Source organism: Prevotella sp. oral taxon 376 (genome assembly GCF_003043945.1).
Classification (GTDB): Bacteria; Bacteroidota; Bacteroidia; order Bacteroidales; family Bacteroidaceae; genus Prevotella.
Genome location: NZ_PYXG01000001.1, coordinates 288,358 through 402,650 on the forward strand (window position 1 = coordinate 288,358; position 114,293 = coordinate 402,650).

The window sequence follows — 114,293 nt, forward strand, 5'->3', positions numbered from 1 at the left end:
ATACTTGCGCATGATCCACGAGGTCTGGTCGCTGTAGTCCATCGACAGGTGGAGGGCCTTGATGTGATAGGAAGAGGCTTCGTCGAGGATGCCCATACGGCGAAAGTTGGTGCCGATGTTATTCAGGGCGACGACGATCCCTATCGTGTCTTTGGCCCTCTCCGCCAGTTGCAACTCCCGATTATGATAGTGGATGGAGCGAGTGAAATTGCCCAGCTCACGATATAGTTTGCCCAGCTTCCGCAAGGTGGCTTCCTGATAGAGAAGGTTTCCCTCCTTCTGATATTCCATGAGCATCTCCCGCAGCCGAACGGTATCGTTGCAGGCCATGACGAGACTGTCGGCCACGAGGCGTTCCGACTCTGACGGGCCGTCAACGGCCTTGCTATCGGTACACTCTACGACACAAAATGCAAGGAACATGTAAAGCAGGCCGCATAGCAGACCAAGACGCCTTATTCGAGTATCCATAAGTTCTTTCGTGAATCAATATACGCTTAAAATAAGTTATATATATTACCTAATCAGACCGTTAACGATTACAAAGATAAGAAAATAAATTAAACATGACACCTCTTTCTAATAAAAAAGCACGAAAAAGATTCAAAACTCCATGGCTGGGAGTTCTGTTTCATAGGACAGTTTTGAGACTTCAACACTCTGACTATCAAAAGATTTCCGTTTTCTTATGTCCGAATATTACAAAAACCAGGGAACAGATTGGCAACCAATCACAAAATATTGTCCGTATTTTACAAGCCTCCCGCAAGATTAATTCCTACCTTTGTTCTCATGAAAAAAGCCTGCCGATCACTGGAAAAAGAAAATATAACAAATGAAAGTATAACTATCCCCAGCGGGGCAAGACGAAAAAGAGAAGGAGAAACCATTCGAATGGGTGGCAACTGAAAGGGAACTATTGTTTATATATATTATAATTTTAAAGTTAATAAAGAAAACTTTTACCTAAGGCGAATGGCTGAATTGTGAAATTAGGCCGCCTTGTTCTTTTAATGACTATTATTATCATCGTGAGGATGAGTTTCCGCAACCCTGGACATTTCCCCCCGGGGTTGCTGTTTTTGTTATCCCAGAAGGGAAAGAGAGAAAACGGACAAGCGAATTGCGACCATCCTAAATACTAAGCCCAGACAGGGAAAGTGTCCTCTGCCCGTGGCGATAGACTCTTCCGCGAAGCAACGGCCGGTCAGTCGACGATATGCCTCCCCACGACGAAACCCGTCGTCCATGCGGCCTGAAGGTTGAAGCCGCCCGTAACGGCATCGATGTCGAGCACCTCGCCGGCAAAGTAGAGATGGCGCACCACCTTGCTCTCGAGGGTGTTTGAGTCGACGCCCGAGAGTGCAATCCCCCCGCAGGTAACGAATTCCTCCTTATAGGTACCCCTGCCGTCGACAGCATAGACATCGTTGCCAAGCGTCTCCACAAGGCGGTTCAAACCCTTTTTGCCTACCTCGCTCCACCGCTTTCCGGTCGCCAGACCGCCGCGTTGGAGCAGGTAGTGCCAAAGCCTCGACGGCAGTCCATAGGGGTTCCATGTGCCCGTCTGCTTATGTGGATTGGCGAGAACAAACGACTGTAGCACGGTCTCCACTTCCCGACGCGAAAGCTTCCCCACCCAGTTTACCGCCACCTGGGCCTTATATGCCAGTTCCGAGAGATGGCGCGCGGCATGCGACGAGAGCTTGAGCACGGCCGGACCGCTCATGCCCCAGTGGGTGATGAGCAGCGGTCCGAAGGCACGAAACTTGGTCCCAGGAATCGAGATGGCCACCTCAACCACCGTTCCCATCAGCTCGGTGAGCTGTCGGTCGGCTATGTTGAAGGTGAAGAGCGACGGAACGGGGGGCACTATCTCATGACCCAGCGCAGCCAGCCAGCGCAGTCCATCGCCGCGAGGCGACCCTCCCGTGGTAACGGCCACACGGTCGAACTCCTCTGGGCGGCCATTCTGGAAACCCAGCCGTAGCCGCCCATCGGTCAGCGGCGTAAGGCTCTCCACCCGGCAGGAGACAACGATCTGCACCCCGAACCGGCGCGCTTCGGCGAGCAGACAACCGACGATGCTCATGGCATCCTGCGACTGCGGGAATACGCATTCGTCGTCCTGGGTAACGAGGGGCACACCTCGCTGCTCGAACCAAGCCCAGCAGTCGCGGTGGTCGAAGTGGTGGAGAAGGCGCCTCATGAGCCTGTCGCCACGCGGATAGACCTGTTTCAGATCGTCGACTTGCTCGAATGAATTGGTCAGGTTGCATCGTCCACCCCCCGTTATCGCTACCTTGGCGAGTGGCTTGCTGTTCTTTTCATAGACGATGACCTCGGCGTCGGGTCGCCTCGCCTTTGCTGTAACGGCGGCAAAAAAGCCGGCCGCGCCCCCTCCGACGATCGCGATTCTGAGTGTTGCCATATAGATTCTGTCTTCTCGTGAATAATCTGACGGCTAAGTTACGAAAATTATCCGGAATACAAGCCACCGACGCAAGGAAATGCACCGGCAGCTCTCCCTCGTCCTTCTGACGGCTTCCGGCACGACAAAATCGGCGAAATTGACGGACAAAATCGGCGAAATCGTGGGACGAATTCGCCGATTTTGTCATTCTCGAAGCGGTCTCCTACTCTCCGTGCTCCAGTCGGTTCACGCTGCGGCTGAGTTCTTCGGCCAGGGCTTTGTCGTCGGTCTTTATCTGGCGCAGCGACCGGGCGATATCGGCACGGCGATAGCATAGGTCATACCAGCCCAGTGTATGCACGGCATAAAGACGCACTTCCATAGGTCGCGCCTTGTCGGCCGCGATGCGCAAAAACTCGTCGGCCATGAGCGGCGTGGGATGGTTGCGGTAGCCATAGATAGCGTTGCGATAAACGCTCGACTTCTGCCCAGGTGCCGCAAGCTCCTTCAGGTCGGCATTCATGCGGGTCTGGCTGACACGGATAGCCTGGCGGATCTCGTTGATAATGGTGTCGCTATAAACGATACGCCCTTCGAGCTGGCGGTCGAGTTCCCGCTGCAGCGCACCGGAATCGAAAGCCATCATGGCTCCGGAGAGTCGGAAGCTGAGCCGCTTCTCGTGCCCGCGGTTCAGAAAGGCGCCTACGAAGGCCGGGATGAGTGCCGGGTCGGCAATGCGCTCCACATATTCAGCGGAAAGGCGCCTCACCAGTTCATAGCTGTCGTCCAGGCTCTCCTTGAGCGTGGCGACGGCCAGCTCGGGATAGTTCTGCGACAGGAGCTTCACGGCTTCCATACGCACAACGAAGTTGTCGGAGGCAAGATAGGTGCGTCGGAGGAGTTCCGGCAGCCCTTTCTCTCCGGCATAGAGCAGCTGGCGCAGCGCCATGGCCTCCACATCGGGCAGGCGACAGGAGAGCTGCTTGCGCCAGAAAGCCGCGTCGCGGTCGTGCACGGTGAGGGCCTTGTTGATGTCGAAGGCGAGAGCCCCGTCGTTCTTGAAATGGAAGGTAGGGTCGCCAATGACATGGCTTTCCAAATATCCCGTGAAGCGGTTGAACTGCCCTACCCTCATGCCGGCGGCCAACAGTCCGACAAACTCATCGGGCCACTTGTCCTGCAAGGCGTTTACCGTACCGGCAACAGCGGCAACAGTGTGTCCCGGCGCGAAGAGATAGGCTCCGGCGAGATAGTCCTTCTGGTGGAACGACCCGTTGAAACATGCGTCGAAGAGGATGAAGCGGGCTCCGGGACGGAGCTTGCGCACATCGTAGGTGTGTATGTCGAGTGTCTCGTTGAACAGCGAATCCTGCACGAGTTTCAGGGAGTCGAAGGCCTTCTCGCACCACTGGCGTGGCACTCCCAGCCGCTCGGAATACTCCTTGATGGCCTGTTCGCGTCCCACTTCCCGGGCTCTCGAGGGCAGTTTGGCGCGCAGATAGAACTTGATATTCTCGATGCTTACGCTCAGCGAGGATCCTTCGGGAAGACCGTTAATGTACTCCGTTTCAGAAGATCCGTGGTGATGGAAGAGCATGACATCGAGCGCGGGGTCCTGCACTTCATTGAGAAGGATGTTCTTCATGGGGAAGAGATCGTCGTAGTCGAAGAACTTCACCGTGCTACCCGACCGAAAGAGCCTCGGCATCTGCTCACGCAGAGCCAACTGTTCGGCCGCCCATGCCAGCTTGTCTTCCGAGTTATAGCCGTGGCCGCGGGCCATGGAGAGGCGGTCGAGCACATTGTCCGTATCCTGTTTCTCGCGTACCACCTTCATCAGGTAGTCGCTCAGGAGACGGTATTTGTCCACTCCCTCGATTTCAACCGGCTTGATGCGCCCGGAATAGATGTCGGGCGAGAGGCGGGTCTTAGAGTCCGCCCGGAGCGAATAATAGAAATAGAGCGGGCGGTCGGCATCCTGCCTGATGAAGTCGAACTTCAGCGAAAAGTCGTCGTAGAAACGGTCGCTGGGCACACTCGACTCTTTCCAGTCAGCCTTCTGGTTCATCTTAAAGGCCGAGGTGAGGTACTGGGCGTCACGAATCATGGGGATTGGGATGTCGCCTATGAAGACACATCCCTCCAGAGGTTGCTTCTTGTCGGCATGATATTTCACGAGCAATTCACGGATAGATTCGGGCGACTTGAAGTCGCCGACCACCAGATAAGTACCCAGTCCATCGGCTTCCACGCTCTGCCGATAGGCATCTATAGCAGTCCGAGCTTTCTCATAGCTGAGCTGATCGACAAAGACGGCGAAGCTGGTCGGTGTCTTTACCGACGGCTTCGTGATGGTCTGCGCTGCCATACCGAGGCTCACGAGGAGCATCAGCACGACAGACGCAATATTTCTCGTTCTATTCATCATGTTCTTAAGATATTAAGCTATCGCAAGACAAGGTGCCGAAACCTTAGAAGTTGCACCCTACCGTGAACGACAGTTCCTGCCTTTTATCAAACGAATCGTGGCTCGGCTTCGTATAGTTCAGGCTCATCCGCGCATAGATGTTCATCTTCGTGTCGGGCTTCACGAGCTGGGAATAGGTGAGTGAGGCGCCTGCATTCCAGCTGTCGCTCAAGAGAAAAGCCTCGTCTTGCGGCTCCATGGCGGTAACCGTGGGATAGTCGGCATTGGTGCCGCCATACTTATAGCTGCCGCCCATGCCGTTGCGGAAGCCGCCGCTGACGGCCGCGAGCAACCGGCGCTGCATCTCCTGACCAATCTTGAAGTTCTTCTTCATGCCAGCCTGAACGGTAAGAATCCGGGAGTCTTTTCTCGACGCGGGAAGGATATACTGGTCGTCGTAGTTCAGATAGGCTATCCGAGCATCGGCGCGCCAGTCATATTCGTCGCCCGAAGGCCTGACGATTCCGTATTCCAGGAACGCCTGACGGGTTTGGTATAGAGAACGGACAAGATGGGAAAGCTCAATCCAGCCGGAATGGGTCTCCGTATTGTCGCGCTTCATCAGATACTGCGTACCGTTGATGTGGCGATAGTCCCAGCCAGCCTTCAACTCATGGGTGAGGGCTTCGTCCCTATAGAAGGCGGTGGCCTTGAGGGAGAGATGCTTGTCATTCACGGCTCCCAGTTTCTTGGGCGATGTGAAGCTCTGCTCCACATTCTCTATTTTCTTGTCGTAGGCTGCCTCGAGGAATACATTCCAGCGACCTTGCCCGTACTGATACTGCAGGCCCAAGCCCCAGAGATTGCCGAAGTAGTTCAGCGTAACGCCCGACCCCAAACCATGGGAAGCCGCTCCCAGTCCGTAGAGGATATAATAGTCTTGAGAGACATAGGTGTTCTCGTTACTCATTTCCGCATCCTCTTTCAGGGAGGAATAATAGATGTTCAGCCCCACGCGGCTGGCAGAACAGAAAGAATAAGTAACGCCCGGACTCAGCCACAGGTTATAGAAGCGGCTGTCCACACGGGGATCGCGCTGCTTGGCAGCCAGTGAAGCCTTGTAGTTGCCCGTCAGACCGAAGGTCAGGTGGCGCCAATAGAGTGGCGTGCCCATACGGAACGCCAGATTGTAGAATTGATTGCGCCACTTGCTCTGATAAGTGTCCGTTACATAAAAGGGCATTCCCCGGAACGGATCGGTGATAGAGGCGTTGTACTGCGCGTCATCAAGATTCTCATGCTGGAAGGAGAATTCTCCCCACAGATATATGTTCTGCAGGTTGATGAAGCCCTCGCTGCCGATGCTTAGTACCTTGTCTTTCTCGCCCTGCTGCGGTCGCTTATAGTTGCCGCTTGTAACATCATAGCCTACCCTAACATCCGAGTAGTTGCGCGTATCGTCGAAGGCCGTTCCGGCAGCATTGGCCGACTGCAACCACACGCACTGCTCCTTCTGCCACTCAAGGGCAGCAGGAGAAAATCCCTGTGCCGCTGCGGCGAGGCTGCCCAAGGAGAGCAGGCCTGCGGCTAAAGCCTTATATTTCTTTCTGCTTTTCATCTTTCGTTTCCTCTTTGTTAATAAGTCTCATTCCATGAAGGGACACCTGTATTATATCGGTGTAGCACTGGGGTTACATTCCGCTCGAAATCGTCGGTAGAATTGTTGGTATCCCGGAATATCAAGGCTCCGTTGTCGCGTCGCAGCGTGTCGCCATTCTCGTTGAGGCTCACCTTGCGCGCCACGCCTTGACCGCAATAATTGCTGCCCACCCAGGTCATGCCGGCGTCGAGCACCGCACGCACGCGCTTGCCCGACGACATTCCCTCGTTCTGCACGCATTCCACGGCATCGAGCACATACTTGATGGGAATCTTTGCATAGAGCGTCTTGCTCTTGGGCTTACTTAGATCAGTGGTATGCAGGTTGGCATTGTTCACCGGATCATAGTTCTCCCCCTTCGGCACCTGAAACAGGCAGTAGGCCGGGCCGAAGACCGAAATCAGATACTGCTTCAGAGTGCCCTTGGCGGCCGAGCCATTGTAGAACACATGTAGCATATCCGTGGCCTTCTGGTCGGGATACAGGGTATTATCCATGTTGAACTCAAACTCCGCATGCGAGCAGTCTACCGGCGAATTGGGATTGTAGGTGTCAGACTTATGGTTAACGGCGAACTGTGCCACCACGGCCGACTCACCCGGTTGCAGCGGATAGTCAGTACCGTTTCCGGGAAACTTCCACACGCGCTCGGCATACACATAATCGATGCCGTCAGCCTCGGGCCATACGGGCAGGATCTTCGTTGCCGTACCCGGATAGAGATTGCCGAAGTAGATGCCGTCCAGATATTGCACCTTGGAGGAGTTATTGTACACCTCGAAGAACTGGTCGCGGAAATAAGAAAAGCCCACGGGAGGCTTGGAACCCGCAAAATAGAGTTCCTTGAAGACCAGAGGGCTCACCTTCAGTCCCTGTACGGTAACCTTAATATCAGTTTTTCCACTTGTCAGGGCGATGTTTACCTGGTTGCCTGCCACATAGTATTCCGCACCCTCGTTATCAAGAGCAGAGCCTGCCACGGATATGGTGTAGATGCCGGGAATGATGCCTGAGACACTCACCGACTCGCCGTCGAACTCCTGCTCGTAATGGTAGCCGTCCTCATAGTCGTCGAGCTTCAGCTTCAGCCCAGAGGTCGATGCCATATTCTCTACCTGAATGTCGAGGTTCACCTTCACATCCAGGGGTGCCACTTTTTCTGAGTCGCTCACGCTTCTCCACTCGTCGCATCCGGCGAAGAGCGTCAGGCACATTGCCAGAGTGGCCAGTATATAAGAATTTTTCTTTTTCATAATCTTTCCTTTTTATATCTTCAAAGCCAATTCCATGCCGAAATAGAAGCGGTTATTCAACTTATAGAAGGTGCCCGGCGACCGCTTGCTCTCATAGCGGGGATGACTGCGAAACATATTGTGGGCAAAGAATGACACGCGCAGCATCTCTCCGATTTCCTTGGTAACATTGATATTGAAGTTGAAATAGGGCCTGTATGACTCTTTGATCGAATAAGTCTGGCTGTTGCTTCTGTTCAGAAGATAGTCGTAACCGGCCGCTTTCAGCTGTTCGGTCGTGGTGTAGAGGCCCGGGGCGAACCAGTTGACCTTCCCCGTCTCGAGCGAGATATAGCCCACGGGGATGGAATCGTTGTGATAGGTGCCCCAGTTAGACTGCTGCCAAATGGCTTGTGCCGAAAGGGTTACCACGAATCCTATGCGAGGAATGTTGTGGGTGGCACGCAGGGTAGTAACGAACTGCTGGTCGTGATGGTCCACCTTGCGCTTGTCGTAGACGGCGATATTCTTGCGCGTAGCAGGTGTTTCCGAGCTGTTGTCGTAGAAATCGTAGGCATCCGAGTAGTAGTTGCTCCTCATCCAGCTGCCGCTCAACTGGAAGGAGGTGCGGATGGATTCGATGCGGGCAATGTCGAGTTCAAACTCCACGCCCTTTGTGGTAGAGAAGTTGGCGTTCGTCGGCGTATAGTAGCTGGACAGCACGGGGTAGGTTCCGGAAAGCTCAAGAGCTCCGTCGGCATTGCGCCCGTAGACTTTATAATCCACCGGCACAAATGTGCCGAGCGTCTTGTTCAGCGCATAGCCGTCTTTCATTCTCTCCATGAAGGCCGTGAGGCCAAGCCTCATCTTGCCCAGGCGGAAGTCCAGCCCAATCTCCGACTTATAGTTCCTGGCAATCTTCAAGTCTCTGTTCTGCGAGTTGAAGACCCGTGTGGTGGTAATAAACTTGCGCTCGGCCTCGGGAATGTTCTCATTGGTGAGTTCGTTCAGGTTGATATATTCGAAGTAGGCGTTCTCCGGATATAAATATAATAAGGTGGGCATCTTGGCCGCAATGCCGAAGCCCCCGCGCAGGGTGAGCACCTCGGGAATGATTTCCATTGACGCGTTGAGGCGGGGCGAGAGCACGCTCCCTGCCACCGAGACCTTGTCGAATCGCAACCCGGCTTGCAAATTCAGCGTATGAGTACCGCCGACCATCCAGTTGAAGTTGTCTTCCACGAAGGCTCCCAGCTGATTGATATACGGGATATCCTTATAGGCCCGAGGCCTGAAAGAGGCATTCAGCTGCTGAAGGTTGCGGTGAGGCGGCCGAGCAGGGTCGTAGGTCTTGCCATCGCCCTCATTGCCATCGGTCTTGAAATCCACACCCAGCAGGATACGGTTGTTCACCCGTCCGAAGCGTTTGAAGAAGTTGGCCGTGAGCTTGGCATAAAAGTTCACCTCCTTGCTGTCGATGTCATACCGTCCCAAATACGACGAGGGCAGGTATACGGCATAGCTTCCGGCATCGGCTTCGCCGAAATGAGTTATCTCCATGTTATCGGCCGTGAAGAGATGCTGCCCTGGAACATTAGAGAGTACGGTGCCGTCGGTCATGGTCATGGAGTATGGCGCGTTGGCCGAAGTGTAGGCTGTTTCGCTGTAGCTGTCCTTAGAAGTATAGCTTCCCGAGAGCACATAGCGGATGTTCTTCAACCAGCCCTTGTTGATATTCCAGAGGCCGTTGGTATTAAAGCGGAATCCCATGTCCTCTCCCCGGCGGCGGGTGAGCGTGATTTCATCGTCGGGATTACGGTCGCGCGCATCCTTCCCGTAGAAGAAGTCGAGCGAGGTGTTGCTGCGCAGCCTATTGGCGAAGAAAAAATTTGAGTAGAGCACCTTGGCCGTGAGCCGCTGATAATGGTCGTAGCTCTCGGTGGGGTCCTTGATGTTGTAGGCGTAGTCGGCACTCAGGTTGAGCGTCCCTCCCTTCTGCCCGAAGCCGAAGCCACCGCCTACGCTACCTTGATAGACATTCGGGTTGGCCTTGGCGCGGACGCGTAAGGGCTCGCGTCCCGCCTTGGTGTGGATGATCACCGCACCGGAGGTCAGGTCACCGTACTCCACCGAGGGAATTCCGCGCATCACCTCTACATTCTCAATGTTCTCCGTAGAGATGGAGCGCACATCGAATCCCGAGTTCGGCGAACTGCCACCGGCCAACGACACGGCCGCTCCGCCCACCGTGGGGCTCAGGGCACTTAGGTTGGCATTGTTGGAAATGGGGGCTCCGTCCTGGATGATGGCCGTGCCCAAGGAGTTGAGCTCCATGTTCGTACCTCTGCCTTTATCGTCAATCTGACGGATGCTAAGCGTCTTGGCCGAGTTCAGATTCTGGTCCTGGCTGATACCTCCGGGCACCAGCGACATCAGATCAGCAAGGCTCGTGGCCTGCATATGGTCCATGGCTTGGCGCGAGATATTGCTCGAAGTGGCCCTTCCGGCAGCGTTCTGCTGCGCCGTAACCACCACCTCCTTCAAGCGGAAGTCCTCGTCCTGCATCACGAAGTCCAGATTCTTCATGCTGCCGCTGATGAGAACCACCCGTTCTATCTGCGCCTTGCCCAGAAACGAGACGCGCACCTTCACCTTTCCTACGGGTACATTGCTGATGGTGTAGCGGCCGCCACCGGATGTCGTTGCCATCAACCCATAGTCGGGAAGCGTAATCACAGCGAAGTCCAGAGGACGCTGCTTCTCCCCGGCGACCTCGTAAACCGTTCCCGACACACTATACTTCTGCTGAGCCTTGGCCTCAAAGGCATGAGCCAGCAGCAAGACCATGGTCAGAAAAGAGAGCAGGCTCTTCCTGCTCCAATCCTTCTTCTTTATCATATCTCAATCGTTTTTGTCTGTCATTAGTCCTTCATGAATCACAAAAAGCTCATGGGGGCATTATCTTCTCTTACACAAGGCAAAGGTACAACCTTTTATGGGAATTAACAATACCTAACTATAAGTATTTTCCATTTTTTCTTCAACCCGTCTTCCAAACGACGAGGAAGAGGACAATTACAGACGGAAGCAGAATTTCCGGCAGCACCGGCAAACTGAAAGTGCTCCATGTTCTGGAACGCTTCTTAATCTCCATACTGCTTGATGATCTTAGATTATTGAATGATAAATATCCTATTACCCAAAACACCTTTAAAATAACAAGTTTTATGAATCATATATCGCTGTAAACAAAATAGATTTCAAAGCATGGGGGACCTTCTTGCTTTTTTATCATTTGTCGTATTATATAGAAACGGTTGAGAAAAGCCAAGTTCCAACAGGAGGATTACCGAAATAGCAAACGAAAATACCAGCATTCCGATATTTGCCATTCTCCTTGTCCTACTCATGCTTCTACAGTCAGAGGCCATACCTGCCGCCATAGACAAGACAATGCCCGCCGCCGTGAACTTTTCAGGAAAAACAGAGGAATCTGTTGGAAATATGGCCAAAAAATGCTATTTTTGCATCAAGAAAATGAAATCCACAGAATGGCGAAGCACAACGAACTGGGAAAATGGGGCGAGGAACTTGCCGAGCGATACCTAATCGGCAAAGGGTACTACATCCGCGACCATGACTGGAAATTCGGAAAGCGAGACCTCGACATCATCGCTGTCAGCGAACAGCAGAACCTGCTCGTGTTCGTAGAAGTGAAGACGCGGCAGGACGACAAGTTCATCGAACCCGAGGCCGCCGTCGACCTGAGGAAAATACGCAACCTTGGAATCGCGGCCAACGCCTATATCAAGGAATTCGCCCTCGACTACGAGATACGCTTCGACATCCTGACCATTGTCGGGACGGAAGCGGCCCATGCCCGAATCGAACATACCGAGAACGCTTTCAACCCGCTGCTATTATAAATGAAGGGAGATGAAGAGAAAGATTATACATCTAAAGGAAACTGACTCCACCAGCAGTCGCCTGAGCGACTATCAGCCGCCCGAAGACGAGGAGATGACCGTCGTCAGGGCCGACTACCAGACCGCCGGGCGTGGCAACGGCGCCAACACCTGGGAAAGCGAGCCGGGCAAAAACCTGCTCTTCTCCGTCATGGTGCATCCTAAACATGTGCCCGTGCAACGGCAGTTCCTGCTCTCTGAGGCCGAAGCATTGGCCGTCAAGGAGGTACTTGACCGATATGCCGACGGCTTCACGCTCAAATGGCCGAACGACATCTATTGGAATGACCGGAAAATAAGCGGCACCATCATCGAGACCCGCATAGGGAAAGAGGGCGTGAAGCGGTGCATCTACGGCACGGGCATCAATGTCAACCAGCGCGAATTCCACGGCGACGCTCCCAACCCCGTATCGCTCTGCCAGATCACAGGCCATGAGCTTGACCTCGATCATCTGTTCGAACAGATGCTCGACGCCATCGAGAAATACCTCGGCATGCTGCGTGAGAACCGCTTTCAGGACATCACCGCACTCTATCACGACGCCCTCTACCGAGCCCGCGGCTTCCACCGCTTTCGCGACAGGATGGGGGAGTTCGAGGGATCCATCGTAGAAGTGGAAGACGACGGTCGCCTCATCCTGCGCGACAGGCAGTGCCACTTGCGCAGCTATGCCTTTAAGGAGGTAGAATTCCTGCTAGAAAAGGAAAATAATAATATATTAAAACTATAATTATGAATCACTTAAAACAGAGAGTTATCATCGTAGCACTGCTCGTATTGGCCATATTTCCAACCATTTCCCTGCAAGCAGGCGACAATAAAGACAAGCTTCCGCAAAAGCCTTACTTCGCCATGCCATGGACAGAAGCTTTCGGTATGAGGATGTGGCAGCTAAAAGAATGCCCAGAAATATACAAGGGAGCCAAGTCGGAAGACTATAACGGGAGCATTTCGATAGAGTTTGCTTATGAAAAGAAATTCGTTAAAGAAATAGAGTATCGCCCCAAATACAACGCGATAGAGTGTGATTATATAATGTCGCATACCTATGCCCTTTTCCCATCCAAGGCTGAAACCGAGGGCTTCTTGTTTGATGAGATCCCTGCAGAATGGGTAAAAATCTCGAAAGAAGAATACAAAGCCGGCACCGGCTACGATGCGCATATCGCACAGCCCATAGACCAACGCACCCCTTATGAGGTTCAAGCCCAGTGCTATCGCTTGCCGCAAGTTGAAGGCAAGCCCACTGTATACGCATGCGCTTGCGCAACGATAGAGCCACAAAAGAAAGGTCAATACTCTGCCCAAGGCACCATCGTTTTCCTTCCACAGAAAAAGGTTAAACGCTGACAAGTAACCCGAGGGGGCTGACATGGGGCTTCCCATGGCGCGAACAGGACATGAAAATCAAGCTATAAAATAAAAAAAACAAAAATGGCAAGATTCAAGAGAATTCTTCTCAAGCTCTCCGGCGAGAGCCTGATGGGCCGACAAAGTTTCGGCATCGATCCCGACCGACTGGCCGACTACGCCCGCCAGATCAAGGAAATACACGATATGGGCGTGCAGATAGGCATCGTGATTGGCGGTGGAAACATCTTCCGGGGGCTCAGTGGGAGCCAGAGAGGCTTCGACCGGGTGAAAGGCGACCAGATGGGCATGTGCGCCACGGTGATAAACTCGCTGGCCCTGAGTTCCGCACTCGGAGCCATCGGCCTGAAGACCAGGGTGCTCACGGCCATCCGTATGGAGCCTATAGGCGAGTTCTACAACAAATGGAAGGCCATCGAGGCTATGGAGCAGGGTTATGTCTGCATCTTTTCGGCGGGAACGGGAAGCCCCTATTTCACCACCGACACGGGCTCATCGCTCCGCGGCATAGAGATAGAGGCCGATGTAATGCTTAAGGGTACCCGTGTAGACGGCGTCTACACGGCCGACCCGGAGAAAGACCCCACCGCCCGCAAGTTTACCGAAATCACCTACAAGGAGGTGCTGGAACGCGGCCTGAAGGTGATGGATCTCACCGCCATCTGCATGTGCCGGGAAAACAACCTGCCCATCTATGTCTTCAATATGGACATCGTGGGAAACCTGAAAAGGGTGATGGAGGGCGAGGACATCGGCACATTGGTGCATAATTAACGGTTAAAAGGCTGACGAAATCGGCGAATTTGTAGGACGAAATCGCCGATTTTGTCCCACGATTTCGGCGATTTTGTCAGACGGGCCACGGCCTTTGCCTTAAGGGCTGACGGCAAAATATAGGGCGACCTGCTATAGGTCGCCCGTTTTCTTATGGCTCCGAAATGTGCGAAAGATTATTTTTCTTCCTCAAAATCCACATATTCGCCCTCGTTCTTTGGGATAATCTTCTGGTTGGCTTTCCGCGGTTCCCGCTGGTCTACCACACCTTCCCTGTCTCCATAGGTCTGACCTTGCTGCCGCTTCTGTTGCTGTCCCATCTGCTCACGAAAAGTTTTCGTGGTTTGTCGGACGCGCTTATAGAAGCTGTAGCCTATGTAAAGGGCCGCTATGAAACAGGCCAGAAAAAAGAGAAACAGAACCCAAAGCAATATCATTTAAGCTTTTTTCTTAAAGTTTACATAAATCGAAAGAATCACATACCATGCTATGATGACGGCGAAAGCCGAAATCCTGAATAGCAAGAGCAAGGGAACGCAACTGAGCAGGAATACATACTTGACCTCGTTACCCTTCCATCCCCAGTGCTTGAACTTGAGGGCGAACATGGGAATCTCGCTTACGAGCAGCCAGCTCGAAAGCCCCACCATCAGCACAACGCAAGGCATTGCCCACGCAAAAGAGCCTATGGCCAGTTCTCCTCCCGCTATCAGGGAAGCCCAGAAAAGGGCGTTTGCCGGAGTGGGAAGGCCGATGAAACCTAAGGCCTGGCGCTCGTCGAGGTTAAACTTGGCCAAGCGGAGGGCGGAGAAAGCCGCCATCACGAAAGCAAAATAGGGCACGACGCTCCGCAGAGGCTCCAGAAACGAGGGATAGTCAATTATCAGAAGTTCATAGAAGACCAATGCCGAAGGAGCAAAGCCGAAAGTGATGTCGTCGGCCAGGGAATCCAGTTCCTTCCCGATGGGCGACGAGACATGAAGCAGGCGGGCCGTCATTCCGTCGAAAAAATCGAACACCGCGCCCATGACTATCCACAGCAAGGCCATTAGGGGAAGGCCCAGAAAGGCATAATAGGTGGCGATGCAACCCGAGATCAGGTTGCAGCAGGTAATCATATTGGGGATATGCTTCTTCATAGGCTTTATGGTTAAACCTTCAGCTTCGCGATAACGGTCTGGTCGCCGGTAGTGGTCTGCCCCATCTTCACACATACCTCAGTGCCTACAGGGAGAAAGACATCCACGCGGGAACCCAACTTGATGAAGCCCAGATGCTGGTCGATATAGCACTCCTCGCCATCCATGGCATAGGTAACGATGCGGCGTGCGACGGCCCCGGCTATCTGCCGGCAAAGGATGTCAATACCTTCAGGGGTGGTGATCATCACATCCGCATGCTCATTTTCCTCGCTCGCCTTGGGCAGCCAGGCCTTGTGGTAATTGCCGTTAAAATGCTTGACGAACTTCACCTGCCCATCTACGGGAAACCAGTTGGCATGAACATTGAAGAGGCTCATGAAAATCGAAATCATCAGACGCTTCTCATGAAAGTAAGTGTCCTCGAAGACTTCCTCGACCACCACCACCTTCCCGTCGGCCGGAGCCACTACGACACCTTCCGTATCCTCTTCCTTAAAGTAGCGGATCGGGCACCGATAGAAGTTCAGCACGATGCCATAGCACGCGCCGAAGACCACAAGAAATACCCAAAACGGAATCTTGCCTTCAAGTCGGAAGAGCAAGAGGGCGATGGCCGCAATGGCAATGAACCCGTAAATCAGCGTGTCCGTGCCTTCACGGTGTATGCGTATTTTCTTGAGTTTTTTGATTCTTTTTCCCATTATAAACTGGTGAGAGTTTTACGATTGCAAAGTTAATATATTTTTATCGGTCTCGCAAATTTTTCATATTTTTCTTTTGGGCATGTCATAAAATAGCCGTAACTTTGAAGCTCCAAACGCACTAAATTTTATCGAAAGATGATGGAAGACTTCATACACTTGCATGTCCATACGCATTACTCTATCCTCGACGGGCAATCGAAAGTGTCTCATCTGGTGGACAAAGCCGTCGGCAACGGCATGAAAGGCATGGCCATCACAGACCACGGAGTAATGTACGGCATCAAGGAATTCTCCGACTACTGCGAGAGCGTTAACAAGAAGCGCAAGAAAGAAGGTCTTGAGCTCTTCAAGCCCATATTCGGATGTGAGATGTATGTGGCCCACCGCCGCAAGGAAGATAAGGACAACAGCAAGGGCGACAAGTCTGGCTACCACCTCATCGTACTTGCTAAAAACTACAACGGATACAAGAATCTGATCAAGCTCGTCTCCAATGCCTGGATAGACGGTTACTACTATCGGCCGCGCACCGACCGCGCCGACCTCGAAAAATATCATGAAGATCTCATCGTGTGCTCCGCCTGTATTGCCGGAGAGGTACCGGCGAAGATTCTCAAGGGCGACATCGAGGGAGCCAGGGAAGCCTGCGAGTGGTATCACCGCGTCTTCGGCGACGACTATTACTTAGAGCTGCAGCGACATGAGGTGAAGGATCCGGCTATCCGGGCCAACCGCGAAACCTTCCCCCTGCAGCAAAAGGCCAACCGCATGCTCATCGAGCTTGCCAAAGAATACGGCATCAAGCTGGTCTGCACCAATGACTGCCATTTCGAAGAGAAGGAGACCGCCGAGGCCCACGACCACCTCCTCTGCCTCTCCACGGGCAAGGATCTCGACGATCCGAGCCGCATGCTCTACACCAAGCAGGAGTGGTTCAAGACCCGTGAAGAGATGAACGAAATATTTGCCGATATCCCCGAGGCGCTCTCGAACACGCTCGAAATTCTTGACAAGGTGGAGACCTACAACATCGACCACGGCCCTATCATGCCCTTCTTCCCCATTCCAAGGGAATTCGGAACCGAAGCGCAGTGGCGGATAAAGTTCTCGAAACAAGACCTTTATAAAGAGTTTACGAGCGATGAGAACGGAGAGAATCCGCTCTCTGAGGATGAAGGACAAAAAGTAATAGAACGACTGGGAGGCTACGACAAGATGTACCGCATCAAGTTTGAGGCCGACTATCTGGCGCATCTGGCATACGAAGGAGCCAAGAAACTCTATGGCGACCCGATTACCGACGAGGTGAAAGAGCACATCAACTTCGAGTTGCATGTAATGAAGACGATGGGCTTCCCGGGATACTTCCTCATCGTGTCGGACTTCATCAAGGCGGCCCGCGAGGAACTGGGCGTATGGGTGGGGCCGGGCCGTGGCTCCGCTGCCGGCTCCGTGGTGGCCTACTGTCTGGGAATCACCAAGATCGACCCGCTGAAATACGACCTCCTGTTCGAGCGTTTCCTGAATCCCGACCGCGTGAACTTACCCGATATCGACACCGACTTCGATGACGACGGTCGCGGCAAGGTGCTCCAATGGGTCATGAACAAATACGGCAAGGAAAACTGCGCGCATATTATCACTTACGGGACGATGGCCACCAAGAACTCTATCAAGGATGTAGCGCGCGTGGAGCAACTGCCTCTCGATAAGTCTAACGCCCTCTGCAAGGCTATTCCCGACCGTCTCCCCGACGGCATGAAGATGAATCTGCCAAACGCCATCAAATGTACCCCTGAGCTCAGGGCGGCCGAAGCTTCCACCGACCAGCGGGAATCGAACACCATCAAGTATGCCAAGATGCTCGAGGGAACCGTGCGCAGTACAGGTATCCATGCCTGCGGATTCATCATCTGCCAAGACCCTATCGACCAATGGGTACCCGTGAGTACGGCCGACGACCCCGACTTCCCCGAAATAAAGACGGCCGTTACGCAATACGATGGTCATGTCATAGAAACCACCGGACTGATAAAGATGGACTTCCTCGGTCTCAAGACCCTTTCCGAGCTTAAGGAAGCCTGCAAGGTGGTGAAGCAGACGAGGGGCATAGAAGTGGATCTCGACCACATCCCCATCAACGACGAACTCACCTATAAGCTATATCAGGAGGGACGCACCATCGGCACCTTCCAGTTCGAGTCGCCCGGGATGCAGAAGTATCTGCGGGAGCTCAAGCCTACAGTATTTGAGGATCTCATCGCCATGAACGCCCTCTATCGCCCCGGACCGATGGATTACATCCCCGACTTCATTGACCGAAAGCACGGCCGCAAACCCATCGAATACGACATTTCCTGCATGGAGAAATATCTCAAGGACACTTATGGTATCACGGTTTACCAGGAACAGGTGATGCTTCTGTCGCGGCAGCTGGCCAACTTCACGCGCGGCGAGAGCGACGCCCTCCGCAAGGCAATGGGCAAGAAGAAGAAAGCCATCGTCGACGCGATGAAGCCCAAGTTCATCAAGCAGGGGCAGGAGAACGGCCACAACCCGAAGACCTTGGAGAAGATATGGAGCGACTGGGAGAAGTTTGCTTCCTATGCGTTCAACAAGTCGCATGCCACCTGCTACTCGTGGGTGGCCTATCAGACCGCTTACATGAAGGCTCACTACCCCGCGGAATTCATGGCGGCCATCATGACTCGCCGAAAAGACGACATCAAGGAAATCACGAAGCTGATGGACGAGTGCCGCTCGATGAATATACCGACGCTGGGGCCGGATGTGAACGAGAGCTACGAGTTCTTCGGTGTGGACAAACGAGGGGAAATCAGATTCGGCCTCGCCGCCATCAAGGGCATGGGAAGCCAAGCCGCTACCGCCATCATCCAGGAGCGGGAGAAGCACGGACCCTACAAGGACATCTTCGATTTCGCGGAACGGGTGGACTATCACTATGTCAACCGCAAGGCTTTTGAAAGTTTAGCGTACAGCGGGGGCTTCGACGGGCTAGGCCTGATGCGCGAGCAATACTTCGAGCCGTCGGGGCGCGACGAGACTTTCCTCGATGCCCTTGTACGCTATGGACAACGCTATCAGGAAGGAGCTACGGAAGCCGCGAATTCGCTCTTCGGGTTTGGAAGCATAGAGATAGCCAAGCCGGCCGTGCCGAAAGCGGCAGAATGGAACATCATCGAGAAGCTGAACCGTGAGCGCGAGCTCGTGGGAATCTATCTGTCAGCCCATCCGCTGGATGATTACAAGGTAATCCTGGAGAAGCTCTGCAATGTGGTGTGCGCTGACCTGAGAGGACGGGAGACTGACCTCGAAGAGCTTTCCAAGAAAGCTACGCTGAACTTCGGAGGTATTGTTATTGATGTCAAGGAGCGTTTTTCCTCGCGCACCAACAAGCCTTTCGGCATCGTAACCATTGAGGACTACACCGGCACGGGGGAGTTTACCCTCTTTGACGAGGAATGGACGAGGTTTCGGGGAATGTTTGCCAATGAGTACACTCTCTATGTTACGGCCAGCTGTACGGAGCGATTCAAGGGCAGTGGCAGATTCTCCCTGAAAATTCAGAATGTACAATTCTTGAACGATGTGAAGGAACACGACCTGGAACGGATTACTCTCCAAATGGACAGCGACAAGCTCGACGAGACCTTGGTGAATGACATTTTGACGGTGGTGGATGACAATCCCGGCAATGTACAGCTCTACTTCAGCATCAAGAGCCCGGAAAGCAAGCAACGACTGGTGCTCCATGCCAGCCGGAAAGGGCTCAACTTGAACAGGCGCGTCGTAGCCTTCGTAGAGTCACGGCCCGACTTGGAATATTACATCAACTAATTTTTGGCACGATGTTTGCCGAATAGAAGATAATTGCGTATTTTTGCAAGAAAACAAACATAACGATAATAAAGATGGAAGTTAAAATCACAACCGAGAATTTCGAGAGTTACAAGAATGGCGAATTGCCATTGGTAGTTGACCTATGGGCTACATGGTGCGGTCCTTGCCGCATGGTAGGCCCCATCATCTCAGAGCTCGCCAACGACTACGACGGCAAGATCGTTGTGGGGAAATGCGATGTAGAAGAGAACGAAGACATCGCTATGGACTTCGGTGTGCGCAACATCCCCACCATCCTGTTCTTCAAAAATGGCCAGCTGGTAGACAAGTTTGTGGGCGCAGCTCAGAAGGAGGTTCTCGAAGAAAAGTTCAAGGCCCTGCTCTAAGAAGCAGAAAATCATCATATAAAAGATGGCTTTTTACTCAATAGAAGCCATCTTTTATCTTACTCTTAACGACTGACAGGCCTTTTCCTATCGGCCGTTCAGAATTCCAAAAGCCGAGATCCGTCTTCCTGCTCGGTAATTGTAACCTTAGTAACATCTTCCGGCAAGAGTTCCTCTATGAGCTCAGGCCACTCCAGAAAGCAGAGATATCCGCTGTCGAAATAATCCTCATAGCCCATGTCATACACCTCCTCGAGTTTCTTAATACGATAGAAGTCGAAGTGATAAAGCGGATTGTCCTTGCCGTCAGTATATTCGTTGACGATGGCGAAGGTAGGCGAAGTAATGACATCCTCCACTCCCAACTCCTCGCATACGGCTTTGATAAAAGTGGTTTTGCCGGCTCCCATCTTTCCGTAGAAGGCGAAGACCGTAGCCACTCCCTTCTTCTTGACAAACTCATGTGCGGCCTCGTGGATCCTGTCCAATGATTCTATTCTTATCTGCATGTTTCCTTATCGTTTTCTGGGTTTTAATGTGATGAGCGGAATAAGCATCTCCTCCATGGAGATTCCGCCGTGCTGAAAGGTGTCTTTGTAATAAGACACATAGTAATTATAATTGTTCGGGTAGACAAAAAAGGCGTCGCCCATAGCGAAAGCATAGGTCGTGCTGACATTAGGAGACGGCAGCTGCGCCTTGCGGGGCTCCCTAATGGTAAACACCTCTTTCGGATTGTATTTGAGGTTTTTTCCCAACTTGTAACGCAGGTTGGTGTTTGTATTTCGGTCGCCGATAATCTTAATAGGTTCTGAGACCCGTATACTACCGTGATCGGTGGTAATGACAATCTTATAGTCAGTCTGACAGAGAGCCTTCAGAAGGTCTGACATGACAGAATGTCGAAACCAGCTGACAGTAATGTTGCGATAAGCCGACTCGTTGTTGGCCAGCTCACGAATCATCTTCGACTCCGTGCGAGCATGCGAGAGCATGTCAATGAAGTTCACGACCACCACATTCAGGTCGTTGCCTTTCAGGTTATCGAGCCTGTCGAGAAACTGGGCGGCATTGCCCGAATCGTTAATCTTGCTATAAGAAAACGAGTTGTGCCGGCGATAGCGGTCTATCTGTGTCTGAATGAGCGGTCCCTCATTGAGATTCTTACCCTCTTCCTCATCCTCATCCACCCACAATTCTGGAAACATCTCGGCAATCTTGTTGGGCATCAGACCACTGAAAATGGCGTTACGGGCATACTGAGTGGCAGTCGGCAGGATGCTGATGTACATGTCTTCCTCAATATCGAACATATCGCCAATCTCCTGCGAAAGCATACGCCACTGATCGTAACGGAAATTATCGATGACGATGAGGAACACCTTCTCTCCTTCGTTCAGCATCGGAAAAATCTTGCTTTTGAAAATATCGGGGCTCATTACCGGACGGTCGCTTACTCCCGGAGCTACCCAGTCAAGATAATGCCTTTTTATATACTTGGCAAATCCTAAGTTGGCTTCCTCTTTCTGCATACTAAGCATCTCTGTCATGCTGCTGTCGGTAGAGCTGAGTTCCAGCTCCCAGTGTATCAGCCGTCTGTAGACTTCCTTCCAGTCGTCGAGTGTCTTGCTGCTGGAAATCTGCATTGCGATGTCCTGATAATTCTGCTGATAGCCGCTCTGCGTAATCTCCGTAACAATTTCCCTCTGATGAATATTCTTCTTCAAGGTCAGCAGTATCTGGTTGGGGTTGACAGGCTTAATAAGGTAGTCGGCTATCTTGGAACCTATCGCCAGGTTCATGATGTTCTCTTCCTCACTCTTCGTTACCATCACCACAGGCGTGGCAGGGCTTATCTCCTTAATACGCCGCAGTGTCTCCAAACCTGTCAGACCAGGCATCATCTCATCGAGCATGATGAGATCGAAGGTGCGTTGCCTGACTTGATCGATGGCATCAGAGCCGTTACTCACCGTAACGACCTCATATCCCTTCTTCTCCAGAAATAAGATGTGTGCCTTGAGAAGTTCTATCTCATCATCCACCCACAATAATAATCCGTTGCTCATATCTTAAAATCCTTCTAAATCGTAATATTCATCCTCTAAGTCAAATGTTTTGGACTTTGCCTTTTTTCCTGTTTTCTTGACAGGTTGCTTCTTATTTTTGTTTATCGTTGTGTCTCCAGGTTCAAGCCCGAATCCGTTATTGAAATAAATTCCCGTGCTGGTGCGTTTCTTAGGTGCAATGGCAGGCTTCTTTGCGGTAGCCGGCTTAGTGGGTAAAACCGGTTTGGCAGCAGGCTTGACCGTTGTCGGACGAACTTTCGATTCCGACTGGACAGGTGCTCGATCGGGAACTACCGTGGTTACCTTCAGGCTTTCCACAGGTTTTCTCAGAGGTTCGTCGGGGATGACAACAGTACTCCCCGCAGGCTTGACATTCTTCTCCGGCTTGGAATGTATCACCGCGGTACCCGCAGACTCCACGCGCTGTTTCTCGTCGGGAGGAATGACAGTAGTGCCCGATTGCTCGTTCCGTTTCTCCTCTATCTCTGGAATCACTGTCGTTCCGGTATTCTCCGGCCTAACATCAAGGTCATTGTCAATAAACACACCACGGTCGAGACTGCGATCAATTTCCTCAACCGTCGACTCCACAGGCTTTTCTACCGTAACTTCCTCGGGTTCAGCAAGCAACCGGAAAGTGCTCACCTTCAATGGGGCAAAGTGTTTAGCATAGAACACATCGTAGTCGTCATAGCTGAAAGGATTGCCTATCATCTCAAGATTCGGCTCACTGATGATAATCGTCCGCCCATTTTCCAGACGCCGCACAATACCCTGCTGGCGATGGAACTGACGGGCATACTGAAGGGCCTCATCGTAATTGCGGAAGCCTGTTATTTGCATGCGGTGAAGGCCATCGTCCTCCTCAATCGTGATTTCGAAGTTGCGGACCAGAAAGTTAGTGAAATTGAATCGGGCCAACTCGAATAGCAATTGATTCTCGTTCACGGAATCGGGCTTATAGACTATCATGAAAGCAAAGTTTGCATTGCGCTCATTACTGAAAGTGCGGGCAGCTATTGAGTCGCTGTCGTTAAGCACGATGCTTCTCCGACTCCATACATCACCGATGTCAAACCGGCCGCCACGCAATCTTCTACCGGCATTCACCCCATTCACAATCATTCCGGCCATCTCGCTCAAAGCACTTTCCGGATATTTTGCCAGCACGACTTTCATATCCCTCAGGCAACCTTCAGCATCACCTCCATTTAGTTTAGCCAAGCCTCCGATAAAGAGGAACTTATCGCGGTTGGCCCCCATCGGGAAGCGGGTCTCTGATAAGCGCACATTAGCATGTACCTCGTTCAGGCGGTCAAATTTAAAAGACGCATAGGTAGCGGCATAGAGCGAGTCTTCCAGATGCACGCCCAGACGGGCATTTTCCTTAAAATACGGATCGCTGAGGATGGCTGTCCACTCGCTCTTCGGATACTCTACCTTCAATTTCCGTACATAAACCTCCGCCCTATCGGGAAGTCCCATCCGATTGTATAATAGAAAAAGATGATAATATACATCTGCCATCTGCTCATAGTCGGGATACTGGTCGGCCACGCGGCGCAGGTTACGCTCACTCAAACGGAGGTTGTCCATCTTGTCCTTGAAGATAACTCCGGAGTGGTGAAGCCCCTCCTCCAGAATCTTGTTGCTGGTCTCTGTCTGCTCGGGAGTGAACGGTATCTGTGCCAGATAGTACTCCCGCCGATGCGGATCGTTCCGTGCACTGTCAACGATGCTTTGCATAGAATCCCGTTGAGATAGTTCATGGGCGATGGAGTCGTGCTGAACAGTAGCATTTCCGTCAACTCCGCCTCCTATCCCAGCAACGACCGTCTTGTTCGACCGCTGCCAGTTATCCGCATTCTCACGATTGCCCCATAATTTCAGGAAAGTTTCCTTGCCTTGTGCCACGATCATGGGATTATAGAAATACCACATGGTTCCCTGCTGGCCAGTGCCTGGCTGTTGCCGTACCTGATAATTCTCTATAGTCGTTCCACCCGCATTGCGCTGTTGTGTCTGTGCTGCCTCACCCTCTGCCAAAATACGGGCATCTTCTTTTTCTTTCTTTTTCAAAGCGTTGATGACACGGTCGATGGCCGTATTTCGTTCTTTCTCACTCATCTTGGCCAGTGCCTGCAAAGAGTCCTGAAGTTCTACGGCAGAGGTATACGGCACCAGTTCGTCGAGCACTTGGCTGCGCTCAGAAAGCTGACGATAGTCTTCGCGGTCCTTGTCAAGCAGTCCGATGGCCTCTCCATAGCACCGCTGGGCATCAGCGAATTTCTCTTTCGCATAATAAAGGTCGCCCAGACGAAGGAGCAGCACCCCCTTCTCTATGCCACTGCGCGTAGCCTTCCTGTTGCCTTCTTCGTAGGCATAGATGGCTTGCATGGTATCCCGATCGGCCAGATAAATATTCCCGATGGCATAATACACTTGTTCAAGATACTCCTTGTTGTTGTCAGATGCCGCCATCCGGCGCAACTTTCCGATCATAGTTTTAGACTGTCCCTTTGCCATTACCTCGGTCTGGGCAATTCGGGCGTTGAACTCGAGCTCGTAAGGAGGATTCATACGAATGACATGGGCAAAGGCATTATGAGCAGAATCGCCCTGTCCAAGGTGGGCATAGATCTGCCCCATGAGAAACCACTCACGAGCTTTCTGCTTGCGACGCATCTCGTGCTGGATCACCTTGCGCAGATAAGGGATAGCCTTAGTATATTCGCCTGTGTGGAGATAATAATCCGCATAGGTATAGTCCCACTCCTTCACGGCACGCCAGTCCATGGAATCACGGCTCATATTGCGGATAACATCCTCAGCATCATAGAGCCATCCGTTCTCGATATACGACTTCGCCAACCAAGCCCGCGCCTTGCCGAGGATGGCAGGCTGTGTAGCATAGAGCCGGCTCATATAGGAAAAGGTAGAGGCGGCTTCGTCAAATGCCCCTTTATGGAACTGGGCCCGCCCCATAAGCATCCATGCTTTCCACAGGAACGGGTTATACTCGCGGCGAGAGAGCCACTCACGGTCTTTCTCCGTTTTGCGGCGTTGCTTGTCCCACACCGGCCTACGCTTGATGCTATGTTGGTGGATGGCTTTCTCAGACTTCTCTATGGCGCGGTCGAAGTTGGCCTTTCCAAGTCCACGACTGTTCTTGTTGCCTACAGTATAGAGCGGAATCAGCTCCGTGAAATTATCCCTGTTGCCGACCTCCTTTTCAAGCGAGCCGTCGATGTAAGCCTGCGAACCATTATAATAGGTATTATACCGCGCGTTGAATGAATGCCACCATCTCGACCCGGAAGTATTCCTCTGGGTTGAGCAGGCCGTGATGAGTGTCAGTGAGACAGCCGTCAGCAGCACAAGCAGGTATCGTCGGTTGCGTTTCACTTATTTTCCTTCTATCATCATAATAACCTCGTCCTTTATTTGGTCGGGCAAGTTGATGCCCCGGAGGATGAGACTGCGATTCCACCCCTTCACTTCCTCCTGACGCATGGTATAGAGAATCTCCAGGAAATCCTCAGCCTCCGTATCGGTATAACCATTCGATGGACGGCCACGATAGGCATCAAGTTCTTCATCAGCGTAATATTCAATTTCCTTTGTAGAAGCCTCCATCACACATTCTTGCTCACATTGCGGGTCGATGCCCAAACAAGTGCCACACGACGAATCGACCCGTACAACCTCGTCTGTCTCGCCTTTCTTCCTGAATACCAAACTGAAGATTGCGACAACAATACCCAACGCAATGAGAATCATCAGTAAATAGAGCATAGCTGGCTATTCCTCCTCGGTGATGGTAAAGCCAGCATGACGCAGATCGTTCCAGAAGTGGGGATACGACTTGCTCACAACCTGTGGCTCATTGATTCTAAGACCTGGAAAAACCACGGACAGCGGAGCGAAAGCCATGGCCATGCGATGGTCTTCATAAGTGTCAATAGGCTCCATACTTGCCTCGCAGCGCTCTCCGTTCCAAAAGAGTTCGGTATCGTCCCGACTCTCCAAGACATAACCCAGCTTCTTCAGTTCAGCCTTCAAAGCTTCAATGCGATCAGTCTCCTTGATGCGCAGACTTCCCAGTCCCTTAAAATGAAAAGGTATGTTCATTCCACAGCAGCCCGCCACGAGGGTCTGTGCAAGGTCAGGCGAATAGATGAAATCGTAGTCCAGCCGAGGAATGGTGCGCAGGTGCCGACTGAGCTCAACTGTGGTGGGAACGGCTTGCCCATGATTTTTGAACGAGGTCTTCACACCCAACAGGGAAAAAATGTAGCGCGCCACGGAATCGCCTTGGCGTGAACCGTCCATCAAGCCTGTAAGGTTGATTTTACTCTCATAATCATTACAGAGTGCCAACAACTCATACCAATACGATGATCCGCTCCAATCATTCTCTATCAGATACTCCTGCCGGGAATAAGACTTGGGTTTCACGGTAATTGTATCGACATCCGACCATTCTGCATCAGCCCCAAATTCACGCATGACCCAAAGCGTGAGGTCGATATAAGGACGCGAAATAATCTCGTCGGTCAAGCGCAGCTCAAGCCCTTTCTGCATGACGGGACCTGTCATCATCAAAGCCGACACATACTGCGAGCTCACATTTCCCGGCATATCGATATGGCCACCCTCGAGATGATGGCCCGTAATTCGAAGCGGAGGATAACCTTCCTCGCCCAGATAGGTAATCTCGGCACCCAGATAACGCAGCGCATCAACGAGCACTCCGATGGGTCGATGCTTCATGCGCTCGCTACCAGTGATGACATGTGTGCCCTCGGTAATGCCCAGATAGGCTGTCAGGAAACGCATGGCCGTTCCGGCAGCCTTGATGTCGATGACCTCGGGCAAGTCGTTCAATGCGTGGAGCATCACGCTTGTGTCATCGCAATCAGAGAGGTTGTTAGGGTTGAGCGTGCCTCCCGCGAGGGCATTGATGATGAGAGCACGGTTGCTGATGCTCTTCGACGCCGGCAAGTCTATGGTCACATCGAAATGCGGAGGGGCCAGAATGGAATATCTCATAGCTTTTTATTTCACAATTTTAATGGGCAAGTCCACGATACCCTCCGCACGGGCTTGCAGAGCACGAGTGGACTGTGCTCGCCCTTTCTTCGGCCCAGGAATGAGCGGGCTGTGGTAGAGCACATAACGCATACGGGCTTTTTGATCGGCAGAGAACTTAAATCCCAAGGTGAAGAAGTAGTCCATGAAGTTGGCCGACTGGAACGGCTTGCCATCACATCCGGTACGCGCCATCAACACGCTCACTTTCAAGGATTCGCCGGAAGACTGCGATGCCATATATTGCTGCACGCCATCTGTATACTCCTTGCGAGTATAGCTGGGTGTATCATCACAATAGTCGGTATCCCTACAGTCATCTGCAATCTCATATCCGCCGTCCACCTCCCGTTCTGCAAAGGTATGATGCAGACCCAGATAGTGCCCCAGCTCATGGGCCAGCGTAACATTCACATCCTTGGCAATAAGCTCGGTGCTCTGCGCCAGACGGAACATCTGATGGTTGCTGTTGGTATATCGGTCCGACTGATAATAGTTGCCGCCGGCATCTTTCCAAGCATACTTGCTATTGATGGAAACGCAATAGGCAAATCCGAGATTACCCTTGGTGATACCTGCCTTGCCGGCATCGATCTTGGTAAGTCCCTCCAGCTCTTCACCCTCTATCGTATAGGGCATATGGGTGATACCGAGCGTCTCCGACTGGGCACCATCTTCGCTCGCGAAGTGATACATCATGACATTGACATATTCATTGGGCTCCCAGATATAACGCACATAGTCCTTGTGGTTGCCCATGAAATCGTAGGGATCGATGGGGTAGCCGCCCCCCCATTTCACATATTCCACACCAGGCACAGGAAGTTTGCGACCTTTCTCGTCATACTCGGCAAGGACGAACCTCACACGGACATCTTCACTCTCCGAATCCCACTGCGAGGCATACACTTTTCCCGCATAAAGGTCGTTCACATTGGCAAGAATCTGTTTCAGCCGTTCCTGCGGGATATACTGACTCTCGTCAGACGCATCCTGATAGAGCACATGAAAGATAACAGGCAACTTGTAGGTGTACGACTCATCGATCACAGCGGTAGTTTCGTCCTCGTCTTCATCCACCGCTACCTTCTGAGAACCAGAGGGGGCATCGCCGTCGGAGCACGATGCAAATAAGAATGCCACTACCGTCAGGCACATATAAAGTTTCTTTTTCATATTCTACGATTCTATCTTTATTACAAAAGTAATAAAAAATAACGGAGAAATCAGGCTTTTCGTGTAGAATTCTCCAAAATTATTATTTTTTGCAAAAAAAGCCCGCCCAAACTTGCACATCTCACAATTATGTAGTATCTTTGCAGTTACTAAATCGGGATGTAGTTCAGTAGGTTTAGAATGCTGGTCTGGGGGACCAGTGGTCGCTGGTTCGAGTCCAGTCATCCCGACCCCAACAAAGCAAAGGGAGGTTGGTTATCAACCTCCCTTTGCTTTGTTTTGGATAAAAAGGTTGGCGAAAAACTAACGAAAAATTCTACAGTTAAACCAATCAGGCATTTCACTCAAAAAAAGGAATATGGCAATCTATGAGATTGTCGCATGGATGGAAAACCCACTCGAAAATGACCCTGTTGACCGATGTAAAGTGTATCACCACCTTACACCGCAAATATAGTAATCGACAGTTATAGGGAAAAGAACAGAGCCCTTAGTGCTTCATGATGTACCGGTAGACGGGATAGCCGAGTATCGGGGTCAGCAATATCATGCAGACGAGATAGAGCAATTTGAAGACCCAGGGCTCACCATGAGTAACAAAAGGCATCAAGATGAGTGCTATTAAAAAGGAAATTGCTTCCAAAAGTGCCATAATCTTAATATTTATTTCAATGCAAATATAACACTTATAGTTGAAAGTTGCAAGTCATTCCCGGAGTATTTCGTTTTCTATGATCCGGAACAATTCAAGTAAAGAGCAGCACGCCTCACGGCAGGCGGCCCTCTGAAAATTTGGAATTGCCTTAAAAAGTTATGTTTCATTGTCTTCCTTTGTATAGTGTTTCAAAAGTTAAGTTCTCCAAAGTCGACCGCTGAAGAACTTTCAGGACAGAGGGCATTGAGGGTTCTCAGATCGTCTTTTGAGGACGCGTAGCGTGCGCAGGGTTTGAAAGACGCTTTCCCTGGGTCCTCCTGTCTGGTCGGCGAAGCATCCTGTGTCATCGGAGAGGATGATGGTTTCGAGTTGCTCAAGCATGTCGAGGTGCATTAGGAACTTGCTGTCGGCAAGAAAGGCCTCGGGGTTTTCGGTGCTGACAAGGTAGCTTTCAAGTTCCTGCAAGCAATGGGCAAAGCGGGACATATAAGCAGTTTGGAGAATTACACGCGGCCTGTAACAACATTACAAACCGTGTGTAACACCCTTACAAACGACTTGTAAACTCATTACAAACAGCGTGTAACACTCCAACCGGCCGCCCGGCGAAACGGGGATGGCCGTCCGGCGGAGATGCTTCCGTCGTCTACGCCGGACAAGTAAGGGGACTCCCGCTGACCAGGAGAGGAGCTTTGCCGCGGCGGAAAGCTAACCTTTCATGAACTCGCGGCCCGACTTCCAGGCATCGCCTACCTTCTCTCCCACGGCATAGTAACCATTGCGCATCGCATCGAAAAGGAAGGTGTTGAGCTTGCTGACATCTATCTTGCCCCGCTCGTCAAGCACGCTCTCGCTGGCCTTGACATCTACGATCTCACCCAGCATCAGCAGCCCATAGCTCATCTGGTGCTCTTCGGCCAGACGACACTCGAGGGTAACAGGAAACTCTGTTACGACGGGAGCATCCACCAGCTCGCTCTTCACGGCATGCAGGCCGCAACGCTCAAACTTGTCGGGCACCTTATTGGCAGATACCATGCCGAGATAGTCCGACTCCTTCAGCACACTCATGGAAGGAATGGCCAATGTGAAGGCCTTACGACGACGGATATTAGCCACGGTCTTGTGATTGGCGGCCAGATTGAGCGCCACCATGTTGTTGTCGCAGATACCGCCCCACGCCATCATCATCTCGTCTACACTTCCGTCCTCATTGTAAGTTCCGATCATGTAACACGGCATCGGAAACAAATAGGGATGTACGCCTAAACTTTTCATTGATTCTCCTCCTACTTAAGTTTACGGCAAATCTACGAAAATTCCGGAAGAAATCCAAGGAAAAAATGCTTTTTAAGATAAAACTCATCAACTTCGTGAGAAAAGCATTCAAGGTATGAAGAAACAATTTCTCTTCATCACGCTCACGACTTCCGCATAATGCCGCGCGCAGTCCCGCTGGTCAACCGACAAGAAGACTCACCCGTAAACTTCGTGATCTGGCTCTGTGAAGGCGGCCGTATGGAATGTGCCATAGAATCAAAAGTCTACAAAGTCTACGGCAAAAACACCACTCTCGAGGGCCACGCAGAGGAAGGCATACATGGATTCCACGACTTCTCCAACGGCTGGCACTGCTACATGACATCGCTGGGAACCAGCAGCTACCCCGGGTATCAGAAAGTGCGGGCCAAGAACACCACATGAACATGCCGAGCATGGAAAGCATCAGGACAAGATACCGAAGGCAATCGGCAAAACTTATCATCAAAAAAGAGCCCTCCTGAAAGATTCAGGGCGGGCCCTCCGTTTTATTTGTCTTCTAAAGCGCATTCATCACGAGCCAGCTCAAATAGGCTAGATAGATGAGCAGGAGCACCCCTCCCTCCCAGCGGGTAATGGTATACTTCGTGAAGGAGAATAACCAGAGCAATCCGCTCGAGAGAACTAACATCGTCATGTCGAGATAGGTGATGCCGCTAATGGCAAGCGGACTCACAAGCCCCGTGATACCAAGGATGAAGCAGATGTTCACCACATTGCTGCCCAACACATTGCCGATGGCTATCCCGCTATTACCCCTCCGGGCCGCCACCACACTCGTGGCAAGTTCGGGCAGGGAGGTCCCGCCCGCCACGATGGTAAGTCCGATGACGGCATCCGACACGCCTAAATAACGGGCAACGGCCGTGATGCCCTCCACGAAGACATTGCTTCCTCCTACAAGGCATACCAGGCCTACCACCACCCACATCACTCCTTTCCATACGGGCATGTTACTCAACTGGGCCGCATCCTCTTCCACCAGCTTGGATCCGCGGACGGCAAGAACCATGGAAACGGCAAAAATCCCGAGCAGCACCAAGGCATCCAGACGCGAGATATCACGCCCTAAATAGCACAGCGCGATGAGTGCCGCAGAAGCCAGGAACGCAAAGGGCAGATCGCGGTCGACCGTAGACTTCAGAATCGTCATCGGAGCCACCAAAGCCGCAACTCCTACGATAAGCAGGGTGTTAAAGACATTGCTACCCACGACATTCCCGACTGCCAGATCAGCCGTCCCCCTCAGGGCTGAAACCAGACTGACACAGAACTCGGGAGCCGAGGTGCCAAAGGCAACAATGGTAAGTCCGATGACCAATTGAGAAACACGCATCTTCTCGGCAAGCCCCACGGCCCCCTCGGTAAGGCGGTCGGCGCCCCAAAGCACGAGAACAACCCCTATTAAAATGAACGCGACATTGAGTATCATAAACAAATGATTTGGGCGCAAAGATACAAAAAATCCCCGAATGCTCACGCACTCGGGGAGAAATAACAATCACTTAACTAAAAATCTATGAATCTATTTATGGAAAACACTTTTATCCTATCTCTATCTGGCGAGCCACCTGTGCCTCAGACTTCACGAGCTTAGGCAACTTCACGATGAGCACACCGTCGGCTACCGATGCCGCAATTCTGGCCTTGTCGACATCATCCGGCAGGATCAAGGTCTGCTCGTACTTGCCGAATGCGAACTCTCGACGCAGATAATGTGCATGAGGCTCCTCTTTCTCACGATGATTCTCCATCTTGATGCGAAGATCACCATCGGCATTGATGGTAACATCGAAATCTTTCTTGGTCAGCCCCGGGGCCGCGAGTTCTACGACATAGTTATCTTTCGACTCCGCTACATTGATTGCGGGTGCCGTCGCGTTTACGCGTGGCATATTGTTGTTGAAAAAGCTGTTGAACACTTCTGGCAACCATTCATTTCCGTACATAATCTTATCTCCTATGTTTAAATTAATACTCAATGTTGACATCAGGAGAAATGCAAGATTCATACCAGACAAAGAAAAAGACAGGATGTCAGCCCAAACCGACACTCTGTCATACGACCAAGCCTTTTTCCCCTTTAGATAAAGGAATGTAAATCAGAAGCCTACTCTTCTTTCCGGTCGTCTATATGGTCGCCCGCATCAGGAGCCAATGTTGCCTCGAAGTCGGTAATGCCATTCTTCACGAGGAGATTATACCACTGCAGCAGCTTCTTGATGTCGCTGTCGTGAACGCGGTCTTCATCATAATTGGGCAGGATCTCTGCGAAATAAGCCCGGAGCTCCTTAGTCGAGCACTTCTTGTAGTTAAGCGAGGAAGCCTTGCCCTGCTCCTTTTCACCCAGGTTTTTCAGCACCTGCCAGAGCGGAATATCGTCAGCATCGGTATACATCGCTATATCGGCCAGACTGGTTACACGGTCGGAGGCAAAGGCCGGCATACGCTTACGGGTGTCGTCCAATGCCTCAACAATGAGGTTAACTTTTCCACGGGAAACCAATTTGTAAAGTCCCGGCTTACCTGCAATAGAAAGAATTGTTTCCATTTTTATTGATAGATTTTATGAATGATTTGTTCGATTTGAATTTCCAAGTCTTGTCGGCCGTCGTTCACAATGTTGAAGTCGCTGCGCCTTATCACCTCTTCCTGTGGCATCTGACGGCGAATCCACTCCAACGACTCGCGGCGAGAAAGACCGTCGCGCCGCATAATCCGGCCGACACGCTCCTCGATCGGAGCCGAAACACAGACCACATAGTCGAAATTAACACGCTTGTAAAAGCCGCTCTCGAAGAAAATGGCACTCTCGAGCCAGTCGCAGTCTGATCTGATGAAATCGCGAGCCACGGCAGGATGCACCACATCATTCACGGACTGCTTGTTGGCCTCACTGGCCAAAATAAACTTGGCCAGAACCCTCTTCTGGAGTTCCGGGCCCTGAAAGACCTCGTTGCCAACCAGTTTCCGAAGCTCTTGGCACAATGCCTCATCTGAGTGCATGAGCCGCTTGGCTGCCGCATCGCAGTCGTAAACTTTGATTCCGCGCTTACGCAACAACTGGCAAACATACGATTTGCCACTTCCGATACCTCCTGTAATGGCTACACAGACCTGCTTCTTCATCCCCGGCTACTGTTGCTCGATGAGATAGTCCACCCTGCTCATCTCCAGACGCGGCTTGGAAGCACTGTGCGGATAAGTGCGCAGATAGAGGCTGCACTTATCGGAAGGAGATGCCGCCAACTCTTTATAGTCGGCCACAACGGTGAACTGCTCCGGCTTGATAGAGCGAAACATTGATGTGCACACCGTGAAGCGCACTTTCACCTTTGAGGGAAATGTGCGCAGGACCTTACCTGCCGGCATATTAACCGCCGTAATCGGCACCTCCAGACTCTCGTCGGTAAGCACATCGGGCACCAGCGTGAGGGTGATGGAAGAAGGCACGAACTTCACGCCTTTGATTTTCTTCAGATGTACCTCCTGTCTCACTGTATCGCTGAAGTTCAGAAGGCTTAGTCTGTCGGTACTCACATACTGGATGCTATCCAGAATGTTCTTATTGGCATAAACGGTAATCTTTTGAGGCGAGATGAGCTGCTGAACAAGCGAATAGTTCTTTGCCGGAGCCACAACGCCCGTCAGGCGCACCGGCACCTTCTTGGAGCGGCCGTAGTTGAAATAGAATTCAAGCCTGTCGGGTCTTATCTGTGAGATGCGTGTTGAGTTTGATAGTTGCTGATAGATGAGCTTCTGTACATCGGCGGCAGGCACTACTCCACGCCCCGAGGACTGATTGGCATAACTCTGGAAGTTCACGGTAACAGGCTGTAACCTGTGGGTTGTGAAATATGAGCTCAACACGAAGCCTTTGTCGCGCACGGTGATAACCACCGTGTCAGCCATCTCCGTAGTCATCACGGCATTCTGCGGCACATTCACAAGGCGCACCTTCACGGGAAGCTCCTTCTCGAAAGTCTCGTTAAGCGTCATCAATAACCAGAATACTCCGCTCAGCACGAGGAAGAACAGAAAAATCAGAAACTCCTTATTCAGCGCGCTGAAGAGGAAACTACTGACAGATTTCCATATCGGCAACAGCCTTCTCATTTATGTGCGGGGCTGCTGATTGGCATCAGCGTACACGGAGCTGCGGTTCACGGTGATGACCACGCCACGCGCAATCTCGACCTCCACCTTGTTAGCGGCGATGTCGATGCGCTTCACCGTACCGTAGATACCACCGCCCGTAACAACGGAAGCGCCTTCGGCAAGTGAGTTCTGAAACTCACGGATTTTCTTCTGCTGCTTCTGCTGGGGACGAATCATGAAAAACCACATAATCGCGAAGATGGCGACCATCATAATGAGAAGGCCCATGCCGCCTCCACCCTGTGCTGCCTGGGCAGCCAAAATCAATGTTGTCATATCTGTTTATCTTTTAAAAATTTATTATCAGGCTCTATTAGTGGCGATTGTTACGAGGAGGCAGCATCGGTTTCATCATCTTGCCGGTATCCACCAGATAGCGGGCTATGGAGTCAAGCATACCGTTGATATAGCCGCCGCTCTTTACCGTGCTGTAGAGCTTGGCTAAGTCCACATACTCGTTGATAGTAACGCTGATTGGGATATTCGGGAAAGTCATCATCTCAGCAATGGCAATCTGCATGATTACGACATCCATGTAGGCCAGACGGGAAAAGTCCCAGTTGCGGGAAGTCTCACTCATATAGCGCTGGTAAGCATCGGCATTCATAATGGTTGCACGGAAGAGCTTACGGGCAAAGTCGCGATCCTCCTCGTCCTTATATTCCGGAAGAAGCTCCTGGTTAGCCTTATTGGCGGGGTCGAATCTGCGGATGGTCTTCATCACGAAGGTATCTATGATATCCTTGTCATCATTCCAGTAGAGGCTCTTCTCCTCGAGCAGAGCGTCAAGCTCCCCGTTTTCCTGAATGAGTTGCTTGTAGAGCTTGCGCCACACCTCGCGGTCGGCATCGTAGGAGTCGTCCTCACTGGCCATATACTCACTATAGGTCTCACTCTGCTCTATCTGGTTGCACAGACTGCGCACGAATTCCGCGTCGTTGACCCAGGAAAGTTTCTTGTCGTCCACAAATTGATTAAGTGCCTTATTCTCCTCAAGCTGCACCGCAAACTTATTGAAAGCGAACTTCTGCGACGGAGCCTCTGTGCCCTCACGCTCCGCACGGGCAGTGAGAATCTCCAGTCGGCGGCGTTCCTCACGGCTCACTTCGACAATCAGCAGCAGGAGATAATTATAGAGATCGTAGGCCTTTGAAAGACTGAACAGTAGCTCTTTCTCGGCATTATCCATGTTCTTATTGCCATTCTGATAGTATGCATAGGTTAACTGAACTACCTTTATCCTAATCAATTCTCTGTTTATCATTCTCTAATAATAATGTGTAGGGTTATAATATGTGCTGCAAATTTAAGGAAAAATCGCCTGATATGCAAGAAAAAGGAAGGGAATTACATGTTTTTTTAGGGAAACTTTGCATATTCCAAATAAAAAGCTTACCTTTGCATCGCTTTTCGCAACTCAGTGTGATGGCGAATTAACAATCCATTTTAATTTAGAGTAACACATTATGAAAGAGATTAATGTAGCAGGTCAGAAGCGTACAGACCTTGGAAAGAAAGCTTCAAAGATGCTCCGCAAGGAGGGAATGGTTCCATGTAACCTCTATGGCCATGCAACTGAAAACGGCAAGCCGGTGGCACTGGCCTTTGCCTGCAAGATGAGTGAGCTCCGCAAGCTGGTCTACACTCCTCACATCTATGTTATTAATTTGCAGATTGGCGGTCAGGACCACACCGCTATTCTGAAAGAGCTACAATTCCACCCGGTAACCGATGCGCTGCTCCATGTCGACTTCCTCGAAGTCAACGATCAGAAGCCTATCACCATCGGAATCCCCGTTAAGCTCAATGGCTTGGCACAAGGTGTACGCGACGGCGGACGCATGAACCTCTCTATCCGCAAGATCAATGTTACGGCTCCCTACCAGAACATTCCTGAGCACCTCGACATCGATGTTACAGCTCTCCAGCTCGGCAAAAGCATCAAGGTGGGCGAACTAAATTTTGAAGGTCTTGAGATTGCTACCCCGAAAGATGTCGTAGTATGCTCCATCAAGATGACGCGTGCTGCCGTAAGCGCCGCTGCCGCTGCCGAGGAGACAGAGAATGAGCCCGAGGCCTAACGAAACAGAATGGACAAATATTTAATATGTGGGCTGGGAAACCCCGGGGATGAATACCGGGGTACCCGCCATAACACAGGATTCATGGTATTGGACGCTTTTGCTAAGGCGTCCAATATTGTTTTTGAGGACAGGCGCTACGGCTTTGTGGCCCAAACCTCCCTCAAAGGGCGCAAAGTGTTTCTGCTGAAGCCCACTACCTTCATGAATCTCAGCGGAAATGCCGTGCGCTACTGGCTCGGCAAGGAGAATATCGACCAGAAGCGACTGCTTGTCGTATCAGACGATGTAGCCCTGCCGCTCGGAGCCTTCCGACTGAAAGGCAGCGGCAGCGACGGAGGCCACAACGGACTGGGCCACATCCAGCAGCTCATCGGACAAGACTATGCCCGACTGCGCATGGGCGTTGGCAACGACTTTCCCCGAGGCGCCCAGGTAAACTGGGTGCTCGGACGCTACAGCGACGAAGAACTGAAAACTCTGCAGCCCAGCATCGATAAGGCGGTGGACATCATCAAAACCTTCGTGCTCACCGGCATCGACTTCACCATGAACCAATATAACAAACTCGGCAAGAAATGACGAAAGAGGCAGAGACACCTACCCTGAAAATACAGCGAGAGGCACGCATAGACAAATGGCTGTGGGCCGCACGCATCTACAAGACTCGCTCTGTGGCTGTAGACGGCATCAAGAATGGCCGTGTTACCATCGACGGGGCCAATGTGAAAGCGTCGCGTGTTATCAAGATCGGCGACATCATCAGCGTCAAGAAGCCGCCCATTACCTATTCGCTCAAGGTCCTCAACTGTATCGAACAGCGCGTGGGGGCTAAGCTCATCCCGCAGGTCTACGAGAATGTTACCGATCCCAAGCAGTATGAACTGCTCGAGATGAGCCGCATCAGCGGATTCGTAGATCGTGCCCGGGGCATGGGTCGCCCTACGAAGAAAGACCGGCGTGCCATGGATGCCTTCGTGGAACCAGCGCTCTATGGCTTCGACGAGACTGACGACTGGGAACAAGAAGAGGAGGATAAACATGCAGACCTGTAGCTTGGCCATCTTCGTTTCCGGCAACGGAAGTAACTGCGAGAACATCATCCGCTACTTTCAAAGACGCGACGACATTAAGGTAAGACTGGTGGTAAGCAGCAGTCCAGAGGCCTACGCGCTGACAAGAGCAAGCCGATACGGCGTGGAAACCCTCGTCGCTGACAGGCAAACGCTGAACGACCCCGAATTCCCCCTGCAGCTGCGGTCGACCTACGGAATAAACTTTATCGTCCTCGCAGGATTCCTCCGGCGCATACCCGCCGGCATGGTAGAAGTCTTCAGACACCGCATGGTGAATCTCCATCCCGCATTGCTGCCCAAATACGGAGGCAAGGGAATGTATGGCCATCATGTGCACGAGGCCGTGAAAACCAATCGCGAGACGGAGACTGGCATGACCGTACACTGGGTAAGCAACGAGGTAGACGGCGGCGAAATTATCGCCCAGCACCGCACGCCTCTCTCACCCGACGATACTGCCGATGATATCGCCCGCAAGGAACATGAACTGGAAATAGAGTTTTTCCCAAAAGACATAGAAGAGATTATCCGGGGAACAGAGGAATTCGCAACTTCCTGATAATCAAACAAATAAAAGAACGCCACGAGTGGCATTCCTTTTAACGGCCTTTTACTTTCCTTCTAACGGCTAAAAGCTCTCCTTCTAACGGCTAAAAGGCAGCCTTTTAGCCGCCTTTTACTTTTCAGGTAGCCGACACTTGTTTTCCCGGCAGTCAGAAGCGGTCGCGCATATAGTCCTGTCCGGTATTGTTGGTTTAGGCACATCCGCATGTAAAAAGTTTAATACGCCCCTATATTTAATTCTTTAAACCACTATACCCACATATCTATATGATAACGGCAAAAACCTGCACATCGCAGTAGCACTGTGCGCAATTATGGAAGACGAAGTCATAAAAACTCTTAATTTACAGGGGGAACCGAACGGACAAAAATCAACTTTTCCTTATATTTGCAGAGGTTAAACCCGTTAAATGTTATGATTATGGAGCAGAGAGTTTTTATTTCAAGAAATCTGAAACAGGATATCGCCCTCGCGATATCCGAGTGTGAACACGATAAAATCTTCGTACTGACCGACGAGCACACCTTTCAATTTTGCTGGCCGGTCGTCAATGGCTTCTTCAGCCTGCGCAACGCCTATGTCGTCAGCATCCCTGCCACCGACGCCAACAAGACTCTCAGCTCGCTGTCGCATGTATGGCAGGAACTGAGTGACGGCAAAGCCACCCGCCATTCACTGCTCATCAACCTTGGAGGAGGCATGATTACTGATCTCGGAGGATTCGCGGCATCAACTTTCAAGCGCGGCATCGACTTCATCAACATCCCGACAACCTTGCTCGCTATGGTCGACGCTTCGGTAGGAGGCAAAACGGGTATCAACTTCAACGGGCTGAAAAATGAGATCGGAGTATTCAATGAGGCCCAATTCGTAATTCTCAACACCGAGTTTCTCAAGACCTTAGACTCCCGAAACCTTCGTTCCGGCTATGCAGAGATGCTCAAACACGGTCTTATCGCTAACGAGGGAATGTGGGCAAGGCTTCTGAATTTCGACCTCGACGCTCCCGATTTCGAGCAGCTTCAGCAACTCTTGGAGACCTCCGTCGGGGTGAAAGAGACAATCGTAAGAAAAGATCCGAAGGAAAAAGACATTCGCAAAGCCCTGAATCTGGGGCATACTTTTGGCCACGCTTTCGAGTCCTGGAGCTTCACGAACGGCCACACTCCCATCGAACATGGGTATGCCGTTGCTTTCGGGCTGATTCCAGAACTTTACCTAAGCTGTGTCAAAGCGGGATTCCCTACCGAGAAACTACGCCAGACCGTAAGCTATATCCGCGAGAACTATGGCTTACTGGACATTACCTGCAATGATTATGACAGCCTCATCGAACTGATGCGCCACGACAAAAAGAACTTCGGGGACAACATCCATCTGACTCTTCTCAGGGAAATCGGCGATATCCGCATTAACCAGACCGCCTCCAAAGAGGAAATCAAGGAAGCCTTAGACTTCTTCCGCGAGGGATAGGGCCTCCGCACGGGCTGGCTTTCCTGCCGCCGTAAGCGGAATCCGGTCGACATGGACATATTTGCGAGGACACCAATACTTGGGCAAAGCTCCAGCACAAACCTCCGAAACCTCAGCAAGGTCGGTGGCTTCTGTCAGAATAACCACGGTCTCACCGAACTTCTCATCCCGCCGCTTGGTAATCAGGAAGGGGTTCCGCAAAAACGGTCTCAGGGCCTCTTCCACCTCTTCCATCTGTATCTTGATGCCTCCGGAGTTGATGACATTGTCTCTCCGGCCTAAGATCCGAAACCTTACCTGTCCTCCTGTGGATGAGAGCTCTGCCCTGTCGTTCGTTACGAGACGACCTTCGTGCACCAGCGGGGCATCCACCACCAGGCATTCCTCTTCGTTCAGGCTCACCTTGACAGACTCAAAAGGAGTGTACCACCGGGTGCCCGCCGCCCCGTTCAACCGCCTCAAGGCTATGTGCGAGAGGGTTTCCGTCATGCCGTAGGTGCTCCACACCGCATGGGGAAAGCTTCTCAGGGCTCGTGCAAGCCTGTCGTCTACGGCTCCGCCCCCGATGATCAGATGCTTTATCTGCATCAGCCGTTCCCGCTCTTCAGCCACCTGCAGGGAATTATAGACCTGCATCGGCACCATGGCGGCAAAGGTAATCGGCTCCGCGCAGGGCAAGCCGCGCAGGGGATGACCGCTTGGCGGTACGCTGACAAGGCGCAGCTTGCGCTCCACCGACCTCACCACCATCATCTTACCGCCGATATAGTCCAGCGACATACAGAGCAATGCCGTGTCGCCTGGCTTCAAGCCCAAGAAATCACAGGTGATGCGAGCAGAGTTCAACATGCGCTGCTTCTCTACCCACAAAGGCTTCGGTCTCCCCGTAGAGCCGCTGGTGTGCACCAGAATCTTATCTGCGTCATCGTTCCATTCTCGCAGGAATTCCTTTAGTGTCATTCCCATTCCTTTTAGATTTGCGTATACCACAACCTATCGCCTTTGATTTCGATCGGCATTGAGATATTATCCAGGAAGAGCTGTCCCGTCCCCAGACCCTGAGGAAAGGTGATGTCCGGGCCATAAGTTCTGGCTGCAAAATGAGCGATGGAGTTCAATCCGACATTGCTCTCCAGTGCGGAGGTTATCCAGGATCCGATACCTCGTACCCGAGCCAGCCGTATCCACTCTCCACAACCGTACATTCCACCATGGAGAGTAGGCTTCAGAACGATATACGCAGGCCGTATCGTGTCGAGCAGTTCGGCCTTTCTGTCTGGGTCGTTCACCCCGATCAGCTCCTCGTCGAGCGCAATGGGCAGCGGTGAACGGCGGCAGAGGTCGGCCATGTCAGACCATTGACGCTGCCGGATGGGCTGCTCGATGGAATGAATGTCGTAGCGTGCCAACGCCTCGAGCCTTACCATGGCATTTTGCGGAGTAAATCCCCCATTGGCATCCACGCGAAGTTCTATCTGCTCTTTCGTAAAAGACTCTCGAATATGCCGCATCAAGTCGAGTTCACGCCCAAAGTCGATGGCCCCGATCTTCAGTTTTATACAGTGGAATCCTTGTCGTATTTTTTCTTCCAGGCGAGCATACATTTCCCCGAAGCTCCCCATCCATACAAGTCCGTTAATGGGTATTCCCTCCTCGCCACGGGCAAAGGGGGTATCGAACAATGCCGTGCTCCCTCCGGCTTCCAGCTGCGCCATGGCCGTCTCCAGCCCGAAAAGCATCGAGGGGTAAGGGCGCAGCTGTTCATAAGGAATCTGTGCTGTCTTCTCCACCTCGTCGCAAAATTTGCGAAGCACGGCCTCGTATTCTGCCGGAGACGACATGCTGTCGCATGACAGGTCGGGTAGCGGTGCACATTCTCCCACGCCTTCCGCCCCCTTTTTCCGGATGGTTATAAAATAGCAATGGCGGGTATTATAGACGCCGCGGGAGGTTCCTGCCGGCTGTCGGAAGTGCAACACCCTGTGGGAAATGTCAACTCTCAGCATGTCAAGGAAACTTAGGATATTTGTCGAAATCAGGTTTCCGCTTTTCCAAAAACGCCTTTCCTCCCTCCTGGGCCTCGTCCATCGTGTAATAGAGCATCGTTGCGTCGCCCGCCAACTCCTGTATTCCGGCCTGTCCGTCGAGCTCCGCGTTCAGACCTGCCTTGATCATCCGCAGGGCCAAAGGCGACCTTTCCATCATGATTTCAGCCCATTCCACACAGGCATCCTCCAGTTGTTCGAAGGGCACCACCTTGTTCACCATCCCCATATCAGCCGCTTCCTGCGCTGTATATTGCTTGCAGAGGAACCATATCTCGCGTGCTTTCTTCTGTCCAACCATCCTTGCGAGATAGGAAGAACCAAAGCCCGCATCGAAAGAACCTACCTTCGGACCCGTCTGTCCGAACCTCGCGTTCTCAGAAGCAATGGTTAAATCGCACATCACATGCAGCACATGACCGCCCCCAATGGCATAGCCGTTAACCATGGCGATGACCGGCTTGGGAAGCCGGCGTATCTGCATCTGTACATCGAGCACACTCAAACGGGGAACGCCATCGGTTCCCACATAGCCACCACGCCCCTTCACATGCATATCGCCACCAGCACAGAAAGCCTTATCGCCGGCTCCCGTGAGGATGACCACGCGCACATCCTGTGCCTCGCGACAATAGGCGAAGGCCCTCGACAGCTCTAATGTCGTCAAGGGAGTAAAGGCATTGCGGTAGCGCTCGCGGTTGATGGTGATCTTTGCGATATGGTTATACTCCTCGAAAAGGATTTCCTTAAAGTCGAAACCTTCTATTTTCTTCCATTCTCTTTTCATATCTTTCCTTTCAATAGTTCATAATACTTCCTGTAGAGTGCCGCATCCTGTTCCGCACTGGTAAACACTTCCAGCACGATGGGGCGCTCGGAATGCTCAGAGGTCAACACCCCGAGCCGATTCTCAAGTACCGCGGCGTTATCGGCAGAATAATAGGCGACATTGTTCTCCCTGCAGATTCCCTCGGCAGTCGTCTGATGCCGACCCGCCACGAGGTCGTCGCAAGCCCTTGATGCCGACAGCCCATCCAACTGGTAGAAAAGGCCTCCGCCCCCGTTGTTGAGCAACAGGATACGCAGATTACCCCGCAGGTTACGGTTCCAGAGGGCGTTCTGGTCATAAAAGAAACTCAAGTCTCCTATCACGCAATACACCCTCTCGTCGCTCACGAGGGAATATCCCGCGGCCGTAGAGAGCGACCCCTCGATGCCGTTCACGCCCCGGTTACAATGGATATGGTGCCAGGAATAGAGATTGCCCAGCCTCACGGCAGTGCTGTTGGCATAGTGAATTGCCGACGAGAGGTCATCGCGGGCAGTCGTTTCTTCCAGCCATTTCACGGCCAGGAGCTGAGAATAGGGCGGCTCGAAGTGCTCCTGATGCTCTCTCACTTTCATCCGTGCCGCTGCCCAGAGGTTGCGGAAAGCGTGCGAGCGACGCTCGCAGAACTGCAGTAACACTTCTTCCGGGCGTGCCTGGATAATGCCCGTGAGGTTCATCAGCACATCGTGGGGCACTCCCTCCGGGTTCGCTTCCCAGCAGTGGGCGTGCCTTGCCCTGCGAAGAAACTTACGGGCGCGCTTGCTCACAAGGGCGTCGCCTACATAGAAAATGCAGTCGGGCAGGTAGCGGTCGTCGTTCTCCACCAGAGCGACGGCCTCCTCCAAATAACGGGCCGTCGGCCCTTTACTGCCCAGAGGCTCCTGAAGAACCACATAGCCAGCCCCATCCAGTCTCTCTAAATCAATAGCCAACGAGGGATTTTCCTTCATCTGCCCGACAATGATCATCGGCCTTTCCGCGTTCTCGAACTCCCGGATGATGGCCCCATCAATGAGAGCCGCCTTGGGCGTATACAACGAGATGAGGCGTTCCTCGGGAAGTTTCTCCACGCAATAGTCGAACAACGGTTCCGTCAGAGGCACATTGATGTGCACAGGGCCGCCGCCATTCTGACGACATGCGAGGAGCGCCTCGTTCACCAATCGGTTGCAATACCATCGTTCCTCGTCGTCGTGAGGCTCGGGCAGACTGACGGCCTTGCGCACAAACCGCCCCAAGGCATCGGGCTGCGGGAGTGTCTGACCGTCCAATTGGTCTATCCATTGCCCGGGCCGGTCTGCACTCACCACCACCAGAGGCTGGTGCTGATAACAGGCCTCAGCCACGGCCGGCAACACATTGAGCAAAGCCGTTCCGGAGGTTACGCATACCACCACCGGCTCGTTCGCCGCCTGACACATGCCCAGGGCATAGAAAGCGGCCGAACGCTCGTCGGTAACCGGATAGCAGCTGATGGCAGGGCACTCGTTCAGATTATGCACGATGGCGGAATTACGGCTGCCCGGACACACCACGGCACGCCTGACCCCATGGGCAGCAAGCAACGCTGTCAAGATATTTACACTTTCCTTATTCGAGTACATTAGTCAAGTTATGGAGTTAGCAGTTTCTTCATTGTCTGGAGCTTGCCCTCGGTTTCTTTCCATTCCTGCTCCTCCTCGCTTTCACGCAACAGACCTCCACCCGCATAGAGGCGATATTCCGTGTCGAGTATCTGCATGCAGCGGAGTGAGACGAAAAGTCGGGTGATTCCCCCAAGTCTTAATGGCCCGCAGAACCCACTATAGTATTTGCGCCCGGCATGCTCGTTTTCCAAAATAAAGCGGCGGGTTTCCGCTTCCGGAATACCGCATACCGCCGGGGTGGGATGCAAGGCGTTGAGCAGGTCGCCGACCCGCTCCTCGTCGCGCAGACGGAAACGGAAGTCTGTACGAAGGTGGTAGAGCCGGGCCGCCCGCACGGTGTGAGGTTCCGACATCTGCAGGCCGTCGACATAGCCGTGCAGGACATCGGCAATATAGGAAGCCACATATTGTTGTTCTTCCCGGTTTTTCCTCGACCATTCCACACGCTCCGCGCTCTCGCCTTCGCGGTCTACGGACAGCGTGCCAGCCAATGCCATCGTGCTCCACACGCCATCTTCTCCGTTCAGCAGCACCTCGGGGGTGGCCATCAGCCATGTCCCGCTCTGCGGCATCTCTATCAAGGCGACAAACACACGGGGATAGAGCCTGCAAGCCGTGAGGAACAACTGCTCGGCCGACTGCGGCCGGCTCCTCGGTATACGCACGCACCGGGCAAGTACGATTTTACGGAACGCACCCGACTGCAGTTGCGCGAAGAAACGCCGGAAGTCTGCCCGATAGGCGGCGCGGCCGGCCGGAATCTCTTCTTGGGGCAAAGGGTGTCCCGAAAAGCCACCGGCATCCGAAACCCTCCTGACCGTTATCTCGTCAGGCCGCATCAGCAACAGGGGGCATTCCGATGAAGGCGCAAAGGGCGCAAAGACGAATCCCTGCCTCCCATTCAGCGCCGACGGCGATGCCAACACTTCAGGAGAGCCTTTACGCTGGACGAGCTGCGTGTAGTGATCCTCGTACGGAAGCCTGTATCGAACCCGTGGCGTCATTCCTTCGGAGCATCCATTACATAGTTCGTAACCTGCACGGTGGAAATGAGATCATCGCTGGAATTCTTGATGTCGATATGCCATTCGTGCAGGGTTCTTCCCTTGTATTGCAGATGCGCATAGGCCGTTACGGTATCTCCCTCGAGAGCCGACCTCACATGCGACCCGCTCACATTGATGCCCACGCATATCTTGCCCGGACAAAGGGCCATGGAACCCACGCCCGCAAGGTTCTCGGCCAATGCCAGCGAGGCGCCTCCGGCGAGGAAGCCGAAGGGCTGCTTGTTGCGCTCGTCTACCTGCATGCGGGCCATGCAGGTATCGTCTTCGGGCGTGGAGATGAATTCCATGCCCAGAAGGTTCGACAGTCCGTCGAGCCGGGTAAGCGTGTCTTTAAGATGTTCTATATCCATCGTCTTAAACTTTAGTAGTATCTTTTTCCATGAGTGGCCTACAGCAGGAAGAACAAGCTCACGCCGACGACCGACACACTGGCGCCAACAATGCTCTGCAGGGTGATCTTCTGCCTGAAAAGCCAATACGACGGGAGCAAAATGAGAATGGGCGAAATCGCCATGATGGTGGACGCGATACCCGCTTCCACATACTGCACGGCCATGAGCGAACAGGCCACGCCGATAACGGGACCCGAGAACACGGCCACCATCATGGCCGACAAGCCCGCACGGTCGTGCAGACTCTTCCTGAAGCCGGGCATTCCACGCCGCACGCCGAGCCAAGCCACGAAGCACGCCAGACCAGCCACACAGCGGACGGAATTGGCCGAGAACGAGATATAATCTACATTTCCGCTGAAACCAGAGGCCATAAGATCGGCCGTATAAGCATCCAGCCCAATCTTTGAAAGTACCAGCCCAAGCCCCTGGCCAAGACCTGCGCCGATGCCGAAAAGCACCCCCTTGAACGGCAGCTGAAGCGAGAGAAGATGATTTTTCCCGCCACGGCCGAACACGCTGATGGCAATGCCCGAAAGCGTAACAAGCATGGCAAGGAGAGCCGAGGCCGTCAGCGTCTGTCCGATAAGAGCCCAAGCCGAGAAAGCGGCGAACATCGGGGCCAGCGTCATGAACAGCTGGCCATAGCGGGAGCCGATGGTAAGATAGGCGTTGAACAGGCACCAGTCGCCGAAGAAATAGCCCACCACGCCCGAAAACAGCAGCCATGTCCACGATTCCAGACTTGCGTGCACGGGCAGGAAATCACCCATCAGCCATGCGCTGATACAGCATGAGAAAAGGAGAGCCAGCCCCATGCGCCACACATTGAGCACCACAACCCCCATATGCTTGCTTCCTATCTCGCAGGACAATGCCGCAACGGTCCACGAAAAGGCCACGAAGAGCGATATGAATTCTCCTAAGTATTGCATAACCTATAACTTACAAGATGCAAAGATACTGATTTCTTGCGGATTTCGGGCAGCCACCGGCAAAATTTACAGCATTTTTTTCATCGCCTGCGGGAACTTTCTGAAGGGACGCGCACGCCTCATGGAAAAGCTCGGAATTCCGACTTTCAGAACACCTGAAAATCAAAAATCAGGGCCTTTTCGGCAACAGACAATCCTTCGGACACAAAACGGGGCTGAATTTTACAGTTTTATAATCCGCTATAAATCAACAAGTTAAGACAAAAAGACCGAAAAACATATCTGGAAAACAGGCTGAAAAGACCGGTTTTTGCCCTTTTTCCGCCAGTAAAAGGCCGTTAGAAGGAAGGCCGGAAGCCGTTAAGAGGAGAGCTTTTGACCGTTAAAAGCATGATAAAAGGCCGTTAGAAGGAAGACAGGAAGCGGCCTTTTACCTCCACGCCCGCCATTTTCGCCATTTCCGGAGACCGAAACCGGTCGGAAAGCATGCTTTTTCCCCACAAAAAACAGTGTTCTTTTTCGGAACCTCCAAGCCATGGGGAGCTTCACCTCCGGCCACTACCTCATTTATAATATAAAAAAGATAAAATGGCATAGCAATATCAAAATTAATTCGTAACTTTGCATCTTGTAAAAAGAAAAGTTACGACCAAGGACATGAACATATTAGAATTGAGCGAACAGGAGATAGTTCGCAGACAAAGCCTGCAGGCCCTGCGCGATATGGGAATCGACCCCTACCCTGCAGCCGAGTTCCCCACCAACGCGTTCAGCACCGACATCAAGACCGGATTCAAGGATGAGGGCGAGCCCCGCAATGTGGTCATCGCCGGCCGGGTGATGACCAAGCGTATCATGGGAAAGGCCTCCTTCGCCGAGCTGCAGGACTCAAAGGGAAGAATTCAAGTATATGTGGCCCGCGACGAAATCTGCCCGGGCGAGGACAAAACGCTATATAACACGGTATTCAAGAAACTGCTTGACATCGGCGACATCATCGGCGTGAAAGGCTTCGTGTTTCGCACGCAGACAGGCGAGGTATCGGTTCACGCCAAGGAAATCACCGTCCTGAGCAAGAGCTTGAAGCCCCTGCCCGTGGTAAAATACAAGGACGGAGTGGCCTACGACAAGTTCGACGACCCCGAGCTGCGCGCCCGTCAGAGGTATGTAGACCTCATCGTGAACGACGGCGTGAAGGAAACTTTCCAGAAACGGGCCACCGTGCTGCGCGCCATGCGCCGCTTCTTCGACGAGGCCGGCTACACCGAGGTGGAGACGCCGACCCTGCAGAGCATCGCCGGAGGAGCCAGCGCACGCCCGTTTATCACCCACTTCAACGCGCTCAACATAGACATGTACATGCGCATCGCCACCGAGCTCTACCTGAAACGCCTCATCGTGGGCGGCTTCGAGGGTGTCTACGAGATCGGAAAGAACTTCCGCAACGAGGGCATGGACAAGTTCCACAACCCCGAGTTCACCTGCATGGAGCTCTATGTGCAGTATAAAGACTACAACTGGATGATGAGCTTCACCGAGAAACTGCTCGAAACCATCTGTCTCGAGGTAAACGGAACCACCGAGGTGAAGAGCGGCAACACCGTCATCAGCTTCAAGGCGCCCTACCGCCGGTTGCCCATTCTGGAAGCGATCAAGGAAAAAACCGGCTTCGACCTCAGCGACAAGACCGAGGAGGAGATATACAAGATTGCCACGGAAGACCTGAAACTGGAGACCGTAGACGAAACCTTCGGCAAAGGAAAGCTCATCGACGAGATATTCGGAGAATTCTGCGAGGGCACTTTCATCCAGCCCACCTTCATCATCGACTATCCCGTGGAGATGTCGCCACTGACCAAGATGCACCGCTCCAAGGCCGGGCTCACCGAGCGCTTCGAGCTGATGGTAAACGGAAAAGAGCTTGCCAACGCCTATTCGGAACTCAACGACCCCCTCGATCAGGAGCAACGCTTCATAGACCAGATGAAGCTTGCCGACAAGGGCGACGACGAGGCGATGGTCATCGACCAAGATTTCCTGAGGGCATTGCAGTATGGAATGCCGCCCACCTCGGGCATCGGCATCGGCATCGACCGGCTTACTATGCTCATGACAGGGCAGCCCAACATACAGGAAGTGATGCTCTTCCCGCAGCTGAAGCCCGAGAAGAAAATGCCGCAGAGTACCGTCGGAGAATGGGTGGAACTCGGCGTGCCGGAAGACTGGGTGTATGTACTCCGAAAGGCAGGGTTCAACCTCATCTCCGACATCAAGGACGAAAAGGCCCAGGGCCTGCAACAGAAGATAGGAGAAATCAATAAGAAGTATAAGCTGAATTACGAGAAACCCAGCGTAGACGAAATTCAATCGTGGATAGATAAGGCTCGGTAAATGTTCGGAGTTGGCAAGATAGCAATCATCGGCGGAGGCTCGTGGGCAACGGCCATAGCCAAGATTGTGGTAGACAAGACCCACCACATCGGGTGGTATATGCGTCGGGACGACCGGATAGAGGACTTCAGACGCATGGGGCATAATCCCGCCTACCTCACGAGCGTGCATTTCGATGTGAACGAGATCGATTTCTCGACGGACATCAACAAGATTGCGGAGGCCTACGACACGCTCGTGTTCGTAACGCCGTCGCCTTATCTGAAGAATCATCTTAAGAAACTCAAGACCCGCATCAAGGATAAGTTCATCATCACGGCCATCAAAGGCATCGTGCCCGACGAGAACCTCATCTGCTCGGAATACTTCCACCAGGTGTACGACATCCCTCATGACAATCTGGCTTGCATCGGCGGACCTTCCCATGCGGAAGAAGTGGCCATGCAGCGGCTAAGCTATCTCACCGTGGGCTGCAAGGACCTGGAGAAGGCACAGGCATTCACCGAAGTGCTCTCCTCGGAATTCATCAAGACAAAAGTGTCCGACGATGTCATCGGCATCGAGTATTCGTCGGTGCTGAAGAATGTATATGCCATTGCGGCGGGCATCTGCTCGGGACTCAAATACGGAGATAACTTTCAGGCGGTATTGATTTCCAATGCCGTCCAGGAGATGAAGCGCTTTCTCACGGCCATGCATCCCATCGAGCGGAATGTCTATGACAGCGTCTATCTGGGCGACCTGCTCGTAACCTCCTACTCCAATTTCAGTCGTAACCGAACTTTCGGAACAATGATCGGCAAAGGCTACTCGGTGAAAAGCGCGCAGATAGAGATGGAAATGATTGCCGAGGGCTACTTCGGCACCAAGTGCATGAAGGAAATCAACCGACACATGCATGTCAACATGCCCATCCTCGATGCTGTCTACAATATCATCTACGAACGCATCAACCCGCAGATAGAAATCAAACTGTTGACCGACAGTTTCAGATAAAAAGAACACAATAAAAAACATAAGAACGATGAAGAATATCTCATTAGACATCACGAAAGCTGCCCAGTTCCTGAATGCCGGGACAGTAGAGGCTTACGAGCCTAAGGCCAAGGCCGCACGGGAAGCTCTGGAGAACGCCACTTGCGCAGGTAACGATTTCCTCGGATGGCTTCACCTGCCATCATCCCTCACACCCGAGTTCATCGCCGAAGTGCAAGCCTGTGCCGGCACCCTGCGCGCCAAGTGTGAAGTGGTGGTCGTGGCCGGAATAGGTGGTTCCTATCTCGGAGCCCGTGCCGTGATCGACGCTTTGGGCAATGCTTTCACATGGCTTGTTAACGATGACAGAAAGAATCCCAACATCCTGTTCGCCGGAAACAATATCGGCGAAGACTATCTGGCCGAGCTTACCGACTATCTGAAAGGCAAGAAGTTCGGCGTTATCAATATCTCTAAATCAGGAACGACCACTGAAACGGCTCTTACTTTCCGCCTTTTGAAGAAACAGTGCGAAGCTCAGCGCGGCAAAGAGGAAGCCCGCGAGGTTATCGTAGCCATCACCGACGCCAAGAGAGGGGCTGCCCGCACCTGCGCGGACAAGGAAGGCTACAAGAGTTTCATCATCCCCGACAATGTGGGGGGACGCTTCTCGGTGCTCACACCGGTAGGTTTGCTGCCCATAGCATGCGCCGGCTTCGACATCAACAAGCTCGTTGAGGGTGCCCGCGACATGGAAAAGGCTACCGCACCGGATGTTCCCTTTGCAGAGAACATCGCCGCGCAGTATGCCGCCATACGACAGGCCCTGTATACCCAGACGGGGAAAAAGATAGAAATCATCGCCAACTTCCAGCCAAAACTGCACTATATCGCTGAATGGTGGAAACAGCTCTATGGCGAGAGCGAGGGCAAGGATCACAAGGGAATCTTCCCCGCGGCCTGCGACTTCACCACCGACCTGCACTCCATGGGACAGTGGATCCAGGAGGGCGAGCGTTCGATCTTCGAGACGGTCATCTCCATCGAGACGCCGAACAGCCACCTCGACTTCCCTTTCGATGAGGAAAACCTCGACGGACTGAACTTCCTCGCCGGCAAGCGCGTCGACGAAGTGAACAAGATGGCAGAGCTCGGCACCCGCCTGGCACATGTGGACGGCGGCGTTCCCAACATCCGCATCAGCCTCCCGAAGCTGAATGAATACTATATCGGGCAACTCATTTATTTCTTCGAAATTGCCTGTGGCATCAGCGGTTTGATGGAGGAAGTCAACCCTTTCAACCAGCCGGGCGTGGAAGCTTACAAGAAGAACATGTTCGCATTGCTCGACAAGCCTGGCTATGAGGCCGAGAGCAAAGCCATCAAAGAGCGTCTCGCCAACGAGAAATGATGGTTCAGAGAGAAATTCAGAAATACCTTACAGACCACGGCTTTGGGAATTTTGCTCCCAAAGTCGTGCTCTTCGATATGGACGGCGTGCTCTACGACTCCATGCCCAGCCATGCCAAAGCCTGGCGGGAAGCGATGGCAGAGTTCGGCATCCACTTCACGGTGGAAGACTCCTATGCGACGGAAGGCATGCGGGGCATCGACACCATCCGCATCTATGCCCGCAATCAACTCGGCAAAGAGCTCTCGGAGACTGAGGCACAACGGATGTATGACGAGAAGGCGAGGCTCTTTCATCAGATGCCGCAGACGCAAATCTTCGACGGGGTCATCGACCTGATGCGGCACATCAAGGCCGACGGACTGCAGATAGGGATTGTTACGGGAAGCGGACAAAAACCTCTCATCAAACGACTTACCGACGATTTTCACGACTTCGTGGCCCCTGGGCACATCGTAACGGCATATGACATCGAGCACGGCAAACCCGCCCCCGACCCCTATCTGAAAGGACTGGAACTGGCAGGAGCCCTGAAACCGTGGGAAGGAATCGTGGTGGAGAACGCCCCTATGGGCGTGCGAGCCGGCGTGGCAGCCGGCATCTTCACCGTAGGCATCAACAGCGGGCCTCTCCCCGACTTGCTCTTGGCCCGCGAAGGAGCCAACATCATCTTCCCGAGCATCCGTGAATTCAGCAACCAATGGAAAGATTTCCTGAAATAACAAGCATTTTATGAAATACTTCATCAACGAGAACAATCAGCAGGCAGGTCCTTTCTCCATCTACGAACTGAAAGACAAGGGCCTCGCTTCCGACACCCTCGTATGGGCGGAAGGCATGAAAGACTGGATGCCGGCCTGGCAGGTAGACGAACTGAAAAACTTCCTCTTTAACACCCCAAGCGGCGCCACGCCCCCACCCGTGCCGCCGACAACTGCGCAACCCACCGTGGACAGTGCGACGCAAGACGACTGGGAGGAGGACCAGGAGCCGGCAAGACGGCACACGGGACTCATCATCGGCGCCCTCGTTGTGGCGCTCCTGTTCGCCCTCATCCTCACCAATCCAGACAAGGAAGACCACAAGAGAGTTATCCAAGACCGGATTTCAGCCGCAGTCGAAGGCAAGGATAGCGACAAAGACCCTGCCTCCCAAGGATTCGATATGTTGGGAAAGATGCTTGTGCGGGAAATATCCGCCCCCATACTCAACACCATGCTGGAATACCACAACTATGGAATCTTCTCCACCACGACGGTTCGCTGGGGAAAAAAAGACTATAAGTCGTCTTACGGAATCTTAGGTCATGTCTTCACCATCGATAAAGACGACATCACGAAAATCCTTGATAAAGTATGGAACGGCCGGCAAGACGAGGACGGGGATGAAGACACGGGCGACCCCGACGACACCCATGTGCAGAACTCCACCCGCCAGACGACACCCCCGGCGGCCGGCAATCGGACGACAACTCGCCTGGCGCGCGGATCATAGACGGTGTCGGCAATCTGGCAAAAGACCCCGTGAAGGATCAGACCGACAGGCCGACAGGCCGGGAATTGACTAAAACCATCGCCGGAATCGGCGACTTTATCAAGGGAGAGGAAAATTAAACCGTATTAGTTTATCTAAAGAATTTATAAACTAAAAAATCTTAACGGAGAAGCCTGTATACACCCTTATTGCCTATCTTTGCGGCAAAACCGATTATCATGCTTAGATTCTTGCCTTTTTGCCTGGCGCTCCTGTTCGTACAGGAACTCGCCGCACAGCGGAGAATAACTGTCTACGACCTCGACTCGAAGCGCCCGCTGCGGTCGGCAAGAGTATGGACAAACACCAACTACAGCGACACCACCGACTACCTGGGGCACTGCCTGATACCCGAAAAGTTCGACACGCTCGTCGTAAGCAAGCCCGGATACATGCCCTCGCGCATACCTTTTCATATGGTGGGAGATACCATTCCCCTGCTTTCCAACTATAACCGCCTCGACGAAGTGGTGGTTTACGGCGAAGATAAGTCGAAGAAACTGAACGAGCATATCAAGAGCTGGACCTACCAGGACCCCACCGAATACGCCTTGCAGCATCCCACATATGGCTTCAACATCCTCGGGCTGGCGGCTCTTCTCGTCGAGAAAGCCAGCAAACTGCTTCCCCACAAGCACGGAAAAGCACCCGAAGTCGACACGGAAGACCCCATCCTGAAATCCTACCGGGAAACGCAGGAAGAACTGAAAGCCAAAAACCGGAAGTAACCCATCCGAAAGAAGACCTCCCACCCTGATTCCCTACAAGACGATCTCGCCGCTCCCGAAGCAGCGATGATAGGCCTCGTCGTATACCACACAGAACTGCCCGGGTGCCACTCCATGGATTTTCTCGTCGGAATGGACGATGTAGGCTCCGCCACCCAGTGGCTCAATGGTGGCCGGATGATACTCCGGCGTGTGGCGAATCTTGAAGGTTACGCGCGACGCGTCTACCTCCGTGGTCAGGACATGAAAGTCATGAATCCTGAAGTCTGCCTTGTAAGCCGCCTCCGGATCATACCCGTGGCTCACATAGAGGATGTTCCGCTCTATATCTTTCTTGACTACGAACCACGGTCCTCCTCCCATTCCGAGCCCCTTGCGCTGGCCGATGGTATGGAACCAGAGCCCCCTGTGCTCCCCGATCCGGTTGCCCGTCTCGAGCTCGATGATATCTCCGGGCTGCTCTCCGAGGTAGCGGCGGATATACTCATTGTAGTCTATCTGCCCCAGAAAGCAGATGCCCTGCGAATCCTTACGCCTTGCGTTCACCAGATGCTCACGCTCCGCAATGGCCCGAACCTCGTCTTTCATATAGTGCCCGATGGGAAACAGGGCCTTGCGGAGCTGCCAATCGTAGATCTGCGCGAGGAAATCGGTTTGGTCCTTCACGGGGTCCGGACTTGTCGTGAGCCATTTCCGACCCTCTATCCATTCGGTCTGCGCATAGTGCCCCGTAGCTATCAGGTCGTAGTCATGACCGCTTTTCTCGTCGAAAGCTCCGAACTTGATGAGCCGGTTGCACATCACATCGGGATTCGGCGTGAAGCCTGCGCGCACCTTATCCATGGTGTATCGCGTTACCTGCGACCAATATTCTTTGTGGCAATCGACCACTTGCAGCCGGCAGCCATATCTCGCCGCCACCGCCGTAGCCATCTCCAAGTCTTCCTCGGAACTGCAATCCCACTCCTCGCTCTCCTCGGGTCCTATCTTGATATAGAAACAATCGGGGTGCAGACCGAGCCTCGCGAGCTCGTAAACCACCACCGAACTGTCTACTCCACCCGACAGCAACACGGCGATACGCTTGTCTTTTATCTCCTCAGGAATCATGCCGCAAAGTTACGAAAAAATCTCAAGACTTCGGCGAAAACTGCCAAAAGATGCATGGGAAACAGCCGCGACGGAAAGCCGCGGCACAAGGCAGAACCGCGAAAGCCGGGTTCCGACTGCTCCTTATGCCGATTCGGGATATGCGCCAAATGAACGCAGGCGTGCCTCCAAACCATCAAGCATCCACCTTCCAGCCGTCAGAAGCCTGACAAAATCGGCGATTTCGTCCGACGATTTCGGCGATTTCGTGCGACAATCTCGCCGATTTTGTCAGGCTGGCAGCGGCTGCCTGTTTTATAGAAGGCATACTCCCGCACGAGGAAAGGCCGTGTGTTAAACTCCGTTAAATAATTAGCGGGGGTATTGTTTGTTTCAAAAACGAGTGCTATATTTGCGATATCAAAATGATATCAACAACCAAAAAGCATTAAAGACCTGAATTATGACAAACCAAGAGTTCACTTTCAAAGGCAAGACCCTCAACGGATTCACGATGCTGTTCCTGATAATTGCCGTCTTAGTACTGAGCCTCGTGCTCTTTGTTTCCAACTGCGAGTGCCTGAATCCGGGCATGACGGCGCTGACCATAGTCAGTGTCATGCTCTTCATCTCCGACTTGGTGATGCTCGGAGGCTTCATGATGCTCGAGCCCAACGAGGCCCGCGTGATGATGTTCTTCGGCAAATACCGGGGCACCTTCACGCAGACGGGCTTCTTCTGGGTAAACCCGTTCATTACCACCAAGAAGCTCTCGCTGCGCGCACGCAACCTCGACGCGCAGCCCATCAAGGTAAACGACAAGATCGGCAACCCCGTGATGATAGGCCAGGTGATGGTATGGCGGCTCAAGGACACCTATAAAGCCACCTTCGACATCGACGCCCAGCAGACCCAGGGCACAGGCTCACACCAGGCTTCCGGGGCCCTGATGCGCTTCTATGAGAACTTCGTGAAGATTCAGGGCGACGCTGCCCTGCGCAAGGTGGCCGGCCTCTACGCCTATGACGACGAAGACGGAAAGGCCTCGGGGACGACCCTCCGCGGAGGTGGCGACAAGCTCAACGAGGTGCTGGAACAGGAACTGAAAGAACGGCTCGACCTTGCCGGCATTGAAGTCGTCGAGGCCCGCATCAACTATCTGGCCTATGCCCCGGAGATTGCAGCCGTCATGCTGCGCCGCCAGCAGGCCTCGGCCATCATCACAGCGCGGGAGAAAATCGTGGAGGGGGCCGTCTCCATGGTCAAGATGGCCATCGACAAGCTCGCCGACGAGCAAGTAATCGAGCTGGACGACGACAAGAAGGCGGCCATGGTGAGCAACCTGATGGTAGTGCTCTGCGGTGATGACACGGCTCAGCCCGTAGTGAACACCGGCACGCTGAACATGTAATCAAGACATAAGAATCGGCTTCTTTTCTGACCCCGGAAAAGGAGCGTGCTCCTTAGATATGGCAAAGAAAGAAACCAAAAACAAGAGCTTCATCCTCCGCATAGACTCTGAGACAATGGACGCGATAGAGAAATGGGCCTCCGACGAGTTTCGCAGCACCAACGGACAGTTGCAGTGGATCATTTCCGAGGCCCTGCGCAAGAACCGCAGACTGCCTAAGCAGAGGAAGGAGAAGCCTACCGAAAAGGAAACACCAACGACAGATGAACCAACAGGAAATGGAAGAATTCAGAGTCTATAGGACACTCGAGGGCACCGTCTTTGAGATTCTAACGGGGCTTATCGTCCTCGCCGCAATCGTTTTCTGCTGCATTTCCTATGCGCGGCAGGGCGTTTTCTCCAAGGATTTAGTACAGCCGATCATCCTCGCGGCAGTCGCCGGATCGCTGCTCTGCTGCGCCTATCATCCCAATTCGTCATGGGTGAACCTGCCCAGGACAATGAAAACGGAGGCGAATGCCTATAAAAGCGCAAGGCTGCTGCGGATACTGGCCGTGGAACTCTCTCTTTCAAGTCTGGCCTACAGCTTGCTCCTGAACGGCTTTTTCAATCATGCCAAAATGACGGAAAACACACTCGATGTCCTTGCCGTCATCCTCATTGTGTCCACCTTGTCCGGTTTTTTCATCTTCGCGAGAAGGTCCTGAGGAACGGGAAATCACGACCTGCCATTACGGAAAATGCCGCCGTCGCTCTCCGCAGCCGCCGCGGCATTTTCTTTTGGCTTGCCCTTATTCTTGGATATGATCAAGATGACGCCACCCAGAATCAACAGGATGCCACAAGCCAGCCGCACGGAGAACGACTCGTGGAAGACAAACACTCCGATGACGACGGCCGTTACCGGTTCTAGGGCACCCATGATGGCCGACGGCGTGCTGCCGATGAGCTGGATGCCGATGGTCATGAAGAAGAGCGAGAGCACCGTGGGGAGCAGTCCGAGCTGGAAAACGCAGAGCCATTGCCTCGGTGTCTGCAGCAGTTGGAGCGTGTCGCCGGAGAGCCAGCTATAGGCGACTACCGACAAGAGGCAGAACACGATGACCCAGAAAGTGAACTTCAGGGGCGACATGTCGTTCTCCCACTGATTGATCGACACGATGTAAATCGCATACGAGAGCGACGATGCCATCACCAACGCAAAGCCCGCCGTACTCAGTCTGACAGCTCCATCGCCCCTGTAAAGCAGCGCCACGCCCGCCACGGCCAAAAGAATAGCCGTCGTGGTAGTCCATGTTACACGCTCGTGGAAGAACATCGTCATCAGCACGGCGGTCATGATCGGGTAGACGAAGAGAAGTGTCGACGCCACTCCGGCCTCCATATAGCGAAAGCTGAGATAAAGGCTGATTGACGAGGTGGCGAAGACGGCGCCGAGGAATGAGAACCTCACGGCATGTCCCAGCTTGATGGAGAAGCGCTCACCGCGTGCTACCATGATCACCGCGAATATCGCCAGAGCAATGGCATAACGATAGAAAAGCACCGAAGCGGGGTGAATTCCGTCGGCATACAGCGGCAGGGCACCCAGCGGATTGGTGCCATAGCACACGGCAGCCACCACGGCCGCCGTAAATCCCTTTACCTGATTGGTCATCTGAATACAAGTTTCTTTTCTCCGGGTGCAAAGTTACAAAAATACCGAGACTTGCAAATACAACATCCCGATATTTTTCGTATCTTTGCGACAAACCATAAAACTTCAGGCAATGGAACAACTCAAGAACGACGAACTATCACTTCTGATCGCGGAACATGGGGCGGAACTCCAGAGCATCAGAGACAAGAACGGGAGGGAATACTTATGGCAAGCCGACCCAAAATACTGGGGAAAGCACTCCCCGACGCTGTTCCCCATCGTGTGCGGACTATGGAATGACACCTGTCGCATAGACGGCAAGGAATACAGAATGCACCGCCACGGATTCGGGCAGACCATGGATTACAAGATCATCAGTAAGAGCGAGACACGCATAACCCTTGCCCTTACCGACTCAGAAGCAACTCTCAAAGACTATCCTTACCGCTTCAACCTCGCTGTAAGCTATCGGCTGGAGGGCAATCAGATACAGGTGGTCTGGCATGTGGAGAATACTGACGACAAAGAAATCTACTTCCAGATCGGCGCACATCCGGCTTTCAAGGTGCCGGACATGAAGGAGGGCGACCCCCTGCACGGCTACCTGAAGTTCGACAACACGCAACCCCGGCGCATTTACGGCAATACCCACGGTTGTATCACCCTGCAACACCATCCCGTCAAGATGGACGGACAGGTGTGGGAGTTCACCATGAAAGACTTCGACGACGACGCGCTCATCTTCGACGAATCGCAAATACACGAAGTGGAACTGCTCGACAAGAACAAGAAGCGCGTCCTGAAACTCGACTTCAAGGCACCCGCCCTCGGCATCTGGAGCCCTACCGGCAAGAATGCTCCTTTCATCTGCATCGAGCCGTGGTATGGAATCCACGATCTGGCAGGGTTTGAAGGGGAGTTCAAGGATAAGTATCTCGTCAACAAGCTGCTGCCCGGAGCAAGCTTCATGAGCCGCTATACCATTACCATCGGATAAGTCGCGGAGCAGGAATACAGGCTGTTCAGACTATTTCTGCCAGTCTTCCCAACGATAATCCCTGACGATGCCGTCGCCGACCGACTGTATCGAGGCGAGCCGTCCGTCGTCGCCAAAGACGGAACGGTATAGGTCGAAATGACCGTCTGGATAGCTTATCCGGTAAGGAACACCCACCGGAAACTCTCCGAAATAACCTTTCTGCAGAAACGGCAGCAGCCACCACTTGCCCCAGTAATGGGCAAACAGCTCGGCCATGACGGTCTGCGACACCGGCTTTGCCTCGTCATAGTCCACCTTCCGCTCAATCATCAGGCGGCCGTCGGGCGACTTCAGCCGGACGGCCGTCAGCCTTGCGCCCTCCCAGACATAGTCCGTCTGTCCGGCCCTGACAAGATGCCGGGCAGCGTCATATACAAAACGGGTCATGGTGCCATGGCCTAGAGGCTTTCCGGCGACAATCAGTCCCTCGCGGAGGAGATATTCGCACCGCCCCGACCGACCCTCCCGAGTGATGAAGGAACTGTCGGTATAGGTGAATCGCAGATGCTCGTCGGGGAATCCCCGCTGGCTGTAGACGGCATGGACAGGCCTCCCCGCCGTGTCGCAGTAAAACTTCTGCGAGCATATTTCCTGCCCGAACAGGGAGGCGAAGAAACCCGAAGGCCTCTCCCTGACGGTGAGAAAAGGCAGCAATCCCCGCGTGCTCATCGAGTCCGGACGACCAAGGGAATCCGTATAGGCTGGATATCGCGCCGTGTCAGGATTTCCCCCGGTCGGCAATTCTTCTTTTTTACAGGAACAAAACACCAACGAGCAAAAGACCGTGAGCCAGAAAACGCTTCGCCACATCTAAAAAGCCTCCCGATATTTGTTCTCGTCCTTATCCTGCAACATGCTCAGATAAGACTGGTAGCGGGAAGCTGCAATCTCGTGATTTTCCACTGCCCGGAGGACGGCGCACCCCGGCTCGTGGGTATGGGAACAGTTGGAGAAGCGGCAATTCTTGGAGAAACGGAAGATTTCCCGAAAGTAACTGGTGATCTCCCCGGGCTCCATGTCGAAGGTGCCAAAGCCCTTGATACCCGGCGTATCTATCACATAGCCGCCCCCGGGCACATCCAGCATCTCGCTGAAGGTGGTGGTGTGCATGCCCATATCGTGCGCGCCGGAGATCTCCCGGGTCTTCAGTTGCGCCCCGGGAATGAGGAGGTTGATCAGCGTAGACTTCCCTACGCCGCTATTGCCGCTGAGAACGCTGATCCGGTCGGTCAGCAGCGCCTTTACCTCCGGTATCCCCGTGCCCAGCTTGGCAGACACCTGAAGGCACCGATAGCCCACCGTTTCATAGAGCCCGACCATCATTTCCTGATAGCGGAGCTCGTCGGCATCGAGCAGATCGGTCTTGTTGAAGAGCAGAACCACCGGCACGCTATAGGCCTCGGCAGAAGCTAAAAAACGATCGATGAAAGTGGTTGAGGTCTGCGGATGGCTCACCGTAGCCACCAGCAGAGCCTGATCCACATTCGCCGCGATGATGTGGCTCTGCTTCGAGAGGTTCTGCGATTTGCGTATGATATAGTTGCGGCGGTCGGCAATGGCCGTAATGAAGGCCGTTCCCTCTTGGTTTTCCTCGATTTCCACATGGTCGCCCACGGCCACAGGATTGGTCGACCGGATGCCTTTCAGGCGGAAATTCCCCTTGATCTTGGAGTCAACGATCCGCCCGCCTTCGGTCTTGACGGTGTACCAACTTCCCGTATTCTTGATTATCAAACCCTTCATAGACACAATATTCCCCAGCTCTGCCCCTACGGGAGGAAGGCTGGGGAGCGATGGCTTATACCGTCATGATTTCCTTCTGCTTAGCCTCGAGGAGCGCGTCTATCTTCTTGATGAACTTGTCGTGCAGCTTCTGCAGGTCGTTCTCGGCGTCTTTCTCCAAGTCTTCAGACAGGCCGTCCTTGATGGCTTTCTTCAGCTTGTCCTTGATTTCGCCGCGCACATTGCGCACCTCTACCTTTGTTTTCTCGCCGATCTTGTTGCATTGCTTCACCAGTTCCTGGCGACGCTCGCCCGTAGGCTGCGGCAGTGTCAGGCGAATCACTTCCCCGTTGTTCTCCGGAGTGATGCCCAGGTCGCTGTCCATGATCCCCTTCTCGATGTCGCGGATGGTCTTCTTGTCCCACGGACGGATGGCGATGGTGCGAGCATCGGGCACCGACACCGTGGCTACTTGGTTCAACGGGACTACCGAACCATAAGAATTTACCTTCACGCCGTCGAGAAGCGCCACATTAGCTCGCCCCGCACGGATGTGTGCCAACGATTCTTCCAGATACATCGCCGCCATTTCCATGCGGTCTTCTGCCTCTTTCAATGTTGCTTTTACATCAATCATATTTTCGTAGTATTTGTTTATTCCTGGCCTACAAATTTAGATATTATTTCTCAAAACTCCAACTCCGCGGATAGAATTTTTGAAATATTCTCAAGACAGAGCCTGTCTACCTCGTCGAAGGCAGCCAGCTCGCGGCTGTCTACATCTATCTCCGCCACCACCTCGCCACCGTCGTTACGAATTGGGACGACAATCTCCGAGCGGCTCTCCGATGAACAGGCGATGTGGCCCGGGAAGCATTCCACATCGGGGACGACGACGGTTGAATTCAGCACCCACGCCGTGCCGCAGACGCCCTTGCCCTTGCGGATGGTCATACAAGCCACGGGGCCTTGGAAGGGACCCAGCTGCAACTCGCCGCCGCGCACGAGATAGAACCCCACCCACCAATAGACATCGGGGAAGGCGGCGCGCATTGCCGCCGACACATTCGACAGGGCACCCGTCAGGTTGTTCTCGCCGGCCACCAGGCTCTTCACCTGGGCGCAGAGCAACCGGTATTTTTCTTCCTTCGTTTCCATACGATGGACAAAAATAAGAAAAACTATTGAAAAGGCAAAAAGATTGCCCGACTTTCTATGCGGACCGCTATCTTTTCATCCGGAAACGGAGGGAGGGATTGCGAAAGGCCGTCTTCTGTCTGACAAAATCGGCGAGATTGAACGACGAAATCGGCGAAATCGTGGGACAAAATCGCCGATTTTGTCAGACAGAAGACGGCCTTCAGGTTTTCAGGAGGCATGTCGCCCGGGAAAGGTGGGCGGCCAAGGCTATTGCTGACACGGGGAGCCGGACCTCAGAGTGGCATCCGACACCTCGACCACCCGCCCCCGGGCGTCGGTGCGGACATGGATATATGCCGAGGCCATGCAGCCCCTCGGCCTGACAAGCTCATACCGGGAGTTGGGCAGCAGGGTGATGCGCCGCGTGCGGCGGACGCGGTCTTCCAGGCGAGATGCCTCCAGGCCGAACACGCCCATGCAACTGACGGTATAGTCGGCAGGGATGGAATCCAAGCGAAGCGAGGGATGGGAGGCGCGAGAATCGTCTTTCCGCTTGATGAGATAGCTGTCTTCCACGGAGTCGCAGTTGGATATATACAGGCCCAGTCCCACGGCATCCCATCCGCTGCGGCTGATGAAAGTCTGCCGCTCGAGGTCGTATTCGAACCTGCCGGAGTCGATGCAGGCTTTGTAAAAGAACTCTGCGAACAGAGCGAGCAGCAGCAAGACTATCACGAGCAGGACGATTCTCTTCCACTTCATGGCGCCCCTCGGTTGAGTTCTTTTTCAACGATGTTCGTGAGATCGACGAACTCCGCCACGGAGAGCTGCTCCGGGCGGCGCGTCATGCCGTCCTGCTGATAGAATTCGGGAGCGGGCTGCTGTCCGGCGAAGAGCTGTCGCAGCGACACGCGGAGCATCTTGCGGCGCTGGTTGAACACCGCCTTCACCACCCGCTTGAAAAGCTTCTCGTCGCAGCCGAGGTCGGTAACGCCGTTGCGCATCATGCGGATGACGGCACTCTTCACCTTGGGCGGCGGGTTGAAGACGCCCTCGTCGACGGTGAAGAGGTACTCCACATCATACCACGCCTGTATCAGCACGGAGAGGATGCCGTAGTCTCTGTTGCCCGGCGCGGAGGCCATGCGCAGGGCCACCTCACGCTGGATCATGCCCGTGCAGCAGGGAATGAGGTCCTTGAAGTCGAGCATCTTGAAGAATATCTGCGAGCTGATGTCATAGGGATAGTTGCCCGTGAGCACGAACGGGCGACCTCCGAACACATCCGCCAGGTCCATCCGGAGAAAGTCCTCGCCGATGACGCGGTCGCGAAGGGTCGGGAAATGCTCGTGCAGATAGCCAACGCTTTCTGCATCGATCTCCACTGCCTTCACCTCCTGGGGCTTCTTCACGAGATACTGGGTGAGGACTCCCATGCCCGGGCCGATCTCCAGCACGGGGATGTCGGGGCACGCGTCGACGGTATCGGCAATGCGCCGGGCTATATCCAGATCGGTCAGGAAGTGCTGGCCAAGGTTCTTCTTTGGCTTTACAGGTTTCATATTCGCTGCGATTGATGCCACAAAGATACGCATAATAATCGAGAAAAAGAAAGTGGCGAGTCGATAAAATCAACCCGCCACGCTATTTAAATTTTAAATCTTTTTCTGATTACGATGGGATGAACTATCACCCCATGTTTAAGTCGCCATTAACACGAATAGCCTGTGCTATCATGACTGATACGACGAAAAATGACATTAACAATACCATAATTTTTCCTTTCTTTTAAAATTTGTTATCCTTTATTCAAATGTGGAGCGATGAGAGATTCCCCAAAGGGACTTTAGACTCTCGGTCGTTTGTGTCAACTCCGTTATCAACTAACCCTCTTTCTTTTCGTCTGCAAAGGTAATACGGAAAACTTGTGTGCGCAAACAATTTGTGAAGGAATCGCGTTTTATCGGCCTTTTGTTGACCCAAATCAACGAGACAGGGAAATTAAAGCACCTTTTATTTTGTATTTCCGCCGATTTACATTATTTTTGCAACGAAGATGGAAATATCGAAGAACATAGGCAACAATATCCTGAAGATAGCTTTCTCGCTGCTGTTGGGAGGCGCGATCCTGTATTGGATGTATCGTGGATTCGACTTTCAGAGGATAGAGAAAGTGCTCCTGCACGAGATGGACTGGACCTGGATGCTGTTGTCTTTCCCTTTCGGCATCCTCGCGCAGATGTTCCGGGGATGGCGGTGGAGGCAAACCTTGGAGCCGCTGGGCGAGCATCCGCGTGCCGATGTGAGCGTGAACGCCGTCTTCCTGTCGTATGCGGCCAGCCTGATTATCCCCAGAATCGGAGAGTTCACCCGCTGCGGCGTGCTGAAAAGGTATGACCATGTGCCGTTTTCGAAGGCCTTGGGAACGGTGATTACCGAGCGTGCCATCGACTCGCTGCTGGTCATGCTCATCACGCTGCTGGTATTTCTTTTCCAAATCAGAGTCTTCACTCACTTCTTCAATCAGACAGGAACCTCGCTCGAGGATTTTCTCCGCAGCTTTTCCGTTGCCGGATGGCTCGTTACGGGCATATGCATGCTTGCCGTGGTGATACTCGTGGCCTATCTGATCCGCCGCCTCTCCATATATAATAAGGTAAAGGCCACACTGAACGGAGTATGGCAGGGCATCCTTTCGGTCAAGAAAGTGAGGAACGCCCCGCTGTTCATCGTCTTCACCCTGGCCATCTGGGGCAGCTATTTCCTGCACTATTACCTCACCTTCTTCTGCTTTGACGCCACTGCCAAACTTGGCCTCTCATGTGCCTTGGTAACCTTCATCGTGGGCTCGATAGCCGTCATCGTGCCGACACCCAACGGCATGGGGCCCTGGCATTTCGCGGTGAAGACCATGCTCGTCTTATACGGAGTAACCGACACCGACGCCCTCTACTTCGTGCTCATCGTGCACTCGGTGCAGACGCTGCTTGTCGTGGCGCTCGGCATCTATGCCTGGACAGCCCTTTCCTTTACCCGAAGAAGAGAAGGCGAGACCGCCGCTGAAAATACGAAAAATCAAGATAGTTACTAACCTGAGAAGCCGGAAGGGTGGATTGCCCTGCCGCTTCCCCTTAAAAGAAAAAGCTATGAACGAAATGAAAGATCTGAGTCCCGCGTGCATCTGGAAGAATTTTCACGCACTGACACAAGTTCCCCGTCCCTCGGGACATCTGGAAAAAGTACAGCAATTCCTGCTCGACTTCGCCAAGGAGGCGGGCGTAGAGGCCGTAAAAGACAGCGGCGGCAACATCATCATGCGGAAGCCCGCCACGCCGGGAATGGAGAATCGCAAGGCCGTGGTGCTGCAGGCGCACATGGACATGGTGCCCCAGAAGTCGCCGGAGAGCGCGCACAACTTCGAGACCGACCCCATCGAGACCTACATCGAGGACGGATGGGTGCACGCGAAGGGCACGACCCTCGGGGCCGACGACGGTCTCGGCGTGGCCGCAATCATGGCCGTGATGGAGGCCAAGGACCTGAAGCACGGGCCCGTAGAGGGGCTGATTACGCGCGACGAGGAGACCGGCATGTTCGGTGCCAACGACCTTCCGACCGATGTGCTGCATGGAGACATCCTCATGAACCTTGATTCCGAGACCTGGGGAAAGTTCGTCATCGGCAGTGCCGGCGGCATCGACATCAACAGCGAGCTGGGATATCAGGAAGTGGAGAACGACCAGGAGGCGGCCCTGAAAGTTACCCTGAAGGGCTTGCGGGGAGGCCACTCCGGCCTTGAGATCAACGAGGGTCGCGCCAACGCCAACAAGCAGATGGTGCGCTTCGTGCGCAAGGCCGTGGCGGAGCACGGTGCCCGTCTCGCCACCTGGCACGGCGGCAACATGCGCAACGCGATTCCATTCAAGGCCGAAGTGGTGATTGCCCTGCCCCAGAACGAGGTTGAGCCGGTCAAGAAACTCGTGGCAGACTTCAAGGCTGCCCTCGAGGACGAGTTCAAGACCATCGAGAAAGGCATCGAGTTCTTCACCGAAGAGACCGGAAAGCCCGCCACGCTCGTCCCCGTGGAGATTCAGGACAACCTCATCGATGCCATCTACGCCTGCCATGACGGCGTTGTCCGCCAGATTCCCGTTTACCCGGAGGTCGTGGAAACCTCGTCCAACCTCGCCATCATCGATATCGAGAACGGCAAGGCCGCATTCAAGATCCTGGCCCGCTCGAGCCGCGAAGACATGAAGGAATACATCGTCGAGACCATCACCAGCTGCCTCGACATGACCGGGATGAAGACCGTTACCAGCGGAAGCTATGGTGGCTGGGACCCGAATCCCGACAGCGAGATCCTGCATTTGCTGAAGAAAATCTACAAGGAGCAGAACGGCACGGAAGGCATCGTCCAGGTGGACCACGCCGGACTGGAGTGCTCGATCATCCTCGGAAAGTATCCCGGCATGGATGTCGTGAGCCTCGGCCCCACTATCCGGAGCCCTCACACGACGACGGAGCGTTGCGAGATTGCCACCGTAGAGCCCTTCTGGAACCTGCTCAAGCAAGCCCTTGAGAAGATTCCGGCAAAGTAAGGCCAGCTTAAAAAACGGAAAAGAAAGAGAATTCTATCGTGGAGAACCCGCCCCACGACCTCTTGGGGCGTTCAGAGAGGGTTGCCGGAATCGGAATCACGATTCTGGATGGTGTCGTTAGACGAAGAATAAGCCCTCCTTTTCTCCATTCTAAAGGCGCGATAAGAACGGCTTGCCTCCCTGGGAAGGCAAGCCGTTCCGACTCTTTACAACGGAATGGGGAGACGGAATGAATGCCTTGACATCCCACGAGAAGTTATTTCCAAATAAGCAACTAAAAACCGGGGGCTTTTAACAATTCGGCCCGCGAGAGTGCCCGCGGTTTCTATCAGCCAGCACCTTGGCCGCAAAACGGGGCTAAATTCACGACTTTTGCAAGGTGCTGGAAATCATTGATTTATAGACAGAAAGACAAGGAAGCATATCTGAAAGGGGACGGCCAAGTCGGCTGAAAGCGGTCTTTTACAGTACTGTTAACGGCTAAAAGGCGAATAAAAGGCGGCCAAAAGCGGTGCAGATAGCGGCCAACGACAAGGCAAAAGGCCGTCTTCTGCCTTACAGATTGCCATTTTTTAGCCTTCAAGAGCTCAAAAAAACGAAAAACGGGAACGGTCCCGCCGCTGGAATCCGATTTTTTGCCGCACTTTTCCAAAGCGTTTTTCGGGAGGGATTTAACTTAAAATATGTTATGAAGAGACTGTTTCCCGAATCTTGCGGACAGCCCCTTGCGGGTCTCGGGAAAAATCACTATCTTTGCGGACACTAAAAAATCCTCGGGAAGGAGACGCCGGACATTGCCGCAGCCCTCAAGTAGGATCGTTTGACAACCGTTATGAATTGGATGATTCTGATTATTGCCGGACTGTGCGAATGCGCCTTTACTTTCTGTCTGGGCAAGGCGAAAGACACCATCGGCACGCCTCACACGCTCTGGCTCGCCGGCTTCGGAGTGTTCACCTTGCTCAGCATGCTGCTGCTCATGAAAGCCACGCAAACCCTTCCACTGGGCACGGCCTACCCCGTTTGGACAGGCATCGGAGCCGTGGGAACGGTCATTCTGGGCATCTTCTATTTCCACGAGCCCGCCACCTTCTGGCGCCTGTTCTTCATCTGCACGCTCATTCTTTCCATCGTAGGACTTAAAACCATCTCGCCATCATGACAGAATTCAGAAGCATGCGCCGCAAACGCCAGTTGCTTCCACAAGAGGAAAGCATCAAAATATTAGAGAACGCAACGGCAGGAACGCTCGCCTTGCTGGGCGACGGGGGCTACCCTTACAGCCTGCCCATCAGCTATGTGTACCGCGACGGCAGCCTCTTTTTCCACTCGGCACTGAAAGGACATAAGGTGGATGCCATCCGCGGCTGCGAGAAAGCCAGCTTCTCGGTCATCGAGCGGGATGATGTGAAGCCGAGGGAATTCACCACTTACTTCCGGAGCGTAGTCTGCTTCGGTCGTATTCACATCATCGAGGACGACGAGGAAAAGATGGGCTGCCTTGCGCAGGCTGGCAGAACGCTACAATCCTGGCGACGAGGAGGGGTTCCGCCAGGAAGTGAAGAAAGACTTCGCGCACATGCAGATGATTCGCCTCGACATCGAACACATGACCGGAAAAGAAGCCATAGAACTCGTCAGGGCAAGGCGCGACGAGGCCAAAGGATAAGGCTCTCACTACAGATCACGGCTGCCGGCACTGCGGGAAAAGACAGGAAAGGATATCAAAATTTCATTTCGGCGGAGATTTTTACCGCAAAAAGTTCCGACTTCAAAAATATTTTATTACTTTTGCACCCGTAAACCAACACCCAACAAGCAAATGGACGATTATCACGCGGAAAACGAAAATTACCAAGCGTGAAGATTCAGCAACGCTAATCTTCATGCCATCACTTATTATTTCATGAAGATTAGCAACAATGAGAACATACTGGAACATTGACAAAAACCTGAGCGTCATCAAGGAATGGCAACCTAACTGCTGGATTCAAGTAACCTGTCCAACCGACGAAGACAAGGGCTTCCTCGAAGAGAATTTTCAAATCCCCGACTATTTCCTTTCCGACATCAGCGATACCGACGAGCGCGCACGCTACGAATACGATGACGGATGGATGCTCATCATCCTCCGCATCCCCTATGTGAAGGAGATACGATCGCGCACGCCCTATACCACCGTGCCCCTGGGAATCATCCACAAGCGCGATGTTACCATCACCGTGTGCTACTACGAGACCAACATGATGATCGACTTCGTGAGCTTCCAGCAGAAACGAGGCGAAGGATTCACTGACTATGTGGACCTCATCTTCCGCCTGTTCCTTTCGTCCGCCGTATGGTATTTGAAGAGACTGAAGCAGATCAACACGCTCATAGAGAAAGCCAAGCACAACCTCGACCATAATGTGAACAACGAGAGCCTCATCGGACTGTCGAGACTGCAGGACTCGCTCACTTACTTCATCACCTCCATCCGCGGCAACGAGACCCTGCTCCAGAAGCTGAAGTTCAAGCTGCAGGTGGACGAGCTCGACGCCGACCTCATCGAGGATGTAAACATCGAGATGACGCAGGCACGGGAAACCACCAGCATCTACTCCGACATCCTTGAGTCAACGATGGACACCTATTCAAGCATCATCAACAACAACATGAACACCACGATGCGTACACTTACCTCCGTAACCATCATCCTGATGTTTTCCACGCTCGTGGCGTCGCTCTTCGGCATGAACCTCGTCAACGGAATGGAACAAAGCCCATGGGGGTTCCTGATTGCCATCGTCATCTCCGTCGTCGTCTCGGGCATCACCTGGTGGATATTGAAGTTCAAACGGCTGCTCTAAGAGAAAATTTGAAAAAAAATAGATTTTAATTAGGAAATTTCAAACTTTTTACTTAAGTTTGCAAATAATATAACTGTCGGCACGACAACTCGTGCCGAGAACTTAAATCAGCAATGTGATGGACTCTCAAGACAAAGCCCTCGAACAGGGAACATTAGATGAAGAAAAAGCAGTAGAACAGCCTGCTGAAGTGCAAGAACCACAAGAAGAAACTCCTGTGGTAGAGAATATTACGGCAGAAGAAGTTCCTGCTCCAGAGGCTGTGGAAGAAGCTTCTGCCCCAGAGGAAAAAGCCGAACCCGAGGCAAAAGAAGAAGCACCTCGGGAAGAACCCTCTGCTCCAGTCGCTCAAGAAGAAGCCCCCGAAGAAAAGGCAACCAAGGAGGAGCCCGACCAAAAGACATATTCCACCAAACAGGAGATACTCGACCGGGTCAAAAAACTTGCCCATGGTAGTGAAAATCTGTCAAAGGCGGAAATCGACCACTTGAAGACAAGCTTCTATAAACTGCACCTCGCCCAGCGGGAAGAAGAGCAGAAAGCCTATGTCGAGGCCGGCGGCGATCCTGAAAAATACCAGGTTCTCCCAGACGAACTCGAAGAGCAATTCAAGGCCGAGATGAGTCTCATCAAGGAGAAACGTGCCAAGCTCTATCAGCAGCAGGAACAGGAAAAGAAAGAAAACCTGAAACGCAAGGAAGAAATCATCGAGAAGATAAAAGGCATGATTACATCTCCCGATGCTGTCAACAGGGCCTATCAGGAGTTTAAAGCCCTCCAGCAGGAGTGGAAAGAAATAAAATTGGTGCCCGCAGAGAAGGCCAACGAGCTCTGGCGCAACTACCAGCTTTATGTCGAGCAGTTCTATGACCTACTCAACCTGAACCGTGAGGCGCGCGAATATGACTTCAAGAAGAACCTGGAAATCAAGACCAAACTCTGCGAAGAGGCAGAGAAACTGGCCGAGGAACCTGATGTAATCAGTGCTTTCCACCAGTTGCAGGAACTCCATCAGCAATATCGCGAGACGGGTCCTGTCGCCAGAGAGCTGCGCGAAGAGGTGTGGGCCCGTTTCAAGGCTGCATCCACCATCATCAACAAAAAGCATCAGCAGCACTTCGAGCAACTGCGTGCCAAGGAAGGAGAAAACCTCGAGAGGAAGACCGCTCTCTGTGAAAAGGTGGAAGCCATCGCACAAAAAGAAAACAAAAACGCCTCTGACTGGGAAAAGCATACCAAGGAAATCATCGCCGTCCAGGCAGAATGGAAAACCATCGGGTTTGCTCCCCAGAAGATGAATGTCAAGATATTCGAGCGCTTCCGGGCAGCTTGCGACGACTTCTTCGGGCGTAAAGCCGAGTTCTTCAAGGGCTTGAAAGAACACTTCAGCGAGAATGCGGAGAAGAAAAAAGTGCTCGTGGAGAAGGCAAAAGAACTGTCAGACTCAACCGACTGGAAGTCAACTTCCGAGAAACTCATCAACCTCCAGAAAGAATGGAAGACCATCGGCATGGTTCCGAAGAAACTGGGCGACCAACTCTGGAACGAATTCATCGGAGCCTGTAACAAGTTTTTCGAAGCCCGCAACGCGGCAAATGCCGGCTCACGCAATGAAGAACACCAGAATCTCAGCAAAAAGAAGGAAATCGTCGCACAGCTCAAGGCTTTGCTGACAGATGCCAAGGAAGGTGCACAGGAAAAGGTTCAGGAACTCGCCGACCAGTATAACCAAATCGGGTATGTGCCGTTTAAGGAGAAAGACAAGATCTACAAGGAATACCACGATGTGCTCGACAGGCTCTACAAGGAGCTCAACATCTCCGTTGCCCGCCAGCGTCTCGACCGCTTCCGCAGCAATCTGAAGAACATGGCAAAGCGCGGCGAGGATGTCATCGACAATGAGCGCGGTCGCCTGATGCGTCAATACGAGCAGATGAAGTCCGAAATCATCACTTACGAAAATAATCTCGGATTTCTGAATGTATCAAGCAAGAAGGGCAACAGCCTTATCGACGAAATGAACAAGAAGGTCGGTAAACTCAAGGAAGAGCTTGAAATGGTCAAGGAGAAAATCAGGGCCATCGACAAGCAGAACCGCGAGCAGGAGGAAGAGGAGCAGCAGTAAGCTCCCTCCTTGACCGGAAATGAGCGCAATAGCAATAAGGTATGCCGAGATTCTTCTCGGCATACTATAGGGCACAGAACGAAGCGTATAAATGAAAAGGAGGACAAAAAGAGCTCAGATTATATGTATATCAGAGAGTTGCAGAGGTTGTGAAAATTTGACTCCGTAAAACGAAACGTTTACATAGGTTTAATTTTGATTTACATCGAGGGGCGTTTCGTTTACATGAGGTTGACGAAAGGTTTACGCACATAGGGCTACATGTTTACGCATGTGGCTTTTTTTGCTGGTATGCGTAGAAGTCTTTGTACACGGATATTTCAGCCGTACAGAGGCTTTATATGCGCCCTGGTTTGAACGGCGTGAGAAAGGCATAAGAACGGTCTTCAAATGCGGTTTGTGGTGAGGGATGAAAAGGGGGGGTAAAAAGGCGATATTTGGAGTTAGGATTACGGTTAGGCTTATAGTTTAGGTTTACTTTTTCAAAAACTTAGGTTTACAAAACTCTTGCCAAGCCCCCCCCTGTAGAGGGGTAGAAACCGTCCAAAAAAAGGGGGATTGGTGTAGGAAACTGACACTTTGCGAACAACTTTTAGCGGGCTGTATACCTTATTATATATAGGGATTTGCGGCGCAATGGGACAGTTCCGGGGGGGGGACATCCCCCAAGGGGGTACATTTCGTTGTACTGGAGGTACGCTTCGCGCGGTACGAGAGAGCGTCAGACGAGGCCGATGATGGTGCTGAGGGAGAACATTGAAGTGACTGAATTAAAAACTTGTACGATAAAAATGTAATATAGGTTTATTAATAACTAAAATAGGGCATTATTGGGTGATTATTACCAAGTGTCAATGATTTTATCGTCAATATGTTTATTTAAGTAAGATAAAAAGGATGACATTATATTGTAGGAGTATGCATTGCAGTTAATAAATGCCTGTGAATAAGCTTTTTTATGATCACCATTAAGATTTGACGGGAACACATCTTTAGGCGAAATCAGATTTGATTCTGCCCCATTTTTGAATAAATCAAATGCACCCAAAATGTAATGAGGTACTTTTGTTTCAAAAGTCAGAGATTCTTTATATACCTTTATTCTTATTTTTAATTCAGCATGTATAATAGTTGCATTATAAAGTCCTGTTACCTGCCCCACATTTGCCCATTTCCCTTCACCGTAGCAAATATTGTTAATCGTGTCAATGTTTATTTCTGCACCTTTTTCTAAATTAAGAATTGATTTTAAGAAGCCATCACATCTTTTCGTCATTTCCTTTATAGTCATATCAGAATTATTAGACACAGTATACTTATAATAAATATCTCCATCCAAATTAAGTGGGAATTGTTTTATAACCTCTTTTGCCCAATTCTTATTACTACTTTTTTTTATTGCATTCCATTTAGCTTGTTTAGAAACAAAATCCATACATTCAAATTTTTGTGCAATAGAATTTGTCGAAGTAATAAACATAAAAGCTAACAATAGTAATAGATACTTTTTCATTGTATAAAATTTTAATTAGTTTATAATACAGAATCTTCGGATAAAACAAGATGGCGAGAGAAAAAGAACAGAGGTTACCGAGGGAAGGCGGAAGAAAGCTATACCAAGCGGACAAGACCGATGATGGTGCTTAGTGAGCGGATATCGGACTTGGGTAGGTGGAATGGTTTGAAGCGTGGGTTCTCGGAGATACAAAGAATGGATTCGGCATCGTCTTCGGCCTCTTCCACTCTTTTGACGAGGGCGCCTTGGCTGGTGTCAAGGACATAGATGCTACCCCACTGGAAGAAGAGGATGTCGGAGATCTTTCTGCAGGCGATAATATCGCCATTGTTGTAGAGTGGAAACATGGAATCGCCTGAAACCCGGATGAGGAAGTTTGCTCCCTTTGCCTCGAACTCGGGAATGGTGTAGCGTTCGCAGTCTTCGAGATACACTCCCTCGCTGTCGGCGGCGGGGAATCCTGCCACGGCTTCAAGCGGGATGAGCGGAATTCCCTTGGGTGATTTTCTTGCCTCTTTTTCTTGCTTATTCAAGACTTTATTCGTATCTTTGGGAGAAGAAAGGCTCTCGTCCCCGGTGGGGGATGCATTAGGGGTACCCTTCGTTTTGAGCATGGGGCCGCGACCTGTAAGGAGCCAGTCTGGGTTAATGTCATCGTATGCTAATAGAATTTTTTCAATACTTGACGAACTTAGACCTTTGCCCCCGCTCTTAGCTTTGCCTAAAAGTCCGACAGACAGACCAGCAGCGATAGTCATTTGGTTATCGTTGATATCCTTATGCGACATATAACATTGAAGTCTTTCTATAAAATTTTCCATAAATATTGAAATTTATCAATAAAAATTTTGTTATATAGAAATATTTCTATATCTTTGCAACATATTCCATTTGGAACACGCGGCCAAATATACGAAAAAAGGCCGAGAAACAAGAACGGTTTAACAATTAAATGAGTGAGATTATGAAAAAGTACATTCACATTCAGAAAGCGGACCGCGAGTTTATCGCGAAGGCATTCGGCATCACGGAGAAGAGCGTGTTCAATGCCATCAACTTCGACACCCGCCGCGGAAACTCGGATCTGGCCAAGAAGATACGTACGCTGGCATTGCAGCGCGGCGGCATGGTGATGGTGGAGGTTCCTGAGGTGGAAACCCTGCACGATGCCGACGGCTATATGAGGCAGTATCTGCCCGGCGATGTGTTGATTGAAATCGACAAGCGCACGGGCAGCTGCGATGTGTATAAGAAGGGCAGGTGGGCACGCCGGTTTGAGCATGTGATGACGAGCGACATCCAGGACATTCAGGACTGGGCAGCTAAACTGTAAGGAGGCGTGCGATGGAGTACTACGGAGGCAGACTGTGCATCTCAGCCCGTGAACTAACAGACAGGGGCATCATGACCAAGGCGAACTATGCTCAAAAGGCATGGAAAGGCAAGATTGATGTAGTCCGTCAGGGAAAAGGGCTGGGCAACTATGCCCTCGTCGCCATTGACAGCCTTCCCGGCAAGTACAGGGAGAAGGTGAGGGAACTGTATCCTGACGGTGCGCAGACCCACCTTCGCTTGTGGGTGATGGAGAACTACGAGACGGATCAGGAGGCCATGAAGTTCTTCCGCGACAAGGAGAACACGGGGGTAGACCTGCAGCAATACCCCGAGAAAATCAGGGAGTATGTGACGAACGCGAGCGTGCTGAACTGCTGCATCAAGCTGTACGAACGCGCCTCAACAGCGAAGAAGCTGATGGGTGAGAAATACAACTGGGACGAGATGGCTGACGCCATCGAGGCGCTGCGCAAGGAGTTGGGACACACGCTTCCGACGAGCACGCTGCGCTTCCGGAAGAAGGTGAACGAGTATAGGCGCGAGGGCTACGGATGCCTGATCAGCGGCAAGTTCGGCAACCAGAACAAGCGTTTGGTGACGAAGGCCGTGGAGGAGGCTGTGCTGAGCCTCTCCTGCCTTGACAATAAGCCCTACAATACGACCGTGTGGGAACAGTGGAAGATGTTCCTCTGCGGCGAGCTCGACATCTTCCACCTCGACACGGGCGAGCTGCTCGACCCCGACGACTTCACCGACAAGAACGGCGAGCCGCTGGTGCTGAGCGAGAGCACCATCAGCAACATCCTGAACCAGCCGGCGAACAAGCTGCGCATCAACCAGCGGCTGCTGATGCCCGTGACGCTGATGCACGAGGAGCTGCCGCACATGCACCGCCACAACGGCCGCTACTCGTTGAGCCAGATCACGATGGACGACGTGGACCTGAGCCGCAAGCTGAAGGACACGAAGAAGTGGGTACACGCCTACTATGCCTACGACGATGTGAGCGAGTGCGTGCTTGGCGCGAGCTACGCCAGGGAGAAGGACACGCCGCTGGTGGTGGACTGTTTCAGGGACATGTTCCGTCTCCTTGCCACCAACGGCTGGGGCACGCCGAGGGGCATCGAGGTGGAGAACCACCTGATGTCACAGTGGCGCAACACCTACCTGAGCCCGGGCGTGGTATTCGAGTTCGTGCGCTTCTGCGCCCCGCAGAACTCGCAGGAGAAGCGGGCAGAGCACTACAACGGCGCGAAGAAGACCAGCATCATCCACAAGAACCACGCTGGCATCGGCCGTCCGTTCGGCAAGGGCAAGCGCAGGGTGGAACAGAAGAAGGTAAGCGATGCGAGCAACGAGCTCTACGAGGAGAAGAAGTACTACAGCTGGGACGAGTTGGTGGCCGACGACCGTCAGGACAACTGGGAGTGGAATCACTCGCTGCACAGCGACCAGAAGAGTTGGCCCGGCAAGACCCGCTGGGAGGTACTTGTGGAGAATGTGAACCCCGACCTGTGGCCGCTGGACCGCCGCATGCTGGCACGCTGGATAGGCGTGAGCGTGGAGACGAGCGTGCGCAGGAACTCGACGGTGCGCGTGAACTATGCCGACTGGTGGCTGAGCGGCCCGGAGGTGCTGGAGCGCCTTGCGCCTAACAACTACAAAGTTACGGCATGTTACCTGCCCGACGGGGAGGGACGGCCGCAGGATGTGTACCTCTATCAGGGCGAGCGGTACATCGACACGGTGGAGAAGGTGGAGACCTACAACCGTGTGATGGCGGAGCAGACAGCCGAGGACAGGAAGATGTTCGAGAAGCAGCAGAAGAAGGTGAGCCACTTCAACAAGTATCTGAAGGAGCGTGCCATCAGCAAGGTGGGTGTGATGAAGACCACGAAGGCACCAGTGATGGAGGAACCGAAGGAGCTGGCCGTTACCCCACAGGAGACAGAGGCCCCGCTGCTGCCACGAATCAGTGCCTCAAGCCACGCTTTGGCAGACATGTAAGAATAATGATTAAACGCCATTAGAATATGATTAGTGAGACTCAAAAACAGCGGATACTGGAGGCGATAGCCGCCAACCGCAGGAACTATCCGAGCGACGCGAAGCACGCGTCTGCGCTGGGCATATCGGCCAGCGTGTATAACGGCCTGAAGAGGGGCCAGACGGAGAAGGCCCTGAGCGACGCCAACTGGGTAAGCATAGCCCGGCGGCTGGACGTGAACCTGCGCGAGACGATTGAGTGGAAGGGCGCGCAGACGGAGACCTTCAAGTACATCAGCATTCAGCTGGAGGCGTGCCAGGAGCGCAGCCTCAGCGTGATACTGTGCGATCTGCCTAACATTGGCAAGACCTACACGGCACGCTGGTATGTGCATGAACACAGGAACGCCGTATATGTGGACTGCTCGCAGGTGAAGACCAAGCGCGCGCTGGTGCGGAAGATAGCCAGGGAGTTCGGCGTGGACGCTACGGGCAAGTACCAGGATACCTACGAAGACCTGGTATATTACCTGCGCTCGATGGAACGCCCGCTGGTGGTGCTCGACGAGGCCGGCGACCTGCAGTACGAGGCCTTCCTGGAACTGAAGGCGCTGTGGAACGCCACGGAAATGTGCTGTGGCTGGTACATGATGGGAGCCGACGGCCTGCGTGCGAAGATAGACCGCATGGTGGAATGCCGGAAGGTGGGCTATGCCGAGATATTCTCGCGCTACGGCGGCAAGTACAGTAAGGTAACGCCCGACGAGGCGGAAGACCGCAAGACGTTCCTGCTGGAGCAGGCCCGCGTGGTGGCCACGGTGAACGCCTCCGAGGGTATGGACATCGGTCAGATCGTGCGCAAGAGCGGCGGTGGACTGAGAAGAGTTTACACCGAGATTGAAAAATTGAAGAAAGGAGCATGATATGATGACAAAGAAAGAAGAAGAGACTTTAATGGAAAGTCTGGAACAGGATGTACTGGACTCCAATAAAGACAAGATAGACTGGGAGCAGCGCAGGTATGAGATTGCCAAAGACCTTTATATCCAAACCTGCCAACAGGCAAAATTAGAGGGCGATAATACTGCTGCAGATGTATTCCGAAGTGCGGCATGGTTATCTCGTGTGGCTGCCGATTACTTAATAGAGATTTTGAAAAAGTAGCTATGGTAAAACGAGCGTACAGTCCGAAGGAGATAGCTATGAAGACCTACAAGACGCTGCCGTGGAGTGGCCGCTGGGCGGAGTGCTTCGGCTTGCCGGAGGAAAACTCCACATGGTTCATCAGCGGAGCCAGTGCCGCCGGGAAAAGCTCGTTTGTGATGCAGCTGGCCCGTGAGCTGACGACGTACGGGCAGGTACTTTACCTGAGCTATGAGGAGGGAGTGAGCCAGAGCTTCCAGGGCAGGATAAAACTCTTTGAGATGGAGAAGTGCCAGGGCTGGTTCCGCGTGGTAACGGAGAACACGATAGAAGACCTGACCGCCAGACTGAAAAAGCGGCACAGTGCGAAGTTCATCATCGTGGACAGCTTTCAGGAAAGTGGCTGGGAATGGCCGGAGACCAAGAAACTGATTGAAACCTTTCCACGGAAAAGCTTCATCTTCATCAGTATGGAAGCCAAGGGACAGCCGCTGGGCAAGCCTGCACTCCGACTTCGCTACAAGGCGGGTGTGAAGGTGCGCGTGGTGGGGTTCAGGGCATACTGTCAGGGACGCTTCAATCCCGACGCTGGCAACAGCTTCGTGGTGTGGAAAGAAGGAATTTTAAGGACATCAAATAAAATATGATATGGCAAGCAGACGAGACAACCTGCTGTACAGGTTAAGAAAGAAAGGTGTGAGGGTACAGACACGGGAGAGGACTATATTCTTCTCGTTTGATGGAGAGTCTTTCAAGATTATACAGATAAAACGCCTGTGCAGGGAGCTTCATTTTGTGGTACAATTAGAAATATAAGAGTATGAAAATGAGCAAGGAAAGACGAATGATTGAAATCGTCCCGGGGCTGATGAGCCCTGGCGGACGAATGACTGACCGTATTGAGAGTCGCGGGCACCGCTGTCCCTACTGTCAGGGCAACGGCTACCATTGGCAGGAGGACGAGTGGCAGGAGCGGTACAAGGAGGCGTGCCCGGTATGCGGGGGTAGCGGCAGGCTCGACGCGGTGATAACCGTGGAATGGCAGGCAGGCAAAGCATAATGCACAATTTATAATTACGGCGATATGGAAAGGAACAAATACAGTAAGATAGTCCTATCGGATACGGAACGGCAATGGATGCAGGAACATTTCGGCACGACCAAGAATGCCGATGTCGCAGCCCACCTCGGGGTCTCACCCCGGACGATCATCCGGATAGCACGGGATATGGGATTGGAAAAGCATTCTGATTTTACAAAGGCAATGCAGCGGAATGCTGCTGAGCATGCAGCCAGGACCAATCGGGCCAGTGGGGGTAACGAGGGAATGAGGAACCTGCTTCTCTACGGCAAGGCTCACCGCTTCAGGTCAGGCGAGAGCAATAGGAACCGCATGGGCGAGGAGGCCTTTCGGGAAATGCACCGCCGGATTGGCAAAAGCCGGAAGGAAATCTTCAGAAAGGAGAGACGCCGGGTGCTCTTCGGGCTGGAGCAGAAGACGGGACTAAGGGTCGTGCGGTGTCCAAGGGAGAAGATCAGCCTGCGGCGCAACCTGCGCAGGCATGGCTACGAGGTAGCCCGTGCCTCCAACGAGGCATTTGTTACGCCCCGTACCCGCCGGTCCCAAGCCATGGAGGAGCGAGCCGGGAAGATGGGAATGAGATTCACATTGGCCCAATCAGCCGATACGAGACACACTAAGCCAGATAAGTTGCGCCAGCAGTATCTGTGCCTTGCTTCAAGAACCTGAGAGATTCTTGACGAATGTAGGAGGCTGTGCTACCGGCCATACGGGCGGTTTTTGATTCACGATTTACAATTCATAATTAACAATTACAGAACATGAGACATTTCTTTGAAGAGCTTAAAAAGCGAGTACAGGTATGGCACGAACGGCGTGCCCAGCGCATCGAGGCAGCCCGTCAGGCCGAGCTTGACGCGGAGGCCCGCCGCAGGGTGCAGGTAATGGAATTCAACGGCGAGTTATTCGTCAGCGTGGACGGCGTTCCCCTGTTGGACGTGAGCGACATCAACGGCATGCTGCCCGGGGCCGTGGCGAACGCCCGCCGAAACTTTAAGGACTGGAGGGAGGAGAAGCTGTTCTCCAATTCATAATGCATAATGTTTAATTTCAAAATCAATAATTATGAAAACGACAAAGATTAACGAGAAAATCGAGAATGTACTGACACCCCGATGGTGGAACCCGCTGTCATGGATTGTAACGGGGCTTGCGCCTGTATTAGGGATTGTGGTCGGCATAGTATCAGGCTGCCTTGTAGGGCTGCTCGTAGGCTTCCAGAAAGGACTGGAGCTGTCAAACAGCAACATGGAAAAAATCCTCAAAGAGCTGTCATGAGTACCATTCGCAACTACCACCACTTCTTCGCCCTGCTGAAGCAGCTGCCCGGTGCAGACAAGGAGACGCTTGTGGCGAGCTTCACGGACGGGCGGACGACCCATCTGCACGAGATGGCCGCAAGGGAGTATGACGCGATGTGCGCCTCTCTGGAGGATCAGACGGGGTGGAAGGTTCAGGTGAGGAAGAAACGCAGCCTGTGTCTGAAGCTGATGCAACAGGCGGGCATTGACACTACGGACTGGCAGCATGTCAATGAGTTCTGCCGCCACCCGAAGATTGCGGGAAAGGCATTTGCCCGTCTGTCCCTGGCAGACATGGACACCCTGCAGACGAAACTGCGGGCCATCCTGCGCAAAGGCGGGTTACGGAAAACTCCGGTAATGCCACAGCCCACCGAACAGAGAAGCAGCGCAACCGTGATAGTTTTTCCAATGCATAATCTTGCAGAAAGTTAGACAAAATGACATCAAGAGAATTTGTAAAACGCTCTATGGAGCGCATTCGGGAACTCGGTAAGGACATGAGCAATGAGGATTACAGCACCTGCCTTGAGCAACTTGCCTATGAACTTGAAACCGAACGGCAGGTGTTAACCAGTAAGGGAAAATTTATTTGACAACCTATAAAAAGAAAAGACAATGGCAACAAGAAAGAAGAAAGTGATTATTACGGGCGTGAGTAGAGAAGCCGCCGATGACGCGTTTGCAATCTATGCTAAAAGCGACGCACAGGTACAGAAAATCAATGCGGACATCGAACTGCAGTGCGCTAAGATCCGTGAGAAGTACGCTGACAAGTTGGCGACCCTCACCGAGGAGAAGGACAAGGCGTTCGATACCCTGCAGGCTTTTGCCACGGAGAACCAAGCCGAGTTGTTCTCCAAAAAGAAAAGCCTCGACATGGCCCATGGCACCATCGGCTTCCGCACCGGAACACCGAAGCTGAAGACGCTGAAAGGCTTTACCTGGGCAAGCGCATTGCAGCTGGCGAAGAAGTTCCTACCGTCCAACTACATCCGTCAGACAGAGGATATTGCGAAAGATAGGCTGCTGGCCGACCGTGACCTTGAGGAAATTGCCGTCTATGACACTCCGACGGGCGACCTCCGTATGGTCACGATGCGAGAGGCTATGTCCGTATGCGGTATCCAAGTGGTGCAGGACGAGGCATTCTATGTAGAACCCAAGAAGGAGGAGACTGCATGAAGCACCAAGTAACGAAAGCACCGAAAGTAGCCCTGTGCCACAAGTGCGTCGGCACGGGCTTCTACCGGCAGATATTGACAGACGGCACTTTCTCTGCTGAACGGTGTCCCCAGTGTGAGGGAAGCGGCAGGGTTATGGTGAGTGCCGTGATAGAGTATGACATCCGTCCATACAGGGCGGAGAAGTAAGCAGGCAAGAACAAACCAGTCAACAATGAAAGTCGATAACGAGAAAAGGAAGGGCGTGAGCTACCTGAAGCGAGTGGCGGATGTGAACAGAATCTACCAGGAATGGGCGAAGACCGGGCTGAGCAACCGGGAAATCTGGCGGCGGTACATCTACCCGGTGTACGGAATCAGCGAGCGCACGCTGTATAACATGCTGAAAGTCGATGTGACGGCGCGGAAGGACAACGCCGCCTCGCCCCGGCCGCTTTTGCTGTTCGACTTTGACGATAATGCATAACATACAATTCATAATGCACGATTCACAAATGGAGGATGGACTAAAGACGGTGATAGGCAGGATCCTGAAGGATATCAGGATAGACCTGAGTGATGAGTTTGACAAGAACTTCGAGCGGCAGGGCTTTTTCTCGGAGGATTGGGCGAGGCGTAAAAGCCCGTTGCGACCAGGCGGCTCAATCCTCATCGATACCGGAGGCCTACGGCGCAGCGTTCAGAGCAAGAGTACGGACGAAAGCATTGCCTTCTACTCATCGCACCCTGCTGCGGCCATCCATAATGAGGGTGGAGAAATCAAGGTTACCCGGAGGATGAAGGCCTACTTCTGGTACAAGTATTATGAGGCGACAGGCTCGTTCAGTCGCAAGAAGAACGGGGAACGAAGGCAGGATAAACGCACGGTACAGCTGAGCACGGAGGCTGAGTTCTGGAAACTGCTTGCCCTGATGAAAGTCGGCAGCAGTATCAAGATACCCAAGCGACAGTTCCTCGGCACTGCGCCCGAAGTGGAGAAAACGGTAACCGAAATCATAGAGGAGAATCTGATCGAGTATTTTAACCATTTAGACATCAAGCAGAAATGAGAAAGGAATTATACAACGCCATCAAGGAGAAACTGAATGCGAACGTGCCCGAAGTGGCGCACATCGACCTGTGGAACCACAACGTGGAGTTCATCGAGCAGGAGGATAACTGGGAACGCCCAGCCGTGTTCGTGGAGATAGCCCCCATCAACTGCTCACCGTTCCAAGGCAGGGGACATCGTGGCAAGGGACTGGTGCGCCTGCACATCGTTACAGACTGGATCGAGGGCGGTCAGGACGCAGCTTGGGACCTGAGCTATAAAATACATTCTACCCTCGAGGGACTGGACGGTGAGTGTTTCAATGGAATGACACTCGTCGCAATAGACACCAATCACAACCATGAGGACATATTGGAGAGCATAGACAGCTACGAGGTGCGCTACCTGATGACGGAATAAACGCCCCGTGTCGCAACAAAGAAGCCCCGACGGACAATTTGCCGTCGGGGCTTTTTCGTGCGCACAGGTTGGAAATAAACGCGATCAGACAGCCTCCTTCTTGAACAGCATCATGTCTGTGTACGAGGCGTTGTAGTTCATGTGCGCATTGAACTCAACCTTGGCGGCATTCTCAAACGGATTGCCGAGGGACCGGTTACGCCCAAGCCATTCGCACAGTTCGAGGATGGAGGACTTGTTGGAGGTAAAATAGACAAAGGAATGACCTGCAAGGACATTCAGCACGTCCAGATAACCAGACATTCTCCAGTACATATTGTAGGTGCCTACCTCCGTGGAAAGATAAGGAGGGTCCACGAGGAACACCACGCCCGGTGTGTCCTTGTATCGGTTAAATAGTTCCTTGTAGTCGCAGGAGGTTATCTCAAGCCCGTCGAGATAGTCCGGGCAGGTTGGGTAGTCACTCTTCCTGATGCTGTTGTAAAGGGTTTCCTTTCGCATTTCAGGCACACTCAACTTGTATTTCATTGAGAACATAATCGATGAGGACAGCGTAATGAAATCGACATACTCGACTGTTCTCTCCTCCTGCTCGATACGGGCGAAGATACGCTTCCTCAACTCGCCGGTGATGGGCTTGTTGCGTGGCACTTTGTCTGCCACGATGTCGCGCAGGTCGGCTATCAGCCTGTTGGTCTGTGGAATGTGCTGCAGTCGGCAGCGATAGTTGTCGAAATCATTGTAAACCACTGTCGATTCAAGTTTGGTACGCTTGGCAATGTGCGAGAGCAGTCCGGAACCTCCGAACAAATCCACGAATACGGTGTCGGCAGGAAATTGCGACAAAACCTTTATAAACTCCTTGACGAACATTCTTTTCTGTCCTACGAAAGGCAGCGGAGCGGACTTATACATACGGCTCATACATTCAAAGCGAATTTAATGTTCTCATTCCCGGCAAGGAGCTGTTCCGTCCGGCTGATGTTGTTCTCGTAAATGTGTACATTGCCGATGTTGAGGGTGATAGACTTCAGCGGCAGTTCTATCTGTCTTGCCATAAGGTAGAGGTGATAGATGTCGGCAGGCAGACCAAGGTTTGCATCGCTGCTGCGCTGGTAGGCGGTGAGCACGAGTTCCCCTCGCTCAATCTGGAACTGTACGAGGCTGAGACAGGGAGCCTGATTGCTCTCCGCATCTGTCGAGCCGAGAAATAGCACGTAGTTCTTGCTGCTGCGCTTTTCACGATTGATTTTGGCAATCAGTGGTGGAAGTTTCTCCAGATAGGTGGGATAGCTGTTCACAAGAACAGGGCCGCAGTAGTCCCACCAGTTGATACCAGCTTCCCTGTATTTCTCAACGTTTCGCTCCCCCTGCATAAAGAGGCGGAGTTCGTTCTTCAGTTTCTTTCGGGCGATGCCGTGGCTCTCGAAGATGTCGAGCAGGTCGCCGGGATTGAGTGTCAGCTGTTCATTGAGAAGGTAGCGGATGGTTCCCTTCTTGTTGTCCTGTGTCTTCCCTGACACGAGGATTCTTTGTAGAATTTGGTAATACTTGTTCATATTTTGTCTTTTTGCTTGTCGCCACAAAGATACCCATGCCGGCATAGACGAAAGAACAAAGCCGGCAAATCACACTGCAGAGGGAGTGCAGTCGGTTTGGAAATGCTTGATAAGTCCGTACACTTTCCGTTCGCTCACGGAATACTTGTCAGAAAGCACAGCCACGATATAGGATACTTTTTCGCCTTGCTCAAGCAGTGTGGTATAATCGCCATACAAGTCCACAAACTCTTCATCTTCCAAGCGTATCCCTGCCATTCTCAGCCTTTTTATCAGTTCCCTGTTAAATTTCAAGACCTCTATTATCTTCATCTTCATAAAATTTTGTATCTTTGCAATATCTCACTTACATAAACTCAAAAAAGAAGTACCGCGGCAAGGGTCTTGGCCCCCGGTCGTGCGGTACTTCGTATTGCGTTAATATGTAGGTGAGATGACTATTAACAGGCCGGGGGCTTTTCATATCCCTCCCCCGAAGGGCACATTAACAAATAGCATTCAGGTTTAGGACCAGACAAGCATGGCGAGGATACCCCCGCCTGCCATGAGCAGCCAGTCCGTCCAGTCATAGGCATTAGCGTACATCTTGTCCTTGGCTTCAAGACAGGTTGCGGCGATAATAGCCGAATAGAGTGCCGCCCATGGCGAGCAGGCGAGCAATCCGACCCCAAAACCACCAATGAGATGCTTGTAGCGGTTTGATTTTTTGAGAAATTCGATAATTTTCTTCATAATTCTTTGGATTTTAAGAAATAATGTCTATATTTGCAGTGACGATTCCGTAGCTAATGACTACCGATTCGTCGCATACGGGCAGTAACTTTCAAGTTATTGCCTGTCTTTTTTATATAGCAGCCTCAGTTTTTCTCCTTCGGCAACCCATACTTCTTTTATATCCTTTCCTTGTCTGATATGCCCATAGATACTTCTTATCATATAACCGTCAGTCAGGTCAGGACGGTCTATGATTATTCGGTTGGATTGCTTGAGACCGTGTGTTACCATATTCCTAAAAGCCCTCTTAGGATTATCCGTGGCGAAGCCTTCGTGCTCGTACCATTTGCCATCGATGAGCAGATCAGGGCACTTTCCCTCATACTTGGTTCCCATGAGCGAATGGTAGATATTCTGGTAGACGAACTTCTGCGGTCGGGACATCCTGGGCGTAAGCCTTACTTGCTTGCCCTGCCTGGCAAAGAAATCTGCCACTTGCATCAGTTTCTCATAGTCGCTATCGGCAGGATTTACCAACTGATGTACCTGCACCTTGCCTTCGTTAGGATATTGCTTCTTGGTCTGGAACCTCTGGCTCTCGCACTTGCGGACGAGCTTGCATGCTGCGCACAGCTCATTCTCAGGAATGAAGGCGAGAACCTCACCCCGTCCCTCTCCCAAGGCGAGGGTGGATTTTCCCTTTGCCAAGTCGCAGTCGTTGCACCGGCGTATGGTATAGGGATTGTAGTCAGGTACGGTTTTCTGCTGCTTCCCGGCATTGAAGCGGAAGAGTCCCTTCGTGTCGCTCTGTAGGGCTTCCTCGCCACGAGCCGTTGCCTCGTCCTGAGGCGTAACCGGATACTTGGACTTGCGTACCTGTACGACGGTGCATCGACAGCCCCATCCGTTTGGAGGATAGTAGGACTCCCAGAACGGGTCGGACATAGGCAGGGTTACGCCATTGAGGGCGGCGTGTTCCGGACGTACCTTGTCGTCGCCCGCCGTACGGTATTGCAGGTTGTAGCGGTCGCCATCCTCTGCAAAGCCCTCCCATTTGGCAGCCATTTCTGCAGATGCCTGTACGAAGTTGTACTCCGCCCGGAGATAATTGATATTGTAGGTTTCATCTATTTTCCGGACATCATTCAAAAAGCGTTCAAACGGCTTTCGATTACCGTTCTCATCGAGCAGCGAGGGGAACGCCTCGTTGAGTTCATGGAAAGTCTTGATGCCGGAGAATATGTAGTCGGACCTCTCCAGCCTACGGCGCATGCCCTCTGATATTTTTACCTGTCTGAAAGAAGTATCTAAAACGGAGGCATGTGTCTCGATGAAGTCCTGCGCCTCATCGGAGGCGAGGATATCGATATTGAGCGTGGCACCCTTCTGCCTGAAAAGGGCGGACATCATACCGTTAAAAGCCTTGGTCAGTTTGGCTTGGACCGCATCCTCGGTTCCCTTGTCAAGCGTCAGCGTGTGGTGGGCAGACTGGAGGATTTCCCCATACCGGCTGTGCAGCCCCACGTAGTCAGTGGGGCTCAGTCGAAAAAAGGGCGTACATTTTTTTGCTGCCTGCTTTTACCAGGGTCTTTGTTGCCCGGCTCAATGCCTTTCTTGTCGTCAGGGTTCCCTTGCGGTTCCATCATAGGCATGTTGTTTCGGCGTTCCCCCACAGGCATGGAGTACTTTTCCGCAAAATAAGCAGGGTCGACCTCGTAGCGGTCTGCGATCATGGTCTCGTAAGCCACCTGCTGCTCAGGCGTGTAGTCGACAGAATAGTCCCAGTCGAAACGCAGTCCGCCGAGCGGGAACCCGTGTGCCACCATGCGGGGCAGCAGCTGATTGTTGACGGTGTCGCGGAGCATGTCGGCATCCTCCTCGACGAGATTCTGGAAGACCTTCAGGTGGGTCTGGCTCTGTGAGAGACTGCTGCCGTCCTCAATGGTCATGGTCTGTCCGACGACAATCTTCGACAGTTCGGAGTTGGCCCGGTCTACGCGCTGGTCATAGACATTGTAAGCGTCGCCTCGCGTGGACTCGACAAACTCCAGTTCGGTGTCGAGCGGCATGACTGCCGTCTGCGAGGCCCCCGCCTCGACGAGCATACGGTTGAGCCGTTCTATCTCCCTGGTGTCGCGGGACGCCGTCTTGGCAATACGCATGGGCATGCCGAAAATCTCGCCGAAGGAGTCCCAGAAGGCAAGCATGTTCTTCTTGGGAATAGTATGCGGCGCGGTCTTGAGGAAGAGTCCGAGGTCGTCGGGACGACCAGCCTCAATGAGCCAGTCAGAGAATGGCGGCTCATGGTAATCCACACCTGCCCTCCAGTCGTCTCCGAGCTGGACCACTACCCGCCCGAACTCCGGAATGACATGCTTTCTCGGAATAAGGCGCACGCCACTGTAGCAACGCCTTCCGTCTCCGTCCTGCACGATGTCGCCCAACTCTATGAGGGAATGTCCCCAATAGACCGAATCCAGCACGAGGCGACAGAGCTGCTTGAACCAAGCCTGGTCGAAAAAGCACAGTGCCTCGTCGTCCTCTTTCCCCGCAGCGTCCACGAGCTTGAACGACTTGGCCATGACGAAACCCTCGCGCTGGCGGACGCATCCGGAGAGATGCCCGTCCGCTTCCGTATCACGGTAGATGTCGTAGAGTCGCTGCCGGTTCGGGTTCTCGACATTGATGGCCATTTGCCATGCCCCACGCCAATCTGCAATATCCTTGCGTGTAAGCGCGTCGGTTGTCTGCCGCAAAGCCATGACAACATGCCTCACGCGTTTTCTGTCATCCTCCTTTGCGAGATTGAAACTGCCATAGGGGGTGTGAAGTACATCCGTGTCTGAGCGTCCTGTCAGACCGCTGAAAAATCTCTTTATATCCATTACCAGTTATGTCTTAAAGGTTTCTGTGAGTGAAAGACGACCCCGATACCGGACGGCTCCCCTGCCGCATCAACAGCCACAGGCAGGTCCGGCACAATTTTCCCGGCCCGTACGCCTTCCAGCCATTTCACGGCACGCTCATAGCGTTCCTTCCGTATCTCGCTGCCCATCTTCTGGGGCATGGCCGACACCATGTGATAGAGTGCTATGTCGCAGGTATACATGACGATGAGCTTGTTGCGCTCGTCTCCCTCGGCGGCGAATACAGCCTTACAGTCGTACACTGGTCGGAGATAGCTTGAGATTTCCTCCTGTGCCTCGCTCTCAGCATGGGCACGGTTCTCGGCAGAGGTCTGTGATACGGTCTTCAGGGCTGCCTCACCGATGACCACCCTGTAATCCTCGTCTGTAATGAACATCTGGCACCTCCTTTTATACCGTTACATACAATGCGTGCTTCTCTATGTCCGATACCTTGACCCCCTTGCGAAAACGATGGGTGCGCACGAGGTGGCGAATATTCTGCTTGGGCACGATCTTGAGATTGCCTCCCATACTAAGCACATAATACTTCATTCCGAACAAGGCCGAGAGTTTTTTTGCCTTACGGACTGCACGCTTGTATTTCCAAGCGAAAATGATGTCTTTTATCAGTTTTATCATACTACCATGAATTTTTGGCGGTCGGTCTTTTTCCGAACACCGGTTGAAAACTTTCCTGTCTTGCATTGCGCTGCAGGATCCATATTGCACCCTCGTCAGCGTCCGGTGCATCGTCATGCACACGGCTGCCACGCTCGAGTGCCAGTGTCTGCTCTATTCCCACCTGCATGTCGGGCGAGTCCTTGAGCTTCTCGTTGTAGTAAACGTAGCCACGTTCCCACAGTGGACTGACAGCTTCTATACGCTGTATTTTCTCAGGCTTCTTGCGTTTGTCGGGCATAATGGGTAACTGGTATCCGCGCAGGTTACCCTCCACGGCGAACTCGTCCAGAATGACGTCCTGCATGAAGTTCGCCTCCATAAAGAAGAGTATGGCCACTTTGTCCCTCGTCCGTTCGTAGAGGTCATAGAGCCATCGTACCATACCTCCGACCGTGTCCTGCCGTACATAGCAGTCAATGAGATGAAGTTCATTGCCAATCTTGCCCCACAGCCGGGAAGCCTTGTAGTCGTTGGACGTGGTAGATTTGAAAGAAGGGTCTGTATAACACACGAGCATATCATACTTTCTGAGCGACGGCATAGGCTTGTACCTTATCCAATCAGCACGGAAGATGGTACCATCCACAATAGGGTTGTGCATCATCTCTTTTTCCCATGCGCGATAACCCACGAATTCCCTATATTCCTGCGCATCTTCTTTTGTCCATTTTTCCTTCCATACCGGCTCACCGTTCTTGTCTATAGCCTGAACCTTTGAGACAAACACGCCACGCGTGGCTGCGATATTGGCCAGTACGGAGGTCTTTGATATGAGGTTGCCCACCATAAGGAAACGTCCTCGTCCCACGTCGAGCGCACCGAATAGTGCCTCTTTCACCCAGTCGGTGAGGTCGTGTACACGCTTCTCGTTACGGCAGAGCTCGTCATCGTCAAGGTCATCGATGACGATGTAGTCGGGACGAGCCTCGCGCTCACGCAGTCCACGCGGCGACTGGCCACGGCCCACGGCGAGGAACTTCACGCCGGAGGCTGTCTTGAACTCACCTGCCGTCCACAGTCCGAGGTTCTTTTGCAGTCCGAAGTCAGCGATGATGCGCTGATTATATTCCAGTTCTGCCTGAATATCTCCGAGCAACCGGTTTGCGCTGTCCTGCGACTTGCCTACCACAACCATGAAATTGATGAGCCGTTTGGGGTGCAGCATCAACCAGAGCGGCATAAAGATGTCGAAGTGCGTGGACTTGGCATGACCGCGCGGCCACATGAAGACCGCTTTCAGGTTCGACGTTTCCATGACCTTGCGTGCAGCCTGATTGTGGAACGGAGCGTTGTGTACCGTTCGGATAACTTCACCTGTTGTCTTGTCGCGCAGGGTAAGGAAATGCGGGAAGTAATATTCGCAAAAGGCGGCATAGTTGGATAGCAGCCTTTCCTTACGCCTGTCCTTCTGTTCAGGCGTTTCGTTGGCAAGTGCCGTGGTGTCCGTGATGGACTGGATGCGCTTGCAATGCTCCTTCCACTGTTCGAATGCCAGTTTCTTTTCTGCTGCCGTTGCCATACGCTTTCTACTTTATCCCCATCTGCTCGGTGAGGTACATGTCCTGAAACTTGTTGATGGTCTTGATGAGCTCCGGCGTTACGGTCGGGTCGATGGTGGCACGGTATTCCAGCCATTTGGAGAATGCCATGAAGACCTCTATAGCATCCACGACATTTGCCTTTTTGTCGAGCTTCTCGATAACGGAGGACAGTTTGGCGAGCTTGTCGCCCAGCCCTGCTATGAGTGAGGGATCTTCCGATTCGTTCACCTCGGTAATGAGCTTGTCGATGGTGAGCAACAGTTTGTTGACCAGTTCGGGCCGTGTCACATTCTTTGCCGCCCTCGCCTCTTTCCACCCTTCCGCATTGCACCACTTGGATATGGTAACCCTTGACACATCCACTTTCTCTGCTATCTCGTTCTGCTCCATTCCTGCAAGGTAGAGAGAGCGTGCCAGTGATTTTTTCTTTTCCGTTTGCTGTCGCGAACAACTTCTGCGCTCGGAAGATCCGGAACTCGTTCCTCCCTTCTCTCGCTTATCCGTACTTTCTGCTTTGACCATTTTTCTATAGTTTGATACTGCAAAATTGGGTTATTTCCATGAAAGAAAAAAATAACCACGAAAGCGGTTCGGTATATACCGAAAGTGTTTCGCTGTTATTTGGAAATCATGGATTTATGGCGTAATATTGCAGTCGAAAAAGTAAATGCAACACGAAAATGGGAAAGCGAGTAAGAATATCAAATGACAGCCTGAACAGCTACGGGTTCAGGGTTTTGACCTCAGGCATGGATGTAAGCCAGTATGGTCGCAATCCCGTGCTGCTCTACATGCACGAACGTGGCAATGTGATAGGCTATGTGAAAGACCTGAAGGTCGAGAACAACGAGGTTACGGGTGAACTGATGTTCGACCGGGCCTCGGAAATAAGCGAGCGTTGCGAGAAGCAGTTCGAGTTCGGAAGCCTCCGGATGGTGAGTGCCGGGCTGGAGATACTGGCCACAAGCGAAGAGCCTGACCAGCTGGTGACAGGCCAGACCCGGCCAACGATTACGAGGAGCAGGCTCTTCGAGGTCAGCGTGGCCGACATAGGCGCCAACGACGATGCCCTCGTGCTACGCAAGGACGGAAAGACGATAACCCTTGGCAGGGACGGTGATTGTCCGCTGCCTTTACTGAACAATAACAACAATAAAACGACAAATGAAATGGAAAACAAGACCATTGCCCTGCAACTGGGGCTTCCGGAAACGGCGACAGACGCGGAGATCAGCGCCCGGCTCACGGAGCTGAAGACTGCGAAAGAGGAGAACGCTACCCTGCAGCAAGAGAAAGAGAAACTGACCCAGGCCGGCATCACGGAGCTCGTTGCCCGTGCCGTCGCCGAGAAGCGGCTTGATGAAAAGGACAAGGATCAGTTCGTGGAACTGGGCAAGAAGATCGGTGTGGAGGAACTGGAGAAGACACTGAAGGCGATGCATCCTGCGGTGAAGCTGTCTTCCGTGCTGGGACATCAGGGCGGCGCTCCCACCGGAGCCACGGGTACATTCACGAAACTGAGTGAGGTGCCGGCTGACCAGATTGCGACCTTGCGCTCGGACAACCCCGAGGAGTACAAGCGCCTGTACAAGGCAGAGTACGGTATTGATTGCGAGATTTGAAAGTAATAACCCTTAAAAAAGAAAAAATGAACAGAATTTTGATGATGTTTGCCGCCCTGCTTTTCAATGCGGTAGCAGGTGCGACATTAGCCCGGACCGTAGGACTATCGCCTATGGCCGGTGTCTTGGGCATGAATGTGGTGGCTGCACTTGCCGGAGCTGTCCCTGACGGCGTGCTGCATGCCGGTGTGTTTACGGAAATATGGACAGGCGAGCTGGTAAAGGCCCTGCGCAGCGGTCTTGAAGGGTCATGGCTTGACGGCGTGCCCGACCAGAGTTCCATCGCGAATAACGATGTCATTCATCTCGTGGATGTAGGCGTGGATCCGGATGTACTGGTGAACAACACGACATATCCGATTCCCCTTCAGGCATTGGAGGATAAGGATATTGCCGTAAAGTTGGATAAATTTCAAACGAAAGTGACGCCTATCACTGACGATGAGTTGTATGCCACCAGCTATGACAAGATGGCCCGTGTGAAGGAAAGCCACGGCAATTCTATAAACGATGCCAAGTTTACAAAGGCTGCCCACGCATTGTGCGCCCAGAAGAACACAGCCAAGACACCCGTACTGACAACGACCGGTGAGCGTGATGTGGAGACAGGCCGTCTGCGCCTGACTCCCAACGACCTTGTGGAGATGAAGCGTGCGCTGGATAAGATGAAGGTGCCATCTGAGAACCGCCGCCTCGTCCTCTGCCCTGACCATGTCAACGACCTGCTGCTTGCCAGCCAGAACTTCCGTGAGCAGTACAACATAGACCGCGTCACCGGCAAGGTAGGCAAGCTGTACGGCTTCGACATCTTTGAATATGCCAACACACCGCTCTATACAAAGGCCGGTGTGAAAAAAGATGTGGGTGCAACAGCTGACAAGGGTGAATTCCAGTGTTCGTTTGCATTCTACACTCCGCGTGTGTTCAAGGCAACGGGCTCGACCAAGATGTATTACAGCGAGGCGTCGACTGACCCGCAGAACCAGCGCAACCTGATTAACTTCCGCCACTACTTCATCGCCATGCCTAAGAAGGCTGATGTAGGCGTGGTAATGGCAAGCGGCTATAAGGAGAATCCATAATGAGCAAGCCGGTGAAGTATCTCGTCATCCATTGCACGGCGACCCCCGAGGGGCGCGAGGTGAGTGCGGCGGACATCCGTCGTTGGCACACCTCGCCGAAGCCAAGGGGGCGGGGCTGGAAGCAGGTCGGGTATACCGACCTCATCCACCTCGACGGCCGCGTGGAGCGCCTCGTAGACAACAACGAGGACGCCTCCGCGGATCCGTGGGAAATAACGAACGGCGCGTCGGGCTACAACGGAGTGAGCCGGCACATCGTATACGCCGGCGGCTGCGACGGGCAGATGAACCCCAAGGATACTCGGACGGCTGCACAGCGTGAGGCCTTAAAACGCTATGTGCGGGATTTCCACGACAGGTTTCCCCGAATATGCATCGTGGGACACCACGACCTGAATCCCGGCAAAGCGTGCCCGAGTTTCGATGTGCGGGCGTGGCTGCGCGAGATAGGCATAAGGCAATAATCCATAATTCATAATTCATAGTAATGGCAGAGATGATACTTCAGTACTTGATGTGGGCGATACCGAGTGGTGGCGTCGGCGCGGCGATAGCGTGGATAGCGAACCGGAAGATTCGCTCGGCAAAAGTGGCCAAGGAGGTGCACGATACCTACAAGACGATGTACGAGGACATCTCATCCCTGCTGGTTGAGACCCAGAAAAAATATGAGGATACAACAGAGAAGATCGAGGAGCTGGGCACGGAGAACGCCCGTACGCGACGCGCCCTCAACCGGCTTAGCCGTGCGATCGAAGCTATTCAGGTATGCCCTTATCGGAGCACTTGTCCTGTCAGCGGCGAGTTGTCGGTCGACGAGAACGGAGACGACGGAAGACCTCACCCTGGCAAGCGTGACGGCGGCAAGCATGACGAGCGTAACCGAGACAAGGCAAACACCCTTGAAGGTGCCGATGTCTTCCGTAAGCCTGATCCTGAACTTGGACAGTCTGCGACAGCTGCCATCCGGCGCGGGCTACACGGCCAGGCACGGCCGGGCGAGCGTGAGAGTAACACGGATCCCCCCAACGGCGACAAAGCCGGGGCATCTGTTGGTTGAAGCCGGATGCGACTCCCTGGAACTGCTCTGTGCGAGCTATGCCAGGACTGTGAGCACGCTGCGACAGCAGTTGGAAGCCGCGTCCGACGCCCACAAGAAAGCGAGTGAGGAGCATTCCCCGTTCGGGCCCCGAAAGGCATTTATCACCTTTATCGCCGGAGTGGTGGCCGGCATAGTAACAACCCTTTTAACAAGAAGAATATGGAAAAAAGTGTTTTAGACGGAACCAATCTGATCCTTAGTGTCGGCGGAAAGGCCTTAGGTTTTTCGACGGGCTGCAAGGTGAGCACGAGCACGGAGACCGGCGAGCGCGTCACGAAAGAAGCGGCGAGCGGCAAGTGGAAGGAGAAGTTCGCGAAGAGCTTCTCGGAGAACATCTCCGCGGACGGCTGCGTGCTGACCGACGGGGACAGTGATACTCCGACCTACGACCAGCTGAAAGAACTGCAGCTGGCAGGACTCCCGGTAGAGGCCTCGTACAACCTGCGCGACGGCGACAAGCGCACGGGCAAGACGACCGGCGGCTACAAGGGAAAGTATATCATCACCTCACTGGAACTTGATGCCCAGGCCGGTGATGACGCCAAGTACAGCGTACAGCTTGAGAACAGCGGCAAGGTGGAGAAGCAGACCAGCGGCCTAAGCACGGCAGCAAAACCAGGAGGATAACCCATGCTGAAAGTCGAGTTGAACGGTAAGGAATATCCCTGCGGTCTCGTGATGGGCGCCCTCCTGCGTTTCAAACGCGAGACGGGGAAAGATGTCAGTCAGATGAAACAGGATGACCTGGAGGATCTGCTGATGCTGATGTGGTGCTGCGTGAAGTGTTCGAGCCAGGCGGAGAACATTGACTTCCCCATGGACTTCGAGACCTTCTGCAACAGCATTACCCCGGCCGTGCTGAACGGCTGGAACGAAAGGATTGGCGAGGCTGCTCAAAAAAAAAGAGCGAAGGGAGCGTAGGCGACTCCGACATTGAGCAGCTGCTCGGCATAGCGACGGGGTGCATGGGGATGAGCCGGAATGACTTTTGCCGATGCACCCCCTCTGAATTCAAGGCGACATGGGACGCCTGGAACGATATGCGGCAGAACCGTGAGCGTGGGGAGTGGGAGCGTCTTCGGATGCAGTGCCTCTGCACCCTCCAGCCCTATACGAGGAAGACCCTTGCCCCGGCGGACATCATGACATTCCCATGGGAGAAGCCCTCTCCTGCGGAGAAGCTGGGAAAGGAGGAAGTCATGCGGAGATACCGCGAGGCGAAAGCCGCAGCAGGACTGGAATGAGGCTATGGTCTGTCCCTGTAGGCAAGAATCCCGATACAGAAAGCGGTGCCTACAACGAAGATGGCAAGACAAAACAGGAATGTAAGTACCGAGGCAGTGGGATGCCCGGTATAGAGGTCATAAAGCGGCTGCAGATTTACATTCATCATCATTGTGCCAATTTGGTTACGCTGCAAATATATAAAATAAAAATGAAACCATGGCAAAAGAGGTCAGTTTTTTAATAAAAATCCGTAATGACGGCGGTGCGAAGCGCGTAACGGCCGACGCGGAGGAGATGGGTCGTGTCATCCGCAGCGTCCAGGACGAGGCGGAGAAGGCAAAGCGGGATGTGCTGACCTGGTCGGAGGCAGCCCAGGCAGTAGACCTGCTCCATGACTCGATTGCAGGGCTGCAGCGCGCATTGACCGAGATGACCGCCGACTACCAGACCTCCGTCGTCGCCCAGACACAGTTGGCGACCATCATGCGGCAGCGGATGGGCAGCACGGAAGAGGAGATACAGAGCATCAGAGACCTTTGTTCCGCCCAACAGGAACTCGGTGTCGTAGAGGACGACATCGCGGCGAGCGGTGCCCAGCAGATGGCCACTTTTTTGAAAGAGAAGCAGAGCCTTGATGTCCTCATCCCCACGATGAACAACCTCATCGCCCAGCAGGACGGACTGAATGCCACGGTACAGGGCGCGGTCGGCATCGGCAACATGATGGGAAAGGCGATGCAAGGACAGACGGAGGTACTGCAGCGTGTGGGCATTACTTTCGATGAGACTCAGAAGCAAGTGCTTCAGTTCGGCACGGAGAGTGAGCGCGCTGCCATGCTTGCCGAGGTCATCACGGCCAATGTGGGCAATATGAACGAGGAACTCGGCAAGACCGACGCGGGCAAGCAGAAGCAGCTGGAGAATACGCTGGGAGATATCAAGGAACAGCTGGGCAGCATGGTGCAGGGTGCAATGCCCTTCGTTACCATTGCCGCCCAGGCAATGATCTGTGTCGTTGGTTGCGTGAGACTGGTGGCAACCCTCAAGGCCTTGTCCGCAGCCTTCAGCCTCACCACGATCAAGGCTGTCGTCCTCGGCATACAGGAGAAGATGGTGGCCGTCGGTCAGAACCTCCTTGCCGCCACCGGATACACGGCAGCGGCAGGGACGGCGGCTCTTACCGTAGCGATGACAGCCCTTGCTGCGGCGATGTCAATGGGCATATCCCTTGCCATCACGGGACTGATAAGTCTTTTCTCCTCCATGGGAGATGAGGCGGAGGACGCGGCACAGGGCGTGGATGTTCTAAAAGAGAGCACAGACGCCTTCAGCAATGCCTCGTCTAACGCGAAGGCGGAGATAGACATGGAGACAAATTCTCTCGCCTCTTTGATCAACAGCCACAAAAACACCTCTAAGAAAATAGACGAGCTTAACAGAAAGTATGGCGAGAGCTTCGGCTACCACCGTACCGCCGCCGAGTGGTACGACACTCTCGTCTCGAAAAGCAAGGCTTATTGCACCCAGATGGGATACGAGGCCCAGGCCAAGGCACTCTCCTCACAGATAGCAGCCAAGCAACTGGAGAAGGAGGGCAGACAGAGCGAGCGTCTCCAGCTCGGACAGCAGTACATGGACAACAATGGGAAGAGCCACTATAACTGGGAGAATAGCGCCGGTGGCAAAGAATACTACGACCAGCTGGGCAGTCAGATCAGCCGTCTGAACGATGACATCGCAGTCCTTCAGCGCCGGTATGATTCCGCCATCCAGCACATGGTGGAAGCCCAGAAAGAACTTGACAAGTCCCGAAAGTCCGTGCACACATCCGGAGACAGCCTGAAGGATGCGACCGCCGAGGAGCTCAAGCGCACGATAGAGCAGGACCAGCAAAGCCTGGAACGCCTTTCGGGCAGCGACGAGGCGGAGCGGCAGCGGCTGAACCGTGAGATTGGAAGGCTCCAGAAAGAAGTGGCCAGACGCGAAGGCGTGAACAAGAAGGAGCAGGGCGTCGTCTCTCCCATCAAAACCAAGGCAAAGACAGATAGACCCGTTATCAATGCCAGGACGCTTGAGGATGTCGGCAAGAACATCTCTTACTACGAGACCCAGCTGAAGAAAACGGACAAGGCCGATACCGACAAGATCAAAAGGCTTGTATCCCTCATCGGCAAATACAAGGAACTGAAAGAAGCCATCGAGAAAGAAATGGCGGCCGCCAGTCGTCCCGCGTCCCTGAACACCTTGCAGGAGATAGACACGGAAATACAGTATCAGCAACAGCTCCGCAGACAGTCTGCTAAGGAGGATCTCGGTCAGATTGATGCCGAGATCAAGCGTTTGAACGATCTTAAAACGGCGCTCGAAGACAGTTCGCACATGGCTATCGGACTTGACCAGATCGACACCTACGAGCAACTGGACGCGGAACTCGCTTTCTATGAAAAGAAGCTGAAGACCGCCTCCGCCGCCGAGCGCGTCGAGATGCAGAAACGAATCACGGCTTTGAAGAAACTGCGTGGCGAGTGGGACGACACACTGGGTGCCCTGGATGCTCCGGCAGCCATTGGCAGCCTGAACTCGATGGAGGAGCTGGACAAGGCCATCAGCTACTATGGCGCCCGCCAACGCGAGGCGACAGGAGATGAGGTAGAGAAGATTCAGCGCACGATCAGTGCCCTGCAGCAGAAGCGAGATGCCCTGACACGGACGACGGAGATTCCTACCATGCAGCAGGAGACGGCAGACCTGTCCGGTCTGCAAGGCAAGCCCCTGCTGATGGAACTGAAGCTGATAGGCCTTGAGGGTATCCGCGAGAAGATTCGCTCGCTGCAGAAGATGCTGGCAGACACACAGAACCCGTTGGGAATGGGGCAGCGCCAGGAGGTGCAGGGACTTATCGACACCTGGACCAGATACGAGAAGACATTGAAGCGGAGCCAGGCAAGCCTCGGCTATGCTTGGAACGGCATGAAAGGCATCGGAAACGGCATAGAAGGGCTTACGGAAATACTGGAAGGCAATGGAAACGCCTGGCAGGCCGTCACGGGCATCGTGGACGGCACCATCCAAATATACGACGGAATGAATGCCGTCATCGGCCTTGTCAACGCACTGACTGGAGCGACACAGATGAACACGGCCGCCACGACTGCGCAGGGAGTGGCGAAAGCGACCGAGGCGACCATCGACACGACGGCCACGGGCGTGGAAGTGGCAAACAGCGCGGCACGCGCCGCGGCCGCCGGCGTGGAGACAACGGCCGATGTTGCCGGTGCTGCCGCCAAGACCATGAAGGCACACGCGAGCATACCATGGGTAGGCATTGCCATCGGAGCTGGCATGGTGGCTGCGCTCGTCGGCATCATGACAGCCCTGCCGAAATTCGCCGACGGCGGCATAGCCTACGGCCCTACGCTCGGCATCTTCGGCGAGTATGCCGGGGCGCGATCGAACCCGGAGGTGGTCGCCCCGCTTGACAAGCTGAAATCAATCATCGGCAGCGAAGAAAACTCCGTCGGCGGAGTGTTCAGGCTGGAGGTCCAGGGGCGGAAACTCGTGGCCGTGTTAGCCAACGAGACACGCACAAACCGTAAGAGAACGAACATAAGACTGTAAAGATGTATATACATGGCCATTTCTATAACGATCCGGGCGACCGCGTCGAGGTTCACATCCTGACCCTCGGCGACCGAACGGAAGAGGTGGAAATCGGATCGGAAGGCAGCAACCTGTGCTGGACGGCCGATCCGGTGGAAATCACGAGCGAGGTGAACGATACCTTCGACCATCTCCTATGCCAGCAGGCGAGCGTGAGGTTACTGGCAAAGAACTTTGTGCCAGACTTCTTTTGCGTCTCCTGCCGCTACGCCACGGTGAACATCTATCGTGGCAAGGAGTGTCTGTTTGCCGGTTTCGTAGAACCTCAGGCCTACTCTCAGGGCTACAATGAAGAATATGACGAGATAGAACTGAGCTGCATAGACGCACTTTCGGCCTTACAATATTCGAAATACAGGAATGTGGGCAGCTTCGGAGTTCATTACGGCATCGAGAAAAGCGAGGCGGGAATGCGGACATTCCATGAGATTATGACTGGCATCCTGGCCGGCATAACAGGGGATCTTGACATCAGGGGAAATCAGACAATCCGGATACTGTACGACGGGAGCAAGGCGACAGATAACGCTGCCAGCAGCCGATACCTCATCTTTAAGCAGCTAACAATCTCAGAGCTGCTGTTCTTCGGAGACAAGGAAGATGAGATGTGGCAGCAGGACACGGTGCTTGAGGAAATGCTGAAATACCTGAACCTCCATATCGTGCAGGACGGCCTGACTTTCTATATCTTCTCATGGGAGACCGTCTGGAGCGACAGCCCGATATCGTGGCGCAACATCGTCAATGGACAGGTGGCACTCACCAGCAGGAAGAATATCACGATAGAGACGGCTATCGCGGCCGGCTGCGACACCCAGATCAGCATTGGCGAGGTGTACAACCAGATACTACTGACCTGCGAGACGAAGGAGGTGGAGAATGTCATAGAAAGCCCTCTGGACGAGGATATGCTTAAGTCTCCTTATGTGAACAAGCAGAAATACTGCACGGAATATTCGGCCGACGGCGACGGTAAGACTGCATACCGTGCATTCTATGAGATGTGCCACGATCAGACTACCGACTACGGGGCGGGGCGCATAACCACATGGTTCGTGCAGGTGATGGCAAACAAGCAGTGGAGATTCCCAAAGAGCGGCAATACGAGCATGGATCTTATCGACCTGTATTGCAGGGACGGCAGGAACCAGCAGACACTTCCGAACTGGCTGGGGTCGAATCCCGGCGCGGCAATACTGTCCATCGGCAGCGTGGAGATGAATACGGCCAAGGACGACAACAGTCCGACTTCGAAAGTGAGCATGGCGAATGTCCTCGCGGTGTCGGTCAACGGAAACGGCAAGGACGGAGAGAACGAGTGTTATCCCGGCGACAACGACCTGAAGTCCGGCATTCCCTACGCTGTATACACAGGCAGCAGCGCGGGCGGCAATTTCTCCCCCGCTGACGATGAGACCACAAACTACATCGTCCTGTCCGGAAAAGTCGCCTTGAATCCTCTGATGGAGATGACGGATGCGTTCAAACCCTTGCACGATGCGAATGAGTATACTTGGCACAAGGCCAACCTCTTCGGCCGATGGAAGGGCAAAGTCGTGCCGAGTCGCGACAACGATGACGGCCGGTACTACACGCGGAAGTACTGGTGTGCAGAGAATCCCAACGACGAAGCCGTATGGGACGAGTCCACGGGCTACGGGCTGGTGCCGTTCACCGGTAAGGGGCCGGAGCTATACGAGTTCAAGTACAGTGCCATCGGCGACAGCTCGGACACCGTCTCGAAGGTGGCCGTCCTTGCCTGCATGCTGATCATCGGTGACAAGTGCGTGGTCGAGACGGGTACGCAGGGACAGCCGGCCGATTTCAAGTGGCGGCCCTACAAGGCGAGGGAGGAATGCGGCAGCGACGACGAGTACTACCGACAGTCCTTCACCATAGGCTTCGACCCCAAGATAGGAGATAAGCTCATCGGTACGGAGTTCGACCTGCAGAACAACATCAGCTACACGATGGGCATTGACGCGGAAGGTACGGCGATACCCATCCGCAGATCCGATAGGGTGAGCGGTCAGGTACGGTTCCTGATACTCGGCCCGGTCAATACGATCTGGGATGAAATCACCCGTCGGCATCCTACCTTTTTCAGACATACGAGATGGGGTAGCAACAGCGTGCCTCTCCTGGCACATGTCAGCAATATCATGGTCAAGTCGTTTGAGGTCAAGGTTTATAGTAACAATGCCCTGACCAACAACACAGGCGACAGCGACCTTATCTATATGAGCGACACCCGAGAGGAGTTTACGAACAAAAAAGACAATCTCGAATTCAGGATATGTTCGGCACTAACATCTATAGAGTGTCGGGAGTTAGGCGTTGCCAATGTCGTGAGCCTCTCTACTCCACAGAACACCTCTACCGGCGACGGAATCCTGGATATCTATGATCATGCCCATGGTATACAGGCAAAGCCGGAGCGTCTTTATGTGGACAGCTACTACGCCGAGTACCACCTGCCCCGAATCCTGATGGAACAGAAGCTGTTAGACAGCAGTGACATCATCGGGCTTTTCAACCACTACACACACACCGCTCTGGGCAAGGCGTTCTTCGTCCAGGGAATCAGCCGTAACCTTACGGAGGGGCGTGCAGACTTAACGCTGAAGGAGATAGGGGAATGATAGATGTGAAGTTAATCAGAAAGCCCAAGGGCGGAAATAACGGAGACGGGAGCCCCCACGGTTCCGGATTTGCGGGCATGGGTAGAACCGCCGAGGAGGCAAAGCGGGCTTCCCGCGCCGATAAGTCTGATTATGCTGACCAGGCGGATTATGCTAATCGGGCGGGGCACGCTGCTCGGTCAGCTTATGCAGATCAAGCCAATGATATACCGGACGGAAGTCCTCTATACGACCGTTTCCTCCGCAAGGATTCTGACGACGAGACCCACGGCTCCCTGGGAATAGGCAAGGATCTTACGGTAAAAGGTCTCGCGTCATTCCTTGGCGGAATCATCGCGAAGGCCGAGAGCCTGTTTTCCGGAATCCGGAATACGGGGGACATTATCAATGACGGCCGCATTCAGACCAAGAACCTGACCGTAACAGGTAAAGCATCATTCTTTGAATTGGAGATAATAAAGGCCAAGGCCGCCGGAGGTCTCGTCTTTGTAAGCCCCGGCGAATTCCACGCAGACCTTGTACAAGAAACAGAAGATGGTTATATCCTCTGTCAGAACGCGGAGAAAGACGGCAAGATGCTCATGCAGACCATTGAGGAGAACGACCAGCTCTTCTGCTGCGATGTCAACATAGGAGAGGGCGCGTACACGGAAGAGTCCAACCGCTACTACTGGCGCAGGGTAATGTCCGCCCCCACGGAATATGTGATAAAGACGATAGACGACAAGCCGTGCCGTTGCCTGACGGTTACCCTCTCCAAGGAGGACAGGGACATGTCCTCGGATGACAGACCCCGTGTCGGGGATGACCTCTGCGTGTGCGGCAACCGCACCAACCCGGAACGGATGGGCGTAATCATCACATCGGCCTATCGCAGTTTTGACCCGGACTTGAAAGCTCCTTACTGGGCTCAATATGCAGGGATAAACGACTATAGCTTCCCGTCCCATCGCAGGACATTCCTTGCCAACAACAGTAATGAAATCGTCGGACGTCTGAAGGTGGTGAGCGAGACCGGAGACATCCTGCCCGTACCCTGCGACAAGGGGGCGTGGGAGAACAAGCCCCATTCCTATTACGACCGCGTGTCCCACACAGGCTCGTTGTGGCTGTGCGTCATAGAGCCGGGCAAGACCACGACCGAGGAGCCCGGTACGGGCGACGCTTGGCAAAGACAGGTCAGCAAGGGCGACGATCCGGTCATGCTGTCGATCCTCACGGACAAGGGGAATGTCATCCGGAACGGCCAGGGTCGGATAACCCTGACGGCCGTCGTAACGCAAGGCGGTGAGGACATTACCGGCAACTTCCAGCCGGAGGATTTCTCGTGGCTTCGCCAAAGCGGCAACGACGAATACGACGCGGAATGGAATAACCGTCATGTCCGCGTAGGCAGGAGCATCACCGTCTCTTCGGAGGACATCTGGAAGAGGGCGCAGTTCGAGTGCGTCCTTTATGACATTTAGAAAACGAATTTTTAAAACATAACAGAATCATGGCAACAACAGCAAGAAATCAAATCACCATCGTAGACCTCAACGACGCCAAGAGCGTACAGGTCTACTTCACCTCATCACAGGGTTTTGCGCAGAACTATAACCCCGATACCCATGTCTACGCCCCGGTGTATACCACATCCAACAATGTGATAACGCCCCATGTGTACGAGACGGGCGACGCCAACGACCATCTGGCGCGCTGCACAAATGTCAAGTACACCATCAACGGCGCGGCATATACGGCAAGCAGCAGCAACGCCTCCTATGTCGTGGGCTCTGACGGCACGCTGACGGTAAAGGTGAACCTCACCGGCAACCTCAATGTTACCTTCGAGACGGACTATACCGACGAGGACAACATCGTGAGCAAGGTGGGCGGATCGTTCGTCCTGATGCACAACGTGTCCAGCGGGGCTCTGTTCCAGGTAGTGCTGACCTGTCCCAAGGGCAATATTTTCGACAAGTCAGTATCTGGGAACCTCACCGTTACGGCACAGGCCGTGCGCGGGGGCGTGCCTGACGACAGCAATGTTACCTACACATGGACACAGTTCGACATCGGCGCGGGGACATGGAAGAATGTCGCGAGCGGCCGGGCAAGCGGAAAGACGCTGACCGTGCAGCCGGCGGATGTCCTGAACTTCCAGACATTCAAGTGCGTGGCCAAGGATGCGGGAGGTACTGATGCGACCGCGACGGCGGAAGCCATCGTTACTTTTCAGGACCTCACCGACCCCTATGTGGTAGAGCTCTACTGCCCGACCGGCGACAAGATCGTGAACGGCACGGGCTCGACCACGGTCAATGCGCGCGTCTGGCAGGGCGGCGTGAAGATTGAGGACGAGACTACGGCCGCCGCGTCGAGGAAGTTCAACTATTCGTGGACGAAGTTCGACAAGGCCGGTGCGGCGCAGAACTGGAACGGCACGACGAGCAATGTGAAGACGGGCAACCCGATAACCGTCTTGGCGGCAGAGGTGAATGTGAAGACCACCATCGTCTGCGAGATAACGAAGAAGTAAGAACCGACCCGTGGCGGGATGCAGAATTCCGCCCGGGCTTAATGACTACAGTATGTCAACGATAGCAAGATCCCAGATAACGATAACCGAGCAGCGTAAGGATTACACCTTCTTCCGCTACTCCGACGACGGGGGGAAAACCTTCACGGCTGCGGAAGCAGGAAAGCTCGCGGAGGCAAGAGCCATCCAAGGCGTCGGCAGGAACTACGCCAACCAGCCGGCTGCCGTAAACGGCGAGAAAATCATAACGCTGTATGACGGGTTCCTCGAGAACCAGCCCGCCGTGCCGTTCTACCTCTCCGCCCGGGCGAAGTACCATGTCAGCGCGAACGCCAAAAGCGGCAAGCTGCAGTCGAACATATCCCCGAAGCTGGAGGACGGAAAGACGGTCTGGTCGAACCTCCTGTTTGCCGACGGCTCGTCCACGCTGCAGGCCGACGGCACGGTAAAGGACGGAGAGGCGTCGTTCTCTAAGGTAATCAACGCAAGGATAGCCTCCCTGTCAGGGGTATGGCTGCGGTCGTTTGTCTATCTCGAGGACGGTATCACCAAGGACCCCGACTCCTACTGGTACGACATACAGATAGACTACGGCCCGCTGACCGACTACGCTCCTGCCCCGGAAGACATGGCGGTCGGGACCACCCCGGGCAAGTGGCTCGGCGTGGCGACCTGGGACAAACCCTACCCGCCCCTGGAGCCCTCCGCCTACTCGTGGAGCAAGGTCAAGGGCGAGGACGGACCACCGGGAGAGGCAGCCGAGTTCTACCGCCTCGTGCCCGTTACCGAGAGTGCCGTGGTCGGCAGGGACAAGAAGCTCACCGCCTCCTTTGTATATCGGATAGAGCATGTCGTGGGCAATGCCATCACGGCCGTGCCCGCCACGGAAGACCTGCAGGTAAGGTACAGGGGCAACGGCGGCACCCCTGCGGATATCTGCATGACCGTGGGCGACACCCCGTCCTCCACCTATACGCTCGAGGACTATCCGGCCGCCACACACCCCGACTACTTCCATGTGGAGTTGGTGAACGCTGGGGGAGACATACTCGACCGCAGGACGGTACCCGTTACCTTCTCCACCCTCGCCGCCCTCGACATCGACGGGCAAGTAGGGAAAATATCCGCCAAGGTGCAGGGCATGACCGTGGGCGGGCGGAATCTGCTCAAGGGTACGGCGTTTAGAAAAGACTACCCCGACTGGTTCCGGCTCTCGTCGGGTGCGACCATAGACCCGGCAATCAGGCACGGCGGACACAACAGCGTGGACTGTACGGCCTCGGGACAGACCGAAGACAAGTACAAGGGCGTGTTCTTCAAGACCAATGTGGAACCGGGGAAAGAGTACACGGCCTCCGTATGGGCGCACGGAGACCCCGACACGATAGACCTGGACGCCTACCTTGAGATTATCCACACCGACGCGCAGGGACAGAGGCAGCATGTCGCCTTGCAGAGCATCAAGCCGACGCAAACAGGCACATGGCAGCGTACATCCTGCACATTTACCGTTCCCACCGGTACGGAATCCATAGAGTGCAACTTCTTCGTCGTGCGCAACGGCAACCTGCATATCGCAGAGCCGATGCTTGCCTCGGGAAGCATGCTCACCGACTGGCAGCCCGCACCGGAGGACGCCGAGGCGTACCTTGCCGAGATAGAAACTACCGTCACCAAAATATCACTCTCGATAACAGACCTGAAGACGGGGCTTGAAGCTGTCGGTATACACTTGTTCGCAACGGAGAAGCCGCAGATACGCTTTGTCGGCAACAATGTCGGTTTTTATGGCGTGGACGGCAAGATGTACATCGGTCAGGGCGTGGACGAGCAGGGCAGGGTATATCTCATCATCTATGACAGAGATGGCGTTACGCCGAAGTACAATCTCGGCTACATGGGCATGCCCGAACTTATTGGGAACGCCACACCCTACAGCATGGTGCCTGTCAACGAGCTCGGTCCGATTCCGCCAGGGATTGCCCTCCTCGCTCAAGACCTCTGGAACGACATGCAGGGTACCCAGTACGCCTCGCTCAGGAGGACACTCTGGCGATATACCGAGGCCTATACTCTCGATTCCCAAGGAAACAAGATATATCAGTACGGCGGGGCTTATAACGGCGTGTACGACAGCCCCGCGATAGGTAGTGATAACAAGCCGGCTGGGAACAGGGCAACAGTAGAGCCCGGGGCGTACATCGGTGTATGGGACACTTCCGACCCGAGCGGAGATCATCGCAGTACTATCATCGTCTACAGATACAATACGGCCAGCGGTGTCCAGTCTCAGAATCTGAAGGTTAGAAGAACCACGGACCAGCAGGGGAGGGCTGTCTATCTGACAAGTCTGTCTGGCGGTGAATATACGGAAAGTCTTCTCCTTCCGGAAAGAGAAATCACCCCTTAATGTTTAAACCACGATGAAAAGTTATAGCAGGGACAGACTGATAGTCAAGGGTACGCTGAACGGCAGGGGGCATTACTTCCTGCTTGACAGCGGGGCGGTATGCGGGATTCTCAGCAGACACCTGAAAGGATTGCGCCTGTCTACGGTAAAAGTCAGGATAATGGATGCCAGCGGCGACACGCGCTCATGCTACACGAGCAACGATTTCGTAACGATAGGCGGCCGCAGGGTGGCGCAGTTCGTGGTATCGGACTTCAGCGATATCCAGCACAACATACGGGAGCAGACGGGTATCTGGATAGACGGTATCATCGGGCTTACCCAGATGCAGATGCTCGGATTAAAGATAGATTTCTCGAAAATGGAGATAACTTAAAAAAAAGAAAAGACACAGTTGGAGTTCTGACAGGAGGTATCCCAAAAAGAACATTTCGTTTTGTAAATTCAAACGCTTCGTTTTATTTTTCTGGAACATTTCGTTTTGCGGATTATAATACCTTATTGCTTACGACAGAGAAGAAAACAAAGAAAAAGCATCAAAAGGCTCAAGCACACACTTGAGAACGAAGGATTTCTGCCATATTGGCGTTCTTGTAGAAGAATAAACCTGACAATACGAGACATCAGTTTCACCATCAATTCATGTATACCCATGATGATTTTCTGTACAGGGAGCAACAGAAACCATGCCCTGCAAAACCGATACCGACATTCCGTAGCCTTTGGCATGTCGACAATTGGGTCTTCCATTGGCAACGAAAAAGGCTAAGTACCGAAATACTTAGCCTCTTGTTGGGATACCCGGATTCGAACCAGGAATGACAGGACCAGAATCTGTAGTGTTACCATTACACCATATCCCACTATTTCCGCATGGATCATCCAATTGTGTCTGCAAAGGTACTGCTTTTTTGCGACATTCCAAAAGATTTCCAAACTTTTTTCATAAAAAAGTGCAAAAACAATCTTAAAACCTGTCTTTTAAAAATAAATAGGATTATCTTTGTATCCTATAACATAAAAAAATTGAATGACAACGACACAACAGTTAGTAAAAACTATCATTAAAGGTATCCAAGAGAAGAAGGGACAGAACATCACCATTGTAGATTTTTCCGGAATCGACGGGACTATTGCCAATTACTTTGTTATCTGCCAAGGCAACTCCCCGTCGCAGGTGGAGGCCATAACCGAGTCCATTGTCGACATCGTAAGAAACGAAGAAGGCGAGAAGCCCGTAAATGTCGTGGGACTCGGAAACGACCAGTGGGTGGCCATGGACTACACCGATGTCCTCGTACACATATTCCTGCCGGAAATCAGGGAGTTCTACGATCTCGAGAATCTCTGGGAAGATGCCAAACTGACAACGGTTCCGAACCTCGATTAATGTGGCATGCTATTTGCCGGAATGTATCATATCATACATTTATTTTAATTTATGGACAATAACAGAAACCGATATAATCGGAGCAACAAGAACAGCAACCAGCCCAAGATGCCAAGGTTTAACATGACCTGGATCTATGTCATTGCCTTCGTGATGATAACTCTGGTCCTCTTCAATGGCGGTGGCGACCTCCTCGCGGGCGAAGGAGCCTCGAAGGTGGTTACATATACTAAGTTCAAGGAGTATGTAGACGGCGGCTATGCCGAGAAGGTGGTAATCAACAAAACGGGCAACACGCTGAAGATGTATGTCAAGGCGAAGAATATCCGGGATGTCTTCCAGATGCCCGCCAAGCAGGTGGGACAGAACCCTTATGTGAAAGTTCAGTTCGGTTCCGTCGACGAATTGGAGAAGTATCTGGATGAATCGCAGAAAGCCGGAAAGATAAGAGACTTCGCCTACGACAACAAGGATGAGAACGGCTTGGGGAGCTTACTCTGGGGAATAGCCCCGTTTGCCGGTATCATCCTTATCTGGTGGCTCATGATGCGCGGCTTCAGCGGAGGCGCCGGAGGAGGCGGAGGCGGCGTGTTCAATGTCGGCAAGAGCAAGGCCAGGCTCTACGAGAAAGGCAACGAGATGGGCATTACCTTCAAGGATGTGGCCGGCCAGGAAGGCGCGAAGCAGGAAGTGCAGGAAATCGTCGACTTCCTGAAGAACCCGAAGAAATATACCGACCTCGGGGGAAAGATTCCCAAGGGCGCATTACTCATCGGCCCTCCGGGAACAGGAAAGACTCTACTGGCCAAGGCTGTTGCCGGTGAGGCCGGCGTGCCTTTCTTCTCCATGTCGGGGTCTGACTTCGTTGAGATGTTCGTAGGCGTGGGCGCGAGCCGTGTGCGCGATGTCTTCCGCCAGGCCAAGGAGAAAGCACCCTGTATCATCTTCATCGATGAAATCGACGCCGTGGGCCGCGCGCGTTCCAAAAACCCGTCGATGGGCGGAAACGACGAGCGCGAGAACACCCTGAATGCCCTCCTCACGGAGATGGACGGGTTCGGAACCAACTCGGGAGTCATCGTCCTTGCTGCTACCAACCGCGTCGACATGCTCGACGGGGCCTTGCTGCGTGCCGGCCGTTTCGACCGCCAGATTCATGTAGACCTTCCCGATCTGGCAGAGCGCAAGGCCATTTTCAATGTCCACCTGCGGCCGATCAAGAAAGACGAGACCGTAGACATCGACTTCCTTGCCCGTCAGACACCTGGCTTCTCGGGTGCAGACATCGCCAATGTATGTAACGAGGCTGCCCTCATTGCTGCCCGCCACAATAGCAATCATGTAACGAAACAAGACTTCCTGGATGCCGTAGACCGCATCATCGGCGGTCTGGAGAAGAAGACAAAGGTGATGACAGCCGACGAGAAACGGGCCATCGCCATCCACGAGGCAGGCCATGCCACCATCTCTTGGTTCTGCCGGCATGCCAATCCGCTCGTCAAGGTAACCATCGTTCCGCGTGGCCAGGCCCTCGGGGCGGCATGGTATCTGCCAGAAGAGCGCGTCATCACCACCAAGGAGGAGATGCTCGACGAGATGTGCGCGCTCCTTGGCGGCCGGGCGGCAGAGGACCTGTTCGTGCACCATATATCAACGGGTGCGATGAACGACCTTGAGCGCGCCACCAAGAGCGCTTACGGAATGGTGGCCTATGCGGGCATGAGCGACAGGCTGCCGAACATCTGCTACTATAACAATCAGGAATACCAGTTCCAGCGTCCCTACTCCGAGACGACGGCGAAGGTGATGGACGACGAGGTCCTGAAGATGATCAACGAGCAGTATGAGCGTGCAAAGCAGATCCTCACGGAGCACGCCAAGGGGCACAAGGAGCTCTCCGACCTGCTCTTCCAGCGAGAAGTGATCTTCGCGGAGGATGTGGAGCGCATCTTCGGCAAGCGTCCGTGGACAAGCCGCTCGGAGGAAATCATCGAAGCCAACAAGGCCAACGCCCCCAAGCTGGAGGACATGCCCGACATCGTGAAACAGGCACAGGCCGAGCATGAGTCCGCAAAAGCGGCCGAGGCAGGCGACGAAAAGGAACCAACAGAAGAAGAATAACGATTATGAGTGACAAGATGAGGAATCTCATTGTGAGAGCCATTACCGGAGCCTTGTTTGTGGCCATCATGGTGGTCTGCTTCCTGCGACCCGTCGCCATGGTGTTTCTGTTCTCGCTCATCACGGGCCTGACCATCTGGGAATACTGCGGACTGGTAAACGCGGAGAAGGAAATCACCGTCAACCGGTTCATCTCAACCGTGGCGGGAGTCTATTTCTTCCTCGCCGTGGCAGGCATCAACAGCGGATACATCCAGACCAGCGGCGTCTTCATACCTTATCTGCTCACCATCGTCTACCTGTTTATCTCGGAGCTTTACACGAAGAACGCCAATGCCATCAACGACTGGGCATACACCATGCTCGCCCAGATGTACATCGCCCTGCCGCTCTCCATGATCAATGTGCTGGCCTTCCGCCAGTCGGCCGACGGCACCATCAGCTTCTATTACCTGCTGCCGCTCTGCGTATTCATCTTCCTGTGGGTCAACGATACGGGTGCCTACTGCAGCGGCTCGCTCTTCGGACGGCACAAACTGTTTCCCCGCATCAGCCCGGGGAAGTCCTGGGAGGGCAGCATAGGAGGAGGTCTGTTCGTGCTTCTGACGGCCGGAGCCATCGGATATTACGAGAATCAGGGCACCAATCTCTCCGGCCTGACCGTCGCACAGTGGATAGGACTGGGCCTGACCATAGTACTCTTCGGCACTTGGGGCGACCTTGTGGAAAGTCTTTTCAAGCGCACACTGGGCATCAAGGACAGCGGAAACATCCTTCCCGGCCACGGCGGCATGCTCGACCGGTTCGACTCTTCGCTCATGGCGATTCCCGCCTCCGCCATCTATCTTTACACCCTGACCCTGTTCTAACCGCAAGGGGAAAAAGACGAGAATACTACAAAAAGTCAAGCGAGAGGCCGACGGACAAGAAAACGCATGAGGCCCGTACTTTTCATAACGAATCGTACGGGCCTCATTCTTCGGGTTCTGCAACGGCAAGCCTTACTTGTTGTTCATGTCCTTAACCTCCAGGGTCTTGCAAACCAAAACCGCGGCGATGCCCAGAACCAGTGCGAATGTTCCCATTTCTAAATCTTTTAGTTGATATATTCTCGTTTAATTTCGGCGCAAAGGTAGGCTGCCCCGTGCGTCCGCACAAGGTTTTTCCATGATTTATATCACATTTCTTGATTTTATTGATCAAGGTCAATAAAAGAGGAGGTCCCGACCTGCAACCCGAAAGGCCGCTGCCAGCTTGACAAAATCGGCGAAATCGTGGGACGAAATCGGCGATTTTGTAGGACAATCTCGCCGATTTTGTCAAACCGATAGCGGCATACCGGCTTCCTTTCTGCCATGAACAAGCCTCCTGTGTGTCTCTAACGAGAACCCTGTTTGCCGTTTTCCCTAAGCAGACCGACCATTATCCGTGCCGCATTATCAGGCGCGACGGTGTCTCCAAGCCGTTCGCGGACCTCGCCGTAGGCCTTGAGCATCTCGCCGCGGAACGGACTTTCGGGAAGCAACTTGCCAAGCTCGGTCCTGATATTGGACACCGAAAAACGGTCTGCCATCAATTCCTGCACGATTTCCCGGTCGGCTATCAGATTCACGAGACTGATATATTCGCACTGGATGATATGGTTGAAGGCAAAGCGAATCAGCTTCGGCACGGGCGTCTCATAACAAACTACCTGCGGAACATCAAGGAGAGCCGTCTCGAGAGTGGCTGTCCCGCTCGTTACAAGTGCTGCCGTGGCATGGCAGAGCAAGGCATAGGTCTCGTTCTTCACCATCTTCACGCCGGTTCCGGAAATGTACTGCTCATAATATTCATCCTCTATCGAGGGAGCTCCCGCCAATACCAACTGGTAATCCGCGTATTGCCGGGCAGCCTCTATCATGGCCGGGAGGTTGTCTTTGATCTCTTGCTTGCGGCTTCCTGCCAGCAAGGCAATCACTGGCTTGCCTGCCATAACGGGATGGGGAGACAGCGTTTGCTGCCTTTCCACAAAGTCGGCAAAGGTCTCCTTATACCCCTCACGGAAGGTGCGCACTTCCTCCGCCGTGGGATTTCCCACATAGTGTATTTTGTAATGATATTTCCCCTCATAAAAAGGAACCTCAAACGGCAGGATGGAGAACATCTCGCTGACATTCCGGCGGATGCTCCTGATGCGCCATTCCTTCCATGCCCATATCTTTGGAGAGATATAATAGTAAACGGGGATGCGTGTTTTCGCGTGCACGAACTTCGCTATTTTCAGGTTGAATCCCGGATAGTCTACGAGTATTACGACATCGGGACTCCAGGCCACGATGTCCTTCTTGCACATCGCCATGTTGCGGAAGATGGTGCGCAGGTGCAGAAGCACGGGCACAAAGCCCATGTAGGCCAACTCCTTATAGTGCCTCACACGGGTTCCTCCGACGGCACTCATGAGGTCGCCTCCAAAGAAGCGGAACTCGGCCTTGCTGTCAATCTTTTTCAGCGAGCTCATCAAGTAACTTGCATGGAGGTCGCCACTCGCCTCCCCTACGATGAGATAGTATTTCATAACTGCCAACTCCTGATTCGTTCCATCGCCTCATAGGCCGTTACATCCATGGTTGTCGGCGTAATGGCCACATACCCGTGGCTGACGGCCCACTGGTCGCTGTCCTCGGCATCGGGCTCATCGTTCTCGTATCGGCCTACCACCCAGAAATAGTCGTAGCCGCGCGGATGATGCTCTTTCACGATTTCCTGCACCCAGCGGCCATAGGCCATGCGGCACACTCTGACGCCCTCGAAGGTCTTCCGGTTGGGGAAATTGACATTCAGGCAAACACCTTTCGGCAGGCCCTCAGCCAATACGCGCTCCACGATCTGTCGCACATAGTGGGTGAGGTTTCCCTGATCGGCCGTCTCGTCGTAGTTGCAATTCGAGAACGCTATCGACGGAATATACTTCATGCAGCCCTCCATCGCCACGCCCATGGTACCCGAATAATGGGCGTTCACCGTCGAGTTGTCGCCGTGGTTGATGCCGCCGAGAACGAGATCGGGCTTCCGCTCCCGGCAAAACTGGTCTATCGCGAGCTTCACGCAGTCGACGGGAGTGCCGTTGCAAGACCACACCTCTACATCTTCCCCCATGTTATGACGGCGCTTCAAGCGGAGGGAAGGGACGGCCGAAAAGGCGCACGAATAGCCCGAGCGTGCCGATTCTGGCGCACAGACAAGCACATCGGCAAAGTCTTTCACCATGTTTACGAGTGCCCGGATGCCCACCGAGTGATAACCGTCATCGTTGGAAATGAGTATTAACGGTCTTTTAATATCCATCATTTTCATTTTATTTTCCCCGCAAAAGTACGAAAAAAAGGTTAATCTTACGACTTTCTCCCGTAAAATATGTATCTTTGCAATCAAAATTAATTATAGAAAGAGGCTAAAATGGGTAAAATAATTGCAATCGCGAATCAAAAAGGCGGCGTAGGAAAGACCACTACCTCCATTAACCTTGCCGCTTCTCTGGCCACCCTGGAGAAGTCGGTGCTCATCGTAGATGCCGACCCCCAGGCCAACGCTTCCAGCGGTTTAGGCGTCGACATCACGCAGGTGGAGTGCTCTATCTATGAGTGCATCATCGACCACGCCGATGTGCGCGACTCCATCTATACCACTGACATCGAAGGACTGGACATCATTCCGAGCCACATCGACCTCGTGGGGGCGGAAATCGAGATGCTGAACCTCGACAATCGGGAAAAGATCCTGAAAGGCGTACTTGACCCCATCCGCGACGAATACGACTATATTCTCATCGACTGCTCGCCCTCGCTGGGGCTTATCACCGTGAACGCACTCACCGCGGCCGACTCCGTCATCATTCCGGTGCAGTGCGAATATTTCGCGCTGGAAGGTATCAGCAAGCTGCTCAATACCATCAAGATCATCAAGAGCCGCCTGAACCCGAAGCTCGAGATAGAGGGATTCCTGCTCACGATGTACGACAGTCGCCTCCGCCTTGCCAACCAGATATACGACGAGGTGAAGCGACACTTCCAAGAACTGGTCTTCAAGACCATCATCCAGCGCAATGTGAAACTCAGCGAGAGCCCGAGTCATGGCCTGCCGGCCATCCTGTATGACGCGGATTCTACAGGCGCCAAGAACTATATGGCACTTGCCAAGGAAATTATGAACAAGAACAACTAAGGATATGGCGGTACACAAGAAATACAACACCAGCACGAAGAACAATGCCCTGGGACGAGGACTTGACGCGCTGATTTCCACGGACAGTGTTACCACCGGCGGTTCCTCTACCATCAACGAGATTCCGATCTCGCAGATTGAGGCAAACCCTAACCAGCCACGCCACGAATTCGACGAGGAGGCGCTTCACGAACTGGCCGTAAGCATTAAGGAAATCGGTATCATCCAGCCCATCACGCTGCGGCAGGTGGCATCCAACCGGTTCCAGATTATCGCCGGGGAGCGCCGCTGGAGAGCCTCGCAGCTGGCCGGACTGAACTCCCTGCCGGCCTATATCCGCACCATCGATGATGAGAATGTCATGGAAATGGCACTCGTGGAGAACATTCAACGCGAAGACCTGAACGCCATCGAGATAGCCCTCGCCTATGAACACCTGATGGAAGGGACGGGAATGACCCAGGAAAAAGTGAGTGAACGCGTAGGCAAAAGCCGTACCGCCATCACCAACTATCTGCGATTGCTGAAACTTCCGGCACAAATCCAGATGGCACTTCAGAAGAAGGAGATCGACATGGGGCATGCCCGTGCATTGCTGTCGCTTGAGAATCCTGCCTTTCAGATTAAGCTTTACAAGGAGATTATCAAGAATACATACTCCGTGAGAAAGGTCGAAGACATGGTAAGGCTCCTCAAGAACGGGGAGGATATAGAAAGCGGAAAGCGCAAGATAACCGCCAAGGCCCAACTCTCCAAGACTTACG

The 114,293-nt window shown here is 53.2% G+C and carries 117 protein-coding genes, 2 tRNA genes and 1 pseudogene (2 of these 120 only partly in view); 64 read left to right on the top strand and 56 right to left on the bottom strand.

All coding sequences use genetic code 11. The features are described 5' to 3' along the window. From C7120_RS01240 to C7120_RS01265, 6 genes are all read right to left on the bottom strand, one after another. On the bottom strand, positions 1-471 hold the 5' end (the start) of the coding sequence (locus C7120_RS01240) for an ATP-binding protein (RefSeq protein WP_107620033.1). 2,367 nt of this gene lie to the left of the window's left edge; 471 of the gene's 2,838 nt are visible here — the first part of the coding sequence; the start codon lies at positions 469-471; its stop codon lies beyond the left edge, outside the window. 736 nt (positions 472-1,207) lie between these two features. Beyond that, entirely contained in the window at positions 1,208-2,431 is a 1,224-nt protein-coding gene (locus tag C7120_RS01245; RefSeq protein ID WP_107620034.1) for an NAD(P)/FAD-dependent oxidoreductase, read from the bottom strand. 205 nt (positions 2,432-2,636) lie between these two features. Then, on the bottom strand, positions 2,637-4,841 hold the full coding sequence (locus C7120_RS01250) for a HEAT repeat domain-containing protein (RefSeq protein ID WP_233246993.1): 2,205 nt from the start codon (positions 4,839-4,841) through the stop codon (positions 2,637-2,639). 43 nt (positions 4,842-4,884) lie between these two features. Continuing rightward, positions 4,885-6,438: a DUF6850 family outer membrane beta-barrel protein gene (locus C7120_RS01255; protein WP_107620035.1), complete on the bottom strand. Its 1,554-nt coding sequence runs from the start codon at positions 6,436-6,438 to the stop codon at positions 4,885-4,887. A gap of 17 nt (positions 6,439-6,455) precedes the next feature. Beyond that, on the bottom strand, positions 6,456-7,733 hold the full coding sequence (locus C7120_RS01260) for a DUF4876 domain-containing protein (protein ID WP_107620036.1): 1,278 nt from the start codon (positions 7,731-7,733) through the stop codon (positions 6,456-6,458). A gap of 12 nt (positions 7,734-7,745) precedes the next feature. Continuing rightward, positions 7,746-10,610: a TonB-dependent receptor gene (locus C7120_RS01265; RefSeq protein ID WP_107620037.1), complete on the bottom strand. Its 2,865-nt coding sequence runs from the start codon at positions 10,608-10,610 to the stop codon at positions 7,746-7,748. Positions 10,611-11,263: 653 nt separating this feature from the next. Here C7120_RS01265 and C7120_RS01275 point away from each other — a divergent pair. From C7120_RS01275 to pyrH, 4 genes are all read left to right on the top strand, one after another. Beyond that, positions 11,264-11,638 carry a YraN family protein gene (locus C7120_RS01275; RefSeq protein WP_107620039.1) on the top strand — a complete coding sequence of 125 codons (375 nt, stop codon included), beginning with the start codon at positions 11,264-11,266 and terminating at the stop codon, positions 11,636-11,638. Between the two features lie 10 nt (positions 11,639-11,648). Then, complete coding sequence (locus tag C7120_RS01280) at positions 11,649-12,410, top strand: biotin--[acetyl-CoA-carboxylase] ligase (RefSeq protein WP_107620040.1); 762 nt, start codon at positions 11,649-11,651, stop codon at positions 12,408-12,410. Positions 12,411-12,412: 2 nt separating this feature from the next. Continuing rightward, entirely contained in the window at positions 12,413-13,030 is a 618-nt protein-coding gene (locus C7120_RS01285; protein WP_107620041.1) for a hypothetical protein, read from the top strand. An 84-nt stretch (positions 13,031-13,114) separates the two neighbouring features. Then, complete coding sequence (gene pyrH / locus C7120_RS01290; protein WP_107620042.1) at positions 13,115-13,825, top strand: UMP kinase; 711 nt, start codon at positions 13,115-13,117, stop codon at positions 13,823-13,825. Between the two features lie 176 nt (positions 13,826-14,001). Here the strand turns inward: pyrH and C7120_RS01295 are convergent, their stop codons facing one another. Genes C7120_RS01295 through C7120_RS01305 form a run of 3 tightly spaced genes read right to left on the bottom strand, consistent with a single transcriptional unit; the run spans position 14,002 to position 15,668 of the window. Then, positions 14,002-14,262: a DUF4834 family protein gene (locus C7120_RS01295; protein WP_107620043.1), complete on the bottom strand. Its 261-nt coding sequence runs from the start codon at positions 14,260-14,262 to the stop codon at positions 14,002-14,004. Further along, positions 14,263-14,964, bottom strand: coding sequence for a phosphatidylcholine/phosphatidylserine synthase (locus C7120_RS01300; protein WP_107620044.1), 702 nt, complete (start codon positions 14,962-14,964; stop codon positions 14,263-14,265). 11 nt (positions 14,965-14,975) lie between these two features. After that, a complete protein-coding gene (locus C7120_RS01305; RefSeq protein WP_107620045.1) occupies positions 14,976-15,668 on the bottom strand; it encodes a phosphatidylserine decarboxylase family protein in 693 nt (230 codons plus the stop codon). Between the two features lie 141 nt (positions 15,669-15,809). Between C7120_RS01305 and dnaE the strand changes: the two genes are divergently transcribed. After that, positions 15,810-19,529 carry a DNA polymerase III subunit alpha gene (dnaE, locus tag C7120_RS01310; RefSeq protein ID WP_107621336.1) on the top strand — a complete coding sequence of 1,240 codons (3,720 nt, stop codon included), beginning with the start codon at positions 15,810-15,812 and terminating at the stop codon, positions 19,527-19,529. Between the two features lie 74 nt (positions 19,530-19,603). Then, positions 19,604-19,918, top strand: coding sequence for a thioredoxin (trxA, locus tag C7120_RS01315; RefSeq protein WP_107620046.1), 315 nt, complete (start codon positions 19,604-19,606; stop codon positions 19,916-19,918). 98 nt (positions 19,919-20,016) lie between these two features. Here the strand turns inward: trxA and tsaE are convergent, their stop codons facing one another. The 6 genes from tsaE to C7120_RS01345 are packed head-to-tail and all read right to left on the bottom strand — an operon-like array spanning position 20,017 to position 28,254. After that, positions 20,017-20,427, bottom strand: a complete 411-nt coding sequence (gene tsaE, locus C7120_RS01320; RefSeq protein WP_107620047.1) for a tRNA (adenosine(37)-N6)-threonylcarbamoyltransferase complex ATPase subunit type 1 TsaE — start codon at positions 20,425-20,427, stop codon at positions 20,017-20,019. A gap of 6 nt (positions 20,428-20,433) precedes the next feature. Beyond that, positions 20,434-21,987, bottom strand: coding sequence for a bifunctional response regulator/alkaline phosphatase family protein (locus tag C7120_RS01325; protein ID WP_107620048.1), 1,554 nt, complete (start codon positions 21,985-21,987; stop codon positions 20,434-20,436). A gap of 3 nt (positions 21,988-21,990) precedes the next feature. Beyond that, entirely contained in the window at positions 21,991-25,392 is a 3,402-nt protein-coding gene (locus C7120_RS01330) for a tetratricopeptide repeat protein (protein WP_107620049.1), read from the bottom strand. Next, a complete protein-coding gene (locus C7120_RS01335; protein WP_107620050.1) occupies positions 25,393-25,782 on the bottom strand; it encodes a hypothetical protein in 390 nt (129 codons plus the stop codon). It lies immediately after the preceding gene. Positions 25,783-25,788: 6 nt separating this feature from the next. Then, positions 25,789-27,039: a 3-phosphoshikimate 1-carboxyvinyltransferase gene (locus C7120_RS01340; protein ID WP_107620051.1), complete on the bottom strand. Its 1,251-nt coding sequence runs from the start codon at positions 27,037-27,039 to the stop codon at positions 25,789-25,791. 6 nt (positions 27,040-27,045) lie between these two features. Further along, on the bottom strand, positions 27,046-28,254 hold the full coding sequence (locus C7120_RS01345; protein WP_107620052.1) for a zinc-dependent metalloproteinase lipoprotein: 1,209 nt from the start codon (positions 28,252-28,254) through the stop codon (positions 27,046-27,048). Between the two features lie 155 nt (positions 28,255-28,409). Here C7120_RS01345 and C7120_RS01350 point away from each other — a divergent pair. Next, positions 28,410-28,484 (top strand) — tRNA-Pro (locus C7120_RS01350). 260 nt (positions 28,485-28,744) lie between these two features. Here the strand turns inward: C7120_RS01350 and C7120_RS13845 are convergent. From C7120_RS13845 to C7120_RS01360, 3 genes are all read right to left on the bottom strand, one after another. Next, positions 28,745-28,906 carry a hypothetical protein gene (locus C7120_RS13845; RefSeq protein ID WP_158267333.1) on the bottom strand — a complete coding sequence of 54 codons (162 nt, stop codon included), beginning with the start codon at positions 28,904-28,906 and terminating at the stop codon, positions 28,745-28,747. Positions 28,907-29,137: 231 nt separating this feature from the next. Then, positions 29,138-29,395, bottom strand: a complete 258-nt coding sequence (locus tag C7120_RS01355; protein WP_107620053.1) for a hypothetical protein — start codon at positions 29,393-29,395, stop codon at positions 29,138-29,140. 222 nt (positions 29,396-29,617) lie between these two features. Further along, positions 29,618-30,187, bottom strand: coding sequence for a flavin reductase family protein (locus C7120_RS01360; protein ID WP_107620054.1), 570 nt, complete (start codon positions 30,185-30,187; stop codon positions 29,618-29,620). Positions 30,188-30,346: 159 nt separating this feature from the next. Between C7120_RS01360 and C7120_RS01365 the strand changes: the two genes are divergently transcribed. Beyond that, entirely contained in the window at positions 30,347-30,613 is a 267-nt protein-coding gene (locus tag C7120_RS01365) for a hypothetical protein (RefSeq protein ID WP_107620055.1), read from the top strand. A 115-nt stretch (positions 30,614-30,728) separates the two neighbouring features. On the opposite strand, the gene C7120_RS01370 is transcribed toward C7120_RS01365, so the two are convergent. The 7 genes from C7120_RS01370 to nusB all read right to left on the bottom strand — a co-directional run bounded on the left by C7120_RS01370 (position 30,729) and on the right by nusB (position 35,651). Beyond that, positions 30,729-31,661: a calcium/sodium antiporter gene (locus tag C7120_RS01370; protein ID WP_107620056.1), complete on the bottom strand. Its 933-nt coding sequence runs from the start codon at positions 31,659-31,661 to the stop codon at positions 30,729-30,731. A 112-nt stretch (positions 31,662-31,773) separates the two neighbouring features. After that, complete coding sequence (locus C7120_RS01375; protein ID WP_107621337.1) at positions 31,774-32,178, bottom strand: Hsp20/alpha crystallin family protein; 405 nt, start codon at positions 32,176-32,178, stop codon at positions 31,774-31,776. A gap of 161 nt (positions 32,179-32,339) precedes the next feature. Then, entirely contained in the window at positions 32,340-32,780 is a 441-nt protein-coding gene (locus tag C7120_RS13850; protein ID WP_158267334.1) for a DUF5606 domain-containing protein, read from the bottom strand. A 2-nt stretch (positions 32,781-32,782) separates the two neighbouring features. Continuing rightward, complete coding sequence (coaE, locus tag C7120_RS13855) at positions 32,783-33,358, bottom strand: dephospho-CoA kinase (RefSeq protein WP_158267335.1); 576 nt, start codon at positions 33,356-33,358, stop codon at positions 32,783-32,785. 6 nt (positions 33,359-33,364) lie between these two features. Further along, on the bottom strand, positions 33,365-34,345 hold the full coding sequence (locus tag C7120_RS01385) for a CdaR family protein (protein ID WP_107620057.1): 981 nt from the start codon (positions 34,343-34,345) through the stop codon (positions 33,365-33,367). Next, on the bottom strand, positions 34,346-34,663 hold the full coding sequence (gene yajC / locus C7120_RS01390; protein WP_107620058.1) for a preprotein translocase subunit YajC: 318 nt from the start codon (positions 34,661-34,663) through the stop codon (positions 34,346-34,348). It lies immediately after the preceding gene. 37 nt (positions 34,664-34,700) lie between these two features. Continuing rightward, entirely contained in the window at positions 34,701-35,651 is a 951-nt protein-coding gene (gene nusB / locus C7120_RS01395) for a transcription antitermination factor NusB (protein ID WP_107620059.1), read from the bottom strand. Between the two features lie 202 nt (positions 35,652-35,853). On the opposite strand from nusB, the gene C7120_RS01400 reads away from it, so the two are divergent. From C7120_RS01400 to aroB, 5 genes are all read left to right on the top strand, one after another. Continuing rightward, positions 35,854-36,468 (top strand): 50S ribosomal protein L25/general stress protein Ctc, encoded by a 615-nt coding sequence (locus tag C7120_RS01400; RefSeq protein ID WP_107620060.1) that lies wholly within the window; start codon positions 35,854-35,856, stop codon positions 36,466-36,468. A 9-nt stretch (positions 36,469-36,477) separates the two neighbouring features. Next, positions 36,478-37,050, top strand: a complete 573-nt coding sequence (pth, locus tag C7120_RS01405; RefSeq protein WP_107620061.1) for an aminoacyl-tRNA hydrolase — start codon at positions 36,478-36,480, stop codon at positions 37,048-37,050. Further along, positions 37,047-37,523: an RNA-binding S4 domain-containing protein gene (locus C7120_RS01410; protein WP_369916825.1), complete on the top strand. Its 477-nt coding sequence runs from the start codon at positions 37,047-37,049 to the stop codon at positions 37,521-37,523. The genes pth and C7120_RS01410 overlap by 4 nt, the downstream gene beginning before the upstream one ends. Beyond that, the gene (locus tag C7120_RS01415) at positions 37,510-38,103 is read left to right on the top strand and encodes a phosphoribosylglycinamide formyltransferase (protein ID WP_107620062.1); all 594 of its coding nucleotides are present in this window, start codon (positions 37,510-37,512) and stop codon (positions 38,101-38,103) included. The genes C7120_RS01410 and C7120_RS01415 overlap by 14 nt, the downstream gene beginning before the upstream one ends. Before the next feature lie 426 nt (positions 38,104-38,529). Continuing rightward, positions 38,530-39,582 carry a 3-dehydroquinate synthase gene (gene aroB, locus C7120_RS01420; RefSeq protein ID WP_107621339.1) on the top strand — a complete coding sequence of 351 codons (1,053 nt, stop codon included), beginning with the start codon at positions 38,530-38,532 and terminating at the stop codon, positions 39,580-39,582. Here aroB and C7120_RS01425 read toward each other — a convergent pair. The 7 genes from C7120_RS01425 to C7120_RS01455 are packed head-to-tail and all read right to left on the bottom strand — an operon-like array spanning position 39,559 to position 46,496. After that, complete coding sequence (locus C7120_RS01425) at positions 39,559-40,542, bottom strand: AMP-binding protein (protein ID WP_107620063.1); 984 nt, start codon at positions 40,540-40,542, stop codon at positions 39,559-39,561. The genes aroB and C7120_RS01425 overlap by 24 nt on opposite strands. An 11-nt stretch (positions 40,543-40,553) precedes the next feature. Then, positions 40,554-41,588 (bottom strand): o-succinylbenzoate synthase, encoded by a 1,035-nt coding sequence (gene menC, locus C7120_RS01430; protein WP_107620064.1) that lies wholly within the window; start codon positions 41,586-41,588, stop codon positions 40,554-40,556. A gap of 1 nt (position 41,589) precedes the next feature. Further along, a complete protein-coding gene (gene menB / locus C7120_RS01435) occupies positions 41,590-42,414 on the bottom strand; it encodes a 1,4-dihydroxy-2-naphthoyl-CoA synthase (protein ID WP_107620065.1) in 825 nt (274 codons plus the stop codon). Then, entirely contained in the window at positions 42,411-44,060 is a 1,650-nt protein-coding gene (gene menD, locus C7120_RS01440) for a 2-succinyl-5-enolpyruvyl-6-hydroxy-3-cyclohexene-1-carboxylic-acid synthase (RefSeq protein ID WP_107620066.1), read from the bottom strand. The genes menB and menD overlap by 4 nt, the downstream gene beginning before the upstream one ends. 8 nt (positions 44,061-44,068) lie before the next feature. Continuing rightward, positions 44,069-45,106 carry an isochorismate synthase gene (locus C7120_RS01445; RefSeq protein WP_107620067.1) on the bottom strand — a complete coding sequence of 346 codons (1,038 nt, stop codon included), beginning with the start codon at positions 45,104-45,106 and terminating at the stop codon, positions 44,069-44,071. Further along, a complete protein-coding gene (locus C7120_RS01450; RefSeq protein ID WP_107620068.1) occupies positions 45,103-45,519 on the bottom strand; it encodes a PaaI family thioesterase in 417 nt (138 codons plus the stop codon). Before C7120_RS01450 ends, C7120_RS01445 begins: the two co-directional genes overlap by 4 nt. Before the next feature lie 38 nt (positions 45,520-45,557). Continuing rightward, the gene (locus tag C7120_RS01455; RefSeq protein ID WP_107620069.1) at positions 45,558-46,496 is read right to left on the bottom strand and encodes a DMT family transporter; all 939 of its coding nucleotides are present in this window, start codon (positions 46,494-46,496) and stop codon (positions 45,558-45,560) included. A gap of 657 nt (positions 46,497-47,153) precedes the next feature. On the opposite strand from C7120_RS01455, the gene lysS reads away from it, so the two are divergent. The 6 genes from lysS to C7120_RS01485 all read left to right on the top strand — a co-directional run bounded on the left by lysS (position 47,154) and on the right by C7120_RS01485 (position 53,534). After that, positions 47,154-48,887 (top strand): lysine--tRNA ligase, encoded by a 1,734-nt coding sequence (gene lysS, locus C7120_RS01460; protein WP_107620070.1) that lies wholly within the window; start codon positions 47,154-47,156, stop codon positions 48,885-48,887. Then, positions 48,888-49,883 (top strand): NAD(P)H-dependent glycerol-3-phosphate dehydrogenase, encoded by a 996-nt coding sequence (locus C7120_RS01465; protein ID WP_107620071.1) that lies wholly within the window; start codon positions 48,888-48,890, stop codon positions 49,881-49,883. It begins immediately after the preceding gene. Positions 49,884-49,911: 28 nt separating this feature from the next. Next, on the top strand, positions 49,912-51,273 hold the full coding sequence (locus C7120_RS01470) for a glucose-6-phosphate isomerase (RefSeq protein WP_107620072.1): 1,362 nt from the start codon (positions 49,912-49,914) through the stop codon (positions 51,271-51,273). Then, positions 51,273-51,995 (top strand): HAD family phosphatase, encoded by a 723-nt coding sequence (locus tag C7120_RS01475; RefSeq protein WP_107620073.1) that lies wholly within the window; start codon positions 51,273-51,275, stop codon positions 51,993-51,995. Before C7120_RS01470 ends, C7120_RS01475 begins: the two co-directional genes overlap by 1 nt. 10 nt (positions 51,996-52,005) lie before the next feature. Then, complete coding sequence (locus C7120_RS01480; RefSeq protein WP_107620074.1) at positions 52,006-52,767, top strand: GYF domain-containing protein; 762 nt, start codon at positions 52,006-52,008, stop codon at positions 52,765-52,767. Positions 52,768-52,985: 218 nt separating this feature from the next. Then, positions 52,986-53,534, top strand: a complete 549-nt coding sequence (locus tag C7120_RS01485) for a hypothetical protein (RefSeq protein ID WP_107620075.1) — start codon at positions 52,986-52,988, stop codon at positions 53,532-53,534. A gap of 33 nt (positions 53,535-53,567) precedes the next feature. Here the strand turns inward: C7120_RS01485 and mnmA are convergent, their stop codons facing one another. Next, positions 53,568-54,644, bottom strand: a complete 1,077-nt coding sequence (mnmA, locus tag C7120_RS01490) for a tRNA 2-thiouridine(34) synthase MnmA (protein WP_107620076.1) — start codon at positions 54,642-54,644, stop codon at positions 53,568-53,570. 442 nt (positions 54,645-55,086) lie between these two features. On the opposite strand from mnmA, the gene C7120_RS01495 reads away from it, so the two are divergent. The 3 genes from C7120_RS01495 to C7120_RS01505 are packed head-to-tail and all read left to right on the top strand — an operon-like array spanning position 55,087 to position 56,741. Further along, a complete protein-coding gene (locus C7120_RS01495) occupies positions 55,087-56,034 on the top strand; it encodes an SPFH domain-containing protein (protein ID WP_107620077.1) in 948 nt (315 codons plus the stop codon). A gap of 58 nt (positions 56,035-56,092) precedes the next feature. Beyond that, the gene (locus C7120_RS01500; RefSeq protein ID WP_107620078.1) at positions 56,093-56,335 is read left to right on the top strand and encodes a DNA-binding protein; all 243 of its coding nucleotides are present in this window, start codon (positions 56,093-56,095) and stop codon (positions 56,333-56,335) included. Beyond that, positions 56,313-56,741 carry a hypothetical protein gene (locus tag C7120_RS01505; RefSeq protein ID WP_107620079.1) on the top strand — a complete coding sequence of 143 codons (429 nt, stop codon included), beginning with the start codon at positions 56,313-56,315 and terminating at the stop codon, positions 56,739-56,741. The genes C7120_RS01500 and C7120_RS01505 overlap by 23 nt, the downstream gene beginning before the upstream one ends. An 11-nt stretch (positions 56,742-56,752) precedes the next feature. Here the strand turns inward: C7120_RS01505 and C7120_RS01510 are convergent, their stop codons facing one another. Continuing rightward, positions 56,753-57,691: a DMT family transporter gene (locus C7120_RS01510; protein ID WP_199220664.1), complete on the bottom strand. Its 939-nt coding sequence runs from the start codon at positions 57,689-57,691 to the stop codon at positions 56,753-56,755. A gap of 112 nt (positions 57,692-57,803) precedes the next feature. Between C7120_RS01510 and C7120_RS01515 the strand changes: the two genes are divergently transcribed. Further along, a complete protein-coding gene (locus tag C7120_RS01515; protein WP_107620081.1) occupies positions 57,804-58,670 on the top strand; it encodes an aldose 1-epimerase family protein in 867 nt (288 codons plus the stop codon). A gap of 30 nt (positions 58,671-58,700) precedes the next feature. On the opposite strand, the gene C7120_RS01520 is transcribed toward C7120_RS01515, so the two are convergent. From C7120_RS01520 to rsmA, 6 genes are all read right to left on the bottom strand, one after another. Beyond that, on the bottom strand, positions 58,701-59,522 hold the full coding sequence (locus C7120_RS01520) for a hypothetical protein (RefSeq protein WP_146154185.1): 822 nt from the start codon (positions 59,520-59,522) through the stop codon (positions 58,701-58,703). Continuing rightward, positions 59,523-60,455, bottom strand: coding sequence for a ribosome small subunit-dependent GTPase A (gene rsgA, locus C7120_RS01525; protein WP_107620083.1), 933 nt, complete (start codon positions 60,453-60,455; stop codon positions 59,523-59,525). Between the two features lie 55 nt (positions 60,456-60,510). After that, complete coding sequence (gene frr, locus C7120_RS01530) at positions 60,511-61,071, bottom strand: ribosome recycling factor (RefSeq protein ID WP_107620084.1); 561 nt, start codon at positions 61,069-61,071, stop codon at positions 60,511-60,513. Positions 61,072-61,121: 50 nt separating this feature from the next. Next, positions 61,122-61,592, bottom strand: coding sequence for a GAF domain-containing protein (locus C7120_RS01535; RefSeq protein ID WP_107620085.1), 471 nt, complete (start codon positions 61,590-61,592; stop codon positions 61,122-61,124). A 249-nt stretch (positions 61,593-61,841) separates the two neighbouring features. Then, positions 61,842-62,336 (bottom strand): hypothetical protein, encoded by a 495-nt coding sequence (locus tag C7120_RS01540; RefSeq protein WP_107620086.1) that lies wholly within the window; start codon positions 62,334-62,336, stop codon positions 61,842-61,844. Further along, entirely contained in the window at positions 62,333-63,136 is an 804-nt protein-coding gene (gene rsmA, locus C7120_RS01545) for a 16S rRNA (adenine(1518)-N(6)/adenine(1519)-N(6))-dimethyltransferase RsmA (RefSeq protein WP_107620087.1), read from the bottom strand. Before rsmA ends, C7120_RS01540 begins: the two co-directional genes overlap by 4 nt. Positions 63,137-63,630: 494 nt before the next feature. Between rsmA and C7120_RS01550 the strand changes: the two genes are divergently transcribed. The 6 genes and pseudogenes from C7120_RS01550 (at position 63,631) to C7120_RS01575 (ending at position 71,149) form a co-directional block, all read left to right on the top strand. After that, a complete protein-coding gene (locus C7120_RS01550; RefSeq protein ID WP_107620088.1) occupies positions 63,631-64,665 on the top strand; it encodes a lysylphosphatidylglycerol synthase transmembrane domain-containing protein in 1,035 nt (344 codons plus the stop codon). Between the two features lie 55 nt (positions 64,666-64,720). After that, positions 64,721-66,175 (top strand): aminoacyl-histidine dipeptidase, encoded by a 1,455-nt coding sequence (locus C7120_RS01555; protein ID WP_107620089.1) that lies wholly within the window; start codon positions 64,721-64,723, stop codon positions 66,173-66,175. A gap of 832 nt (positions 66,176-67,007) precedes the next feature. Then, complete coding sequence (locus C7120_RS01560; RefSeq protein WP_107620090.1) at positions 67,008-67,337, top strand: multidrug efflux SMR transporter; 330 nt, start codon at positions 67,008-67,010, stop codon at positions 67,335-67,337. Then, positions 67,334-67,844: pseudogene (locus C7120_RS01565) on the top strand (pyridoxamine 5'-phosphate oxidase family protein). The gene C7120_RS01560 and the pseudogene C7120_RS01565 overlap by 4 nt, the downstream one beginning before the upstream one ends. 253 nt (positions 67,845-68,097) lie before the next feature. After that, positions 68,098-69,024 carry a magnesium transporter CorA family protein gene (locus C7120_RS01570; protein WP_107620091.1) on the top strand — a complete coding sequence of 309 codons (927 nt, stop codon included), beginning with the start codon at positions 68,098-68,100 and terminating at the stop codon, positions 69,022-69,024. Positions 69,025-69,139: 115 nt separating this feature from the next. Then, entirely contained in the window at positions 69,140-71,149 is a 2,010-nt protein-coding gene (locus tag C7120_RS01575; protein WP_369916826.1) for a DUF349 domain-containing protein, read from the top strand. Between the two features lie 841 nt (positions 71,150-71,990). Here the strand turns inward: C7120_RS01575 and C7120_RS01580 are convergent. Both C7120_RS01580 and C7120_RS01585 read right to left on the bottom strand, forming a co-directional pair. Continuing rightward, positions 71,991-72,662, bottom strand: coding sequence for a hypothetical protein (locus C7120_RS01580; RefSeq protein WP_107620093.1), 672 nt, complete (start codon positions 72,660-72,662; stop codon positions 71,991-71,993). A gap of 98 nt (positions 72,663-72,760) precedes the next feature. Then, a complete protein-coding gene (locus C7120_RS01585) occupies positions 72,761-73,453 on the bottom strand; it encodes a LexA family transcriptional regulator (RefSeq protein ID WP_233246994.1) in 693 nt (230 codons plus the stop codon). 176 nt (positions 73,454-73,629) lie between these two features. On the opposite strand from C7120_RS01585, the gene C7120_RS01590 reads away from it, so the two are divergent. From C7120_RS01590 to C7120_RS01660, 17 genes are all read left to right on the top strand, one after another. Then, a complete protein-coding gene (locus tag C7120_RS01590) occupies positions 73,630-73,998 on the top strand; it encodes a hypothetical protein (protein ID WP_233246995.1) in 369 nt (122 codons plus the stop codon). 11 nt (positions 73,999-74,009) lie between these two features. Continuing rightward, positions 74,010-76,007 carry a hypothetical protein gene (locus C7120_RS01595; RefSeq protein WP_107620095.1) on the top strand — a complete coding sequence of 666 codons (1,998 nt, stop codon included), beginning with the start codon at positions 74,010-74,012 and terminating at the stop codon, positions 76,005-76,007. Positions 76,008-76,033: 26 nt separating this feature from the next. Continuing rightward, positions 76,034-76,909, top strand: coding sequence for an ATP-binding protein (locus C7120_RS01600; protein WP_107620096.1), 876 nt, complete (start codon positions 76,034-76,036; stop codon positions 76,907-76,909). A gap of 1 nt (position 76,910) precedes the next feature. Further along, on the top strand, positions 76,911-77,150 hold the full coding sequence (locus tag C7120_RS01605; RefSeq protein WP_107620097.1) for a hypothetical protein: 240 nt from the start codon (positions 76,911-76,913) through the stop codon (positions 77,148-77,150). 2 nt (positions 77,151-77,152) lie between these two features. Continuing rightward, positions 77,153-77,776: a bifunctional adenosylcobinamide kinase/adenosylcobinamide-phosphate guanylyltransferase gene (locus C7120_RS01610; RefSeq protein WP_107620098.1), complete on the top strand. Its 624-nt coding sequence runs from the start codon at positions 77,153-77,155 to the stop codon at positions 77,774-77,776. Position 77,777: 1 nt separating this feature from the next. Further along, positions 77,778-77,945 (top strand): hypothetical protein, encoded by a 168-nt coding sequence (locus C7120_RS14005; RefSeq protein WP_199220665.1) that lies wholly within the window; start codon positions 77,778-77,780, stop codon positions 77,943-77,945. 10 nt (positions 77,946-77,955) lie between these two features. After that, positions 77,956-78,189: a hypothetical protein gene (locus tag C7120_RS01615; RefSeq protein ID WP_107621341.1), complete on the top strand. Its 234-nt coding sequence runs from the start codon at positions 77,956-77,958 to the stop codon at positions 78,187-78,189. Positions 78,190-78,213: 24 nt separating this feature from the next. Further along, a complete protein-coding gene (locus tag C7120_RS01620) occupies positions 78,214-78,879 on the top strand; it encodes an RpiR family transcriptional regulator (RefSeq protein WP_233246996.1) in 666 nt (221 codons plus the stop codon). A gap of 92 nt (positions 78,880-78,971) precedes the next feature. Continuing rightward, positions 78,972-79,244 (top strand): hypothetical protein, encoded by a 273-nt coding sequence (locus tag C7120_RS01625; protein WP_107620099.1) that lies wholly within the window; start codon positions 78,972-78,974, stop codon positions 79,242-79,244. Between the two features lie 31 nt (positions 79,245-79,275). Further along, positions 79,276-79,488 (top strand): hypothetical protein, encoded by a 213-nt coding sequence (locus C7120_RS01630; RefSeq protein ID WP_107620100.1) that lies wholly within the window; start codon positions 79,276-79,278, stop codon positions 79,486-79,488. Beyond that, entirely contained in the window at positions 79,485-79,946 is a 462-nt protein-coding gene (locus C7120_RS01635; RefSeq protein ID WP_107620101.1) for a hypothetical protein, read from the top strand. Before C7120_RS01630 ends, C7120_RS01635 begins: the two co-directional genes overlap by 4 nt. Positions 79,947-79,951: 5 nt before the next feature. Beyond that, on the top strand, positions 79,952-80,107 hold the full coding sequence (locus tag C7120_RS13860; RefSeq protein ID WP_158267336.1) for a hypothetical protein: 156 nt from the start codon (positions 79,952-79,954) through the stop codon (positions 80,105-80,107). A 22-nt stretch (positions 80,108-80,129) separates the two neighbouring features. Continuing rightward, positions 80,130-80,696, top strand: coding sequence for a host-nuclease inhibitor Gam family protein (locus C7120_RS01640; protein ID WP_107620102.1), 567 nt, complete (start codon positions 80,130-80,132; stop codon positions 80,694-80,696). After that, a complete protein-coding gene (locus tag C7120_RS01645) occupies positions 80,693-80,884 on the top strand; it encodes a molecular chaperone DnaJ (RefSeq protein WP_107620103.1) in 192 nt (63 codons plus the stop codon). Before C7120_RS01640 ends, C7120_RS01645 begins: the two co-directional genes overlap by 4 nt. Then, positions 80,853-81,161, top strand: coding sequence for a hypothetical protein (locus C7120_RS01650; RefSeq protein ID WP_233246997.1), 309 nt, complete (start codon positions 80,853-80,855; stop codon positions 81,159-81,161). Before C7120_RS01645 ends, C7120_RS01650 begins: the two co-directional genes overlap by 32 nt. A 13-nt stretch (positions 81,162-81,174) precedes the next feature. Further along, positions 81,175-81,744 (top strand): phage virion morphogenesis protein, encoded by a 570-nt coding sequence (locus C7120_RS01655; RefSeq protein ID WP_369916828.1) that lies wholly within the window; start codon positions 81,175-81,177, stop codon positions 81,742-81,744. Beyond that, a complete protein-coding gene (locus tag C7120_RS01660) occupies positions 81,741-82,145 on the top strand; it encodes a hypothetical protein (protein ID WP_107620105.1) in 405 nt (134 codons plus the stop codon). Before C7120_RS01655 ends, C7120_RS01660 begins: the two co-directional genes overlap by 4 nt. Positions 82,146-82,229: 84 nt before the next feature. On the opposite strand, the gene C7120_RS01665 is transcribed toward C7120_RS01660, so the two are convergent. From C7120_RS01665 to C7120_RS01710, 10 genes are all read right to left on the bottom strand, one after another. Then, positions 82,230-83,069: a DNA adenine methylase gene (locus tag C7120_RS01665; RefSeq protein WP_107620106.1), complete on the bottom strand. Its 840-nt coding sequence runs from the start codon at positions 83,067-83,069 to the stop codon at positions 82,230-82,232. Beyond that, positions 83,066-83,704 carry a thymidylate synthase gene (locus tag C7120_RS01670; RefSeq protein WP_107620107.1) on the bottom strand — a complete coding sequence of 213 codons (639 nt, stop codon included), beginning with the start codon at positions 83,702-83,704 and terminating at the stop codon, positions 83,066-83,068. Before C7120_RS01670 ends, C7120_RS01665 begins: the two co-directional genes overlap by 4 nt. Positions 83,705-83,773: 69 nt before the next feature. Next, on the bottom strand, positions 83,774-84,016 hold the full coding sequence (locus C7120_RS01675) for a hypothetical protein (protein ID WP_107621343.1): 243 nt from the start codon (positions 84,014-84,016) through the stop codon (positions 83,774-83,776). A 192-nt stretch (positions 84,017-84,208) separates the two neighbouring features. Next, entirely contained in the window at positions 84,209-84,436 is a 228-nt protein-coding gene (locus C7120_RS01680; protein ID WP_107620108.1) for a hypothetical protein, read from the bottom strand. 96 nt (positions 84,437-84,532) lie between these two features. Next, the gene (locus C7120_RS14105) at positions 84,533-85,828 is read right to left on the bottom strand and encodes a phage minor head protein (protein ID WP_233247060.1); all 1,296 of its coding nucleotides are present in this window, start codon (positions 85,826-85,828) and stop codon (positions 84,533-84,535) included. Positions 85,829-85,956: 128 nt separating this feature from the next. Further along, positions 85,957-87,303: a DUF935 family protein gene (locus C7120_RS01690; RefSeq protein ID WP_107620109.1), complete on the bottom strand. Its 1,347-nt coding sequence runs from the start codon at positions 87,301-87,303 to the stop codon at positions 85,957-85,959. Further along, positions 87,303-87,722 carry a phage protein Gp36 family protein gene (locus C7120_RS01695; protein ID WP_107620110.1) on the bottom strand — a complete coding sequence of 140 codons (420 nt, stop codon included), beginning with the start codon at positions 87,720-87,722 and terminating at the stop codon, positions 87,303-87,305. The genes C7120_RS01690 and C7120_RS01695 overlap by 1 nt, the downstream gene beginning before the upstream one ends. Positions 87,723-87,735: 13 nt before the next feature. Continuing rightward, positions 87,736-87,966, bottom strand: coding sequence for a hypothetical protein (locus tag C7120_RS01700; RefSeq protein WP_107620111.1), 231 nt, complete (start codon positions 87,964-87,966; stop codon positions 87,736-87,738). 1 nt (position 87,967) lies between these two features. After that, positions 87,968-89,527 carry a hypothetical protein gene (locus C7120_RS01705; protein WP_107620112.1) on the bottom strand — a complete coding sequence of 520 codons (1,560 nt, stop codon included), beginning with the start codon at positions 89,525-89,527 and terminating at the stop codon, positions 87,968-87,970. A gap of 7 nt (positions 89,528-89,534) precedes the next feature. After that, the gene (locus tag C7120_RS01710; protein WP_107620113.1) at positions 89,535-90,071 is read right to left on the bottom strand and encodes a DUF1804 family protein; all 537 of its coding nucleotides are present in this window, start codon (positions 90,069-90,071) and stop codon (positions 89,535-89,537) included. A gap of 158 nt (positions 90,072-90,229) precedes the next feature. On the opposite strand from C7120_RS01710, the gene C7120_RS01715 reads away from it, so the two are divergent. From C7120_RS01715 to C7120_RS01745, 7 genes are all read left to right on the top strand, one after another. Beyond that, complete coding sequence (locus C7120_RS01715) at positions 90,230-91,171, top strand: HK97 family phage prohead protease (RefSeq protein ID WP_107620114.1); 942 nt, start codon at positions 90,230-90,232, stop codon at positions 91,169-91,171. A gap of 41 nt (positions 91,172-91,212) precedes the next feature. Further along, entirely contained in the window at positions 91,213-92,253 is a 1,041-nt protein-coding gene (locus C7120_RS01720) for a hypothetical protein (RefSeq protein ID WP_107621344.1), read from the top strand. Next, complete coding sequence (locus tag C7120_RS01725; RefSeq protein WP_107620115.1) at positions 92,253-92,717, top strand: N-acetylmuramoyl-L-alanine amidase; 465 nt, start codon at positions 92,253-92,255, stop codon at positions 92,715-92,717. Before C7120_RS01720 ends, C7120_RS01725 begins: the two co-directional genes overlap by 1 nt. A gap of 23 nt (positions 92,718-92,740) precedes the next feature. Continuing rightward, positions 92,741-93,313, top strand: a complete 573-nt coding sequence (locus tag C7120_RS01730) for a hypothetical protein (RefSeq protein ID WP_107620116.1) — start codon at positions 92,741-92,743, stop codon at positions 93,311-93,313. A gap of 201 nt (positions 93,314-93,514) precedes the next feature. Further along, positions 93,515-93,982, top strand: a complete 468-nt coding sequence (locus tag C7120_RS01735) for a phage tail tube protein (RefSeq protein WP_107620117.1) — start codon at positions 93,515-93,517, stop codon at positions 93,980-93,982. A gap of 3 nt (positions 93,983-93,985) precedes the next feature. Continuing rightward, the gene (locus C7120_RS01740; RefSeq protein WP_107620118.1) at positions 93,986-94,276 is read left to right on the top strand and encodes a hypothetical protein; all 291 of its coding nucleotides are present in this window, start codon (positions 93,986-93,988) and stop codon (positions 94,274-94,276) included. Between the two features lie 50 nt (positions 94,277-94,326). Continuing rightward, on the top strand, positions 94,327-94,599 hold the full coding sequence (locus C7120_RS01745; RefSeq protein WP_146154186.1) for a hypothetical protein: 273 nt from the start codon (positions 94,327-94,329) through the stop codon (positions 94,597-94,599). 2 nt (positions 94,600-94,601) lie between these two features. On the opposite strand, the gene C7120_RS13865 is transcribed toward C7120_RS01745, so the two are convergent. Then, on the bottom strand, positions 94,602-94,751 hold the full coding sequence (locus C7120_RS13865; RefSeq protein ID WP_158267337.1) for a hypothetical protein: 150 nt from the start codon (positions 94,749-94,751) through the stop codon (positions 94,602-94,604). Between the two features lie 47 nt (positions 94,752-94,798). On the opposite strand from C7120_RS13865, the gene C7120_RS01750 reads away from it, so the two are divergent. The 6 genes from C7120_RS01750 to C7120_RS01775 are packed head-to-tail and all read left to right on the top strand — an operon-like array spanning position 94,799 to position 106,191. Further along, complete coding sequence (locus C7120_RS01750; protein ID WP_107620120.1) at positions 94,799-98,200, top strand: hypothetical protein; 3,402 nt, start codon at positions 94,799-94,801, stop codon at positions 98,198-98,200. A gap of 2 nt (positions 98,201-98,202) precedes the next feature. After that, positions 98,203-100,884: a hypothetical protein gene (locus C7120_RS01755; RefSeq protein WP_107620121.1), complete on the top strand. Its 2,682-nt coding sequence runs from the start codon at positions 98,203-98,205 to the stop codon at positions 100,882-100,884. 5 nt (positions 100,885-100,889) lie between these two features. Continuing rightward, positions 100,890-102,350, top strand: coding sequence for a hypothetical protein (locus C7120_RS01760; protein ID WP_146154187.1), 1,461 nt, complete (start codon positions 100,890-100,892; stop codon positions 102,348-102,350). Between the two features lie 29 nt (positions 102,351-102,379). Beyond that, positions 102,380-103,405, top strand: coding sequence for a hypothetical protein (locus C7120_RS01765; RefSeq protein WP_107620123.1), 1,026 nt, complete (start codon positions 102,380-102,382; stop codon positions 103,403-103,405). A 52-nt stretch (positions 103,406-103,457) separates the two neighbouring features. Then, positions 103,458-105,815, top strand: coding sequence for a carbohydrate binding domain-containing protein (locus tag C7120_RS01770; RefSeq protein ID WP_107620124.1), 2,358 nt, complete (start codon positions 103,458-103,460; stop codon positions 105,813-105,815). A 13-nt stretch (positions 105,816-105,828) separates the two neighbouring features. After that, positions 105,829-106,191 carry a hypothetical protein gene (locus C7120_RS01775; RefSeq protein WP_107620125.1) on the top strand — a complete coding sequence of 121 codons (363 nt, stop codon included), beginning with the start codon at positions 105,829-105,831 and terminating at the stop codon, positions 106,189-106,191. Positions 106,192-106,607: 416 nt separating this feature from the next. Here C7120_RS01775 and C7120_RS01780 read toward each other — a convergent pair. Continuing rightward, positions 106,608-106,678, bottom strand: a tRNA-Gln gene (locus C7120_RS01780). Positions 106,679-106,845: 167 nt separating this feature from the next. Here C7120_RS01780 and rsfS point away from each other — a divergent pair. Genes rsfS through C7120_RS01795 form a run of 3 tightly spaced genes read left to right on the top strand, consistent with a single transcriptional unit; the run spans position 106,846 to position 110,195 of the window. After that, positions 106,846-107,205 (top strand): ribosome silencing factor, encoded by a 360-nt coding sequence (gene rsfS / locus C7120_RS01785; RefSeq protein ID WP_107620126.1) that lies wholly within the window; start codon positions 106,846-106,848, stop codon positions 107,203-107,205. 51 nt (positions 107,206-107,256) lie between these two features. Further along, positions 107,257-109,326 (top strand): ATP-dependent zinc metalloprotease FtsH, encoded by a 2,070-nt coding sequence (ftsH, locus tag C7120_RS01790; RefSeq protein ID WP_107620127.1) that lies wholly within the window; start codon positions 107,257-107,259, stop codon positions 109,324-109,326. Between the two features lie 5 nt (positions 109,327-109,331). After that, entirely contained in the window at positions 109,332-110,195 is an 864-nt protein-coding gene (locus C7120_RS01795; protein WP_107620128.1) for a phosphatidate cytidylyltransferase, read from the top strand. A gap of 509 nt (positions 110,196-110,704) precedes the next feature. On the opposite strand, the gene C7120_RS01800 is transcribed toward C7120_RS01795, so the two are convergent. Together C7120_RS01800 and surE are read right to left on the bottom strand one after the other, a co-directional pair. Further along, positions 110,705-111,883, bottom strand: a complete 1,179-nt coding sequence (locus tag C7120_RS01800; protein WP_107620129.1) for a lipid-A-disaccharide synthase — start codon at positions 111,881-111,883, stop codon at positions 110,705-110,707. Further along, positions 111,880-112,656, bottom strand: a complete 777-nt coding sequence (gene surE / locus C7120_RS01805; RefSeq protein WP_107621345.1) for a 5'/3'-nucleotidase SurE — start codon at positions 112,654-112,656, stop codon at positions 111,880-111,882. Before surE ends, C7120_RS01800 begins: the two co-directional genes overlap by 4 nt. 108 nt (positions 112,657-112,764) lie before the next feature. On the opposite strand from surE, the gene C7120_RS01810 reads away from it, so the two are divergent. Together C7120_RS01810 and C7120_RS01815 are read left to right on the top strand one after the other, a co-directional pair. Beyond that, the gene (locus C7120_RS01810; protein WP_107620130.1) at positions 112,765-113,529 is read left to right on the top strand and encodes a ParA family protein; all 765 of its coding nucleotides are present in this window, start codon (positions 112,765-112,767) and stop codon (positions 113,527-113,529) included. 4 nt (positions 113,530-113,533) lie between these two features. Then, positions 113,534-114,293, top strand: the 5' portion of a protein-coding gene (locus tag C7120_RS01815) for a ParB/RepB/Spo0J family partition protein (protein ID WP_107620131.1). It continues 149 nt past the right edge of the window; 760 of the gene's 909 nt are visible here — the first part of the coding sequence; it begins with the start codon at positions 113,534-113,536; its stop codon lies beyond the right edge, outside the window.

Coding starts and splice junctions, on each gene's coding strand:
- C7120_RS01245 (WP_107620034.1), bottom strand. CDS start 2,431: ATGGCAACACTCAGAATCGCGATCGTCGGAGGGGGCGCGGCCGGCTTT.
- C7120_RS01250 (WP_233246993.1), bottom strand. CDS start 4,841: ATGATGAATAGAACGAGAAATATTGCGTCTGTCGTGCTGATGCTCCTC.
- C7120_RS01255 (WP_107620035.1), bottom strand. CDS start 6,438: ATGAAAAGCAGAAAGAAATATAAGGCTTTAGCCGCAGGCCTGCTCTCC.
- C7120_RS01260 (WP_107620036.1), bottom strand. CDS start 7,733: ATGAAAAAGAAAAATTCTTATATACTGGCCACTCTGGCAATGTGCCTG.
- C7120_RS01265 (WP_107620037.1), bottom strand. CDS start 10,610: ATGATAAAGAAGAAGGATTGGAGCAGGAAGAGCCTGCTCTCTTTTCTG.
- C7120_RS01275 (WP_107620039.1), top strand. CDS start 11,264: ATGGCGAAGCACAACGAACTGGGAAAATGGGGCGAGGAACTTGCCGAG.
- C7120_RS01280 (WP_107620040.1), top strand. CDS start 11,649: ATGAAGAGAAAGATTATACATCTAAAGGAAACTGACTCCACCAGCAGT.
- C7120_RS01285 (WP_107620041.1), top strand. CDS start 12,413: ATGAATCACTTAAAACAGAGAGTTATCATCGTAGCACTGCTCGTATTG.
- pyrH (WP_107620042.1), top strand. CDS start 13,115: ATGGCAAGATTCAAGAGAATTCTTCTCAAGCTCTCCGGCGAGAGCCTG.
- C7120_RS01295 (WP_107620043.1), bottom strand. CDS start 14,262: ATGATATTGCTTTGGGTTCTGTTTCTCTTTTTTCTGGCCTGTTTCATA.
- C7120_RS01300 (WP_107620044.1), bottom strand. CDS start 14,964: ATGAAGAAGCATATCCCCAATATGATTACCTGCTGCAACCTGATCTCG.
- C7120_RS01305 (WP_107620045.1), bottom strand. CDS start 15,668: ATGGGAAAAAGAATCAAAAAACTCAAGAAAATACGCATACACCGTGAA.
- dnaE (WP_107621336.1), top strand. CDS start 15,810: ATGGAAGACTTCATACACTTGCATGTCCATACGCATTACTCTATCCTC.
- trxA (WP_107620046.1), top strand. CDS start 19,604: ATGGAAGTTAAAATCACAACCGAGAATTTCGAGAGTTACAAGAATGGC.
- tsaE (WP_107620047.1), bottom strand. CDS start 20,427: ATGCAGATAAGAATAGAATCATTGGACAGGATCCACGAGGCCGCACAT.
- C7120_RS01325 (WP_107620048.1), bottom strand. CDS start 21,987: ATGAGCAACGGATTATTATTGTGGGTGGATGATGAGATAGAACTTCTC.
- C7120_RS01335 (WP_107620050.1), bottom strand. CDS start 25,782: ATGCTCTATTTACTGATGATTCTCATTGCGTTGGGTATTGTTGTCGCA.
- C7120_RS01340 (WP_107620051.1), bottom strand. CDS start 27,039: ATGAGATATTCCATTCTGGCCCCTCCGCATTTCGATGTGACCATAGAC.
- C7120_RS01345 (WP_107620052.1), bottom strand. CDS start 28,254: ATGAAAAAGAAACTTTATATGTGCCTGACGGTAGTGGCATTCTTATTT.
- C7120_RS13845 (WP_158267333.1), bottom strand. CDS start 28,906: ATGGCACTTTTGGAAGCAATTTCCTTTTTAATAGCACTCATCTTGATG.
- C7120_RS01355 (WP_107620053.1), bottom strand. CDS start 29,395: ATGTCCCGCTTTGCCCATTGCTTGCAGGAACTTGAAAGCTACCTTGTC.
- C7120_RS01360 (WP_107620054.1), bottom strand. CDS start 30,187: ATGAAAAGTTTAGGCGTACATCCCTATTTGTTTCCGATGCCGTGTTAC.
- C7120_RS01365 (WP_107620055.1), top strand. CDS start 30,347: ATGCCGCGCGCAGTCCCGCTGGTCAACCGACAAGAAGACTCACCCGTA.
- C7120_RS01370 (WP_107620056.1), bottom strand. CDS start 31,661: ATGATACTCAATGTCGCGTTCATTTTAATAGGGGTTGTTCTCGTGCTT.
- C7120_RS01375 (WP_107621337.1), bottom strand. CDS start 32,178: ATGTACGGAAATGAATGGTTGCCAGAAGTGTTCAACAGCTTTTTCAAC.
- C7120_RS13850 (WP_158267334.1), bottom strand. CDS start 32,780: ATGGAAACAATTCTTTCTATTGCAGGTAAGCCGGGACTTTACAAATTG.
- coaE (WP_158267335.1), bottom strand. CDS start 33,358: ATGAAGAAGCAGGTCTGTGTAGCCATTACAGGAGGTATCGGAAGTGGC.
- C7120_RS01385 (WP_107620057.1), bottom strand. CDS start 34,345: ATGAGAAGGCTGTTGCCGATATGGAAATCTGTCAGTAGTTTCCTCTTC.
- yajC (WP_107620058.1), bottom strand. CDS start 34,663: ATGACAACATTGATTTTGGCTGCCCAGGCAGCACAGGGTGGAGGCGGC.
- nusB (WP_107620059.1), bottom strand. CDS start 35,651: ATGATAAACAGAGAATTGATTAGGATAAAGGTAGTTCAGTTAACCTAT.
- C7120_RS01400 (WP_107620060.1), top strand. CDS start 35,854: ATGAAAGAGATTAATGTAGCAGGTCAGAAGCGTACAGACCTTGGAAAG.
- pth (WP_107620061.1), top strand. CDS start 36,478: ATGGACAAATATTTAATATGTGGGCTGGGAAACCCCGGGGATGAATAC.
- C7120_RS01410 (WP_369916825.1), top strand. CDS start 37,047: ATGACGAAAGAGGCAGAGACACCTACCCTGAAAATACAGCGAGAGGCA.
- C7120_RS01415 (WP_107620062.1), top strand. CDS start 37,510: ATGCAGACCTGTAGCTTGGCCATCTTCGTTTCCGGCAACGGAAGTAAC.
- aroB (WP_107621339.1), top strand. CDS start 38,530: ATGGAGCAGAGAGTTTTTATTTCAAGAAATCTGAAACAGGATATCGCC.
- C7120_RS01425 (WP_107620063.1), bottom strand. CDS start 40,542: ATGACACTAAAGGAATTCCTGCGAGAATGGAACGATGACGCAGATAAG.
- menC (WP_107620064.1), bottom strand. CDS start 41,588: ATGCTGAGAGTTGACATTTCCCACAGGGTGTTGCACTTCCGACAGCCG.
- menB (WP_107620065.1), bottom strand. CDS start 42,414: ATGAAAAGAGAATGGAAGAAAATAGAAGGTTTCGACTTTAAGGAAATC.
- menD (WP_107620066.1), bottom strand. CDS start 44,060: ATGTACTCGAATAAGGAAAGTGTAAATATCTTGACAGCGTTGCTTGCT.
- C7120_RS01445 (WP_107620067.1), bottom strand. CDS start 45,106: ATGACGCCACGGGTTCGATACAGGCTTCCGTACGAGGATCACTACACG.
- C7120_RS01450 (WP_107620068.1), bottom strand. CDS start 45,519: ATGGATATAGAACATCTTAAAGACACGCTTACCCGGCTCGACGGACTG.
- C7120_RS01455 (WP_107620069.1), bottom strand. CDS start 46,496: ATGCAATACTTAGGAGAATTCATATCGCTCTTCGTGGCCTTTTCGTGG.
- lysS (WP_107620070.1), top strand. CDS start 47,154: ATGAACATATTAGAATTGAGCGAACAGGAGATAGTTCGCAGACAAAGC.
- C7120_RS01465 (WP_107620071.1), top strand. CDS start 48,888: ATGTTCGGAGTTGGCAAGATAGCAATCATCGGCGGAGGCTCGTGGGCA.
- C7120_RS01470 (WP_107620072.1), top strand. CDS start 49,912: ATGAAGAATATCTCATTAGACATCACGAAAGCTGCCCAGTTCCTGAAT.
- C7120_RS01475 (WP_107620073.1), top strand. CDS start 51,273: ATGGTTCAGAGAGAAATTCAGAAATACCTTACAGACCACGGCTTTGGG.
- C7120_RS01480 (WP_107620074.1), top strand. CDS start 52,006: ATGAAATACTTCATCAACGAGAACAATCAGCAGGCAGGTCCTTTCTCC.
- C7120_RS01485 (WP_107620075.1), top strand. CDS start 52,986: ATGCTTAGATTCTTGCCTTTTTGCCTGGCGCTCCTGTTCGTACAGGAA.
- mnmA (WP_107620076.1), bottom strand. CDS start 54,644: ATGATTCCTGAGGAGATAAAAGACAAGCGTATCGCCGTGTTGCTGTCG.
- C7120_RS01495 (WP_107620077.1), top strand. CDS start 55,087: ATGACAAACCAAGAGTTCACTTTCAAAGGCAAGACCCTCAACGGATTC.
- C7120_RS01500 (WP_107620078.1), top strand. CDS start 56,093: ATGGCAAAGAAAGAAACCAAAAACAAGAGCTTCATCCTCCGCATAGAC.
- C7120_RS01505 (WP_107620079.1), top strand. CDS start 56,313: ATGGAAGAATTCAGAGTCTATAGGACACTCGAGGGCACCGTCTTTGAG.
- C7120_RS01510 (WP_199220664.1), bottom strand. CDS start 57,691: ATGACCAATCAGGTAAAGGGATTTACGGCGGCCGTGGTGGCTGCCGTG.
- C7120_RS01515 (WP_107620081.1), top strand. CDS start 57,804: ATGGAACAACTCAAGAACGACGAACTATCACTTCTGATCGCGGAACAT.
- C7120_RS01520 (WP_146154185.1), bottom strand. CDS start 59,522: ATGTGGCGAAGCGTTTTCTGGCTCACGGTCTTTTGCTCGTTGGTGTTT.
- rsgA (WP_107620083.1), bottom strand. CDS start 60,455: ATGAAGGGTTTGATAATCAAGAATACGGGAAGTTGGTACACCGTCAAG.
- frr (WP_107620084.1), bottom strand. CDS start 61,071: ATGATTGATGTAAAAGCAACATTGAAAGAGGCAGAAGACCGCATGGAA.
- C7120_RS01535 (WP_107620085.1), bottom strand. CDS start 61,592: ATGGAAACGAAGGAAGAAAAATACCGGTTGCTCTGCGCCCAGGTGAAG.
- C7120_RS01540 (WP_107620086.1), bottom strand. CDS start 62,336: ATGAAGTGGAAGAGAATCGTCCTGCTCGTGATAGTCTTGCTGCTGCTC.
- rsmA (WP_107620087.1), bottom strand. CDS start 63,136: ATGAAACCTGTAAAGCCAAAGAAGAACCTTGGCCAGCACTTCCTGACC.
- C7120_RS01550 (WP_107620088.1), top strand. CDS start 63,631: ATGGAAATATCGAAGAACATAGGCAACAATATCCTGAAGATAGCTTTC.
- C7120_RS01555 (WP_107620089.1), top strand. CDS start 64,721: ATGAACGAAATGAAAGATCTGAGTCCCGCGTGCATCTGGAAGAATTTT.
- C7120_RS01560 (WP_107620090.1), top strand. CDS start 67,008: ATGAATTGGATGATTCTGATTATTGCCGGACTGTGCGAATGCGCCTTT.
- C7120_RS01570 (WP_107620091.1), top strand. CDS start 68,098: ATGAGAACATACTGGAACATTGACAAAAACCTGAGCGTCATCAAGGAA.
- C7120_RS01580 (WP_107620093.1), bottom strand. CDS start 72,662: ATGAAAAAGTATCTATTACTATTGTTAGCTTTTATGTTTATTACTTCG.
- C7120_RS01585 (WP_233246994.1), bottom strand. CDS start 73,453: ATGTCGCATAAGGATATCAACGATAACCAAATGACTATCGCTGCTGGT.
- C7120_RS01590 (WP_233246995.1), top strand. CDS start 73,630: ATGAAAAAGTACATTCACATTCAGAAAGCGGACCGCGAGTTTATCGCG.
- C7120_RS01595 (WP_107620095.1), top strand. CDS start 74,010: ATGGAGTACTACGGAGGCAGACTGTGCATCTCAGCCCGTGAACTAACA.
- C7120_RS01600 (WP_107620096.1), top strand. CDS start 76,034: ATGATTAGTGAGACTCAAAAACAGCGGATACTGGAGGCGATAGCCGCC.
- C7120_RS01605 (WP_107620097.1), top strand. CDS start 76,911: ATGATGACAAAGAAAGAAGAAGAGACTTTAATGGAAAGTCTGGAACAG.
- C7120_RS01610 (WP_107620098.1), top strand. CDS start 77,153: ATGGTAAAACGAGCGTACAGTCCGAAGGAGATAGCTATGAAGACCTAC.
- C7120_RS14005 (WP_199220665.1), top strand. CDS start 77,778: ATGGCAAGCAGACGAGACAACCTGCTGTACAGGTTAAGAAAGAAAGGT.
- C7120_RS01615 (WP_107621341.1), top strand. CDS start 77,956: ATGAGCAAGGAAAGACGAATGATTGAAATCGTCCCGGGGCTGATGAGC.
- C7120_RS01620 (WP_233246996.1), top strand. CDS start 78,214: ATGGAAAGGAACAAATACAGTAAGATAGTCCTATCGGATACGGAACGG.
- C7120_RS01625 (WP_107620099.1), top strand. CDS start 78,972: ATGAGACATTTCTTTGAAGAGCTTAAAAAGCGAGTACAGGTATGGCAC.
- C7120_RS01630 (WP_107620100.1), top strand. CDS start 79,276: ATGAAAACGACAAAGATTAACGAGAAAATCGAGAATGTACTGACACCC.
- C7120_RS01635 (WP_107620101.1), top strand. CDS start 79,485: ATGAGTACCATTCGCAACTACCACCACTTCTTCGCCCTGCTGAAGCAG.
- C7120_RS13860 (WP_158267336.1), top strand. CDS start 79,952: ATGACATCAAGAGAATTTGTAAAACGCTCTATGGAGCGCATTCGGGAA.
- C7120_RS01640 (WP_107620102.1), top strand. CDS start 80,130: ATGGCAACAAGAAAGAAGAAAGTGATTATTACGGGCGTGAGTAGAGAA.
- C7120_RS01645 (WP_107620103.1), top strand. CDS start 80,693: ATGAAGCACCAAGTAACGAAAGCACCGAAAGTAGCCCTGTGCCACAAG.
- C7120_RS01650 (WP_233246997.1), top strand. CDS start 80,853: ATGACATCCGTCCATACAGGGCGGAGAAGTAAGCAGGCAAGAACAAAC.
- C7120_RS01655 (WP_369916828.1), top strand. CDS start 81,175: ATGCACGATTCACAAATGGAGGATGGACTAAAGACGGTGATAGGCAGG.
- C7120_RS01660 (WP_107620105.1), top strand. CDS start 81,741: ATGAGAAAGGAATTATACAACGCCATCAAGGAGAAACTGAATGCGAAC.
- C7120_RS01665 (WP_107620106.1), bottom strand. CDS start 83,069: ATGAGCCGTATGTATAAGTCCGCTCCGCTGCCTTTCGTAGGACAGAAA.
- C7120_RS01670 (WP_107620107.1), bottom strand. CDS start 83,704: ATGAACAAGTATTACCAAATTCTACAAAGAATCCTCGTGTCAGGGAAG.
- C7120_RS01675 (WP_107621343.1), bottom strand. CDS start 84,016: ATGAAGATAATAGAGGTCTTGAAATTTAACAGGGAACTGATAAAAAGG.
- C7120_RS01680 (WP_107620108.1), bottom strand. CDS start 84,436: ATGAAGAAAATTATCGAATTTCTCAAAAAATCAAACCGCTACAAGCAT.
- C7120_RS14105 (WP_233247060.1), bottom strand. CDS start 85,828: ATGATGTCCGCCCTTTTCAGGCAGAAGGGTGCCACGCTCAATATCGAT.
- C7120_RS01690 (WP_107620109.1), bottom strand. CDS start 87,303: ATGGATATAAAGAGATTTTTCAGCGGTCTGACAGGACGCTCAGACACG.
- C7120_RS01695 (WP_107620110.1), bottom strand. CDS start 87,722: ATGTTCATTACAGACGAGGATTACAGGGTGGTCATCGGTGAGGCAGCC.
- C7120_RS01700 (WP_107620111.1), bottom strand. CDS start 87,966: ATGATAAAACTGATAAAAGACATCATTTTCGCTTGGAAATACAAGCGT.
- C7120_RS01705 (WP_107620112.1), bottom strand. CDS start 89,527: ATGGCAACGGCAGCAGAAAAGAAACTGGCATTCGAACAGTGGAAGGAG.
- C7120_RS01710 (WP_107620113.1), bottom strand. CDS start 90,071: ATGGTCAAAGCAGAAAGTACGGATAAGCGAGAGAAGGGAGGAACGAGT.
- C7120_RS01715 (WP_107620114.1), top strand. CDS start 90,230: ATGGGAAAGCGAGTAAGAATATCAAATGACAGCCTGAACAGCTACGGG.
- C7120_RS01720 (WP_107621344.1), top strand. CDS start 91,213: ATGATGTTTGCCGCCCTGCTTTTCAATGCGGTAGCAGGTGCGACATTA.
- C7120_RS01725 (WP_107620115.1), top strand. CDS start 92,253: ATGAGCAAGCCGGTGAAGTATCTCGTCATCCATTGCACGGCGACCCCC.
- C7120_RS01730 (WP_107620116.1), top strand. CDS start 92,741: ATGGCAGAGATGATACTTCAGTACTTGATGTGGGCGATACCGAGTGGT.
- C7120_RS01735 (WP_107620117.1), top strand. CDS start 93,515: ATGGAAAAAAGTGTTTTAGACGGAACCAATCTGATCCTTAGTGTCGGC.
- C7120_RS01740 (WP_107620118.1), top strand. CDS start 93,986: ATGCTGAAAGTCGAGTTGAACGGTAAGGAATATCCCTGCGGTCTCGTG.
- C7120_RS01745 (WP_146154186.1), top strand. CDS start 94,327: ATGAGCCGGAATGACTTTTGCCGATGCACCCCCTCTGAATTCAAGGCG.
- C7120_RS13865 (WP_158267337.1), bottom strand. CDS start 94,751: ATGATGATGAATGTAAATCTGCAGCCGCTTTATGACCTCTATACCGGG.
- C7120_RS01750 (WP_107620120.1), top strand. CDS start 94,799: ATGGCAAAAGAGGTCAGTTTTTTAATAAAAATCCGTAATGACGGCGGT.
- C7120_RS01755 (WP_107620121.1), top strand. CDS start 98,203: ATGTATATACATGGCCATTTCTATAACGATCCGGGCGACCGCGTCGAG.
- C7120_RS01765 (WP_107620123.1), top strand. CDS start 102,380: ATGGCAACAACAGCAAGAAATCAAATCACCATCGTAGACCTCAACGAC.
- C7120_RS01770 (WP_107620124.1), top strand. CDS start 103,458: ATGTCAACGATAGCAAGATCCCAGATAACGATAACCGAGCAGCGTAAG.
- C7120_RS01775 (WP_107620125.1), top strand. CDS start 105,829: ATGAAAAGTTATAGCAGGGACAGACTGATAGTCAAGGGTACGCTGAAC.
- rsfS (WP_107620126.1), top strand. CDS start 106,846: ATGACAACGACACAACAGTTAGTAAAAACTATCATTAAAGGTATCCAA.
- ftsH (WP_107620127.1), top strand. CDS start 107,257: ATGGACAATAACAGAAACCGATATAATCGGAGCAACAAGAACAGCAAC.
- C7120_RS01795 (WP_107620128.1), top strand. CDS start 109,332: ATGAGTGACAAGATGAGGAATCTCATTGTGAGAGCCATTACCGGAGCC.
- C7120_RS01800 (WP_107620129.1), bottom strand. CDS start 111,883: ATGAAATACTATCTCATCGTAGGGGAGGCGAGTGGCGACCTCCATGCA.
- surE (WP_107621345.1), bottom strand. CDS start 112,656: ATGATGGATATTAAAAGACCGTTAATACTCATTTCCAACGATGACGGT.
- C7120_RS01810 (WP_107620130.1), top strand. CDS start 112,765: ATGGGTAAAATAATTGCAATCGCGAATCAAAAAGGCGGCGTAGGAAAG.